This is a genomic window from Brachybacterium kimchii (assembly GCF_023373525.1).
In the GTDB taxonomy this organism is placed as follows: domain Bacteria; phylum Actinomycetota; class Actinomycetes; order Actinomycetales; family Dermabacteraceae; genus Brachybacterium; species Brachybacterium kimchii.
Genome location: NZ_CP097218.1, coordinates 4,090,119 through 4,204,801, shown reverse-complemented (window position 1 = coordinate 4,204,801; position 114,683 = coordinate 4,090,119). Strand labels below are relative to the sequence as shown.

At 72.3% G+C, this 114,683-nt stretch carries 102 protein-coding genes and 1 tRNA gene (2 of these 103 cut by a window edge); 48 read left to right on the top strand and 55 right to left on the bottom strand.

Going from position 1 to position 114,683, the window contains the following annotated elements:
* Positions 1–69, top strand: partial view of a DUF3073 domain-containing protein gene (locus tag M4486_RS19090; protein ID WP_152351705.1) — the 3' end only. The gene continues 138 nt to the left of window position 1, outside the view; only the last 69 of its 207 coding nucleotides appear in the window; the start codon falls outside the window, past its left edge; the stop codon is at positions 67–69.
* 113 nt (positions 70–182) lie between these two features.
* Here the strand turns inward: M4486_RS19090 and purM are convergent, their stop codons facing one another.
* The 7 genes from purM to M4486_RS19055 form a co-directional block, all read right to left on the bottom strand.
* The gene (gene purM, locus M4486_RS19085; RefSeq protein WP_249478895.1) at positions 183–1,322 is read right to left on the bottom strand and encodes a phosphoribosylformylglycinamidine cyclo-ligase; all 1,140 of its coding nucleotides are present in this window, start codon (positions 1,320–1,322) and stop codon (positions 183–185) included.
* The gene (gene purF / locus M4486_RS19080; RefSeq protein WP_249478894.1) at positions 1,319–2,932 is read right to left on the bottom strand and encodes an amidophosphoribosyltransferase; all 1,614 of its coding nucleotides are present in this window, start codon (positions 2,930–2,932) and stop codon (positions 1,319–1,321) included. Before purF ends, purM begins: the two co-directional genes overlap by 4 nt.
* 76 nt (positions 2,933–3,008) lie before the next feature.
* Complete coding sequence (locus M4486_RS19075) at positions 3,009–3,434, bottom strand: Bax inhibitor 1 family protein (RefSeq protein WP_249478893.1); 426 nt, start codon at positions 3,432–3,434, stop codon at positions 3,009–3,011.
* Complete coding sequence (locus M4486_RS19070; protein WP_249478892.1) at positions 3,431–4,210, bottom strand: copper homeostasis protein CutC; 780 nt, start codon at positions 4,208–4,210, stop codon at positions 3,431–3,433. Before M4486_RS19070 ends, M4486_RS19075 begins: the two co-directional genes overlap by 4 nt.
* Positions 4,207–4,719: a sterol carrier family protein gene (locus M4486_RS19065; protein ID WP_346731758.1), complete on the bottom strand. Its 513-nt coding sequence runs from the start codon at positions 4,717–4,719 to the stop codon at positions 4,207–4,209. Before M4486_RS19065 ends, M4486_RS19070 begins: the two co-directional genes overlap by 4 nt.
* A gap of 25 nt (positions 4,720–4,744) precedes the next feature.
* Entirely contained in the window at positions 4,745–6,037 is a 1,293-nt protein-coding gene (locus tag M4486_RS19060; protein ID WP_249478891.1) for an adenylosuccinate synthase, read from the bottom strand.
* An 84-nt stretch (positions 6,038–6,121) separates the two neighbouring features.
* Positions 6,122–6,550, bottom strand: a complete 429-nt coding sequence (locus tag M4486_RS19055) for a DUF3151 domain-containing protein (protein WP_152351699.1) — start codon at positions 6,548–6,550, stop codon at positions 6,122–6,124.
* 145 nt (positions 6,551–6,695) lie between these two features.
* Here M4486_RS19055 and M4486_RS19050 point away from each other — a divergent pair, with 145 nt between their 5' ends.
* Together M4486_RS19050 and dtd are read left to right on the top strand one after the other, a co-directional pair.
* Positions 6,696–8,249 carry a phosphotransferase gene (locus M4486_RS19050; protein ID WP_249478890.1) on the top strand — a complete coding sequence of 518 codons (1,554 nt, stop codon included), beginning with the start codon at positions 6,696–6,698 and terminating at the stop codon, positions 8,247–8,249.
* Between the two features lie 91 nt (positions 8,250–8,340).
* Positions 8,341–8,778 (top strand): D-aminoacyl-tRNA deacylase, encoded by a 438-nt coding sequence (gene dtd, locus M4486_RS19045; RefSeq protein WP_249478889.1) that lies wholly within the window; start codon positions 8,341–8,343, stop codon positions 8,776–8,778.
* 87 nt (positions 8,779–8,865) lie between these two features.
* On the opposite strand, the gene betT is transcribed toward dtd, so the two are convergent.
* Entirely contained in the window at positions 8,866–11,103 is a 2,238-nt protein-coding gene (gene betT, locus M4486_RS19040) for a choline BCCT transporter BetT (RefSeq protein ID WP_249478888.1), read from the bottom strand.
* Positions 11,104–11,461: 358 nt separating this feature from the next.
* Between betT and M4486_RS19035 the strand changes: the two genes are divergently transcribed.
* Together M4486_RS19035 and M4486_RS19030 are read left to right on the top strand one after the other, a co-directional pair.
* The gene (locus M4486_RS19035) at positions 11,462–12,208 is read left to right on the top strand and encodes a phosphoglyceromutase (protein WP_249478887.1); all 747 of its coding nucleotides are present in this window, start codon (positions 11,462–11,464) and stop codon (positions 12,206–12,208) included.
* 165 nt (positions 12,209–12,373) lie between these two features.
* Positions 12,374–12,988 carry a C39 family peptidase gene (locus M4486_RS19030; RefSeq protein ID WP_249478886.1) on the top strand — a complete coding sequence of 205 codons (615 nt, stop codon included), beginning with the start codon at positions 12,374–12,376 and terminating at the stop codon, positions 12,986–12,988.
* A 33-nt stretch (positions 12,989–13,021) separates the two neighbouring features.
* Here the strand turns inward: M4486_RS19030 and M4486_RS19025 are convergent, their stop codons facing one another.
* Positions 13,022–14,692, bottom strand: a complete 1,671-nt coding sequence (locus tag M4486_RS19025; RefSeq protein ID WP_249478885.1) for a helicase HerA-like domain-containing protein — start codon at positions 14,690–14,692, stop codon at positions 13,022–13,024.
* A 62-nt stretch (positions 14,693–14,754) separates the two neighbouring features.
* On the opposite strand from M4486_RS19025, the gene M4486_RS19020 reads away from it, so the two are divergent.
* Entirely contained in the window at positions 14,755–15,792 is a 1,038-nt protein-coding gene (locus M4486_RS19020) for an acyltransferase domain-containing protein (protein ID WP_249478884.1), read from the top strand.
* A gap of 75 nt (positions 15,793–15,867) precedes the next feature.
* Here the strand turns inward: M4486_RS19020 and M4486_RS19015 are convergent, their stop codons facing one another.
* The gene (locus M4486_RS19015) at positions 15,868–16,614 is read right to left on the bottom strand and encodes a TetR/AcrR family transcriptional regulator (protein ID WP_249478883.1); all 747 of its coding nucleotides are present in this window, start codon (positions 16,612–16,614) and stop codon (positions 15,868–15,870) included.
* A 172-nt stretch (positions 16,615–16,786) separates the two neighbouring features.
* Between M4486_RS19015 and M4486_RS19010 the strand changes: the two genes are divergently transcribed.
* Entirely contained in the window at positions 16,787–18,685 is a 1,899-nt protein-coding gene (locus M4486_RS19010) for an MDR family MFS transporter (protein WP_283257948.1), read from the top strand.
* A 217-nt stretch (positions 18,686–18,902) separates the two neighbouring features.
* On the top strand, positions 18,903–20,057 hold the full coding sequence (locus M4486_RS19005; protein ID WP_249478882.1) for a GNAT family N-acetyltransferase: 1,155 nt from the start codon (positions 18,903–18,905) through the stop codon (positions 20,055–20,057).
* Positions 20,058–20,140: 83 nt separating this feature from the next.
* Here M4486_RS19005 and guaA read toward each other — a convergent pair whose 3' ends face one another.
* The 3 genes from guaA to M4486_RS18990 are packed head-to-tail and all read right to left on the bottom strand — an operon-like array spanning position 20,141 to position 23,126.
* Positions 20,141–21,733, bottom strand: a complete 1,593-nt coding sequence (guaA, locus tag M4486_RS19000; protein ID WP_249478881.1) for a glutamine-hydrolyzing GMP synthase — start codon at positions 21,731–21,733, stop codon at positions 20,141–20,143.
* 9 nt (positions 21,734–21,742) lie between these two features.
* Positions 21,743–22,225 (bottom strand): DUF3817 domain-containing protein, encoded by a 483-nt coding sequence (locus M4486_RS18995; protein WP_249478880.1) that lies wholly within the window; start codon positions 22,223–22,225, stop codon positions 21,743–21,745.
* Entirely contained in the window at positions 22,200–23,126 is a 927-nt protein-coding gene (locus tag M4486_RS18990) for an SURF1 family protein (protein ID WP_249478879.1), read from the bottom strand. Before M4486_RS18990 ends, M4486_RS18995 begins: the two co-directional genes overlap by 26 nt.
* 118 nt (positions 23,127–23,244) lie before the next feature.
* Here M4486_RS18990 and pta point away from each other — a divergent pair, with 118 nt between their 5' ends.
* The 3 genes from pta to M4486_RS18975 are packed head-to-tail and all read left to right on the top strand — an operon-like array spanning position 23,245 to position 27,373.
* Complete coding sequence (pta, locus tag M4486_RS18985) at positions 23,245–25,404, top strand: phosphate acetyltransferase (RefSeq protein ID WP_283257947.1); 2,160 nt, start codon at positions 23,245–23,247, stop codon at positions 25,402–25,404.
* Complete coding sequence (locus M4486_RS18980; protein WP_249478878.1) at positions 25,401–26,678, top strand: acetate kinase; 1,278 nt, start codon at positions 25,401–25,403, stop codon at positions 26,676–26,678. Before pta ends, M4486_RS18980 begins: the two co-directional genes overlap by 4 nt.
* Before the next feature lie 59 nt (positions 26,679–26,737).
* On the top strand, positions 26,738–27,373 hold the full coding sequence (locus M4486_RS18975; RefSeq protein WP_249478877.1) for a hypothetical protein: 636 nt from the start codon (positions 26,738–26,740) through the stop codon (positions 27,371–27,373).
* Positions 27,374–27,430: 57 nt separating this feature from the next.
* Here the strand turns inward: M4486_RS18975 and M4486_RS18970 are convergent, their stop codons facing one another.
* From M4486_RS18970 to M4486_RS18960, 3 genes are all read right to left on the bottom strand, one after another.
* On the bottom strand, positions 27,431–28,084 hold the full coding sequence (locus M4486_RS18970) for a biliverdin-producing heme oxygenase (protein WP_249478876.1): 654 nt from the start codon (positions 28,082–28,084) through the stop codon (positions 27,431–27,433).
* Positions 28,085–28,266: 182 nt separating this feature from the next.
* The gene (locus M4486_RS18965; protein ID WP_249478875.1) at positions 28,267–29,379 is read right to left on the bottom strand and encodes a GuaB3 family IMP dehydrogenase-related protein; all 1,113 of its coding nucleotides are present in this window, start codon (positions 29,377–29,379) and stop codon (positions 28,267–28,269) included.
* A gap of 25 nt (positions 29,380–29,404) precedes the next feature.
* Positions 29,405–30,112 carry an exonuclease domain-containing protein gene (locus M4486_RS18960; RefSeq protein ID WP_249478874.1) on the bottom strand — a complete coding sequence of 236 codons (708 nt, stop codon included), beginning with the start codon at positions 30,110–30,112 and terminating at the stop codon, positions 29,405–29,407.
* 104 nt (positions 30,113–30,216) lie between these two features.
* Here M4486_RS18960 and M4486_RS18955 point away from each other — a divergent pair, with 104 nt between their 5' ends.
* Positions 30,217–30,642 carry a VOC family protein gene (locus tag M4486_RS18955; RefSeq protein ID WP_249478873.1) on the top strand — a complete coding sequence of 142 codons (426 nt, stop codon included), beginning with the start codon at positions 30,217–30,219 and terminating at the stop codon, positions 30,640–30,642.
* Positions 30,643–30,679: 37 nt separating this feature from the next.
* On the opposite strand, the gene guaB is transcribed toward M4486_RS18955, so the two are convergent.
* From guaB to M4486_RS18940, 3 genes are all read right to left on the bottom strand, one after another.
* Positions 30,680–32,179, bottom strand: a complete 1,500-nt coding sequence (guaB, locus tag M4486_RS18950) for an IMP dehydrogenase (RefSeq protein ID WP_249478872.1) — start codon at positions 32,177–32,179, stop codon at positions 30,680–30,682.
* A 102-nt stretch (positions 32,180–32,281) separates the two neighbouring features.
* Entirely contained in the window at positions 32,282–33,484 is a 1,203-nt protein-coding gene (locus tag M4486_RS18945; protein WP_249478871.1) for an ABC-2 transporter permease, read from the bottom strand.
* Positions 33,481–34,608 (bottom strand): ABC transporter permease, encoded by a 1,128-nt coding sequence (locus M4486_RS18940; RefSeq protein ID WP_249478870.1) that lies wholly within the window; start codon positions 34,606–34,608, stop codon positions 33,481–33,483. The genes M4486_RS18945 and M4486_RS18940 overlap by 4 nt, the downstream gene beginning before the upstream one ends.
* Positions 34,609–34,684: 76 nt before the next feature.
* Here M4486_RS18940 and M4486_RS18935 point away from each other — a divergent pair, with 76 nt between their 5' ends.
* Positions 34,685–35,293 carry a TetR/AcrR family transcriptional regulator gene (locus M4486_RS18935; protein ID WP_249478869.1) on the top strand — a complete coding sequence of 203 codons (609 nt, stop codon included), beginning with the start codon at positions 34,685–34,687 and terminating at the stop codon, positions 35,291–35,293.
* Between the two features lie 15 nt (positions 35,294–35,308).
* Here M4486_RS18935 and M4486_RS18930 read toward each other — a convergent pair whose 3' ends face one another.
* The 10 genes from M4486_RS18930 to M4486_RS18885 form a co-directional block, all read right to left on the bottom strand.
* Positions 35,309–36,106 (bottom strand): hypothetical protein, encoded by a 798-nt coding sequence (locus M4486_RS18930; RefSeq protein WP_249478868.1) that lies wholly within the window; start codon positions 36,104–36,106, stop codon positions 35,309–35,311.
* Positions 36,103–37,086, bottom strand: a complete 984-nt coding sequence (locus tag M4486_RS18925; protein WP_249478867.1) for a pseudouridine synthase — start codon at positions 37,084–37,086, stop codon at positions 36,103–36,105. The genes M4486_RS18930 and M4486_RS18925 overlap by 4 nt, the downstream gene beginning before the upstream one ends.
* Positions 37,086–37,772, bottom strand: a complete 687-nt coding sequence (locus tag M4486_RS18920; protein WP_249478866.1) for a hypothetical protein — start codon at positions 37,770–37,772, stop codon at positions 37,086–37,088. Before M4486_RS18920 ends, M4486_RS18925 begins: the two co-directional genes overlap by 1 nt.
* Before the next feature lie 259 nt (positions 37,773–38,031).
* Positions 38,032–39,621 carry a chaperonin GroEL gene (gene groL / locus M4486_RS18915; protein WP_249478865.1) on the bottom strand — a complete coding sequence of 530 codons (1,590 nt, stop codon included), beginning with the start codon at positions 39,619–39,621 and terminating at the stop codon, positions 38,032–38,034.
* Between the two features lie 3 nt (positions 39,622–39,624).
* A complete protein-coding gene (groES, locus tag M4486_RS18910; protein ID WP_152351674.1) occupies positions 39,625–39,921 on the bottom strand; it encodes a co-chaperone GroES in 297 nt (98 codons plus the stop codon).
* A 257-nt stretch (positions 39,922–40,178) separates the two neighbouring features.
* Entirely contained in the window at positions 40,179–41,072 is an 894-nt protein-coding gene (locus tag M4486_RS18905; RefSeq protein ID WP_249478864.1) for a metallophosphoesterase family protein, read from the bottom strand.
* A gap of 263 nt (positions 41,073–41,335) precedes the next feature.
* Positions 41,336–43,069, bottom strand: coding sequence for an ABC transporter family substrate-binding protein (locus tag M4486_RS18900; RefSeq protein ID WP_249478863.1), 1,734 nt, complete (start codon positions 43,067–43,069; stop codon positions 41,336–41,338).
* Positions 43,070–43,265: 196 nt separating this feature from the next.
* Positions 43,266–45,032 carry an ABC transporter ATP-binding protein gene (locus tag M4486_RS18895; protein WP_249478862.1) on the bottom strand — a complete coding sequence of 589 codons (1,767 nt, stop codon included), beginning with the start codon at positions 45,030–45,032 and terminating at the stop codon, positions 43,266–43,268.
* Positions 45,033–45,046: 14 nt separating this feature from the next.
* Positions 45,047–46,051: an ABC transporter permease gene (locus M4486_RS18890; RefSeq protein ID WP_249478861.1), complete on the bottom strand. Its 1,005-nt coding sequence runs from the start codon at positions 46,049–46,051 to the stop codon at positions 45,047–45,049.
* Positions 46,052–46,058: 7 nt separating this feature from the next.
* On the bottom strand, positions 46,059–47,045 hold the full coding sequence (locus tag M4486_RS18885) for an ABC transporter permease (RefSeq protein WP_249478860.1): 987 nt from the start codon (positions 47,043–47,045) through the stop codon (positions 46,059–46,061).
* Positions 47,046–47,290: 245 nt separating this feature from the next.
* Here M4486_RS18885 and M4486_RS18880 point away from each other — a divergent pair, with 245 nt between their 5' ends.
* From M4486_RS18880 to msrA, 9 genes are read left to right on the top strand one after another with little or no spacing between them, the layout of a single operon-like run.
* A complete protein-coding gene (locus tag M4486_RS18880) occupies positions 47,291–47,605 on the top strand; it encodes a hypothetical protein (protein WP_249478859.1) in 315 nt (104 codons plus the stop codon).
* Positions 47,606–47,620: 15 nt separating this feature from the next.
* A complete protein-coding gene (locus M4486_RS18875) occupies positions 47,621–48,601 on the top strand; it encodes an NADP-dependent oxidoreductase (protein WP_249478858.1) in 981 nt (326 codons plus the stop codon).
* Entirely contained in the window at positions 48,598–49,872 is a 1,275-nt protein-coding gene (locus M4486_RS18870; RefSeq protein ID WP_249478857.1) for a THUMP-like domain-containing protein, read from the top strand. The genes M4486_RS18875 and M4486_RS18870 overlap by 4 nt, the downstream gene beginning before the upstream one ends.
* Before the next feature lie 5 nt (positions 49,873–49,877).
* A complete protein-coding gene (locus M4486_RS18865) occupies positions 49,878–50,594 on the top strand; it encodes a DUF4129 domain-containing protein (protein ID WP_249478856.1) in 717 nt (238 codons plus the stop codon).
* Complete coding sequence (locus tag M4486_RS18860) at positions 50,591–51,103, top strand: hypothetical protein (RefSeq protein ID WP_249478855.1); 513 nt, start codon at positions 50,591–50,593, stop codon at positions 51,101–51,103. The genes M4486_RS18865 and M4486_RS18860 overlap by 4 nt, the downstream gene beginning before the upstream one ends.
* Complete coding sequence (locus tag M4486_RS18855; protein WP_249478854.1) at positions 51,100–52,113, top strand: AAA family ATPase; 1,014 nt, start codon at positions 51,100–51,102, stop codon at positions 52,111–52,113. Before M4486_RS18860 ends, M4486_RS18855 begins: the two co-directional genes overlap by 4 nt.
* Positions 52,110–53,456, top strand: a complete 1,347-nt coding sequence (locus tag M4486_RS18850) for a DUF58 domain-containing protein (RefSeq protein ID WP_249478853.1) — start codon at positions 52,110–52,112, stop codon at positions 53,454–53,456. Before M4486_RS18855 ends, M4486_RS18850 begins: the two co-directional genes overlap by 4 nt.
* Entirely contained in the window at positions 53,456–54,016 is a 561-nt protein-coding gene (locus M4486_RS18845) for a hypothetical protein (protein ID WP_249478852.1), read from the top strand. Before M4486_RS18850 ends, M4486_RS18845 begins: the two co-directional genes overlap by 1 nt.
* A gap of 20 nt (positions 54,017–54,036) precedes the next feature.
* The gene (msrA, locus tag M4486_RS18840) at positions 54,037–54,720 is read left to right on the top strand and encodes a peptide-methionine (S)-S-oxide reductase MsrA (RefSeq protein WP_249478851.1); all 684 of its coding nucleotides are present in this window, start codon (positions 54,037–54,039) and stop codon (positions 54,718–54,720) included.
* Here the strand turns inward: msrA and M4486_RS18835 are convergent, their stop codons facing one another.
* Positions 54,721–55,230: an arsenic metallochaperone ArsD family protein gene (locus tag M4486_RS18835; protein ID WP_249478850.1), complete on the bottom strand. Its 510-nt coding sequence runs from the start codon at positions 55,228–55,230 to the stop codon at positions 54,721–54,723.
* 41 nt (positions 55,231–55,271) lie between these two features.
* Here M4486_RS18835 and M4486_RS18830 point away from each other — a divergent pair, with 41 nt between their 5' ends.
* A complete protein-coding gene (locus tag M4486_RS18830) occupies positions 55,272–55,850 on the top strand; it encodes an LURP-one-related/scramblase family protein (RefSeq protein ID WP_249478849.1) in 579 nt (192 codons plus the stop codon).
* A gap of 28 nt (positions 55,851–55,878) precedes the next feature.
* Here M4486_RS18830 and M4486_RS18825 read toward each other — a convergent pair whose 3' ends face one another.
* Positions 55,879–56,718 (bottom strand): ABC transporter ATP-binding protein, encoded by an 840-nt coding sequence (locus M4486_RS18825; protein ID WP_249478848.1) that lies wholly within the window; start codon positions 56,716–56,718, stop codon positions 55,879–55,881.
* 155 nt (positions 56,719–56,873) lie between these two features.
* On the opposite strand from M4486_RS18825, the gene M4486_RS18820 reads away from it, so the two are divergent.
* Positions 56,874–58,337 carry a DUF2079 domain-containing protein gene (locus tag M4486_RS18820; RefSeq protein ID WP_249478847.1) on the top strand — a complete coding sequence of 488 codons (1,464 nt, stop codon included), beginning with the start codon at positions 56,874–56,876 and terminating at the stop codon, positions 58,335–58,337.
* Positions 58,338–58,425: 88 nt separating this feature from the next.
* Here M4486_RS18820 and M4486_RS18815 read toward each other — a convergent pair whose 3' ends face one another.
* From M4486_RS18815 to M4486_RS18800, 4 genes are all read right to left on the bottom strand, one after another.
* Positions 58,426–59,940: an HNH endonuclease signature motif containing protein gene (locus M4486_RS18815; protein WP_249478846.1), complete on the bottom strand. Its 1,515-nt coding sequence runs from the start codon at positions 59,938–59,940 to the stop codon at positions 58,426–58,428.
* A 754-nt stretch (positions 59,941–60,694) separates the two neighbouring features.
* On the bottom strand, positions 60,695–62,062 hold the full coding sequence (locus M4486_RS18810) for an alpha/beta fold hydrolase (protein ID WP_249478845.1): 1,368 nt from the start codon (positions 62,060–62,062) through the stop codon (positions 60,695–60,697).
* Positions 62,062–64,320: a prolyl oligopeptidase family serine peptidase gene (locus M4486_RS18805; RefSeq protein WP_249478844.1), complete on the bottom strand. Its 2,259-nt coding sequence runs from the start codon at positions 64,318–64,320 to the stop codon at positions 62,062–62,064. Before M4486_RS18805 ends, M4486_RS18810 begins: the two co-directional genes overlap by 1 nt.
* Positions 64,317–64,904, bottom strand: coding sequence for a hypothetical protein (locus tag M4486_RS18800; RefSeq protein ID WP_249478843.1), 588 nt, complete (start codon positions 64,902–64,904; stop codon positions 64,317–64,319). The genes M4486_RS18805 and M4486_RS18800 overlap by 4 nt, the downstream gene beginning before the upstream one ends.
* A gap of 57 nt (positions 64,905–64,961) precedes the next feature.
* On the opposite strand from M4486_RS18800, the gene M4486_RS18795 reads away from it, so the two are divergent.
* The 3 genes from M4486_RS18795 (at position 64,962) to M4486_RS18785 (ending at position 68,036) form a co-directional block, all read left to right on the top strand.
* Positions 64,962–66,212, top strand: a complete 1,251-nt coding sequence (locus M4486_RS18795; protein ID WP_249478842.1) for a glycoside hydrolase family 3 N-terminal domain-containing protein — start codon at positions 64,962–64,964, stop codon at positions 66,210–66,212.
* 83 nt (positions 66,213–66,295) lie between these two features.
* Entirely contained in the window at positions 66,296–67,222 is a 927-nt protein-coding gene (locus M4486_RS18790; RefSeq protein WP_249478841.1) for a hypothetical protein, read from the top strand.
* Between the two features lie 16 nt (positions 67,223–67,238).
* Positions 67,239–68,036, top strand: coding sequence for a hypothetical protein (locus tag M4486_RS18785; RefSeq protein WP_249478840.1), 798 nt, complete (start codon positions 67,239–67,241; stop codon positions 68,034–68,036).
* Between the two features lie 28 nt (positions 68,037–68,064).
* On the opposite strand, the gene cls is transcribed toward M4486_RS18785, so the two are convergent.
* Positions 68,065–69,549, bottom strand: coding sequence for a cardiolipin synthase (cls, locus tag M4486_RS18780; RefSeq protein WP_249478839.1), 1,485 nt, complete (start codon positions 69,547–69,549; stop codon positions 68,065–68,067).
* A 131-nt stretch (positions 69,550–69,680) separates the two neighbouring features.
* On the bottom strand, positions 69,681–70,574 hold the full coding sequence (locus tag M4486_RS18775) for a Bax inhibitor-1/YccA family protein (protein ID WP_249478838.1): 894 nt from the start codon (positions 70,572–70,574) through the stop codon (positions 69,681–69,683).
* 235 nt (positions 70,575–70,809) lie between these two features.
* On the opposite strand from M4486_RS18775, the gene M4486_RS18770 reads away from it, so the two are divergent.
* Together M4486_RS18770 and M4486_RS18765 are read left to right on the top strand one after the other, a co-directional pair.
* A complete protein-coding gene (locus M4486_RS18770) occupies positions 70,810–71,328 on the top strand; it encodes a hypothetical protein (protein ID WP_249478837.1) in 519 nt (172 codons plus the stop codon).
* A 40-nt stretch (positions 71,329–71,368) separates the two neighbouring features.
* The gene (locus tag M4486_RS18765; RefSeq protein ID WP_249478836.1) at positions 71,369–71,842 is read left to right on the top strand and encodes a GNAT family N-acetyltransferase; all 474 of its coding nucleotides are present in this window, start codon (positions 71,369–71,371) and stop codon (positions 71,840–71,842) included.
* Between the two features lie 36 nt (positions 71,843–71,878).
* Here the strand turns inward: M4486_RS18765 and M4486_RS18760 are convergent, their stop codons facing one another.
* From M4486_RS18760 to M4486_RS18740, 5 genes are all read right to left on the bottom strand, one after another.
* Complete coding sequence (locus tag M4486_RS18760) at positions 71,879–72,676, bottom strand: amino acid ABC transporter ATP-binding protein (RefSeq protein WP_249478835.1); 798 nt, start codon at positions 72,674–72,676, stop codon at positions 71,879–71,881.
* Positions 72,660–73,325 (bottom strand): amino acid ABC transporter permease, encoded by a 666-nt coding sequence (locus M4486_RS18755; RefSeq protein WP_249478834.1) that lies wholly within the window; start codon positions 73,323–73,325, stop codon positions 72,660–72,662. The genes M4486_RS18760 and M4486_RS18755 overlap by 17 nt, the downstream gene beginning before the upstream one ends.
* 9 nt (positions 73,326–73,334) lie before the next feature.
* A complete protein-coding gene (locus tag M4486_RS18750; RefSeq protein WP_249478833.1) occupies positions 73,335–74,219 on the bottom strand; it encodes a transporter substrate-binding domain-containing protein in 885 nt (294 codons plus the stop codon).
* A gap of 70 nt (positions 74,220–74,289) precedes the next feature.
* Complete coding sequence (locus M4486_RS18745) at positions 74,290–75,429, bottom strand: trans-sulfuration enzyme family protein (protein ID WP_249481177.1); 1,140 nt, start codon at positions 75,427–75,429, stop codon at positions 74,290–74,292.
* Positions 75,430–75,794: 365 nt separating this feature from the next.
* The gene (locus M4486_RS18740) at positions 75,795–77,213 is read right to left on the bottom strand and encodes an MFS transporter (RefSeq protein WP_249478832.1); all 1,419 of its coding nucleotides are present in this window, start codon (positions 77,211–77,213) and stop codon (positions 75,795–75,797) included.
* 209 nt (positions 77,214–77,422) lie between these two features.
* On the opposite strand from M4486_RS18740, the gene M4486_RS18735 reads away from it, so the two are divergent.
* Entirely contained in the window at positions 77,423–78,514 is a 1,092-nt protein-coding gene (locus M4486_RS18735; RefSeq protein ID WP_249478831.1) for an ROK family transcriptional regulator, read from the top strand.
* Positions 78,515–78,549: 35 nt separating this feature from the next.
* Here M4486_RS18735 and M4486_RS18730 read toward each other — a convergent pair whose 3' ends face one another.
* Together M4486_RS18730 and M4486_RS18725 are read right to left on the bottom strand one after the other, a co-directional pair.
* Positions 78,550–79,290 (bottom strand): YggS family pyridoxal phosphate-dependent enzyme, encoded by a 741-nt coding sequence (locus M4486_RS18730; protein WP_249478830.1) that lies wholly within the window; start codon positions 79,288–79,290, stop codon positions 78,550–78,552.
* Positions 79,287–80,309 (bottom strand): helix-turn-helix transcriptional regulator, encoded by a 1,023-nt coding sequence (locus M4486_RS18725; RefSeq protein ID WP_249478829.1) that lies wholly within the window; start codon positions 80,307–80,309, stop codon positions 79,287–79,289. Before M4486_RS18725 ends, M4486_RS18730 begins: the two co-directional genes overlap by 4 nt.
* A gap of 96 nt (positions 80,310–80,405) precedes the next feature.
* On the opposite strand from M4486_RS18725, the gene M4486_RS18720 reads away from it, so the two are divergent.
* Positions 80,406–81,893 carry an MFS transporter gene (locus M4486_RS18720; protein WP_249478828.1) on the top strand — a complete coding sequence of 496 codons (1,488 nt, stop codon included), beginning with the start codon at positions 80,406–80,408 and terminating at the stop codon, positions 81,891–81,893.
* A 59-nt stretch (positions 81,894–81,952) separates the two neighbouring features.
* On the opposite strand, the gene M4486_RS18715 is transcribed toward M4486_RS18720, so the two are convergent.
* Positions 81,953–82,026 (bottom strand) — tRNA-Leu (locus tag M4486_RS18715).
* Positions 82,027–82,057: 31 nt separating this feature from the next.
* On the opposite strand from M4486_RS18715, the gene M4486_RS18710 reads away from it, so the two are divergent.
* Together M4486_RS18710 and M4486_RS18705 are read left to right on the top strand one after the other, a co-directional pair.
* Entirely contained in the window at positions 82,058–84,256 is a 2,199-nt protein-coding gene (locus tag M4486_RS18710) for a helicase-associated domain-containing protein (RefSeq protein ID WP_249478827.1), read from the top strand.
* Between the two features lie 198 nt (positions 84,257–84,454).
* On the top strand, positions 84,455–84,769 hold the full coding sequence (locus M4486_RS18705; RefSeq protein WP_249478826.1) for a hypothetical protein: 315 nt from the start codon (positions 84,455–84,457) through the stop codon (positions 84,767–84,769).
* A gap of 124 nt (positions 84,770–84,893) precedes the next feature.
* Here the strand turns inward: M4486_RS18705 and gndA are convergent, their stop codons facing one another.
* Positions 84,894–86,357, bottom strand: a complete 1,464-nt coding sequence (gene gndA, locus M4486_RS18700; protein ID WP_249478825.1) for an NADP-dependent phosphogluconate dehydrogenase — start codon at positions 86,355–86,357, stop codon at positions 84,894–84,896.
* A gap of 350 nt (positions 86,358–86,707) precedes the next feature.
* Here gndA and M4486_RS18695 point away from each other — a divergent pair, with 350 nt between their 5' ends.
* The 6 genes from M4486_RS18695 to M4486_RS18670 all read left to right on the top strand — a co-directional run bounded on the left by M4486_RS18695 (position 86,708) and on the right by M4486_RS18670 (position 93,289).
* Entirely contained in the window at positions 86,708–87,652 is a 945-nt protein-coding gene (locus M4486_RS18695) for a DUF7847 domain-containing protein (protein ID WP_249478824.1), read from the top strand.
* Entirely contained in the window at positions 87,649–88,404 is a 756-nt protein-coding gene (locus tag M4486_RS18690; protein WP_249478823.1) for a hypothetical protein, read from the top strand. The genes M4486_RS18695 and M4486_RS18690 overlap by 4 nt, the downstream gene beginning before the upstream one ends.
* A 117-nt stretch (positions 88,405–88,521) precedes the next feature.
* On the top strand, positions 88,522–90,165 hold the full coding sequence (locus M4486_RS18685; RefSeq protein WP_249478822.1) for a DNA repair helicase XPB: 1,644 nt from the start codon (positions 88,522–88,524) through the stop codon (positions 90,163–90,165).
* Between the two features lie 138 nt (positions 90,166–90,303).
* Positions 90,304–90,798 (top strand): LapA family protein, encoded by a 495-nt coding sequence (locus M4486_RS18680; RefSeq protein WP_249478821.1) that lies wholly within the window; start codon positions 90,304–90,306, stop codon positions 90,796–90,798.
* Positions 90,799–90,948: 150 nt separating this feature from the next.
* Positions 90,949–91,668 (top strand): response regulator transcription factor, encoded by a 720-nt coding sequence (locus M4486_RS18675; protein ID WP_200503455.1) that lies wholly within the window; start codon positions 90,949–90,951, stop codon positions 91,666–91,668.
* 10 nt (positions 91,669–91,678) lie between these two features.
* Positions 91,679–93,289: a sensor histidine kinase gene (locus M4486_RS18670; RefSeq protein ID WP_249478820.1), complete on the top strand. Its 1,611-nt coding sequence runs from the start codon at positions 91,679–91,681 to the stop codon at positions 93,287–93,289.
* A gap of 9 nt (positions 93,290–93,298) precedes the next feature.
* Here the strand turns inward: M4486_RS18670 and M4486_RS18665 are convergent, their stop codons facing one another.
* Both M4486_RS18665 and M4486_RS18660 read right to left on the bottom strand, forming a co-directional pair.
* Positions 93,299–93,874, bottom strand: coding sequence for a DUF4031 domain-containing protein (locus tag M4486_RS18665; protein WP_249478819.1), 576 nt, complete (start codon positions 93,872–93,874; stop codon positions 93,299–93,301).
* Positions 93,875–93,881: 7 nt separating this feature from the next.
* The gene (locus tag M4486_RS18660) at positions 93,882–94,982 is read right to left on the bottom strand and encodes a ribonuclease HI family protein (RefSeq protein ID WP_249478818.1); all 1,101 of its coding nucleotides are present in this window, start codon (positions 94,980–94,982) and stop codon (positions 93,882–93,884) included.
* Positions 94,983–95,137: 155 nt separating this feature from the next.
* On the opposite strand from M4486_RS18660, the gene M4486_RS18655 reads away from it, so the two are divergent.
* Positions 95,138–97,123 carry an OPT family oligopeptide transporter gene (locus M4486_RS18655; RefSeq protein WP_249478817.1) on the top strand — a complete coding sequence of 662 codons (1,986 nt, stop codon included), beginning with the start codon at positions 95,138–95,140 and terminating at the stop codon, positions 97,121–97,123.
* A 70-nt stretch (positions 97,124–97,193) separates the two neighbouring features.
* Here the strand turns inward: M4486_RS18655 and M4486_RS18650 are convergent, their stop codons facing one another.
* The 6 genes from M4486_RS18650 to M4486_RS18625 form a co-directional block, all read right to left on the bottom strand.
* Positions 97,194–98,018, bottom strand: coding sequence for a hypothetical protein (locus tag M4486_RS18650; RefSeq protein ID WP_249478816.1), 825 nt, complete (start codon positions 98,016–98,018; stop codon positions 97,194–97,196).
* Positions 98,015–98,905, bottom strand: coding sequence for an AAA family ATPase (locus tag M4486_RS18645; RefSeq protein WP_249478815.1), 891 nt, complete (start codon positions 98,903–98,905; stop codon positions 98,015–98,017). Before M4486_RS18645 ends, M4486_RS18650 begins: the two co-directional genes overlap by 4 nt.
* A 167-nt stretch (positions 98,906–99,072) precedes the next feature.
* Positions 99,073–99,450, bottom strand: a complete 378-nt coding sequence (locus M4486_RS18640) for a GntR family transcriptional regulator (protein WP_249478814.1) — start codon at positions 99,448–99,450, stop codon at positions 99,073–99,075.
* A gap of 137 nt (positions 99,451–99,587) precedes the next feature.
* Positions 99,588–100,637 carry an alcohol dehydrogenase catalytic domain-containing protein gene (locus M4486_RS18635; protein WP_249478813.1) on the bottom strand — a complete coding sequence of 350 codons (1,050 nt, stop codon included), beginning with the start codon at positions 100,635–100,637 and terminating at the stop codon, positions 99,588–99,590.
* A 189-nt stretch (positions 100,638–100,826) separates the two neighbouring features.
* Positions 100,827–102,614, bottom strand: a complete 1,788-nt coding sequence (locus M4486_RS18630) for a glycoside hydrolase family 2 protein (protein WP_249481176.1) — start codon at positions 102,612–102,614, stop codon at positions 100,827–100,829.
* Between the two features lie 285 nt (positions 102,615–102,899).
* Complete coding sequence (locus M4486_RS18625; RefSeq protein WP_249478812.1) at positions 102,900–104,000, bottom strand: LacI family DNA-binding transcriptional regulator; 1,101 nt, start codon at positions 103,998–104,000, stop codon at positions 102,900–102,902.
* Between the two features lie 361 nt (positions 104,001–104,361).
* Between M4486_RS18625 and M4486_RS18620 the strand changes: the two genes are divergently transcribed.
* From M4486_RS18620 to M4486_RS18605, 4 genes are all read left to right on the top strand, one after another.
* A complete protein-coding gene (locus M4486_RS18620; RefSeq protein ID WP_249478811.1) occupies positions 104,362–105,930 on the top strand; it encodes a DEAD/DEAH box helicase in 1,569 nt (522 codons plus the stop codon).
* A 49-nt stretch (positions 105,931–105,979) separates the two neighbouring features.
* Complete coding sequence (locus M4486_RS18615) at positions 105,980–106,381, top strand: rhodanese-like domain-containing protein (RefSeq protein ID WP_249478810.1); 402 nt, start codon at positions 105,980–105,982, stop codon at positions 106,379–106,381.
* Positions 106,382–106,442: 61 nt separating this feature from the next.
* Positions 106,443–107,087 carry a hypothetical protein gene (locus M4486_RS18610; protein ID WP_249478809.1) on the top strand — a complete coding sequence of 215 codons (645 nt, stop codon included), beginning with the start codon at positions 106,443–106,445 and terminating at the stop codon, positions 107,085–107,087.
* A 102-nt stretch (positions 107,088–107,189) separates the two neighbouring features.
* Positions 107,190–108,242: an LLM class flavin-dependent oxidoreductase gene (locus M4486_RS18605; RefSeq protein ID WP_249478808.1), complete on the top strand. Its 1,053-nt coding sequence runs from the start codon at positions 107,190–107,192 to the stop codon at positions 108,240–108,242.
* A 347-nt stretch (positions 108,243–108,589) separates the two neighbouring features.
* Here the strand turns inward: M4486_RS18605 and M4486_RS18600 are convergent, their stop codons facing one another.
* Complete coding sequence (locus tag M4486_RS18600) at positions 108,590–109,735, bottom strand: hypothetical protein (RefSeq protein ID WP_249478807.1); 1,146 nt, start codon at positions 109,733–109,735, stop codon at positions 108,590–108,592.
* A gap of 311 nt (positions 109,736–110,046) precedes the next feature.
* Between M4486_RS18600 and M4486_RS18595 the strand changes: the two genes are divergently transcribed.
* The 4 genes in view from M4486_RS18595 to M4486_RS18580 are tightly spaced (at most 5 nt apart) and all read left to right on the top strand, a layout consistent with a single transcriptional unit that may run on beyond the window.
* Positions 110,047–111,525: an FAD-binding oxidoreductase gene (locus M4486_RS18595; RefSeq protein ID WP_249478806.1), complete on the top strand. Its 1,479-nt coding sequence runs from the start codon at positions 110,047–110,049 to the stop codon at positions 111,523–111,525.
* Positions 111,526–111,530: 5 nt separating this feature from the next.
* Positions 111,531–112,850, top strand: a complete 1,320-nt coding sequence (locus M4486_RS18590) for an aminotransferase-like domain-containing protein (protein ID WP_249478805.1) — start codon at positions 111,531–111,533, stop codon at positions 112,848–112,850.
* Complete coding sequence (locus tag M4486_RS18585) at positions 112,847–114,550, top strand: ABC transporter substrate-binding protein (RefSeq protein WP_249478804.1); 1,704 nt, start codon at positions 112,847–112,849, stop codon at positions 114,548–114,550. Before M4486_RS18590 ends, M4486_RS18585 begins: the two co-directional genes overlap by 4 nt.
* Positions 114,547–114,683, top strand: partial view of an ABC transporter permease gene (locus M4486_RS18580; RefSeq protein ID WP_249478803.1) — the start only. 799 nt of this gene lie beyond the right edge of the window; the window shows 137 of its 936 coding nt (coding positions 1–137); its start codon is at positions 114,547–114,549; its stop codon lies off the right edge, out of view. Before M4486_RS18585 ends, M4486_RS18580 begins: the two co-directional genes overlap by 4 nt.

Below are 114,683 nucleotides of genomic sequence, written 5' to 3'. Positions count from 1 at the left end.
GAGAGCGACACCGACGACGCCGATTGGGCGGAGGACGGACCGGCCTCCACGGCCTCCCGCCGCCGCTGAGCCCCGCTCGGCAGATGCATACCCTGTGAAGAGGGCGACCCCGATGGGGTCGCCCTCTTCACGTGCACGGGAGTTCGTCCGCTCGGGATCGACCCTTCAGGCGGATCGACCGCTCAGGACCAGCCCTCGTGCATGCCGGTCAGCAGCACGCCTCCCCCGTCGACGCCCTTCGCGCCGGAGACGAGGACGTCCTGGCCCGTGGGCCGCGGAGCCTCCTCGCCCGCGACGACCTCCCCGATCACGCGGGAGGGCAGACCCCGGGACTCGAGGAGGCCGATGGCGGCGTCGGCCTTCTCGGGCGCGACGGCCGCGACCATGCCGATGCCCATGTTCAGCGTGGCCTCGAGATCGTGCAGGGGAACTCCGCCCCAGGTGCTCACGCGCTCGAAGATCGCTCCGGGCCGCCAGGATCCGCGGTCCACGACGGCGGTCATGCCCTCGGGAAGCACGCGCGCGAGGTTCGCGGCGAGCCCGCCGCCGGTGACGTGGCTGAGCGCGTGCACGCCCGCGCCGGCCGCGTCGTCGAGGAGCGCCAGCAGGTCCCCGGTATAGATGCGGGTGGGCTCGAGCAGCTCCGCGCCGAGCGTGCGGCCGAGCTCGGGGATCTCGGCGTCGAGTCCCAGCCCCGCGGCCTCGATGACCGCGCGCACGAGCGAGTAGCCGTTGGAGTGCAGGCCCGAGGAGTCCATGCCGATGATCCGGTCGCCGAGGCGCACGCGGTGCGCACCGAGCATCGCCGACGCCTCGACGACGCCCACGGCGGCACCCGCCACGTCGTAGTCCTCGGGAGCCATCAGGCCGGGGTGCTCGGCGGTCTCCCCGCCCACGAGCGCGCAGCCGGCCAGGCGGCAGCCCTCGGCGATGCCGCGGACGATGTCGGCGATCCGCTCGGGCACGACCTTCCCGCAGGCGATGTAGTCGGTCATGGCCAGTGGCCTCGCCCCGACCACGACGATGTCGTCGACGACCATGCCCACGAGGTCCTGGCCGATGGTGTCGTGCACGTCGAGGGCCCTGGCGATCGCGATCTTCGTGCCCACGCCGTCGGTGGACGACGCGAGCAGCGGACGCTCGTAGGCCTTGAGGGCGCTGACGTCGACGAGACCGGCGAAGGCGCCCACGCCTCCGAGCACCTCGGAGCCGTGGGTCGCGGAGACGGCGGCCTTCATGAGCTCGACGGCCTTGTCCCCCGCGGCGGTGTCGACGCCCGCCTCGGCGTAGGTGAGCGCGGGGGTTTCGGGAGTGGTCGTCATGCGGATGCGGTCTCCTGGGAGGTGGCGGCCGGGACGGGACGATCGGCCGGGGTGGTGGCTGCGTGGGGCGCAGGGGCTGCGGATGCGGGGACGGGCGTCGGGGCGGGAGCGGCCGACGAGCTCGCTCGCCCGCCGCGCTGCTCGCTGCGGCGCGCCTCGAGCACGCTCTTGCCGAGCGCCGAGGGGTCGGGGAGCGGCACCGGGTACTGGCCGCTGAAGCACGCGGTGCACAGGGCCGATCGGGGCTGCTCGGTCGCGGCGATCATGCCGTCCTCGGAGATGAAGCCGAGGGAGTCGGCGCCCAGGGAGCGGGCGATCTCGGGGACGTCGAGCCCGTTGGCGATGAGCTCGGCGCGGGTCGCGAAGTCGATGCCGTAGTAGCAGGGCCACTGCACGGGCGGCGAGGAGATGCGCACGTGCACCTCGGCCGCACCGGCCTCCCGCAGCATCCGCACGACCTGGCGCTGGGTGTTGCCGCGCACGATCGAGTCGTCGATCACCACCAGGCGCTTGCCGGCGATGACCTCCTTCAGCGGGTTGAGCTTGAGGCGGATGCCGAGCTGGCGGATGGTCTGGCTGGGCTGGATGAAGGTGCGGCCCACGTACGAGTTCTTCACCATCCCCTGCCCGTAGGGGATGCCGGACTCCTGGGCGTATCCGATCGCGGCCGGTGTGCCCGACTCCGGGGTGGGGATCACGAGGTCCGCCTCGACCGGATGCTCGCGGGCGAGCCGGCGCCCCATCTCCACGCGCGAGGCGTTGACGCTGCGGCCCGCGATCTCGGTGTCGGGGCGCGCGAGGTAGACGTACTCGAAGACGCAGCCCTCGGGGTGGGGCTCGAGCACCTGCTCGCTGCGCAGGCCCTGCGCGTCGATGGTGATCATCTCGCCGGGGGCGACCTCGCGCACGAAGCTCGCCCCGCAGATGTCCAGGGCGGCGGTCTCGGAGGCCACCACCCAGCCGCGCTCGAGACGGCCCAGCACCAGCGGCCGGATGCCCTGCGGGTCGCGCGCCGCGTACAGCGTGGTCTCGTCCATGAGGGTGAAGCAGTAGGCGCCGCGCAGGTGCGGCATCAGGCCCCTCAGCGCCTCGCCGAGCGGGGCGTCGGTGTCCAGGAGGGCCGTGACCAGCGCCGTGTCGGTCGTGTTGCCGCGCGAGATCTCGCCCTTGCCCGGCCCGACGTCCCCGTGGCGCTCGCGCAGCATCTCCACGAGCTCACCGGTGTTCACGAGGTTGCCGTTGTGGGCGAGGGCGACGGTGCCGTCGGGCCGCGGGCCGAGGGTGGGCTGGGCGTTGGACCAGATCGAGCCGCCGGTCGTCGAGTAGCGGGCGTGCCCGATGGCGATGTGCCCGGTCAGCGAGCTCAGCGCGGACTCGTCGAAGACCTGGGAGACCAGGCCCATGTCCTTGTAGACGAGGATCTGCTCCCCGTCGCTCGCAGCGATGCCCGCGGCCTCCTGCCCTCGGTGCTGCAGGGCGTAGAGACCGTAGTAGGTCAGTTTGGCGACCTCCTCGCCGGGGGCGAAGACGCCGAAGACGCCGCAGGAGTCCTGGGGCCCCTTCTCACCGGGGAGCAGATCGTGCGAGAGCATTCCGTCGCCGCGTGCCACGGGCCCATCATCGCATATGCGTCGGGCCCGACCGTCGGCCGTCCGGGAGCGTCCAGCGGGCCGCTCCCCCGCCCGTTCAGCGGGGCCGACGACGCTCCGAGCGGTGGGCCACGGCGTCGACGATCGCGGCGATGAGCGCGAGCGGGAGGCCCACGAACACACCGCCGGTGACGGCGAAGTAGAGGATGCCGCCGACGTCGCTCACACCGGTGACGAACGCGGTGACCGCCCCGGCCACGAGACCCACGAGGATCCCGAGGGTCACCCAGAAGGCCAGCGTGGGCACGCGGCGCCGCCGCACGTAGACGGCCGTGGTCTCGGGCGCTCGCGCTGGATCTGGCGCCGGCGCGGGCTCCGTCGCCGGCGCGGGAGCGTCCTCGGGCGACGGGTGCTGGGGCATGGTCGGCTCGGCGGCGGGCGCCGGCTCGTCATGGTGCTCGGGCGAGGACTCGGGCTCGCGGCGGCGCTCGGGGGCGGAGTCGGGCGTGGGCTGGGAGGTCACAGTTCTCCTGCGGCGTCGACCGCGGCCTGGACGACCGCGGGATCGGTGATGGTGCGTCCGTCGTCCGCGGGGCGGCGGGCGGAGAGGTGGATGTCGGGCACTGCGGCCCGGGAGGCGAGCTCGGGGATGTCGATCGGGCGGATGCCCGCGCCGGCGCACACGTCCAGGAGCCCGTCGGCCGCTCGTACCATCCGGGCCAGGCACGCCGTGCCCTGCGGGGCGCTCGCGGCCCCTCCGGAGCTCAGCACGCGGTGGAAGCCGAGACCCAGGAGCGTGAGCACCGCCTCTTCGCGCGCGTCGTCGTCCACGAGGGCGTCGACGGCGCGATGGCAGGTGAGGACCACGCCGCGCAGCGCCTCGGACCCCGCGCGCAGGGCGCCGTCCCGCAGGGCCTCGAGGGCGGGGACGTCGAGCGTGCGCTGCGGTGTGAGGGCGCCGAGGACGACGCCGTCCGCGCCGGCGGCGACCGCGTCCGCGGCCTGCCGGGCCATCCGGGCGATCTCGTCCTCGTCGAAGACGAACTCGTCGGGAGCCGTGCGCAGGTCGCCCTCGCCGGCCCGGCAGCGCACCAGCACGTGCACGCCGAAGTGGGGCTTGGCATCGCGCGCCTCGCGCAGCCGTGCGGCCTCGGCGACGCAGGCCTCCACGAGGGAGAGGTCCGGGGTGAGGCCTCCGCGCGAGAGGTCCTCGCAGAGCTCCACGCGGTCCGCGCCGGCGAGCGCGGCGGTCCGCAGACCCTCGAGGTCCTGGACGGCGATCTCGACCGCGAGGCTCATCGTGCCTCCTCCGTCCGCGCGTCGTCCGTCCGCCCCTCGGCCATCGGGCCTCGGTCCGACGTCCCGTCGGCCGATCCCCTGTCCGGCGTCCCTGCGGGCTCGGCCGCTGCGTGCGCCTCCCGTGCGCGGCGCGCGACACGGCGCGGGCCGGGCAGCGGCAGCAGATCGGTGAGGTCCGAGCGTTCGCCGCTCGCGCTCACGCTCCCGCTCGCCAGTGCTTCCTCCCAGGCGAGGTCGCCGACGGCGAGGGACAGCCAGGTCGCGGCGTCGGTCTCGACGATCGCCGGGGGCGTGCCGCGGGTATGGCGCACCCCGGCGATCGCCTGGACGGCGCCGAAGGGCGGGACCCGCAGCTCCACGGAGTTGCCGGGCTGCTCCTCGGCGACCAGCTCGAGGGTGTGGCGCACGGCGGGCGCGAGGATCGTCCGGGTCGCGGCGCCGGGGTCGAGGGCCCACGCGGCCAGGGCGCGGTCGCCGGCCGCGGGGTCGGTGCGTCGGCGGATCGTCATGGGCGTGCGGTCATGCTCGGGCGCCTCAGCTGCTCGGGAGCAGATCGTGCACGGTGATGGTGTCCTCGCGGTCAGGGCCCACGCCGATGGCGCTGATCCGGCAGCCGGCGAGCTCCTCGAGGCGGGCGACGTAGGCGCGCGCGTTCTCCGGGAGCTCCTCGAGGGTGCGGCATCCCGAGATGTCCTCGGTCCACCCGGGCAGCGTCTCGTAGACGGGCACCGCGTGGTGGAAGTCGGTCTGGGTCATGGGCATCTCGCGGTGGATCACGCCGTCCACGTCGTAGGCGGTGCAGATCGGCACCTCCTCGATGCCTGTGAGCACGTCGAGCTTGGTGAGCACGATGTCGGTGAAGCCGTTGATGCGCTGGGCGTGACGGATCATGAGCGCGTCGTACCAGCCGCAGCGCCGAGGGCGACCGGTGTTCACGCCCACCTCGCCGCCGGTGGTCTGGAGGTACTCGCCCCACTTGTCCTCGAGCTCCGTCGGGAAGGGGCCCGCGCCGACGCGCGTCGTGTAGGCCTTCACGATCCCGATCACGCGGTCGATGCGGGTGGGGCCGATGCCGGCGCCGATGCAGGCGCCTCCCGCGGTCGGGTTCGAGCTGGTGACGAACGGGTAGGTGCCGTGGTCGACGTCCAGGTACGTGGCCTGGCCGCCCTCCATGAGCACGACCTCGTCGCGATCCAGGGCGGTGTTCAGCAGCTCGACGGTGTCCACGACCATCGGACGCAGGCGCTCCGCGTAGGAGAGCAGCCCCTCGACGATCTCGTCGACCTCGACGGCGCGGCGGTTGTAGAGCTTCACGAGCAGCTCGTTCTTCTGCCGCAGGGCGCCCTCGACCTTCTGGCGCAGGATGGACTCGTCGAAGAGGTCCTGGACGCGGATCCCCAGACGCCCCACCTTGTCCATGTAGGCCGGGCCGATCCCGCGGCCCGTGGTGCCGATCGCGCGCTTGCCCAGGAAGCGCTCGGTGACCTTGTCGAGCGTCTGGTGGTACGGGGCGACGACGTGCGCGTTCGCGCTGATGCGCAGACGGGCCGTGTCCACGCCGCGGCTGTCGAGCGTCGCGATCTCCTCGAAGAGCGCCTCGAGGTTCACCACCACGCCGTTGCCGATCACGGGCGTGACCTGTGGGGAGAGGATGCCGGCGGGAAGGAGCTTGAGCTCGAACTTCTCGCCGTGGACGACCACGGTGTGCCCGGCGTTGTTGCCGCCGTTGGGCTTGACCACGTAGTCGACGCGCTCACCGAGCAGGTCGGTGGCCTTCCCCTTCCCCTCGTCCCCCCATTGGGCTCCGACGATCACGACGGCCGGCATGGCAGCTCCTGCAGCGGGTGGGACGGTGGATGGACCTCGGAGAGTCTAGCAATCGGCGCCTGGGTCCCCGGGCCCACCGGGGACTCAGCCCAGCAGGCTCGGATCGGCGTCCTGGACGAAGTCGCGGATGCGCTCGGCCTCCTCGCGCTCTCCGATGCGGCCGGCGGACTCGCCGAGCAGCGCGAGCGCCTTGAGGAAGCCGCGGTTCGGGGCGTGGGAGGCGGGGATAGGTCCCTGGCCCTTCCAGCCGGCGCGCCGCAGGGCGTCCAGCCCGCGGTGGTACCCGGTGCGGGCGTAGGCGTAGGCGGCGACCGGGTCCTCGGACTCGAGCGCCTCCTGGGCGAGCTCGGCCCAGGCGAGCGAGGAGGCGGGGTAGCGGGCGGCGAGCTCGCGGGCGTCGGCCCCGTCGGCGAGCGCGGACGCGACGGCGGTGTCCGGGTGGTCCTCGGGCAGGTAGGTCGGGGGGATGCCCAGCAGGTTCTCGGCCCCGATCGGGCGGGAGGTCTCGTTCATGGATCCATCGTATGCGGGAGGGGCCGGCCGACGGGGAGCGCCGGGACGCCGCGCACGGGGCCGGACGGGCCCGGAGGGGCCCTGGACGGCCGCGAACCTCTCAAGGAGTGTGTGCTCGCGCACGGCACCTGGTAGAAACAGGGTCATGGATCGAACATCCGACGGGTCCGAGCTGCTCACGGGACCCGGCGCCGGAGGCCTGCTGCGCTCGGCAGTGGGCAATGCCGGCGGCGTGCTGCGCACGTGGGAGCTCGATCACGTCGACCACCGGCCCGGCCGCTCGACGAAGGCCCTCTACCGCACCACGGTCTCCTGGCCGGAGATCGACGGCGCGCAGGCGCCCGCGCGCGAGGAGCTGTTCGGCGCGAGCGCCCACGTGGGCGAGCAGGAGAAGGACCTCCTGGACGCAGAGAACTCCATGGTGATGACCGACGGCGACATCAACGTGCGCGTCTGGCGCTACCCCCACGACCCGTGGCTGCCGATGCTCCCGAAGGTCTGCTACCCGGACGTCGTGGGCCGCACCCTCGTGGACATGGGCGTGCCGCTGATGCCGGGCACCGCCGAGCACGTCCCGATCGAGGTCATCTCGTATCGCCCGGGCCGACGCGCCGTGCTGCGCGCGCAGCTGCCCGATCGCGGCCTGTACCTCAAGGTCATGCAGCCGCGCCGCTCCGGCGAGATCGTCGAGCGCCACCGCCATCTGCTCGCCGCGGGCGTGCCCGTGCCGCGCGTGATCGCGCATCGCGAGGGTCTTGTCGTGCTCGAGGAGCTGCCGGGCATGCCGCTCTCGCGGGCCATCCTCGACCAGGGCGTCGACGCCTGCCGCGCCGAGGACCTGGTGGCGATGCTCGACCGCCTCCCCGCCTCTCTCTTCCCCCTGCCCATGCGGCCGCCGTGGACGGATTCGATCGAGTTCTACGCCGGGATCGTGAGCTCCTCGCTGCCGTCGCTGGGCCCGCGCGTCGACGCCCTCGTGCGCGAGATCCGCGAGGGCCTCGCGGCCGTCGGCCGACGTCAGGACCTCTCCGCCCACGACGTCGTCCACGGCGACTTCTACGAGGCGCAGGTGTTCGTCGACGGCGGCGAGGTGGTCGGCGTCCTGGACATCGACACGGTGGGCCCGGGACGCCGGGCCGACGACCTGGCGTGCCTGCTCGCCCACCTCAGCGTCCTCGCCGACGAGGGCAGCACCCGGCGCATCGACCCCGCCGTGCAGCAGCGCGTGCTCACGGCGATCGACGCCTGGCAGGAGGTGTTCACGCGCCGCGTGGATCCCACCGAGCTCGCCCTGCGCAGCGCGGGCGTCGTGCTCTCCCTCGCCACGGGCCCTCACCGGCAGCAGGAGGCCGCCTGGCAGGCCGCGACCGAGGCGATCGTGCGGATCGCGGAGCGCTGGGTCGAGGCCGCCCGCACCGCCGAGTCCGAGCGCATCGCCGCGCAGCAGGCGGGGCCGACGGGCTCGGGCGCGCCTGGAGCGCCGGCTCCGGCTCCTACACAGGGAGGGCACCCCTCACCGCGCACTCCCCCGCAGCAGACCCCGCCGCCACAGACACCCCCGGCGCAGGCCGCGCCGCCGTCGGGCACCCCGGACGGCTCGCCTCCGGCGCCGCGGGGCGGGGCGGCTCCACAGGCACCGATCCCCGGCGACGACTCCCCCACCCTCGAGCGGCGCATCCCCCCGGGTCTGGGCGGCTGAGGCCGCGGGGCCGCACGGAGGTGCGGTGCACCAGCTTCGACGTCGAACCCACGGCCCGCGCCGCCCACGTCGGGCCCGATACCCTCGCAGCATGCGAGCAGTGCTGCAGAGGGTCGACGGCGCGAGCGTCGAGGTGGAGGGTCCCGAGGGACGCGAGATGACGGGTGCCGTCGCGGGCGAGGGGCTGCTCGCCCTGGTCGGCGTCACCCACGGGGACGGGCCCGAGCAGGTCGCCGTGCTCGCCCGGAAGATCTGCGAGCTGCGGATCCTCGACGGCGAGCGCTCGGTGCTCGACGCGGGCGCACAGGTGCTCGTGGTCTCCCAGTTCACGCTCTATGGCGACGCCCGCAAGGGACGCCGGCCGTCCTGGTCGAAGGCCGCTCCCGGCGAGGTCGCCGAGCCACTCGTCGACGACCTCGTGGCGGAGATCCGCGCGCGCGGCATCGAGGTCTCGACCGGCCGCTTCGGCGCGCACATGCGGGTCTCGCTCACGAACGACGGCCCCTTCACGGTCCTCCTCGAGGCCTGAGAGCCGGCCCGTCGGCCGGGCGGGGACGGCGTGGTCGGCACGGCGGCGTCGGTCCGTCGGCCGGAGAGGGACGGCGTCGGCCCAGGGTCAGCGCACCATCGGCGGCGCCGGCTCCCCGGCCACGGACTCCTGCGTCTCGCCGGCCTCGCCCGCACCGAGCGGAGCGATCGCCGAGAGGCCGTCGTTCTCGTGGCTGAGCTGCAGGAACGCCAGGTGCGCCTCATAGCAGTCGAGGACGTCGCCGATCACCTGCTGCTCGTTCATGCCCATGAGGTCGTAGCCCGCGGAGCCGGTCTGGGAGAACACCTCGAGCCGCCAGTAGCGCTGCTCGCCGCGGGAGGCCTTCGACCCGATCTGCGGCACCGGGGCCTGCACCGACGCAGCGCGGTAGAGGAAGTCGCGCTCCTGGCCCATCGGGACTGTGAGCACGAACTCGTCGACCCCGGTGAGGGGCTCCTCGGTGCGCGAGACCTCCGCCTCGGTGCCGGAGGAGCGGAACTCGGCGGCGACCTCCTCGAGGGCGGGGCCGACGACCGTGTCCGCGAAGGCCGCGACCTGGTCCCTGCCGGGATAGGTGCGGATCGACGCCATCCGCTGTCGCCACGAACGACCGGAGCCCGAACGGCGCTGGCCGGCCGAGCGCAGCCGCGCCCAGCCCGCGCGCTCGGCGGCCTCCATGCGCAGCACCTTGGTGAAGGAGAACATCACCAGGTAGGCGATGATCGTCACCGGCAGCGCGAAGATCAGCGTCGCGTACTCCATCGTGGTGACGCCGCCGGCGATGAGCATCGCGACCGTGAGCACGGCCGTGAGCACCGCCCAGTAGATGCGTAGCCACTTCGGCCCGTCCTCGCCGGGATCACGGATGCTCGAGGAGAAGTTCGACATGACCATCGCCCCCGAGTTCGCGCTGGTCAGGTAGAACAGCAGGCCGGAGAGGGTCGCGAGCCCGATGAGGAAGGCGGCGCCGGGGAACATCTCCAGCAGGGCGTACCAGCCCTCCTCGGGACTCGACATCGCGAGCTTCCCGAAGGCGTCGTTGCCGTCGAGCACCTCGGCCATCGCGGAGTTGCCGAATACCGAGACGATGAGGAGGTCGCACAGCACCGGGGCGGTGATCGCGGCGATCACGAACTCGCGCAGGGTCCTACCGCGCGAGATGCGCGCGAGGAACAGGCCCACGAACGGCCCCCACGCGAGCCAGAACGCCCAGAAGAACAGGGTCCATCCGGCCATCCAGTCCGAACCGCCGGGCTCGTAGGCCATGGTCTCCATGGTGCGGCCCGGCAGGCTGGTGACGAAGCGGCCGATGTTCTCGACGATCGCGGAGAGCAGGAACGCGGTGCGGCCGGTGACGATGATGTAGAGCAGCATCGCGCCGGCGACCCAGATGTTCAGCTCCGAGATCAGGCGGATGCCCTTGTCCACGCCCGAGGTGCAGGCGGCGATCGTCATCACCACGGCGATCGCGACGAGCGCGATCTGGACGGCGAGCCCGGAGGGCAGGCCCAGCAGGTGCTCGAGGCCGATGTTCAGCAGGACCACGCCGATGCCCATCGAGGTGGCGACCCCGAAGACGGTGCCCACGAGGGTGACGATGTCGATCACGTGGCCGGTGGCGCCGCGCACGCGCTTGCCGAAGAGCGGGTAGAGGACCGCGCGGATGCTCAGCGGCATCCCCCACCGGTAGGCGAAGTAGCCCATGGCCATGCCCAGCAGGGAGTACATCGACCAGCCGGCGACCCCGTAGTGGAAGATCGTCCAGACCACCGCGTCGCGGGCGGCCTCGGCGCTCTCGGCCTCGAGGGTCGGCGGCGCGTAGTACTGGGTGACCGGGCCGGTCACCGAGAAGAACAGCATGTCGATGCCGACGCCCGCGGCGAACAGCATGGCGACCCACGTGAACAGGCTGTACTGCGGGCGCGAGTGGTCGGGGCCGAGTCGCACGGTGCCCTGCTTCGACAGCGCCACCCAGATCACGAAGCCGATCACGACCGTCACGGTGAGCACGTAGAACCAGCCCAGGTTCGTCGAGATCCAGCCGACGGTCCCCTCGAGCACGCTCTGGGCGCCGCCAGGCCTGACGATCGCCCACAGGGAGAAGGCGAGGATCACGGCGGAGGAGACACCGAGGACGATCCGGTTCACGCGGATGCCGCCGGAGGGCTCGAGGTCCGACTGACCGCGGTGCATCTCCTCGCTCGTCGAGGGCGGGCGCTTCTCCTGGCGCGCGGCCTCGGCTGCCCGCCGCTCGGAAGCCCGCCGCTCGGCGGCGGCCCGGGTCGGGGCGCCGGGTTCGAGATGCTGGTCGTCGGCTTCGTGCACGCGGTCCTCCGCTTCGTCGGGTGTCCTGGGCGGGCACCCGGTGTGCGGTCGGCGCGTTGGGGCCGGTCGGGCACGGGGGACGTGCGCGACGCGGCCGACGCGGTCGGCACCGTCGGAGCGCGGCACGGCGGTCTCGCCGTGGCATCGCGCGCGGAGCAGGCAGGGCGGCGGATGGTGCTCGCGGCCCGTGCGGCGCTGCGGTCGGCATCGTCCGGGCGCCCGGTCCTTCCATGCTAGGGACCTGGGATGCTCCTGCAAAATTCCGGAGAGCAAGCAGACACGGCGCCCGACACCGCGCGGGACGTCCACGCCCGGGCCGCGCGAGACCGCCGTCGGGGCCGTGGATTAGTCTGGTCGCATGACCTACACACTCGTGCTGCTCCGCCACGGCGAGAGCGAATGGAACGCGAAGAACCTGTTCACCGGCTGGGTCGACGTGCCCCTGTCGGAGTCCGGAAAGGCCGAGGCGACCGCCGGCGGCGAGCTGCTGGCCCGCGAGGGCGTGCTGCCCGACGTCGTCCACACCTCGCTGCTGCGTCGCGCGATCATGACCGCGAACCTGTCGCTGGACGCGGCCGACCGCCACTGGATCCCGGTGCGCCGCGACTGGCGGCTGAACGAGCGCCACTACGGCGCGCTGCAGGGTCTGGACAAGGCGGAGATCCGCGAGAAGTACGGCGAGGAGCAGTTCATGGCATGGCGCCGCTCCTACGACGTGCCGCCGCCCGAGATCGAGTTCGGCACCGAGTTCAGCCAGGACCAGGACCCCCGTTACGCGGACCTGGGCGACCAGCTCCCCCACACCGAGTGCCTCAAGGACGTCGTCGAGCGCTTCCTGCCGTACTGGGAGGAGGGCATCAAGCCCGATCTGCGCGACGGGAGGACGGTCCTGGTGGCCGCCCACGGCAACTCGCTGCGCGCCCTGGTCAAGCACCTCGACGGCATCAGCGACGAGGAGATCGCGGGGCTGAACATCCCCACCGGTCAGCCGCTGGTCTACGAGCTCGACGAGAGCTTCCGGCCCGTCGAGAAGGGCGGACGCTACCTCGACCCGGTCGCCGCGAAGGCCGCCGCCGAGGCCGTCGCCAACCAGGGCAAGAAGTGAGCGGTCTGCCCGACATCTCGCGCTGAGCACGCGCGGAGCGCGGCCCGGATCGCACGCGGCGCCCATGGGGAGTTCTCCCCATGGGCGCCGCGGCGCTTCCGGCCTAGCGTGGGTGTGCGCCACGTCATACCGAGGCGCGCATCCCACCCCTCGAAGGAGACTCCGATGCTCGATCGACGAACCCTTCTGCACCGCGCCGGGCTCAGCGCCCTCGCCCTCTCCGGCATCGCCGCCGCAGCTCCCGTCGCCTCCGCCGCGACCTCGAAGAACCTGCCCACGACCTGGCAGCAGCAGGAGACGGTCTACTGGTGCGGGCCGACGGCCGTGGCCGTCGCCCTGAGCGCTCTCGGGGACGCGCCCTCCCCCGCCGCCCTCGCCGACGAGCTCGGCACCACGCAGGCGGGCACGAACTTCGGCGCGGTCTCCCCGGTCCTGACCGCGCACTCCCCCGGCGCCGCCTACCGCGACCAGTGGATGGAGTCCACCACGGCCAGCGAGGCCGATGCCGATCTGCTGTGGGAGCGCGCGACAGCGAACGTCGACGACGGCTTCGCGACCGTGCTCAACTGGTGGGTGATGCCCGGCGAATACCCCGATTGGGGCGGGAACACCGGCGAGATCTTCCACTTCGTCGCCGTCGACGGCTACGACCCCGACGAGCGCACCCTGAGGATCGCCGACCCCGCGGGCACGACCCTCTCCGCCGACCTCCCGCAGCACCACCAGCTGCCCGTGCAGCAGGTCGCGACCTACTGCGCGGGCAGGGGCTACTTCTGGTGATCCGCGGCGGGTGGCCGGCTCGTCCGCCTCGGCTCAGCGCCGGCGGCGGGTCCCGAACAGCGACCGAGTGATCTCGCGGCCGAGCACCGTCCCGGCCGAGCGGATGAAGGACTTCACCGCGGGGTTGCCCATGAAGCCCTCGTCCTTCTTCCCGCTCTGCTTCCCGTCGTGCTTCCCGTCCTTCGACGGCTTCTCCGCCGTCGTCCCCTGTCCCGCGGGGGCCGACGGTGCTGGCGCGGGACCCGCGCCCTGGCCGCCGGCCGCAGTGCCCTGCGCCCCGGCCTGGGCCGCCTGCTCGTCGCGCTTGCCGAGGATCTCGTAGGCCGACTCGCGGTCGACGACCTCGGTGTAGGGCACGAGCGGGGAGGCGGCGACGATCTTCTCGAGCTCCTCCTTCGGCGCCGGATCCATCGAGGACTCGGGCGCGCGCACCGCGGTGACGGCCACCGGTGTCGGCGCACCGTCCTCGCTCATCACGGTCACCACGGCCTCGCCTGTCCTCAGCGAGGGGATGACCTCGACGAGGTCGTAGTCGCTGGTCGGGAAGGTGGAGGCCGTCGCCTTGAGGGCCTTCGCATCGTCCGGCGTATAGGCGCGCAGGGCGTGCTGGACGCGGTTGCCGAGCTGCGCGAGGACGTCCCCGGGCACGTCCTTCGGGGTCTGGGTGATGAAGAAGATGCCCACGCCCTTGGAGCGGATGAGGCGGACGGTCTGGACGACCTGCTCGAGGAAGGCCTTCGAGGCGTCCTTGAACAGCAGGTGCGCCTCGTCGAAGAAGAACACTAGCTTGGGCTTGTCCGCGTCCCCGACCTCGGGGAGATCCTGGTAGAGGTCCGCGAGCAGCCACATCATGAACGTCGAGAACAGGGTGGGGCGGGTGGCCACGTCGGGCAGCTCGAGGCAGGAGATGATGCCGGTGCCGTCGGAGGCGGTGCGCAGCAGGTCCTGGGTGTCGAAGGCGGGCTCGCCGAAGAAGACGTCGGCCCCGGAGTTCTCGAACTCGGTGAGCTCGCGCAGGATCACCCCGGCGGTCGCGGCGGAGACGCCGCCGATGCCCTTGAGCTCCTGCTTGCCCTCGTCGTCGGCCGTGAGGAACTGGATGAGCGCGCGCAGGTCCTTGAGGTCGAGCAGGCCCAGGCCCTTGGTGTCCGCGTAGTGGAAGATGAGCCCGAGCGAGGACTCCTGGGTGTCGTTCAGGCCCAGGGTCTTGGACATCAGCACGGGCCCGAAGTCGCTCACGGTGGTGCGGATGGGGATGCCCGTCCCCTGCCCGCCGAGGGTGAGGATCTCCGAGGTCCCCGCGCGGGAGGTCCACTCCTGGCCGCGGGCGGCGGCGCGCGCGCTGAGCTTCTCGCTCGCCGTGCCCGGGACCGCGATGCCCGAGAGGTCGCCCTTCATGTCCGCGACGAACACCGGGGTGCCCGCGGCGGCGATCTGCTCGGCGATGACCTGCAAGGTCTTGGTCTTGCCTGTGCCGGTCGCGCCGGCGATGAGGCCGTGGCGGTTGAGCATGCCCAGCGCGAGGTTCACGGGCACCTGCGGATCGGGCTCGCCGTCCCTCACGAGAACGCCCAGGTGGATCTGCGTGCCCTCGAAGTCGTAGGCGTCGCGCACAGCGGTCGCCTTCTCGTCGAGCGCAGCGGCCGGCGCGTCCGACGCGGCTGCGGGATCGGGGGCGGGGGTGGTCGCGGACTCGTCGGTCATGGATCCTCCTCGAAGCGTCATGATCGCCACGATCGTAGCCGGAGGGCACGTAGGCTTCCTGCGTGACCCGCACCGATGCGCACCCCTCCGTCCCCGGCCGCTCCGAGTCCGACGCCGAGCGCGGAGCCCTGCCCGAGGGATACCTGCCGACGGGCGTCGCCGCGACCGGCGCACTCACCGAGGACGAGGTCACCCGTGCACTCACCGCGGACGACCGTGACGCCCTGCTCGAGCGCCTGGGCATCACCGACCAGGACCACGAGGAGCTCTCGGCGCTGATCCCCCGCGCCCTCGCGGTGCCCGAGGTCCTCGCCGCGATCACCCGCACCGCGCACCTGCTGCGCGCGTCGGCCGGTCTCGACGCGCCCGCCGCACCGCTCGCGGACCTCGCCGAGGCGCACAACGCCCTCCAGCAGCCGCTCGCCCCCGGCGAGGGGCTCATCGCGATCCTCGCCCACGTGGTCTCCACCGACACGGTGCGCACCTGGCACGCCCGGCGCAGGCTCTCGGAGGCGCAGTCCTGGCATGTGCTCTCCGACCTCGGCCAGCAGATGCGCGTGCACCGGGCCAGCAGCCACGGTCGACTGGGCCTGCATCAGGTCTCCTGGACCGCGATGAACTGGTGCGGCAGGCTCGTCCATCTCGGGCGCCTGCAGTTCGATCTGCATCGCTCGGCGGCCGACGGCCGATGGATCATCGGCGTGCACATCCCGGCGACCGGTCCCCTGGACCCCGCCGACGTCGAGGCGAGCTTCGAGGCCGCGAGCGCGTACTTCCCGGAGGCCTATCCCGATCTCGTCGCCGCCGCGCCCGCGGGCGCCGCCGCCTTCGGCCGCGAGTTCGAATGCCATTCGTGGCTCATGAACCGGGTGCTCGTGGACTCCCTGGGCACGGACTCGAACATCGGCGCCTTCGTGGACCGCTTCGAGATCCTCGAGAACAGCCGCGACGACGACGGCGCCGCGTTCTTCGTGTTCAGCGCGCGCCCTCCGTACGATCCCGCGGCGCTGCCGCGACGGAGCCGGCTCGAGCGCGAGGTCGGCGGGCGTCTGGCCGACGGACGGGGCTGGGAGTCGGGGCGCGGACACCTGGTCCGTTGAACCTGCTGAATCGGCGGAGTCCGCTCGATCGGCGGAGTCCGCCGGATCGGCTGCGTCCGCTGAGCGGCGGCCCGCTCAGCTCGCGATGCGGCGGGTCCCCACCACGTGCGAGACGTGGTCGAACTCCTCGAGGACCGTCGTGCCCCGTGCCATCGACAGGGAGAACGCGCTGCGGGAGACGGCGAATCCGAGCTGCACCGCGATGACCGCGCGCTCGTAGAGCTGCGGGTCCTCCGCGGCGCCGCCCGCGAAGCTCTCCACGTCCTCGCCGATGAGCTCCTCCGCCTGCTCCTGCGTGAGCGGGCCGACGCGCACGCGGCGCTCGAAGGCGGCGATCAGCGCCGACTGCATGTGCGCCGTGCGCCCCGCGCTCACCGCGTGGAGGCTCGGTTCGCGGTGCAGCACGCGCTTCTTCAGCTCGCGCAGCCCGAGGTCCGCATCGGCCGTGCGGATGATCTGCCGCAGCACCTCGCGCAGCGCCTGCTCCGGCGTCGCCTCGGGGCTCACCGTCAGCAGGGCGCGCCACGACTCGTCGGGGCCGAGGACCGGCAGACCCAGGACCGCGGACTCCTTCGACGCCCAGTGGTTGAAGAAGGTGCGGGGCGAGATCCCCGCGCGCTCGGCGATCATCTCGACGGTGACGCTGTCCAGACCGTGCTCGGCGACGAGCTCGAGGGCGGCGCGGTGCATGTCGGCGCGCGCCTGGCGCTTCTTGCGCTCGCGCAGCCCGCATTCGGGGGCGAGCTCCGGGCCTCGCCGCGGGTCTCCTGAGGGGATGGAGCCGGTGCTGGTGCCCGGCTCGGTGTCTGGCGCGCTGCTCACGGAGCGACCGTAGCCCACCTCACGAGAAAAGTGCAGTGACTGCAATTGTGCAGTGACTGCAATCGCAGTAGTGTTGACCGGTCGAAGCTCGATGGAGCGCTCCGGCCACTCCGCGTGCGCGGTTCTGCGCACCCGCCGTCACCGATCGCCCCTTCTGGACTCAGGAGAATTCTTGACCTCCACCACGTCATCCGCGCCCAGCACCCGCAGCGGGCCCCGCGGCGGAACCGAGCAGGCCTTCACCGGGCTCGACCGGGCCGGCAAGCTCGTCTTCGCCGGTCTCATGCTCGGCATGCTCGTCGCCTCCCTCTCCCAGACCATCGTCGGCCCGGCGATGCCCCGCATCGTCGCCGAGCTTGGCGGACTCGACCACTACAACTGGATCGCGACCGCCGCGATGCTGGTCTCCGCCGTCGCGGTCCCCATCGTCGGCAAGCTCTCCGACCTCTACGGGCGCCGCTGGTTCTACCTCGCGGGCCTCGCGGTCTTCATGATCGGCTCGATCCTCGCGGGCATGTCCACGAACTTCTGGTTCCTGGTCTTCGCCCGCGCCGTGCAGGGCCTGGGCATGGGCACGCTGATGCCGCTGTCGCAGACCATCATCGGCGACATCATCCCGCCCCGACAGCGCGGCAAGTACCAGGGCCTGATGGGCGCCGTGTTCGGCGTCTCCTCGGTGGTGGGCCCGCTCGTCGGCGGCTCGATCACCGACAGCTTCGGCTGGCGCTGGCTGTTCTACCTGACCCTGCCCATCGGCATCCTGGCCTTCATCTTCATCTTCAAGTTCCTGCACCTCGAGCACACCGCCAAGAGCGGCAAGGTCGACATGCTGGGCATGATCACGCTGACCCCGGCGCTCGTGGTGGGCCTGCTGGCGACCACCTGGGGCGGCACCTCCTACGAGTGGTCCTCCCCCGTGATCATCGGGATGTACGCGGTCGCGGCCGCGCTGCTCGTGGCCTTCGTGATCATCGAGAACAAGGTCGCCGAGCCGCTGCTGCCGATGCACATGCTGGCCCGCCCGATCATCGCCCTCTCGGTCGCCGCGTCCTTCGCGATCGCCGTGGCCATGTTCGGCGCGATCATCTACATCCCCGTCTACGCGCAGGGCGTCCTGGGGGTCTCCGCCACGAACTCCGGCGCGATCCTCATCCCGCTCTCCGTCGCGATGATCCTCACCTCGATCGTCGTCGGCATCCTGATCTCCAAGCTCGGCAACTACAAGGTCTTCCTGGTCGCCGGCGGGATCGTGCTGGTGATCGGCTACTACCTGCTGCAGAGCATGCAGTACGGCGACTCGCAGTGGCACCTCACGCTCGCCATGGTCGTGATCGGCCTGGGCCTGGGCCTGTGCATGCAGGTCTACACGCTCGTGGTCCAGAACGCCGTGCCGCAGCACGAGCTGGGCGTCGCCACCTCGGCCGTGCAGTTCTTCCGCAACATGGGCTCCACGATCGGCACCGCGGTGCTGGGCACCGTGATGAGCGCGCAGATGGCCACCGCCATCCAGGACAAGATCTCCGCACTGCCGAAGCAGGAACTCGCCGAGCTCGCGAAGATGCAGGCCAGCGGTGGCGGCGTCGAGTCCTCGGACCTCGAGAGCTCCGTGCTGGACCCCTCGAAGCTCGAGAAGCTGCCCGACTTCCTCGCCGACGCGATCCGCAGCGGCATGGGCGATGCGATGCACGACGTGTTCCTCACCGCGGTGCCCTTCGTGATCGCCGCACTGCTGCTCTCGCTGTTCATCAAGCAGCTGCCGCTGCGCGACACCCTCCACGTGGCCGACGAGCCCGGCACCACGACCGGCCAGTTCGCCGCGGTCGGCGGCTCGGGTCCGCTCGCGGAGTCCTCGGTCCACGACGAGGAGGAGCCGGAGATCGCGTCCGACGCACCGGCGGCACGGGGCGCCGAGACCGCGCCGAGCGCCGGGTCCGCGCAGGCCGGGTCCGCGCAGGCTGGTCCTGAGGAGTCCGCCGAGAGCGCGACGCCGGCCGCGGAGTCCGAGCCCGCGCATCACCAGACGCACCGCGCCGACGGCCCCCCGCAGCACGGTCGTCACGCCGAGCGCTGATCCCCCACCGGCGCCGACGCGCCGCGCATCAGATGAGGCCCCGCACCACGAGATGGTGCGGGGCCTCGTCGCTGTCCGGTCTCCCCGGGCTCTGCGGTCCCCGGGGCCCCCGGGGTCTCCGGGGTCTCCGTGGCCGACGCGCCCCGCGGCGCGAGGTCGGGGCGCCGCGGGTCGGCACCCGACCTCGAGCCCGCGCGGTACGTGGGACCATGGACGGGTGCTGCTGAGCGACCACGTCCCGCCCCGTCTGCCCGAGATCCCCGGCCTCCGCCTCGCCTCGCGCGTGCCCATGGAGGCCGACGTCGAACCCGTCGCCGCGCTCCTCGGCGCGGCCCAGGACGCCGTGGACCCCGATGCCGCGCCCATCGACGTCGACCACCTGCGCTCGCAGATGGTGGGCCTGCGCTCCTGGTCCCGGCGGCAGGTGGTGATCGTGCCGGCGGAGCCCGACGGCACGATCCGCGCCGACGCCCTGCCGATCGCCTGGATCGCCCTGGAGGACCGGGCGCAGGGCCGCACGGACCTGCAGAGCGTGATCGCTGCGGACGCGCCCGCCCGGGACGAGCTCAGCGCCGCGCTGATCGCCTGGGCCGTCGAGGTCGCCGGCTCCTTCGCCCGCCACCGCGGGGTCGACTCCACGCAGCTGAGCGTCGACATCGACGAGCGCGACGCCGATCGCGCCGCCCAGCTCGCCGCCGGGGGCCTCGAGAAGGTCCGCACCTGGCTGCACATGCGCCGCGGCGTGCTCGCCCAGGAGGCCGACTCCCTGCCGGGTCCCCGCCCCGGGGTCCGCGTGCGCTCCGTGCACCTGCACCCCTCGGGGCTGCCCGTCGCCCAGGACGTGCGCAGCGTGCACCGCATGCTCGAGGAGTCCTTCGCCGACCACTTCAGCTCGTACCGCGAGTCCTTCGCCGAGTTCTCGCAGCGGCTCGTGGAGTCCCCCGAGGAGGCCGACTGGGACCTGTGGTGGATCGCGGAGATCGACCACGACGGGGACGGCGCCTGGCTGCCCGCCGGCGGGCTCGTCGCCTCGACGCGTCCCGCGCACGAGACCGGCCACGGCCGCGTCGGTGAGGGCACCTACCTCGACTACCTGGGGGTGCACCGCTCCGCCCGTGGGCACGGCGTCGCCAAGGCGCTGCTGCGCGCGGCGATCGCCGATGCGGCGCGCCGCGGCCGCGACCACGTGGACCTCGAGGTGGACGCGGACTCCCCCACCAGCGCCGACGGCCTCTACAGGTCCATGGGCTGGGAGACGTTCGAGCGCACGCAGTCCTGGCACCGGGACGTGCCGCCCCACCCCTCCCGGCTCCTGGAGCCCGAGCAGGCACAGGAGCAGGCACAGGAGCAGACGCAGACGCAGACGGCGTAGTCGACACGGAGACGCGCAGCGGGGGCCGTCGATCGCTCGACGGCCCCCGCTCGCGCCCGCTCAGCCCGTGACGGGCCTCGGGCTCACTCCCACTCGATCGTCCCCGGCGGCTTGCTGGTGACATCGAGGGTGACGCGGTTGATCTCCGCGACCTCGTTGGTGATGCGGGTGGAGATCCGGCCCAGCACCTCGTAGGGCAGCTTGGCCCAATCCGCGGTCATGGCGTCGTCGCTGGTCACGGGGCGCAGCACGATCGGGTGGCCGTAGGTGCGACCGTCGCCCTGGACTCCCACGGAGCGGACGTCGGCCAGCAGCACCACGGGGCACTGCCAGATCTCGCGGTCGAGCCCGGCCGCGGTCATCTCCTCGCGGGCGATGGCGTCGGCCCGGCGCAGCACGTCCAGGCGGTCCTTGGTCACCTCGCCGATGATGCGGATGCCCAGGCCGGGCCCGGGGAAGGGCTGGCGCCAGACGATCCCGTCGGGCAGGCCCAGCTCGGAGCCGACGGCCCGCACCTCGTCCTTGAACAGGGCGCGCAGGGGCTCGACGAGCTCGAAGGAGAGATCCTCGGGCAGGCCGCCCACGTTGTGGTGGCTCTTGATGTTCGCCGCGCCCTCGCCGCCGCCGGACTCGACGACGTCGGGGTAGAGCGTTCCCTGGACCAGGAACGCCTTCGCCTCGGCGTGGCCCGCCGCGTCGATGACGCCGCGCTCGCGCAGGATGTCCGCCTGGGCGCGCTCGAAGGTGCGGATGAACTCGCGGCCGATGATCTTGCGCTTCTTCTCAGGGTCGGTGACCCCGGCGAGCGCGGAGAGGAACTGCTCCTCGGCGTCGACCACGATGAGCTTCGCGCCGCCGGTGGACTCGCCGAAGGCCTTCTCGATCTGCTCGGACTCGTTCAGGCGCATGAGCCCGTGGTCCACGTACACGCAGGTGAGCCGGTCCCCGATGGCCTTCTGGACGAGGGCCGCGGCGACCGCGGAGTCCACGCCGCCCGAGAGCGCGCAGATCGCGGTGCCCTCGCCGATCTGGGTGCGGATCCGCTCGACCTGCTCCTCGATGACGCTGCCGGTGGTCCACTCGGGGGTGATCCCGGCGCCGCGGTAGAGGAAGTTCTCGAGGACCTCCTGGCCGCGGTCGGAGTGGCCGACCTCCGGGTGCCACTGCACGCCGTAGAGGTGCTTCTCGGGGTGCTCGAAGGCGGCGACCGGCGAGGCCGAGGACGTCGCGACGACGCGGAAGCCGGTGGGCGCGGCGGTGACGGAGTCGCCGTGGCTCATCCACACGTTCTGCTCGGTGTCCTGCTCGCGCAGGAGCTCGCTCGCGGAGTCCACGGCCTCCAGGCGGGTCGCGCCGTACTCGCGCACGCCCGTCGGGGCGACGGTCCCGTCGAGCGCGGCGGCCATGGACTGGAACCCGTAGCACAGGCCGAGCACGGGCACGCCCGCCTCGAGCAGCGCGGGGTCCAGGCCCGGGGCTCCCTCGGCGTAGACCGAGGAGGGCCCGCCGGAGAGGATGATCGCGCGGGGCTCCTTGGCGAGGATGTCCGCGGTCGAGGCGGTGTGCGGGACGATCTCGGAGTAGACCTGGGCCTCGCGGACGCGGCGCGCGATCAGCTGCGCGTACTGGGCGCCGAAGTCGACGACGAGGACGGGTCGGGCGTCGGTATCTGTCACCGGATCAGTCTACTTTCCGTCGGCGGGGCTCTGCCCCGGGGTGTCCGTGCCATCGGGTGCGGTGCCGGCCGGGCCGGCCGCGCCGGCGCCGTCCTGGCCGTCGGTGTCCTGGAGCGTGGGCCGGCGCCGCAGGTCCTCCTCCATCGAGGAGTGCAGGAAGCGCTCCCCGAAGAAGGAGAGCACGGGGATGACGCCGAAGAACATGATGAGCACCATGCGCGGCAGCTTCCAGCGCATCTTGTTCCACATGTCGAAGCCGAGGATCACGTAGATCATGTAGATCACGCCGTGGATCGGCGACCAGCGGCTGCTGATCGTGGACCAGAGATCCGAGGTGGAGTCCCACCACGGGTCGCCGCCGTAGACGCCGTAGCGCATGATCATGATCCCCACGAGGATCAGCAGGGCGATGCCCTCCGCGATCGCGGCCCAGCGGAAGCGGGCGAAGGATGCGCGGGCGGTCACCTCATCGAGCGGGCGCGGAGTCTGCACCTGTCTCTCCCTCGGTTGTCGGGTCGGCCTGCGAGGGGCCGACGGTCTGGTCGGCCGGGGTGCGGTCGACGGGGCTGGCGGGCTCCCCGGGAGGGCTCTGCTGCTCCCCCGCGAGCCGGGACTGCATCTGCTCGCGCTTCTCGGCGAGCTCGTCGAGATGAGCGGTGCGCACGGAGCGCCACCACAGGTAGAGGAAGAAGCCGCCGAACAGCACCCACTGCAGGGCGTAGCCGAGGTTCTGCCAGTTCAGTCCGGAGGAGAACTGGGACTCGGCCTTGGGCAGGCCGTTCAGCCCGTCCTGCGAGGAGCCGACGGCGACGTACCCGGCGTACATCGGCGAGCCCCACTCGTTGATGAGCAGCGGGGTCGCGATCTCCTGGGCGATGCCGTCCTCGAGGCCGTTGGTCGCGGCCTCGCTCGCCTCGAGCCGACCGTTCACGCTCACCTCGCCCGTGGGCGGCGCGGGAGCGAGCGAGGGGTCGACCTCGCCGTCGTCGCCGGTCACCTGCTTCTCGGGGATCCAGCCGCGCGCGACGGGCAGCAGGGCGTCGTCCGAGCCGGCCGTGCCGTCGGCCCCCGAGCCCGTCTTCACGTGCAGGGCGGTCACCACGATCACGGCGTCCTCGCCGTCGATGCGGCGGCCGGGGACGAGCACCTGCTGGTCGGGGTCGTAGGTGCCGCTCGCGTCGACGATGCCGCCGGCGATCTCGTTGGTGACGGCCTTGCCGGGCTCGAGCACGTCGGCGATCTGGCCCAGCGTGCGGTCCTCGCCGGTCTGCTGGGTGAGTGCGCGGTGCGCCCGGTCCCACTGCCAGGTGGCCAGCAGGCCGCAGACGAGCGTCGCCACCACCATGAGGGCGAGCAGCCCCAGGAACCGGGGACGGAGGGCGACGCGGAGCACGCGACCATGGTAGGCGGCGCCCCCGTGCGCGAGCCGGGAGCGCGGGCCCGGACGTGACGCGCGTCCCCAGGATCGCCGGTCCCTGGGATCCGAGGGAAGGTGCACCTATCCTGGTCGGGTGTCGCACAGCGTGTATGTCGCCAGTCCGGAGGGCATGACCGGGAAGTCGAGCGTCGCGCTCGGCCTCCTCGAGGCCCTCGCCGCCCGCTCCGATCGAGTCGGGGTGTTCCGACCCGTCTTCAAGGCCGAGAGCGCGGGGCCGGAGGGGCCCCGGGCCGACGGCTCGAGGCCGGCGGGCTCCCGCGAGCATCGGGACTACTCGGTCGACCTGCTGACCTCCCATCCGGCCGTCGACCAGAGCTACGAGGAGGCGCTCGGCGTCGACTCGCGCCGGGCCCTCGCCGATCCGGACGCCGCGCAGGAGGAGATCCTCGCGAAGTACCACGAGCTCGCGCAGCGCTATTCGGCGCTCGTCGTGCTCGGCTCGGACTACGACGACATGGCGAACCCCACCGAGCTCGCCTTCAACGCCGAGGTCGCCGCGAACCTCTCGGCCCCCGTCGTCATCGTGGTCTCGGGACTGGACCGAACGCCCGATCAGGTCGCGGCGCTCGCGCAGGTCAGCGTGCAGGAGTTCGCCTCCCACCACGCGATGCCGATCGCGCTGGTCGCGAACCGCAGCGACCCCGAGCAGCTCGAGGCGACCCGCGAGGCCGTCTCCGCGCGACTGCCCGCGGGCGTGGTCGTCGCCGCGATCCCGGAGAACCCGGTGATCATGGCGCCCACCGTGCAGGCGCTCAAGGATGCGGTCGGCGGCACCCTGGTCCAGGGCAATCCCGAGTGGCTGGGACGCGTGGCCCTGGGCAACCTGGTCGCGGCGATGAGCCTGCCCAACGTGCTGCGGCGCCTCACGGAGAACTGCACGGTGATCGCCCCCGGCGACCGCTACGACCTGCTGCCGGGGCTGTTCCTCGCCCAGCAGTCGGGCACGTTCCCGGCCCTCAGCTCGATCGTGCTGACCGGCGGCTACGAGATCCCGAGCGAGGTCACCCGCCTGATCGAGGGCGTGCAGCAGGACCTTCCGATCATCGCCACCGAGGACTCGACCTACGAGGCCGCGGTCGCGATCGCCGGCACCCATGGCCGCCTCACCGCCGACAGCCCGCAGAAGCTCGACGCGGCGCGCCGCGCGGTCGCCGAGCACCTGCCCATGGAGGAGCTGCTGGAGACCCTGGACGTGACCCGCAGCGACGTGGTCACCCCGATGATGTTCGAGTTCGAGCTGCTCGCGCGCGCACGCGACGAGAAGAAGACGATCGTGTTGCCCGAGGGCGACGAGCCGCGGATCCTCGCGGCGGCCGCGGCCATCCTGGCCCGCGGCGTCGCGGACCTGGTCCTGCTGGGCGAGGAGACCACGATCCGCTCGCGCGCCGCGCAGCTGGGCCACGACATCTCCGAGGCCACCGTGATCTCCCCGCACGATCCGGAGCTCGTGGAGCGGTTCGCCGCCGAGTACGCGCGTCTGCGCGCGAAGAAGGGCGTGACCCTCGAGCAGGCCCGGGAGAAGGTCCAGGACGTCTCCTACTTCGGCACCATGATGGTGCAGCTCGGCACGGCGGACGGCATGGTCTCCGGCGCCGTCCACTCCACGGCCCACACGATCCGCCCGAGCTTCGAGATCATCAAGACCAAGCCGGGCGCGAAGATCGTCTCCTCGGTGTTCCTCATGGCGCTTCAGGACCGCGTGCTCGTCTACGGCGACTGCGCGGTGAACCCCGACCCCACGGCCGTGCAGCTCGCGGACATCGCCGTGCAGTCCGCGGAGACCGCCCGCCAGTTCGGCGTCGACCCCCGCGTCGCGATGCTGTCCTACTCCACGGGCAGCTCGGGCACCGGTGCCGACGTCGACAAGGTCCGCGAGGCGACCGCCGCGGTCCGCTCCCAGCACCCGGACCTGGATGTGGAGGGGCCCATCCAGTACGACGCGGCCGTGGACGCCTCCGTCGCGAAGACGAAGCTGCCGGACTCGGCCGTCGCGGGACGCGCGACGGTGTTCGTCTTCCCCGACCTGAACACGGGCAACAACACCTACAAGGCGGTGCAGCGCTCGGCCGGCGCGATCGCCATCGGCCCCGTTCTGCAGGGCCTGAACAAGCCGGTCAACGACCTCTCCCGCGGAGCGCTCGTGGACGACATCATCAACACGGTCGTGATCACCGCGATCCAGGCGCAGGCCGCGGATCAGTCCGGCACGACCCCCACCCAGGAGGACGCATGAGCACCCCCAGCACCCCCGACGCTCCCGGTTCCTCCGATGCCGCCGAGCTCGGCCCGGACGCCCCGTCCGCGGGCACCTCGACCGTGCTCGTGGTGAACTCGGGCTCCTCGTCCCTGAAGTTCCAGCTGCTCGACCCGCTCGCGGGCGAGGTCTTCGCCTCGGGCATCATCGAGCGCATCGGCCTGGACCAGGGCATGGGCCGCATCACCGCGGGCGAGGCGTACGGCGCGCACCAGGGCGAGGTCCCGGACCACGTGGTGGCCATGCAGATCGTCATGGAGCTGTTCGACCAGGTGGGGCTGGCCCTCGAGGATGCGCACGTGGTCGCCGTCGGGCACCGCGTCGTCCAGGGCGGGGCGCGCTTCTCCGCGCCCACGCCCATCGACTCCTGGGTGCGCGACCAGATCGCCGACCTCAGCTCGCTCGCGCCGCTGCACAACCCGCCGGCCGTCGACGGCATCGACGCGGCGCGGCGCATGCTCCCGGACATCCCGCACGTGGCCGTGTTCGACACCGCCTTCTTCGCGGACCTGCCCGCGGCCTCCCGCACCTACGCGCTGAACAAGGGCGTCGCGGACGAGTACCGGATCCGTCGCTACGGCGCCCACGGCACGAGCCACCAGTACGTCTCGAAGAAAGTCACCGAGCTGCTGACCTCCGAGGGGACGGACGCATCGGGCCTCCGCCAGGTCGTGCTGCACCTGGGCAACGGCGCCTCCGCCTCCGCGGTCGCCGACGGCGCACCCGTCGACACCTCGATGGGCCTCACCCCGCTCGAGGGCCTGGTCATGGGCACCCGCACGGGCGACATCGACCCGGCCGTCTTCGTGCATCTGCACCGCAGCGCGGGCATGAGCGTCGAGGACATCGACACCCTGCTCAACAAGCGCTCGGGCATGCAGGGCCTGTGCGGCATGAGCGACTTCCGCGACATCACCCAGGCGATCCGCAACGGCGACGAGACCGCGGAGCTCGCCATGCAGGTCTACGTGCACCGTCTGCGCAAGTACCTGGGCTCCTACGCCTTCGCGCTCGGCGGACTGGACGTCATCGCGTTCACCGCCGGCATCGGCGAGAACGTGCCCGAGGTCCGCGAGCGCACCCTCGCCGGTCTCGCGGGCTTCGGCATCGTCCTGGACCGCGAGCGCAACGCCGAGCGAGCACCAGGCATCCGCACGATCTCGACCGACGACTCCCCCGTGCGCGTCCTCATCGTCCCCACCGACGAGGAGCTCGAGATCGCCCAGCAGACCCTCGCCGTCGCGCGGGGCTGACGCGTCCCGCGCCCGATCCTCCTCCCCCTCTCCCCTCCTCACCTCCTGAAAGGGTCACCATGACCGTCCCGCCCCCTGCCTACGGCCCCGCGAGCCCGTACCCCTCCGAGTCCGCCTACCAGGCGCCCCCGAAGAAGCGCGGGCTGAAGCGCATCATCTTCGGCGCGCTCGGCATCGTCGCGAACCTCATCGGGCTGGTCGTGATGCCGCTCGTCGCCGCAGTGATCGTGGCAGTCGTCGTCGTGACGAACGTCGATGCCACCTCGCTCGGGTCCGAGAGCGGGAGCGTCAAGGCGTCCGGCATGTCCATGTACTACGTGTACGTGCCCACCGAGGAGGCCGACGCGGCCACGTGCTCCGTGTCCGGCGGCGACACGTCCATGGACAGCACCTCGGGCGAAGGGATGACGTCCACGGTCGACGGCGCCTCGTACACCGCCGTGGGCACGTTCAACGTCTCGGGCGACCAGACCGTGCAGGTCTCCTGCGAGGGCGCCAGCGACGTGGCCGTCGCGGACGTCGGGATGACCGGCGTCCTGATCGCCGCGGGCGTCGGCTTCGGCATCCCGATCCTGCTCGGCATCATCGCGCTGATCCTGCTCATCTGGGGCATCGTCGCGCGCGTGCGCTCCTCCCGGCAGATCCGCGAGCACATGCAGCAGCACCAGCAGTTCCAGGGGTACCAGCAGCACTGATCCCCGTGGAGAGCCCGTTCCGTCGGCCGGCAGGATCAGCCCGTCGGCCGACGGTGATCAGCGCGGGTCGAGCGCCGCGAACAGGGCGCCGGCGAGCCGGTAGCCCTCGCGCGCCTCGGCGAGGAACTCCTCCTGCACGGCGGGATCGGTGATGTCGTCCAGGCGCGCGCGGTAGGCGTCCTTCACGCGCTTCGGTGCGTCGATCTCCGAGAAGTCCCACATGGTCAGCTGCTCGCGCGGCACGGCGTAGTGCCGCGCGACGAGCGCGCCGATGGCCTGCCCGCCCGAGAGGTCGCCGAGGTAGCGCAGGTAATGGTGCGCGAGCAGCGCGGGCACGGAGGCGCTGCGGATCCGCTCGGCATAGGCGGCGGTCGCAGGCAGCGGCGCGGTGAGTGAGACGCCGTCGACCACGGGGGCGGCGGCGCCGAAGCGCGCGGCGAGGTCTGCGCGGATCGCCTCGGCGCGGGCGAGGCGCGGAACCTGGAACGACGCGGCGAGCGCGGAGCGCGCTGCGGCCGTCTCGATCGCCTCCTCGAGCGCGTTATAGAGCGGGAGGTACTGGCCCAGCAGGCGCCAGTAGTCGAGCTCCCCCAGCTCACCGCCCATGAGCGCGGTGATGAAGCCCTTGCTCTCGGCGTCCGAGTGCTCGGCGCGCGTGGCGTCGCGCAGGCGCTGAGCGAAGGGCGCGGCGGGGGTGTCCAGAGCTGTCATCGTCGTCTCCCGGGGGTGCATGCCACTTCGTTCTGACGTGGCGTCAGGACAAGTGGACCACGAGCGACGACCGGATGCAAGGGCACCCTTACCCGCTGGACAGGTTCGACGGGGTGCCAGGTGCCATAGCGCCGCAGCCGGGGACGACGCGTTCGCCGACGCCCGGCACCTCGGGACCGGGATCAGCGGGTGGTGACGACCTCGATGCGCTGGAACTCCTTGAGCTCCGTGTAGCCGGTGGTCGCCATGGCGTGACGCAGGGCGCCCACGAGGTTCGTGGTGCCCTCGGCGCTCAGGCCCGGGCCGAAGAGGATCTGGTCCAGCGGCGCGACGGTGCTGACCTCCACGCGGTGACCGCGCGGCAGCGTCGGGTGGTGCGCCTCGCTCCCCCAGTGGTAGCCACGGCCGGGGGCCTCCTCGGCGCGCGCGAGGGCCGCGCCGACCATCAGGCCGTCGGCCCCGCAGGCGATCGCCTTGACGAGGTCGCCGCTGCGGCCCAGGCCGCCGTCGGCGATGACGTGCACGTAGCGGCCGCCGGACTCGTCCATGTAGTCGCGGCGCGCGGCGGCCACATCGGCCACGGCGGTCGCGAGAGGCACCTGGATGCCGAGGGTCTCGCGGGTGGTGTGGGAGGCGCCGCCGCCGAAGCCGACGAGCACGCCCGCGGCGCCCGTGCGCATGAGGTGCAGGGCCGCGGTGTAGGTCGCGCAGCCGCCCACGATGACGGGGACGTCCAGCTCGTAGATGAAGCGCTTGAGGTTCAGCGGCTCGCGCCCCGAGGAGACGTGCTCCGCCGAGACGGTCGTGCCGCGGATGAAGAAGAGGTCCACGCCCGCGTCGACGACGGTGCGCCAGTGCTCCTGCGTGCGCTGCGGCGAGAGGGAGCCCGCGGCAGTGACCCCGGCCTCGCGCAGCTGACGGATGCGCTCGGTGATCAGCTCAGGCTTGATCGGCTCCTCGTAGGCCTCGCGGAGGACGCCGACGACCTCCTCCTCCTCGCTCGCCGAGGTGATGCGGTCCAGCTGGGGAGTCGGATCCTCGTAGCGGGTCCACAGGCCCTCGAGGTCGAGCACGCCCAGACCACCGGCGCGGCCCAGGGCGATCGCGACCTCCGGGGAGACGACCGAGTCCATGGGGGCCGAGAAAATCGGGATGTCGAAGTGGTAGGCGTCCACCTGCCAGGCGGTGGAGACGTCCTCGGGGTCGCGGGTGCGCCGGGAGGGCACCACCGCGACGTCGTCGAAGCTGTATCCGCGGCGTCCCCGCTTGTTCCGGCCGATCTCGATCTCGCTCATCACCATGACAGTCTACCGGGGCTCCTCACAGCGGCCAGCTCAGCGGCACGTCGGGCGTCTTGCCCTTCTTCTGCAGGAACTCGTTGAAGTTCTTCGCCCAGTCCAGGTGCCAGGTGATCTGCTGCTGGTGCAGCTCGGCGAGGGTCGTCCCGCCCAGCTGCGGGAAGGCGGCGACCTGGGCGCGCAGCACGTCGAGCGTGCCGGAGACGTCCACATCGGCCGTGTGCAGCCTGCCGTCGGTGACCACGCCGTAGTGCTCCATGAGGGCGCTCAGGGTGCGCTTGCCCTTGCGGAAGCGGTCCACGCCGCGGTCGATGACCAGCGGGTCGAGCATCGGGGCGACGTCGTGCCCGAGTCGCTCGGCGAGGGTGGGCAGCCCCAGACGACGCAGCTCGTTCTCGAGGATCTGGAGGTCGAAGCTGCCGTTGAAGGCGATGAGCGGGACCTCCTTCGCGAGCGCCTCGGCCAGCATGCTCGCAACCTCCTCGAGCGCGGGCGCGGGCTGCATGCCGTGCTCGCGCGCGTGCTCGGTGGAGATGCCGTGCACCTTCCGGGCGGGCTCGGGGATCTCGACTCCTGGGTCGATCAGCCAGGTCGCGATGGTCTCGTTCTCGCGCCCCGGACCGGCGGAGTGGACGAGTGCCGCGGTGACGATGCGGTCCTGCGCGACGTCGGTCCCGGTGGTCTCGGTGTCGAAGCCCAGCAGCGGGGCCTGCGTCCAGGGGATGCTCATGGCGACCACCCTATGCGCGCTCCCCGACGTCCGAGACCGCGCCGTCGGGGCTGTGGACGACAGGTATGCGGGGAGGACGGGCGCGAGGCGTAGGGTCGGTCCGCATGAACGCTCCTGCGCCCTACCTGCACTTCCCCGGCACCGCCCGCGAGGCCCTGGAGTTCTACCAGGGGGTCTTCGGCGGCGAGCTCAGCGCGCACACCGCCGCCGAGATGGGCCGCGAGGACCTGCCGGGCGACGCCATCGCCCACGCGCAGCTGCGCGGCCCGGTCGCGCTGTACGCCTCGGATTCCGCGGGCGACGCCCCGCTGCGGCTCGAGGGCCTCATGCTCGCCCTGCTGGGCGCGGCGGACCCCACGACCCTGCGCACGTGGTTCGCGCATCTCGCGGCCGACGGCGAGGTCGTCGAGGATCTGCAGCGGCGCCCGTGGGGAGCGTCCGACGGGCAGGTCCGGGATCGTTTCGGCGTGCTCTGGCTGATCGGCTACGAGCACAGCGGCGACACGGACCCCGCCGCGCGCGCCGAGTAGTCGGTCGACGACCGACTGGTCGGTCGGCCCGCCGGGCTCAGTGCGCCGAGTAGTTCGGCGCCTCCATGATCGCGGCCATGTCGTGGGGGTGGGACTCCTTGAGACCGGCTGGGGTGATGCGCACGAACTGGCCGTTCTCCTTGAGCTCGCCCACGGTGTTCGCGCCCACGTAGAACATGGACTGGTGCAGGCCGCCCGCGAGCTGATGCAGCACGGTGCCGAGCTTGCCGCGGTAGGAGACGCGCCCTTCGATGCCCTCGGGGACGATCTTGTCGTCGCTCTCGACGTCTGCCTGGAAGTAGCGGTCCTTCGAGAAGGACTTCTTGCCGCGCGAGGCCATCGCGCCGAGCGAGCCCATGCCCCGGTAGGACTTGAACTGCTTGCCGCCCACCAGCACGATCTCGCCCGGGGACTCCTCGGTGCCGGCCAGCAGCGAGCCCAGCATGACGGTGTCCGCGCCCGCGACGAGGGCCTTTGCGATGTCGCCCGAGTACTGGAGGCCGCCGTCGCCGATCAGCGGGACGCCCGCGGGCTTCGTGGCCTTGGAGGCCTCGTGGATCGCGGTGACCTGCGGCACCCCGACGCCCGCGACCACGCGCGTGGTGCAGATGGAGCCGGGACCGACGCCGACCTTGACCGCGTCGGCCCCCGCGTCGACGAGCGCCTGCGCGCCCGGGCGCGTGGCGACGTTGCCGCCGATGACCTGGACGCCGGCGAAGGCCGGGTCGCTCTTGATGCGACGGATCATCTCGAGGGCGAGGCGCGCGTGGCCGTTCGCGGTGTCGACGACGAGCACGTCGACCCCGGCCTCGGTGAGGGCGCCCGCACGCTCGAGGGAGTCGCCGAAGAAGCCGACGCCGGCGCCGACCAGCAGTCGGCCCTGGGCGTCCTTCGAGGCGTCGGGGAACTGCTCGGACTTCACGAAGTCCTTGACGGTGATGAGGCCGGTCAGGCGGCCCTCGGCGTCGACGAGCGGGAGGCGCTCGCGCTTGTTGCGGCGCAGCCGGGCGGTCGCCTCCTCCTGGGAGACGTCGCTGGGCGCGGTGAACAGCTCGGTGGTCATCACGTCGCGCACGCGGGTGCCCGCCCAGTCGGCGACGGGGATGAAGCGCAGGTCGCGGTTGGTGCAGATGCCCAGCAGGCGCTCGTCGGCGTCGACCACGGGGAGGCCGGAGACGCGGTACTGGCCGCAGATCTCGTCGAACTGCTCGAGCGTCGCGTCGGGGCCGATGGTGACCGGGTTGGAGATGCGGCCGGTCTGGGTGCGCTTGACGAGGTCGACCTGGTGGGCCTGGTCCTCGATGGAGAGGTTGCGGTGGAGGATGCCGATGCCGCCGTGGCGGGCCATCGCGATCGCCATCCGCGACTCGGTGACGGTGTCCATGGCGGCGCTCGCGAGAGGCACGCGCAGGGTGATCTCGCGGGTGAGCCGGCTCGAGGTGTCCACCTCGGAGGGGATCACATCCGTCTCGCCCGGCAGCAGCAGGACGTCGTCATAGGTCAGGCCGACAAAACCGAAGGGGTCCGCACTCGTCATGCACCGATGCTACTCGGGGGTCCGGGGGCACCGGCAGGGCGCTGGGACGTGGGACGGGCCACGCCCTGCGCCCTGCCGATGAGGCTGGGCCGCGCTGTCCGCTCAGGCCGCCGCGGCGCCGACGGCGAGCGCGGTGCTCGTCTCCTCCTGCTCGGTGAGCATGGCGAAGAGGTGCCGCCGCTTCTGCCGGAGGGTTCCCAGTGCCGCGAGCAGGACGCCGCCCACCATCCAGGCGAGCAGCACGAGCACCGGCACCGTGAGGGAGGCGTCGTCGAAGTAGAGGGCATCGCGCACGCCGGAGATCCCCTGTGCGGAGAAGATCCATGTGTGCATGCCCCGGTAGAAGCCGCCGATCATGTCGAGGGGCGCGGCGACCCCGGAGCTCGACATGCCGAGCAGGGGGATCAGCAGGATCGCGATCGGCATCGCCGCGGGCCCCATGCTCAGCATGAGCCCGCTGGTCACGGCGCAGGCCGTGAGGCTCAGCAGGAAGAGCATCACCCAGGGCATGATCGCGACGCCGCTGAAGATCCCGAAGACCGCCCAGCCGTAGACGATCATCCCGGTGGCGAACACCGCGGGCATCACGACCCCCAGTGCCAGGCGGACCTTCGACCCCGTGGGCATGAGGCTCAGGATGATGCCCGTCATGAAGCCCCCCAGGATGGTGCCGAGGGAGAGGTACAGGGCTGCCGTGCCCGACGGGTCGTGGTCCTCGAGCGGGACGACGTCGCGCTCCGTCGGCTTCTGGTCCTGCTGCTGGGCGACCTTGTCGAAGAAGCTCGTGACGGCCCCGGTGACCTGTCGTCCGTTCGCGCCGGCGTAGTAGACGACGCCCTTCTCCGGGTCGTAGGCCCCGCGCAGATCGTGCTCGGCGATCTGCGTCTTCGCCGCGTCGACCGAGGCCACGCGCGTGACGTCGAAGGAGTTCCCCGAGGAGTCCTGGAGGTTCGTGACGAGGTCGTCGGCCGCGGAGGCGGAGCCGATCACCGCGACCTCCATGTGCCGCGGCGAGCTGTGGGTGGTCATGCCGGTCATGACCATCGGCATCACGAAGAGCATGAACAGCGGGAGCAGCATGCCGACCGTGAGCATGCGCCGTGTCGTGAGCCTCCGATCGACCGGCGGCCCGGGCTTCTTGGTCGGGTCGCTCATCGCGCCGATGGCCGAGGCGGCCGGCGCGGAGGAGAGCCGCTCCAGCAGGGTGCCGCGCGGGGGCGTGCTGTCCTGGGCACGGTCGCCCATCGGTGCCTCGTTCCTGGGCTCCCCGTTCTCGGGGGCCTCGTGGGTGCCTGTCTCGTTCATGCCAGTCCCTCCTCGGGGGCGCGATGGCGGGGCGCCTGGGGCGCGTGCTCGGTCCGGTCCTGCGCCTCGTCGTACGCGGTGAACATGCCGCCCTCCGGGTGCGCGCGCAGGTGCTCGCGCTCCTCGGTGACGACGCTCGTGGCCGGATCGGCCGACGGCGAGCGCAGGGTGCCCAGCCAGACCAGGCCCGCGCCCACGAGCAGCCAGGTGACCAGGAGCAGCACCCAGGTGCCGATGCCGTGGGCGTCGAAGTAGAGCACCCGCCGAAGCAGCTCGCCGCCCGCGCCCGAGGGCAGCAGGCGATGCAGGACGCGGAAGAACCCGGGGAGCATGTCGGGTGTGGCGGCGACCCCCGAGGCGGGCACCCCGAGGATCACGAAGAGGCTGATCCCGACGAGCGTCGACGCCTGACCGAGCAGACCCGCGAATCCCAGCTGGACGACGGAGGCGGTGAGGAACAGGGCGCCGCCGATGAGCGCGGCGCCGACGAGGTGGTGGTCGTAGACGCCGTAGAAGCCGAAGCACACTCCCGCGGTGAGCACACCGGCGACCACGGACATGAGCACCTGCACGGCGAGCTTCACGGGCAGGCGGACGCCGCGGGCGACGCTCGTGAGCATGGTGGCGGTGACGTAGCCGGCCACGAGGCACGCGGTGAGCATGTACATGAAGCCGGTGCCGGTGGAGTCGGCGGCGGTGGTCCCGCGCAGATCCTTGACGTGGAGGGTCTGGTCGGTCTTCTGGGCGACCTCGTCGAAGATGCTCTGCGCCGCGCTCGTGGCCTGGGCGCCGCCGGCGGTGGCGACGTAGAGGCTGCCGTTCGAGGGGTCGTAGGCGGCGCGGGCCTCGAGGTCGGTGACGGCGGTCTTCGCCGCGGCTGTGTCGGCCACGGTGGTGACGTCGACGGCGTCCCCTCCCTCGGCCTGCAGCTGCTGGGCGATCTGAGGAGCGTCCTTCGTGCTCTCGACGACCGCGAGCTGCATGTGGTCGGGAGCGGGCTCGAGCATCGCCGAGAGGTACGAGCCGGGGTAGGCGAAGGCCATGAAGACCGGGAAGAGCATCGCCATGAGGATCATGGGCAGCGGGGCGCGTCGAGCGGCGCCCGCGAGTGATGGCATGGACATGACTGCGATCTTTTACAGTCGTCACCCTGCTTGACAACTGTAAGTGAATGTCCTCACGCGCTGGTAGCCTGGGGCGATGGACAGCAGCGAGGGGCCCGCACCCACGGGCCGAGGCGAGGCGGGCCGCGCCGTCGAGGATGCGCGCGTACTGCGCTCACGGACCGCGGTGAAGGACGCCTTCGAGGCGCTCTCGCGCGAGCAGGGCCTCGAGACGATCTCGATCTCCCAGCTGTGCAAGGCCGCGGGGATCTCGCGGCCCACCTTCTACCAGCACTTCGCAGACATCGACGACGTCTACGCGTCCGTGGTGCGCGATCGCCTCGAGGCGGGCGAGCGGAGATTCCTGCAGGAGGCCCCGGACGAGGACCCGCTCGAGCACATCCTCGAGCGCCTGAGGCAGGGCGAGATCGAGGCGTCGCCCGCGCTCGATGCGCGCGAGGCGCTCCCCCGCGCGCGCTCGGTCGTCTTCGACTGGCTGTGCGAGCGCGTGACCCGCAGCGTGATCGGCGCCGAGCCCGTCGACCTCGATCCCGTCCAGCGCCGCAGGATCGAGTTCGCCGTCGGCGGGCTGATGGCCGTGCTCGGCACGCGCTATCTCCGCGCCGACGGGGCCATGGAGTCCCCTGAGGAGGCGGCCGTCGTGCGCGAGGCCATGGGCGCGGTGCTGAGCCCGCTGCGGCCCTGAGCGCGCGCCACCGGATCACGTCTCCCGGCGATCGCTCCCCGGACCGCGCTCGGCCCCGGTCGCGGAGGCGCGCGTGAGGTCGCCGGGCCGGGCTGGCTCCTTGCCGCCGAGGACCCGCCGGCGGCGGTCGAACTCGGCGAGGAAGGCCGCGGGATCGTCCTCGTACGCCTGTTCCCAGGGCATGCCGATCCTGGCGGCGGATTCCCGGTCGCGCGCGATTCGGTGGGCTCGGCGGTGCGCGGCGACGAGCACCGCGCGGGGTGGCTGCACGGGCAGACCGGCGCTCTCCTGCAGTGCGCGGAAGCCGTCGAAGGAGGCCGCGTCCCAGCCGGACTCGGGGACCACCCACTCCTCGCCGTCGGCGAAGGCGATCACGCCGATCCCGCCGCGGACCGCGTCGGCCTCGATGCGCACCACGTCCGCGCTCGCCCGCACCCCTGCCGTGCGCAGCCCGCGGACCCGGCGCAGCGTCCCGCTCTCGGCATCGAGGAGGACGGTGCGGTGCACGATGATCAGCGGCACGAGCGCCCACAGGGCGACGAGCGCCCACACCGCGAGCACACCCACGAGGTACTGCACGATGCCGGGCGCGAGCAGACGCACCAGCAGGTCGTCCTCCCCCGCCCGCAGTCGCCCGAACCTCCACGCCTGGATGCCGGCGGCGGGGAACGCGCCCAGCAGCAGTGCGAGCAGCGGCAGACCGATGAGCGCCCCGGGCAGGTATCGGGCGCCCAGGGTCGGGCCGACGACGAGCAGCCCGCGGCGCGTGCGACGGGGACGGGGCTCGGCGGCAGGTCCGGGGGTCGCGCTCACGGCAGCTCCTGCTCGCTGCGGACCGCGCGGTCCCGGCCCGTCACGGGGTCCGTGAAGGCGAGCTCCTGGGAGAGCAGGGCGAGGGGCTCGGTCGCGGGGACGGCGTGCGGGTAGAGGTCATCGCCCGCGATCGGGGCGCCGCGATGGGCGAGCTGGGCGCGCAGCTGGTGGGTGCGGCCGGTGCGCGGGTGCAGACGCAGCACGAGGCTCTCGCCTCGCGCCCCGGCGCCGCCCACCGCGGGGCCCACCTCGGCGTCCGCCGCCCGGAGCACCTCCCCCTCGGTGAGGGCGTTCGGCTCTCCGGGGACGACGCGCGTCTGCAGCTGTCCGTGGGTCTTCTCGAGCCGGTCGCGCATCGTGAAGCGCTCCCCCGCACCCCGCGGGATCTGCACGGTTCCGCTCGCCTCGACCCGCGCGAGGTAGGTCTTGCGCACCTCCCCGCGGGCGAAGAGCCCCTGGTAGGCGGCGCGCTCGGCCGGGACGACGCCGAAGGCGAGCACGCCCGCGGTGCGGCGGTCCAGGCGGTGCAGCGGGGCGAGGGTCTCGATGCCCGTCGCGCGGCGCAGACAGACCAGGGCGCTCGCGAGCACATGGGCCCCGCGCGGCATGGTCGCCATGTCGTGCGGCTTGTCGACGACGAGCAGATGGTCGTCGTGCAGCAGGATCCGCGGGTCCGGGCCGTCAACGTTCTCGTCCCGCAGCTCGCGGTGGAACCAGAGCTCGTCGCCGGGCCCGACGGGATCGGACGCCGACCACGCCCGGCCGTCGGCCCCCACCACGTCACCCGCGTCGAAGCGGGAGGCGAGCGCCGTGGCCGCGGGATCGAGCAGCGCGGGGAAGCGGGCCGCCAGGGCGTCGAGGGCGTGCGACGCATCGGCCCCGTCCGTCGGCCCGACCTTCCAGCGCACGGGATCCAGCCCGTCCCGCTGGGGCAGGGGCGGCGCTGCGCGGCGCGCCCGGCGCCGGGCGGCGCGGCCCATCACAGGCCCCAGATCGCGAAGGTCACCGCGTTGTGGGCGATGTAGAAGAGCACGAGCATCGCGAGCAGCAGGTTCGGGTGGGCCTCGGCGAGGGAGATCCAGTCACGGTGGGTGCGGCGCAGCTCCTCGACGCCGATGGACTCGATCTGCTCGATGGGCACTCCGGCGCCGCGGGCGCGGCGCAGCGTCTCGAGCTGGGCGCGGGGGCCGAACACGCGGCCGGAGACGACGGCGAGGCGCGTGCCGTCGGGCCGCAGCAGCTCGAGGGCGTCGAACATGGATCCGGAGTCGAGCAGCTCGGCGGCACGGCCGGGGCGCCTGATGTCGCGGATCGCGACCACGCTGCCCACCTCGTCCCAGTCCGCGGTGCGGGTGCGGCGGCACAGGCCGCGCAGGCGGAAGCCGTGCTCGTCGACCTGCAGCCAGATGGTGAGGGTGCGCAGGGCCCACCCGATGGTCACCACCAGCACGATCACCCAGATCAGCAGCGGGAGGGTGAAGACGGCGTCGTGGCCGAGGCGCGCGTCGTGCCACAGGTGCTGGCCCAGGAAGCTCGTGAGCACGAGGAACTCGAGCACGCCGGCGCAGAGCGCTGCGGTGATGAGGGTGCCGACGACGCCGCTCGCGGCGGGCCCGTAGACGCGCTCGGGCATCGCCTCGGGGGCGTCCGAGCTGATGGGGTCCACGGCGCTCCCTTCGTTCCTGCTCCGTGCCTGCGGCGTGCATGATGCGTGCGTGGCGACGGCATGCTGGGGTGCACTGCCGACGCGCCGACGGGTTCTGATTCTAGGGTCCCGCTCCCCCGTCCCTGGGAGCACTCCGCATCGCGTCGCGCACCGCGCGGGGACGGCTCCTCCCGGTCCGGTGATCGCCCGGCACCGGACAGCGCGGCGCCCCGCCGGAGGGACTCCGACGGGGCGCCGCGATCGAGGGGCGGGAGGGGACTCAGTCGTCCTCGTCCTCGTCCTTCTTCTCGACCACGAGGGTCTCGGTGGTCAGCACCAGCGCGGCGATGGAGGCCGCGTTGCGCAGGGCGCTGCGGGTGACCTTCACCGGGTCGATGATGCCGGCCTTCACGAGGTCGACGTACTCGCCGGTCGCGGCGTCGAGGCCGTGGCCGACCTCGGCGTCCTTGACCTTCTCGACGACGACGTAGCCCTCGAGGCCCGCGTTCTCGGCGATCCAGCGCAGCGGCTCGACGAGCGCCTTGGCGACGGCGCGTGCGCCGACGGCCTCGTCGCCCGCCAGGCCCAGCTGCTCGGAGAGGACGGAGGACGCCTGCACGAGCGCGCTGCCGCCGCCCGCCACGATGCCCTCCTCGATGGCCGCACGAGTCGCGGAGACCGCGTCCTCGATGCGCATCTTCTTCTCCTTGAGCTCGACCTCCGTGTGGGCGCCCACCTTGATGACGGACACGCCGCCGGCGAGCTTCGCGAGGCGCTCCTGGAGCTTCTCGCGGTCCCAGTCGGAGTCGGTGGCCTCGATCTCGGAGCGGATCTGCGCGACCCGGTCCGCGACCGCCTGGTCGTCACCGGCACCGCCCACGATGGTGGTGGTGTCCTTGGTGACGACGACACGGCCGGCGTGGCCCAGCACCTCGGTGCCCACGGACTTGAGGTCCAGGCCGAGATCGGGGGTGACGACCTGGGCGCCGGTGAGCACCGCGATGTCCTGGAGCATGGCCTTGCGGCGGTCGCCGAAGGCCGGGGCCTTCACGGCCGCGCCCTTGAAGGCGCCGCGCAGCTTGTTCACGACGAGCGTGGACAGGGCCTCGCCGTCGACGTCCTCCGAGATGATGAACAGCGGCTTGCCGGACTCGACGACCTTCTCGAGCAGCGGCAGGATGTCGGCCACGGCCGAGATCTTCCCCTGGTTGAGCAGGACGTAGGCGTCCTCGAGGACGACCTCCTGGCGGTCCGCGTCGGTCACGAAGTGCGGGGAGATGTAGCCCTTGTCGAACTGCATGCCCTCGGTGAAGTCCAGCTCCATCGCCGTGGTGGAGGACTCCTCCACGGTGATGACGCCGTCCTTGCCGACCTTGTCGAAGGCCTCGGCGAGCAGCTCGCCGATCTCGCGGTCCTGGCTCGAGATGGCGGCGACATCGGCGATCTGGTCCTTGCCCTCGATCTCGATGGCGACCTCGCCGAGCTGCGCGGAGACGGCCTCGACCGCGGACTCCATGCCGCGCTTGAGCGCGGAGGGAGCGGCGCCGGAGGCGACGTTGCGCAGGCCCTCGTGCACGAGCGCCTGGGCGAGCACGGTCGCGGTGGTGGTGCCGTCACCGGCGACGTCGTTCGTCTTGGTGGACACCTCCTTCGCGAGCTGCGCGCCGAGGTTCTCGTAGGGATCCTCGAGCTCGACCTCGCGGGCGATGGTCACACCATCGTTCGTGATGGTGGGCGCGCCCCACTTCTTGTCGAGGACGACGTTGCGGCCCTTGGGGCCGAGCGTCACCTTGACGGTGTCGGCGAGCTTGTCGACCCCGCGCTCGAGGGCGCGGCGCGCTTCCTCGTCGTAGATGATCTCCTTGGCCATGGATCAGGCCTCGACGATCGCGAGGATGTCGCGGGAGCCCAGGATCAGGTACTCCTCGCCGGAGTACTTCAGCTCGGTGCCGCCGTACTTCGAGTAGACGACCTTGTCGCCGACCTTGACGTCCAGCGGGATGCGCTGGCCCTTGTCGTCGAAACGGCCCTCGCCGACGGCGACGACGGTGCCCTCCTGGGGCTTCTCCTGGGCGGTGTCCGGGATGACGAGACCGGACGCGGTGGTCTGCTCAGCCTCGGTGGGCTGGACGACGACGCGATCCTCGAGGGGCTTGATGGAGACCGACATGCGGCTCACTCCTTCGTGTTCTAAGACTCGACGTGAGTTCTGGACGGGTTCCCGGTCCTGGTCGTCGTCGCGGTGCCGACCCGGGGGAACCCGGTCGCGGCGGCCATCTGGCACTCTCGGCCGATGACTGCCAACGACGCCACTCTAGAACCCGCTCTGGCACTCGCGCAACACGAGTGCTAACCCTCGGGACGGCTGTTCGCCGTGGGCCGAGAGCGAGGTCGGCCGGGGCGGCGGCGGGCCGGCACGGAGCGGGCTCAGCGCCCGGCGGCGCGGAGGATCTGCGCGACGACGTCGGGCCCGAACTCGTAGACGGGCCGCTCGGGATCCTCGAGGGTGTCGCCGCCGCTGGCCCACTCGGCGCTCGTGGCGCGGACGCCCGGGGCCCCGGGGGCGTCGATCTCCACGAGCTGCGCGCCCGAGCGCGCCCCGGCCCGCTCGACACCGCCGGCGGCGAGAGGGTCGACGACGTTGGTGATACCGGGGCCGACGAGCACGGGGATGCCGGCGATGCTCCCCGTCATCGGGTGGTGGTAGTGGCCGGACAGGATCGCGCGCACGTCGCTGCCCGCGAGGACGTCGGCGAGCGCGTCGAGGCCGTCGAGGTCCAGGCCCCGCAGCAGCGGCGTCGCGCCGACGAGCGGCGGGTGGTGGATCGCGAGGACCGTCGGCCCGTCCGCCTCTCCCCCGGCGGGCGCACCACTGGCGGCCGGTGCGGCGAGGACCTCCCGCAGCCACTCCAGCTGCTCGGGGTCGAGGTGCCCGTAGCCGGCGCCCGGGACGCTCGAGTCCAGGACGATCACGCGCCCGCCACGGGGCAGCGCGCGGACCCGGTCCTGCCAGGGGCCCCCGTGGTCTCCGGGGCCCGCGACCTCGGCGTACGCGGCGGGGACGTCGTGGTTGCCCATCGTCACCACGAGCGGCGCACCGAGCGATGCCGCGAAGGGGTCGACGAGCTCGTGCAGCAGGCGGTAGCTCGCGACGCTGCCGTCGTCCGAGGCGTCGCCCGTGTGGACCACGACGTCCACACCCTCCATCCCGCGCACGCGCGCGAGAACCGCGCGCAGGGCGGCGGCGGTGTCGATGCGGTCGTAGTGGCGGGAGGCGGGGTCCCCGTAGAGATGGGTGTCCGTCAGCTGCAGGATGCGCATGCCGCCAGCCTACGAGGGGATGCCGACGGAACGGGCCCGTCGTGGCTCACCCGTGGCGCCCGAGCACCCTGAGGGCGAGGAACATGAGTACTGCGAGGGCGCGGCCCGCGGTCATCCAGGTGATCGAGCGCGCGGCCCGTGGCGATCAGCGCGCGCATGTCCTCCGCTCTCCCCTGTTGGGGAGGCCTTCGCATGCCCCAGCGCCGCACACGACGCAGGGCCGCCCCGCACGGTTGCGAGACGGCCCTGGGCGAGGAGCGCGATCAGCCCTTGAGCTTGTCGGAATCCTTCACGTAGCCGACGAGGGTCCAGTCGATGTCAGCGAACCCCTTGGCCCCGAAGTTCGCCAGGTCGTCGTTCTGGACGTAGAAGTCGTAGGACTGCCACAGCGGGAGCGTGCCGGCCAGCTCCCACAGCCCCGCATCGGCCTGGTTGATCAGATCGAGGCGCTTGGCGTCGTCGGTCTCGACGGCGGCCTGATCGATGACCTTGTCGGTCGCGTCGTTACCGATCTTGCCGAAGTTCTGACCGCCCTTGGTCTTCCAGATCGAGTCGCCGCTGGAGAGGAACGGGTTGCCGACCCAGCCGAACAGCGTGATGTCGAACTCCTGGGCGCCGATGTACTTCGAGAACAGGTCTGTCGGCGGGACCTTCTGCACCTTCATGTTGATACCCACGGCCTTGAGCTGCTCCTGGACCACGGGCACCACGGCCTCATTAGTCTTCGAGCCGTCGTTGTAGACGTACGTCAGCTCGAGCTGCTTGCCGTCCTTCATGGCCTTCTCGCCCTCGAGCTTGTAGCCCGCTTCCTCGAGCAGCTTCTTGGCCGCGTCGGGATCGTACTTGCCGTAATCCCCCGAGTTGTCCTTGTACCCCTCCTGGTTGGTCATCAGGAGGCGGTTGTTGAGCTGCTCGGGGTTCTTCGGGTACGGCATCGTGGAGTTCACCGAGAGGAAGACCTCCTCGCGATCGATGGCCCGGAAGAAGGCCTGACGCACCTTCTGGTCCGACAGCGGGCGGCCCTTCGATCCGTTCAGGGTCAGGTGGGTCCAGTCCGGCCCGGCGGACTTCCGCAGTGTCGCACCGTTGCCGATCATCGGCTTCACGACGGAGTACTGGGCGGGGACCGTGGTGTTGAGCGCGTCCAGCTGACCATTCTGGAAGGAGGTCGCCGAGGCGGAGGGGTCTTCGATGGTCGTGAAGAGGACCTGGTCGAGGAGCGGCTTGTCTCCCCACCAGTTGTCATCCGGCTCCAGGAGGACCGTCTTGTTCGCCGCATCGATCTTGCCCACCTTGAAGGGACCGGCGGTGACCTTCGGCTCCTTGAGCCATCCCTCGTTGTACGCCTTCGCGGATTCCGCGAGGGAGTCCGGCATGACGGAGATCAGACCCATCCAGTCCGCGTACTTCTCCTTGAAGGTGATCTTGGCGATCAGCTCGCTGTCTCCCTGCTCGACCTTGTCGATGAGCGTGTACCCCTCGGTCGACGCGACCTGGTAATCCTCGTCCTTGCCGCTCTGGATCGTGATCACGTTCTCGATCGACTTGAAGTCGATCGGGGTACCGTCCGACCACTTCATGTCGGGGTTCAGCTCCACCTCGACGACCTGCGGGTCCTCAGAAGTGAGCTCGATGCGCTTGGTGTACTGCGGATTGGCGGAGACCTCGCCCTTGGCATCGGCCTTGATGAGGGAGGGGTACACGAGCGCCATCATCTCCGAGGTGTTCGCCTCCGCTCCGTCGACGTGGAAGGAGTTCCAGTTCGCGGGGAACGCGTTGTTGGACAGACGCAGCGCGCCGCCCTCGCCCAGCTCGCCGCGATCCTTCGGGTTCATGTCGTTGGAGTCGGCCGCGATGGCCTCGCCATCACCGCTCCCACCGGACCCGCCGCCCTGGCCGTTGTCCTGGCTGCAGCCCACGAGGGCCACACCGGTCACGGACAGCGCAGTTGCGCCGAGCATGGAACGCCGCGTGAATCGCATATGTCTCTCCTTCATGCGCGCACCCCGATCCTTTCGGGGCGGCTCGTCAAATCCCCCTCGGCGTCCGCTCCGACCTCCGATGGCCGACGTGACGTGGTGCACAAGGTGTGACCAGCATACGAACGGTAGGTCACGACGTCGTGCATCTGAACAGGGTGTTATCCATTCGCAACGTTCTACACGCGGGGCACCGCCCAGGCGCGGACGGACCTCACGAGGTGGACAGGCTCCCGGTCCCGACGCCACCGTGTCCCTGCCCCTGGAACGCCTGTTCGTCGATCACGTTCCGACCGCGCGTGCGCGCGATCCGGGGATCCGGGATCGGCACGGCCGCCAGCAGCTCCTTGGTGTACTCGTGCTGCGGATCGTCGAAGACGCGCTCCGTCGGCCCGGACTCGACGATCTGCCCCTTGCGCATCACGGAGATGCGGTCGGAGATGTGCCGGACCACCGAGAGATCGTGCGAGACGAAGAGGTAGGACACGCCCAGGCGGGTCTTGAGGTCTGCGAGCAGGGCGAGCACGCCCGCCTGCACGGTCACGTCCAAGGCCGACGTCGGCTCGTCCAGGATGATGAGCTTCGGATCGCAGGCGAGGGCACGGGCCACACCCACGCGCTGGCGCTGACCGCCGGAGAACTCCGTGGGGTACCGCGAGGCGTGCTCGGGCTTCAGCTCGACCGTCTTGAGCAGCCAGTCCACCCGTTCGTTCATCTTCTTCGCGCTGTACCCCTGGACCCGCATGGGCTCCTTGAGGATGTCGCCGATGGGCATGCGGGGGTCCAACGAGGCCATCGGATCCTGGAAGACCAGGGTGACCTCGGAGCGCAGCTTCGCCCGCTCCTTTCGGCTGAGCGAACCCGTGGGCCGTCCGTCGATGCGGATCTCGCCCTGCTGCGGCGTGCGCAGCTGCATGATCTCCATCAGCGTGGTGGTCTTGCCGCAACCCGACTCCCCCACCAGGGCCATGCACTCGCCCTCGCGGATGTCGAAGGAGATGCCGTCGACCGCGCGCTGCTCGCCCACCTTGCGGCGCACCACGGCACCCTTGGTGATCGGGTAGATGCGGTGGAGGTCCTCGACCTCGAGCACGGCGGGTCGGGCCTCCCGCGGACGGGAGTCCTCCGAGGCGGCCACCTCGGCGACCTTTCGCATCGCCGCCCCGGCGACGCTGCCGCCCTCGGCGCCCTGATCGATCCGAGGGACGGCCGAGAGGAGGTTCCGCGTGTACTGCTCGCGCGGCTCGTAGAAGATCTGCTCGACGCCCCCGGTCTCGACCATCTGCGCGTCCTTCATCACGAGCACGCGATCGGCGAAGCCCGCGACCACGCCCATGTCATGGGTGATGAGGATGGTGGCCGCACCCAGCATCTCCTGCGCGGACTTCAGCAGCTCCATCACCTGGGCCTGGATGGTGACGTCCAGGGCGGTGGTGGGCTCGTCGGCGATGATCAGCTCGGGCTCGTTCGCGATCGCCATCGCGATCATGACCCTCTGGCGCATGCCGCCCGAGAACTCGTGCGGATACTGCTGTGCCCGGCGCCGGGGCTCCGGGATGCCCACGGCCTCCAGCAGCTCGACCGCACGATCGGCCGCCTTCTGCTTGCTGACGTCCGGGTGGTGGATGCGCACCACCTCGGAGATCTGGTCGCCCACGGTGAAGACGGGTGTCAGCGCCGAGAGCGGGTCCTGGAAGACCATCGAGATGGTGTCGCCGCGGAGCTGGGAGAGCTCGCGATCGTTCATCGTGAAGATCTTCTTGCCCATCAGCTCGATGTCGCCGGTGATCTGGGCGGAGCCGGGCAGCAGGCCCATGACGGCCAGCGAACTCACGGACTTGCCGGAACCGGACTCTCCGACGATGGCCAGGGCCTCGCCGGGCCGGACCTGGTAGCTGAGATTTTGGACGGCCTGGACATGGCCCGCCTCGGTCTCGAAGCCGACGCTGAGGTCCGTGACGGTCAGGATGGGATCGCTCATGCCTGCTGTTCCTCTCAGACCCGGCTCGAGCCGCTGGTCGGGTCGAGGGCGTCGCGCAGGGCTTCGCCCATCAGATTGACGGAGATGACGAGGGCCGCCAGCACCATGGCCGGCGGGATCCAGGTCCAGGGGGCGGCGATGTTGTAGGCCTGCAGCACCGTGCCCAGGGAGACGTTGGGGTACTGGATCCCGAAGCCGATGAACGACAGGCCGGTCTCTCCGAGGATCGCGGCGCTCACGCCCAGCGTGGTGTCGATGATGATCCAGCTGGCGATGTTCGGGATGATGTGCCGCACGATCGTCGTCACCGGGTTCACGCCCATGAAGCGCGAGGCCTCCACGTACTCGGTGCGCACAAGCTGCTGCGTCATCGCCCGCAGCACACGGGCGGTCAGCATCCACGAGAAGACCGCGAGCAGCGGGATCAGCCAGAGCCAGCTCGCCTGCTGGAGCACCGGACTGAACAGCATCAGCAGCAGCAGTGACGGGATCACCAGGAACAGGTTGATGAGGTTCACCAGCGCGCCGTCGACGAAGGCGCCCCAGCGGCCCTTGTAGCTCACATACCCGGCGACGGTGCCCACGATCAGGGCGAGCACCGTGGTCAGGAGCGCGGTGCCCGCGCCGATGACGAGCGAGATCCGCAGGCCCACCATCGTGCGCGCGAAGATGTCGTAGCCGTTCTCATCGACACCGAACCAGTGGTATTGGGAAGGGCCCGTGAGCGCATTCCGGAGGTCCCGCTCGAAGGGTTCGTACTGGTAGGCCATCGGGGCGAAGATCGCGCCGAGGATCAGCAGAAGCACCACCACCATGCCGATCAGGGCACCGGGGTTGCGCAGGAACCGCCGGCGCAGCAGCTCACCGCGGCCGATGGATTCGAGCGACCGCACATCGCCCTCGGGCGGCTCGGCCTCGCTGGGCGGCATCCCCTCGAGCACCGAGTTCGCCCGGTGGTCGGTCTCGACCTGCAGAGCGGCGGCGTCGTCCGTGCCGCGCATGTCCGAAGGATTCGTCATCGTGCGATCACCTGATCCTCGGGTCGAGAATGCCCTGCAGGAAGTCCGCGAACGTCGCGGAGAGCAGAGTCAGAATGCCGGTGTAGAGCACGACGCCGGCCGTGCCGTTGATATCCGCGATGCCGACGGCGGAGACCGCATAGCGCCCCACGCCCTGCCAGTTGAACATCAGCTCCACGAAGAGAGAGCCGGTGAAGGCGCTGCCCACCGCGAAGGCGAAGTACTGGCCCATGGGGATCAGCGCCATCCGCAGTCCGTGGCGGTTCATCGCCCTGCCGCGGGTCAGGCCCTTGGCGCGGGCCGTGCGCAGGTAGTCGCTGCCCAGCACGTCGAGCGTGGTGACTTTCATGTACCGCGAATAGCTCGCGGCGGCGAAGATCGCCAGCACGATCGTGGGCATCACGATCGCCTTGGATTCGTAGAGGAACGCGTCCCAGCCGTGCAGCAGCGGGTTGACCGGATTGATCGCCGGCAGCCCGAAGCCTGTGCGGTTCTGGATCGCCTGGTTGATCTGCTGGACCACCAGGATGACGACCGGCGTCGGGAGGGAGACGATCACGAAGGACAGCAGCGTCGCGCCGCGGTCGCCGAGCGAGTGGCGACGCACTGCAGTGATCATCCCGACGGCGACGCCCAGGACGGTGCCGATCACGGTGCCGAGCACCACGAGGCGAAGGCTGATCGGGATCCTCTGCTTGAGGACCTCGAGCACGGGACTCAGTTCCTTGTTCGTGCCGGTGGTGACGCCCAGGTCGCCGCGCACGAGGCCGCCCAGCCAGTTGGCATACCGCTGGAACACCGGCACGTCCGGATTGATGTTGCGCGCGTTCAGATAGGCCTGCGCCGTCCCCTCGGGGACCGGCTTCGTGGCGATCGGCGGGTACAGCACCTCTTCGGGATGCATGAGCGACGCTGCCAGCAGGTAGGCGAAGCTCGTTGCCAGGAACACGAGGATCACGTACGTGAGCACCCGTATCGAGATGAACCTAACCACGGATGCTCCTCGGGACGTGCGTCGTCATCTGCCAGCAATTCCTTTCACTGCCCTCGGGCCGACCAGCACGTGCGACAGACGCTTCCGCCGCACGCGGCGCGGCACCTGTGCCGCGCGGGTCGCCGACCCCTCCCGGGCGACCGCGTCTCAGCGCCTCACCGGCGCTCGGCCCCACCATAGTGGCGTGGATCGGTGATCCCGTGCACAGTACGGGGCCGGCGTACCCGAATCGTTATGCTCCTGTCATGACAGCGGTCCATGTGCTCGTGCTCGTGGCCGGCGTCGTCGCCGCGATCGTCCTCTCCGACCTGCTGGGACACCGAGGCATCGGGGCCTGGCCCGTCGGCCTCCTCGCCCTCGCGCTCGTCCCGGTCGCCGGATACTTCTACAGCCCATGGATCGCGGCGCTCTCCCTGGGTCTCGCCTTCGGTGCAGGAATCATGCTGCTGGGAACTCGCATCCGCAGCCTGATGCGCGAGCGGCGCATCGTCCGGGACGCCCGCGAAGCCCGGAAATCCGCGACGGAGTCGATGCTTCGCCGCAACGACGGGGCCCCCTGATCCACAATGGATCCCATGCGCCAGATCACCCTTCCCGCGTTCGGCGATCCCGACGTGCTCCGCCTCGAGGAAGCCCCCGCCCCGCAGCCCGCCCCCGGTGAGGTCCTCGTCCGCGTCGCCTTCGCCGGGCTCAATCCCCTCGACTACAAGCTGCGCGACGGCTCCTCGGGCCGCGCCTCCGCGCTCACCCTGCCCGCCGTGCTGGGCCGCGAGATGTTCGGCGAGGTCCTCGGCGCCGGCGAGGACGTGGACCTGGACGCCCTGGGCATGCCCGTCGGGACCCGCGTGTTCGGCGTCCGCGACCTCGGCGACATGCGCGGCACCTATGCCGAGCAGGTCGCGATCCCCGTCGCCGACCTCTCCCCCGTCCCCGCCGGCGTTCCCGAGGCCCAGCTGCCCGTCTTCGCGGGCCTCGCGCTCGCGGGCTCCACCGCGCTCACCGCCCTCGAGGACGACGCCGAGCTCGCCCCGGGCATGACGCTGCTCGTCCACGGCGGCAGCGGCGGCGTCGGCCAGATGCTCCTCCCGCTCGCCCTGCGCGCCGGCGCCAGGACGGTCTGGGCGACGGGCCGCTCCGCGAACGCGCAGCGACTGCGGGGCCTCGGCGCGCGGCCCATCGCCTACGACACCGAGGACTGGGAGCAGACGATCGACACTGCGACGGAGGGCCGCGGCGTCGACCGCATCATCGACGCCCACTACTTCGACACTTTCGTGCCGAGCCTCGATCATCTCGCGCCCGGCGGCAGGATCGTCGCCCTGCCGAGCCTCGCCGACGTCGCCCCGGCCCGCGAGCGCGGCATCGACGCGCGCGTCACGAAGATGGCCCCGAGCCCCCAGCGCCTGGCCTCGCTCGTCGACGCCGTCGCGGACGGCACCCTGGACGTCGAGGTCAGCACCGTCCTCGCCCCCGCGCAGATCGCCGAGGGCCACCGCATGCTCGAGGACGGCCACACCCGCGGCAAGATCGTCCTGGACCTGAGGGAGACCGCGTGACCGAGGGCCCCGGGACCCAGGGGCTCGAGCAGGTCCTCGAGCCCTCCGGCTGGAAGCTCCTGCAGTCCCTGCCGCCGTACGACGAGCGCGCGGCGCTCCCTCTCGGCGCGCGCCTGCGCGAGGCCGGGCACGCCCCGGAGCTCGTCGCTGCGGTGCTCACCCAGGCGAAGCTGCGCGCGAAGGGCCGCGACAAGTTCGGCGAGTTCGCGGATCGCATGCTCTTCACGGCCGACGGTCTCGAGCAGGCCACGCGCCTGCCGATCGCCGCGCTGCACGCACGGCGCTTCCGCGACGCCGGCATCTCCTCGCTCGCGGACCTCGGCTGCGGGATCGGCGGGGACGCGATGGCCGCCGCGGCCCTGGACCTCGAGGTGCTCGCCGTCGACCGCGACCCGACCACCGTCGCCGTGGCCACTGTGAACCTCATGCCCTTCGAGGGCGCCCGCGCCGAGCTCGGCCAGGCGCAGGACCACGACCCCGCCCGCACCGAGGGCATCTGGCTGGATCCTGCCCGCCGTCGGCCGGCGGCGGGCCGCGCCTCCGGGAGCGTGCGCCTGCGCGATCCCGAGGAGTACTCGCCCCCGCTGTCGACGGTGGTGGACCTCGCCCGCCGCCTCGGGCAGGCCGGATCCGGCCGCGGCGGGGCCGACGAGGACGGCGCTCTCGGAGCGAAGCTCGGCCCGGGCATCGACCACGACGCCCTGCCCGCGGGCACCGAGACCCAGTGGCTGTCCTGGCACGGCCAGGTCCTCGAGGCGACCTGCTGGTTCGGCCCGCTCGCGTCCGCGGGGACGCAGCGCAGCGCGCTCGTGATCGACCGCGGTGGCGCGCACCGCCTCGCGCCCCGCGGGACCCCCGAGGCCGACCCGCACACCGGTGAGCTGGGCGCGCACCTGTACGAGCCCGACGGCGCCGTCATCCGCGCGGGCCTGCTGGGAGAGGTCGCCCGCGATCTCGACGCCCGCACGCTCGACCCCTCGATCGCCTATCTCACGAGCGACCAGCGGATCTCGACGCCCTTCGCCTCCGGCTACAGCGTGCGCGACGTGATGCCCTTCTCCCTCAAGCGCCTCACCTCCTACCTGCGCGAGCACCGGCTGGGGATCCTCGAGATCAAGAAGCGCGGCACCGCCGTCGAGCCCGACGAGCTGCGCAGGAAGCTGCGCCCGCGCCGCTTCGGCGAGGAGCGGGCCACGCTCGTCCTCACCCGGATCGGCGGCGAGCAGCACGTCATCGTCGCCTCCCCGCACCCCCGGCCGCCGGGGGACTGATCCGCATGCACCCACTCCCGCCCCGCAGCGCCGCGGCCGCGACCTCCCTGATCGCCCTCGTGGCGCTCGTGTGCGTCGTGCTCGGGGCGGGCCGGGTGCTGGGGCCCGTGCTCGAGGGCAGGGGCTGGTTCTTCGACATCGACGTGGACCGCGAGGCCGAGACCGCGCCTCCGCCCACGCAGGCCTCGCAGACACCCCCGGCTCCCCCGGACCCCGGTTCCGGGCATCTCGCCGCGACCGTCCTCCTGGTGCTCGCGATCCTCGTCGGCATCGCCGTGCTGGTGCTCGTGATCTGGGTGCTGAGACGGGCCCGGACGCTGCGCAGCGCCCGTCGGCCCGAGGCGGAGGCGGGCGACGCGGAGGCAGAGCTCCTCGAGGTCGAGGACGCCCACCGTGCCCTGGCCCGCGCCCGGGAGTCCCTCGAGTACGCGGCCACTCCGCGCGACGCGATCATCGACGCCTGGCTCGCCCTCGAGCGCGGGATCGCCGAGGCCGGGATCGTCCGTCGGCCCGAGCAGACCACCACCGAGTACGTGGTCACCGTGCTGCGGGACATCGACCTCCCGGACTCGGACCTGCGGATCCTCGCCGGCCTCTACGGACGCGCCCTCTTCGACGACCGCGCGGCCGACGCCGAGGCGTTCGACGAGGGCACCCGGTCCAGTGCCCGCCGCGCGCTCGAGCGACTCGCGGACCGGCTGCAGGAGGTGACCGCCCGATGAGCCGCGTCCTGCGCTCCCTGCTGGTGCGCCTCGCCCTCGCCGTGTGCGCGACCGCGGTTCTCATGGGCGTGCTCGGGATCTTCGGGCACTTCCTGCACCCGTGGCTGCCGCTCGCGGTGGCCCTCGTGATCGCCCTCGTCTCCTGGCTGATCTCCCCCGAGCTCGCGGGCGCCGATGCCCTCGAGACCCCTCTGCTGGACGACGACCCGGAGGCCGTCAGCCCCTACGCCGCCGACGTCACCGTGCGCCGGCTCGAGGAGATGATGCACGGCGCCGGGCCGCGTCGGCGCATGACCGGGCGCTCGCTCGGCCAGATGCTCGCGCTGGCCGCCGCCGAGCGCGACCACCGCGACCGCGCCGACCACACCGGGCAGGCACCCCCGCTGCCCGAGGACCTGCGCCGTTTCCTGCGGGCCTGCGAGGAGCCCGGCACCGGTTCCGTCCCCGCCGTCACCCGTCCCGCCCTGCAGCGCTGGCTGCGCGCACTCTCACCCCAGGAGCACCGATGACACAGGCCGACCAGACACCCCCACTGGACCCCCGCGAGGCCTCCGCGATCGCCGCACGCGTCCTCGACGCGGTCGAGACCGCCGTGGTCGGCAAGCGCGAGGTGCTCGAGTCCGTGCTCGCCGGCGTCCTCGCCGGCGGGCACGTGCTGCTCGAGGACCTGCCGGGCCTCGGCAAGACCCTCGCCGCCCGCTCCCTCGCCCAGGCGCTCGGCCTGCCGTTCACGCGCGCCCAGTTCACCCCGGACCTGCTGCCGGCGGACCTCACCGGCGCCGAGGTGTTCGACCAGCGCACGGGCGATTTCGTGTTCCGGCCCGGCCCAGTGTTCACGGGCCTGCTGCTGGCCGACGAGATCAACCGCACCCCGCCGAAGACCCAGTCGGCGCTGCTCGAGGCCATGCAGGAGAGGCAGGTGACCGTCGAGGGCACGACCCGGCCGCTGCCCCGCCCCTTCCACGTGCTCGCGACCGCCAACCCCGTCGAGCACGAGGGCACCTATCCGCTGCCCGAGGCCCAGCTGGACCGGTTCCTGCTGCGGCTGTCCTTCGGCTACCCGAGCGCCGACGAGGAGTGGGATGTGCTCGCCCGCCGCCTCGAGCGCCGCACCGAGGATCAGAGCGTCCCGCGCGTCATCGACGCCGAGCAGCTGCTCGCCGTGCAGGCCGCCGTCGAGTCCGTGCACGTGAGCGACGACGTCGGCCGCTACGCCGTCGCGCTGGTCGGCGCAACCCGACGCCACGCCCATGCGCTCGTCGGCTCCTCGCCCCGCGGCACCCTCGCCCTCGTGATCTGCGCCCGGGCGCTCGCGGTCATCCGCGGCCGCGCCTTCGTGCTCCCCGAGGACGTCAAGGACCTCGCCCACGCCGCCCTCGACCACCGCGTGATCGTGCGGCCCGAGCTCTGGCTGCAGTCCGTGACCGCGGCCTCGATCGTCGACGCCGTGCTCGCCGAGACGCCCGTCCCCGCCGCGCATCAGGACCAGGACGGCCAGCAGGAGCCCCAGCGGGCATGACCTCCGCTCCCCCGCCCTCCGCCGCCACGCCCGCGCTGCTGCGCGCGGTCGTGGTGGGCACGCTGCCCGCGGTGCTCGCCGTGATGGCGGGCCGGCCCGAGCTGCTCGTGCTGGGCCTCCCGCTGCTGGCCTGGGCGGTCCTCGCCGTCGTGCGGCGCCTCGCGCGCGGCGGGGCCGAGGGCGCGGACCTCGCGCCGGTGCGCGTGCGCAGCACCGAGCGCTCGATCGCCGAGGGCGGGACCGTGCGGATCGTCGTGGACGCCCCGGGCGCCCCGGAAGCCTCGAAGTCGGGGTCGAGCGGATCCCTGCTCGGCGTCACCGTGCCGCTGCCCGCGCACGCCTCCCTCACCCCGCCGCTCGGCTCGCGGGCCGACGCCGGCAGCGTCCCGCTCACCGTCACCGCCCGCCGCTGGGGCCGGTACGAGATCGGCCCGATCCACGTCGTGCTCGCCGATCCCCTGGGCGCCTACCGCACCCAGTGCCGGCTCGACCCCGTGCTGCTGCAGGTCTCGCCCGACTCCTCGCTGCTCGAGGCGCCGCCGAACCTGCCGGCCCCGATCGGCGTGGCGGGGGTGCACCTCTCTGCCCGACGGGGGCAGGGCACTGCCCTCGCCGACGTGCGCCCCTTCCAGCGCGGGGACCGCCTGCACCGCATCAACTGGCGCGTCACCTCCCGCACCGGGACCCTCCACACCAACGCGACGTTCGCCGAGCGCGACACCGACGTGCTCGTGGTCGCCGACACCCTCCAGGACCTGGTCGCACCCGGCCTCGAGGCCACCGCGGAGACCAGCCTGGACCTCACGGTGCGCGCGATCGCGGCCGTCTCCCGCCACTACCTGGGGATCGGCGACCGCGTGGGCCTGCACGACCTGGGCAGCAGGATCGGCACCCTCCGCGCGGGCACGGGGCCGCGGCAGCTGCGGATCATCGTGGACACTCTCGCCCGCGCGCGCCGCACGTCCGGGCCCGTCACACGGGTGCAGAAGGTCGGCGCCCTGCGCGGCTCGACGCTCGTGGTGGTGTGCTCGCCGCTGCTCGACGATCGGGTGGTCGCCCAGATCGGCGAGCTGCGCGCCCGCGGCGCGGACGTCATCGTGGTGGACACCCTGCCGCCGAGCGTCGGCGACCCCTTCTCCGCGCCGGCCGCCGGGACGGCCCGCGATCCCCAGCGCTATTGGTCGGAGGCGTGGACGCTGCGGCGCCTGCTGCGGGAGTCCACCGTGCGTGCGCTGCGCGAGCAGGGAGTCCCCGTGACCGCATGGGAGGGACCCGGATCCCTCGCCCCGGTCCTGCTCTCGCTCTCCCGCGCCGCGAGCGCCCCGAGGATGAGGAGGGCCTGATGCGCAGCACCCTCGAGTCGATCGCCCAGCTCCTCGCCGATCTCGGCCACGTCTCGCGCGCCCAGTGGTCGCTGCGTCTGCTCGCCGCGCTCTCACTCGTCGCCGCCCAGCTCCTCGCGTGCGGCGGGCGCCCCCTGGACGGGGTGCTCGCGGCGCTCACCTCGGCGGCGGTTCTCGTCGGCGGACTGGTCCAGAGCATCCGCCCGGACGCTTCGATCGGAACGCTCGCCCTGGCCGGGGCGGTCGTCGCGGCATGCGCGTCCGCCGACGTCCCGGTGCTCGGCGGCGTCGCCGTGCTGGTCCTGGTCACCCACGCGTGCTGGTCGCTCGCCGCGATGGTCCCCGCGCACGGGACCATCGGCCGTGGGGCCCTCACCACCACCGTGCGATGGGCCGCGGCGGCAGCCCTGCTCGCCCTCGCCGCGGGCCTCGCGGTGGTCCTCCCCCTCGCGGGGACGAGCACCCCTGCCTGGACGATGGTGCTCGGGATCCTCGCGGTGATCGCCCTGGTCGCCCTGCTGCTCGTGCCCCACGGCACATCCCCGCGCCGGGGCCGCTGAGCGGGCGTAGCGTGGCGCGCATGTGGCAGATCATGGACATGCTGAACGCCCACAAGAAGGACATGGTCGCCCCCGAGGACGCCCTGCCCGGCCGCGATCGCTCCCCCTACCCGCTCGCCCGTGAGCACGCTGTCCTCGGCACGGACATGCTCGACACCCCGCCCGATGCCGAGGAGATCGTCCTCGCGGGCGGCTGCTTCTGGGGCATCGAGCGCATCGCCTGGCAGATCCCCGGGGTGTGGACGACCTCGTCCGGCTACGCCGGGGGCTTCACGCCGCACCCCACCTACGAGGAGGTCTTCTCCGCGAAGACCGGTCACACCGAGGCCGTGCGCGTCGTCGTCCAGGGCTCGACGCAGGAGGAGCGCGACGCCGTGCTGCGCCGCCTGCTCGAGGAGTTCTGGCAGCAGCACGACCCGACCACGGCCATGCGCCAGGGCAACGACGTGGGCACCGAGTACCGCTCGGCCGTCTACTGGACGACGCCCCATCAGGGCGAGATCGTGCGGGACTCCGCCCGCCGCTACCAGGAGGCCCTGGACGCCGCCGGACGCGGGGCGATCACCACCGAGCTGCTGCCCCTCGCCGAGGCCGGTGACGGCAAGTACTACCCGGCCGAGCCCGAGCACCAGCAGTACCTCGCGAAGAACCCCGGCGGGTACTGCAACCACGGCTTCAACGGGGTGGCCTGCTCACTGGGCTGATCAGGGCAGACCCTCACCGGTGTCCCCGCCCATGAGGTTCCGGCGTCGGCCGATGTCCGGCCCGCCCGCCGGCAGGTTCGGCGCAGGGGCGGCGCCCATGAGCTGCGCCGCGAATCCCCCGGCCTTCCGGGGCATGGGGGCGGCGCCCTCGCCGACGGGGCCGCAGGCCGACGCCGCGGCGCTGCGCCTCTCGCGGGGCGCCCCGCCCTCCGCGGCGAAGCGCTGCATCTGCGCCGAGGTCGGGTAGACGGAGCTGACCACGATGTCCAGGCCCAGCAGCGTCACCGGCAGCACGCCGTCCCCGGCGGACTCGAGCAGCGAGCGCACGGGCTCGCACTCCTCGAACGCCCAGGCGTCCTCGTCCTGCAGGTAGACGGTGATCGGCTGGCCGTCCAGGGCGAGCGCCGCGGCCTCGTCGAGGAACGACTCCTGGGCCTCGGCGTCCGGCGGCGGGGAGGGCAGGAAGATGTCGAGTGGCGCCTGCTCGGGGACGGCATCCGCGTCGGTCATGCCCACCACCGTAGTCGGCGCGTGCCTGGCAGACTCCTGTCATGGAACCCTCTGCCGCGAAGCCCACGCTCCTCTCCCACGACGCCCTGGTGATGCAGCAGATCACCGGGTTCATGTCCAACGACTTCGACATCCTCGACGCCTCCGGACAGCAGGCCGTCGGCCATGTCACGACGACCGGCGGCGGGCTCTCGCGCCTGGTCGCGGGCAGCAGATCCCTGGACGTGTCCGACGCCGACGGCACCCCGCTGCTGCACGTCCAGGATCCGGTGGGCATCGGCTTCGACCGCTTCGAGCTGAGCAGCCCCGACGGCGCGGAGGTCGCCGCGGTGCGCAAGCGCTTCTCGATGCTGCGCACGAAGGTCGATCTCACCCTTGCCGACGGCCGCGTCCTCGAGCTCGCCGGCAACGTGCTCGGCTTCGACTTCCAGTTCGCGATGCAGGGAGCGGTCGCCGCGACGGTCGCCCGCAGCTGGGCCGGCATCGGCCGCGGCATCCTGGGGCACAGCCGCTACGTGCTCGCCATCGACCCCTCCGTGCCCCCGGATCTGCGGCTCGCGATCATCGGCGGCACCATCACGCTGGACCTGATCCGCAGGAAGCAGGAGAACAGCGGCTGAGTCCGCTCTCCGGTGTGGGAGGACGCGCTCAGGTCGGGACGATCATCGGCCGGCCCGTCACCGGGTCCTCGACGCACAGGTTGCCGATGCCGTAGACCTCCTCGATGAGCTCGGAGGTGACCACGTCCTGCGGGGCCCCCTGCGCGACGACCTCGCCGCCCTTCATGACGATGAGGTGCGTCGCGAAGCGGAAGGCGAGGTTGAGGTCGTGCAGCACGGCGGCCAGCGTGTACTCCCCCGTGGCGTGCAGCTCCCGGCACAGGTTCAGCACCTCGAGCTGGTGGGTGATGTCCAGGAACGTCGTCGGCTCGTCGAGCAGCAGCAGCGGGGTCTCCTGGGCGAGCACGAGCGAGATCCACACGCGCTGGCGCTGCCCGCCGGAGAGCTCGTCGACCAGCCGGTGGGCGAGCTCGGTGGTGCCGGTCGCGGCGAGGGCGCGCTGGACGGCCTCGTCGTCGGCCGATGACCACTGCGAGAGCAGGCCGCGATGCGGGTAGCGGCCGCGCGCGACGAGGTCGCGGACGGTGATCCCGGGCGGGCTCACAGAGGTCTGCGGGAGCAGTCCCAGGCGCCGCGCGACCTGCTTCGAGGAGAAGTCGTGGATGTCCTTGCCGTCGAGCACGACGGAGCCGCTCGTGGGCTGGAGGAGACGCGAGAGGGAGCGCAGCAGGGTCGACTTGCCGCAGGCGTTCGGGCCGATGATCACCGTGAAGGAGCCCTCGGGGATCCCGACGTCCAGGCCGCTGCTGACGGTGTGCTCGCCGTAGCCGAGGGTGACGTCGACGGCGCGCAGGGGCGCGGCGGCGGATGCGGCGGCGTCGACGGGCGCGGCGGCGGATGCAACGGCAGATGCGGGTGCGGCGGACATGGCGTCGCCCTCCTCTCGTGCGCCCCGGACTCGGACGGGTGAGGACGGGCGCGAAGGACAGCCTAACCGGGCGGGCAGTCGATGGTCCGTCCGGGCCCGACGGACGGGCGCGGATCACACGGCGGGCGTCCGACGTCGGCCGTTACGCTCGCACGGTGACCCGCAGCCCCGACCCGGCCCCGAGCGACCTGGCCCCTGCCCCGAGCGACCGCCCGGCGCGCCGCCCCGCGCGCCTCGTCGCAGCGCTGCTGCTGGGCGCCGTCGGCGCCGCGGCCTTCGGGCTGCGCGGGGTCCAGCAGTGGCGCGGGCTCGAGGCGAGCTCGTGGGATCTGGCGATCTTCTCGCAGCTCGCGCGGGCGTACTCGGAGCTGCGCGCGCCGATCGTGCCGATCAAGGGCGACGGCTTCAACCTGCTGGGCGATCACTTCCATCCGATCCTGGTGCTGCTGGGCCCGATCTGGGCCGCGTGGCCCTCGCCGCTCGCGCTGCTGTGGACGCAGGCCGTGCTGTTCGGCGTCTCGGCGGTGCCGCTGACGCGCCTCGCCATCGACCGCCTGGGCTGGGCCGCGGGACTGATCGCGGGGGCGGCGTACCTGTTCGGCTTCGGTCTGCAGGCCGCGGCCGACGTCCAGTTCCACGAGATCGCCTTCGCGGTGCCGCTGCTCGCGTTCTCGCTGAGCGCCCTGGTGCGGGGGCGGATGCCGGCGGCAATCGCCTGGGCGGCGCCGCTGGTCCTGGTGAAGGAGGATCTGGGCCTCACGGTCGTGGTGCTGGGGCTGGTGATCGCGGTGCGCGATCCGCGGGTCCGACGGGCCGGCCTGGCGCTCGCGGCCTGGGGCGCGCTCTGGTTCGTGCTGTCGACGTTCGTGATCCTGCCGCTGCTGAACCCTGCCGGGCACTACGACTACGGCGGGAACCTGGGGTCGCCGTTGGATGTGCTGGGGCCGGCGGAGAAGTGGCTGACGGTGCTCATGCTGCTGCTCGCCGCGGGGGTGATCGGTGCGCGCTCCCCCATCATCTTGGCGATGCTGCCGACGCTGGCCTGGCGCTTCGCGGGGAACGTCGAGTTCTACTGGGGCTGGTACTGGCACTACAACGCGGTGCTGATGCCGATCGCGCTGGGAGCGATGCTGGATGCGCTCGGGGATCGGCGGGACCGGCGGGATCCGGTCGGGCCGCAGCCGTGGGGGGCTCGTCGCCGCGGTCGCCGTCCGGCGCGTGGGCTGGTGCGGTGGACCGCGGTCGGGGCGAGCGCGGCGGTGACGCTGATGCTCGGCTCAGCCATGCCGCTCGCGAACCTCGCGCGGGAGAGCGCGTGGGAGCCGAGCGCGCGGTCGGCTGCGGCCGAAGGGGCACTGACTGCGGTGCCCCGTGATGTGGTGGTCGCGTCGGACATCACGCTGATGGCTCGGGTGGTGCCGTCGGACGACGTGCAGTGGGTGCATGGCACGAACACGCGCGTGCCGGAGTGCGTGCTCGTGGATCGGGAGGCGTTCTCGTGGGGCGGCCAGGACCCGGGCAATGCCGCGAGCTGGGCGAGCGGCAACTACGGCACGGCGTTCGAGAGCAGGTACGCGCAGGACGGCTTCGAGGTCGCGTGCCAGCCAGGCGTGGCGTAGCCGGGACGTGGCCGGTGACATCGCGGGCGTCCTTGTTCCGCGGCGTCGATTTCGCGCTGGCCCCTGTGTCCGTTCGATGCCGAGCCCGTCAGAAGGGCGGTTCCCCGAGGGGTGCCGACCTCTTCTGAGGCCGCGCCTGCGGGGCACCGGGGTTCGCGTCGGGGTCGTCGACGGCTTCCGAGTGAAGCTGCGTTGCCCGTGCGGTAGTGGTGAGGTGCTGGCGCCAGGCGGTCTCGAGCTCGCGGACGATGAGCGGAGTCATCAGATCGCCCTCGTCCTCCACGGTCAGCTCGGCCGCTCCCCCGAGGGACCAGTGCGTGCGACCCCGCGCGCGGGACACAGGGATGCCCGGGTCCACGGGGCTCGACGGACTCCCGCCATGCCGGTCCCGCATTCCTCGTTCCACACCCTCACCGGATTCACTGCCGTCGTCGCGGAGTCTGACCGGGTCGATATCACGGGCGGTTTTCACCTGATGATGCGACCAGCACAACACATGAAGATTCTCGATCTCCGTGACCCGACCCTGCCCGGGATGATCATGATCGAATTCCTCAATATGATCCACCTCCACACCACGACAACTCGCTCGCACACACCCCGGAACGGAACACTCCGGACCCCGCAGCCGCAGATGCGTCACCATCTGCACACTCGGGCGATACCGCTCCGGCGGCAACGGCAGAAAAGCACCCGTGACGGGATCGGTCAGGATCCGCATCCACTCCGGACACTGGCCCGCCAATTCGCGTGCCATGTCTGCGGGGATCGGATGCTTCCCCTCGAGCAGGGCCGGTGCCTCGCTCTGGCCGAGCAGGGTCAGGAACGGGATGGTCACCAGGATCGCGAACCGCGCCGCGGGCACCTCGCGCCCGTCCGTGTTCACCTCACCACGCAGCAACGCCTCATACCGCAGGCGCCCACGAGTCATCGTCTTCCCCGACGCCCGCACAGTCCCGTCCTCATCGAACGGAACCTCGTCGTCACCGTCGAGAGCGTGACGCTGGGCAGCCTGCAGTGTCTCCGCGGCGGCATCGAGGGACTGGGCGAAGGCGAGGATCTCCGGGACCGGACCCGTCACCGTCAACGACGCCGTCCCATCCACACCCACCACCGGGGCCGCGATATGCCGACGCTTCTGCGCCCGCTCCACCGGCGACAACTCCAGGAGTGAGGTGAACCAGGTGATCAACTCGCCCAGCAGGCGCCGGAACGTCTCCGGAGTCACCCCGAACTCCCAACCACCCATCACCCGATCCAGGCCCTTCCGGTCTTCCTCGGGCAGGTCACGGGACCGGTGGATGACACGGCGCAGCCACTCGACCGGCAGCTCGCCCGCTTCCACCCGCGCGAACAACAACGGGAACAACGTCAGCGCCTCGTGGGCGTCACGGATCTGCCCATAAGACACCGTGGTCGTCGTGCGCAGCGCCACCGCCGCCTGCGCATCCTCCACATCCCCCTCATGCGCCAGCGCACCCACCGCATCCCGCCCCACCCACAACGGCGCGAGACGCCGCATCAACTCCGCCGCGAGCTGCGACTCCCGGACCGCGAGATCCCAAATCCCCTCGAGCTCCTCCGACAGATCCGGGCCCTCCACCGCGAACGTCCGCTCACCCAGGGTCTCCCGCGACAGAGGCGTCCGCGGACGCGGACCATATGCCGCTTTCGGAGGCCGACTCGACCCCGGCGACGCAGCCGAAGCACCGGCATCGTCCGCAGCCAACGGGGAATCCGATGCACCATCACCTTGACCGGGCGCGGGGGAATCATCGCCATCACCGAGCGCATCACCATTCGTGAGCACGATTCCCCCTCCCCTCCATCGGGCCTGAAGTTCTATACCCCAAGAATACCCGACGAAACGGACACCACAAGATGCCCTGGAGAATCTGTGGAAAACTCTATCCGTTCCTCCACAACCCCCACTTCTCCACAAACACACCCACCACAAACACCACTCACCCACACCCCACGCCTTGAATGTCCCACCCCTATGCTGAGCGACGTCGCTCCGCGACGAGCAGCCCGGCAGCGGGGATGGAGGCACGGCACCACGGCACCACGGCACCACGGCACCACGGCACTTGATCACCTCACTCATCTGCCGACGATCGCCGGCGATCGCCACGGCAACACCACCCGGATCGCTCGAATCACATGGTCATGCGCGGGCCGGCCCCAGTGCACGGGCCGCGGGGCGCACGCCGAAAGGGGCACCTGGATCGAGAGCGCCGAGGCCAGCGCACCTACGTTCCGCCTTGCGTCCGGCTCCGCCCCAGCAACCCCAGACGTACTCCCCGCGACCGTCGCCACTCCCAGAGACCGGCCCGTCGACCGTCACTCCCCCACGGCTACAACCGCGGCCCCCGCGCGGCCTTCCCCGAGGACGGATCGAACTGGGCCTCGGCACGCCGCGCGCGGGCGCTCTCGAGGCGCATGCGCCAGGGCGAGTAGCGCTCGGCGGCGAGGGCGAGGCGCAGGCCGTGGGCGAGGACCTGGCTGGTGGGCGTGGGCTTCAGCGCGGCGAGGCGCTCGCGATGCTCCAGGAGGTCGCCGCCCACCCCGGCGGCGCTCCACCACATGGCGATCTGGGCGAGCTGCGAGTGCGAGTCGAGGATCCCGTGGCCGGTGCCGGGCACGCTCAGGAGGTGCGCGCCGGGGATGAGATCGGCGGCCTCGCGGGCGATCTGCGGAGGGGTCACGAGGTCGTCCTCGCCGCTCAGCACGAGCGTGGGCGCGGTGACGCCGGAGGCGAGGGTGCGCAGGTCGGGGGCGAGGGACCGCGTGCTCGGCGAGGGGACCTGACGTGCCTGCTCACCGGAGATCAGGAGCGGGTCCAGAGGCCCGCCGTCGGCATGGGCGCCGATGCCGAGCTGCGTGTGGGCGATGCGGGCCACCAGATCGGGCTCGCTCACGTAGCGGGTGGACTGCAGCCATTCCTGGGTGAGGGCCTGCCAGACGCTCGTCCAGGTCAGCTGCCCGCGGCCCACCGCGAGCTGGTCCACGAGCTCGCGGACGTCCCCGGTGCCGCCGTACTCGTGGACGGCGAGGATGACCGGACCCGCGCGGCGGGCATCGATCACGGCCTGGTCGTCGAGGCGGCGCAGGGTGCTGGCGATGGTGTCGGTGCGCAGGTCCGTCCCCTCCCAGTAGCGCGCGCGGAAGGCGCGCTGGGAGATCAGCTCGTCGTCGGGGGCGAGCAGCGGGGAGTCGAGCACCAGGGCGCCCACGCGCTCGGGGTGGCGGACGGCGAAGGTGAGCGCGAGGTAGGCGCCGTAGCCGCAGCCGTAGAGCACGGTGCGGCCCACGAGCGCATGGTCGAGCGCCGCGCGCAGGTCCTCGACGGCCTCGTCGATGTCCATCGCGTGGGGCGGCAGGTCATGCCCCTCGGAGTCCAGGCGGGAGAGGCCGACGCCGCGGTGCTCGGGCATGATGACGTCGAGCCCGCGGGAGGCGAGGGAGCGTCGCAGCAGGTCGTAGGGGACGACGGAGGCGCCGCCCGGCCCGTCGGGCACCACGGTCACCACGGGGGTGGCGAGGTCGCGGTGCACCGCGGCGGCGCGGCGGCCGGTGCGCGGAGGGTTCACCCGGGCGTAGCGCAGGGGGAACAGTCGGCGGTCGTCGGCCGAGATCTCCCGCTGCACGGTCATCAGATCGTTGCGGACCGTGAGCAGCTCGTCCTGACCGGTGCGGCGGAGGAGCTCGGGGACCGAGCGCATCAGGCTCCAGCGCCCCCGACGGCGCCCGCCCGGCCCCCGTCGGCCCCGATCCGCCCCCACAGGAAGGCGTACATGAGCGCGTTCATGCGCGCGGCCTGCTCGTTCGTGGCGGCGCCGCCGTGCCCGCCCTCGATGTTCTCCCACGAGCGGACGTCGGCCCCGAGCGATTCGAGCGCGGCGGTCATCTTGCGCGCGTGGCCCGGGTGCACGCGGTCGTCCCGCGTGGAGGTGAGCAGGAAGACGGGCGGGTACTCGGTGCCCTCGGCGAGCAGGTGGTAGGGGCTGAAGGTGCGGATGAACTCCCAGTCCGAGGTGTCGGGGTCGCCGTACTCGGCCATCCAGGAGGCGCCGGCGAGCAGATGCGAGTAGCGCTTCATGTCCAGCAGCGGCACCTGGATGATGACGGCCCCGAACAGCTCGGGGTACTGGGTGAGCATGTTGCCCGTGAGCAGTCCGCCGTTGGAGCCGCCGCGCACGGCGAGATGGTCGCGGTCGGTGACGCCGCGCTCGACCAGATCACGCGCGACGGCCGCGAAGTCCTCGTAGGCGCGGTGGCGATGCTCCTTGAGGGCGGCCTGGTGCCAGGCCGGTCCGTACTCGCCGCCGCCGCGGATGTTCGCGACCACGTAGGTGCCGCCGCGCTCCAGCCAGGCCTTGCCGATCGTGCCGAGGTAGGCGGGGGTCATCGAGATCTCGAAGCCGCCGTAGCCGTAGAGCAGGGTCGGGGCGGGGCCGACGGGCGCTCCGCCCGGGGCCTCCTCGGACCCGCCGGCCTCGGTCCTCCCGATCTGGAAGTACGGCACGCGGGTGCCGTCCTCGCTGGTCGCGAAGTGCTGGGTGACCTCGAGGCCGCTCGCGTCGAAGCGCGCGGGCGAGGCCTTCACGATCTCGAGGTCGCTCGGCTCGCCTCCGTCGGGCACCTCGCCGAGGTCGCCCAGCAGCAGGGTGGTGGGGGTGAGGAAGTCGGTGACGGTCACCCAGATCTCGTCGGACTCGTCGGCGTCGACCGCGCGCACGTCGATCGCCCCGGTGAGCTCGGGGTAGAGGTCGCTGCGCACCCAGGCGCCGTCCTCGGTGCGGTGGTGGACCTCGAGGCGGTGCACGACGTCCTCGAGGATCGTGAGCACGAGGGTGCCGCGGGTGATCGTGAGGTCGGCGAGCGAGGTGCTGGGCGTCGGCTCGAAGAGCACGTGGAGGTCCGAGGCCGACGGCCCCTCCGGGGCGCTCGCGAGCAGGGCGTCGGCGTCGGCGACCAGGAGCGAGCCGGCCGCGAAGGTGTCCTCGCCGACCTGCCAGTCGCTGCGCGGGAGCAGGATCGCGAGGTCGCGGTGGGCGTCGGCCTCCATGTCCCGGGGGACGGGGACGACGGTCAGCGAGGGCCCCGCCCCCTCAGCCCCGTCGGCCCCGTCGGCGCCGCCCGCCCGGTCGACGATCCTGAGCGTCGTGTCGTAGAAGGCGTGCATCTGCACGATCCAGTCGCGCTCCCAGCCAGGGGTCTGGTCGTGGGAGGCGAAGACGGCCATGTCGCGCTCGTCGGCCTCGAAGACCAGCTCGGCGTCGGCGAGCGCGGTGCCGCGCGTCCAGATCCGCGCCTGGCGCGCGTAGCCGGAGGTGGTGAGCGTGCCCTCGCCGAAGTCGGTCGTCACCCAGACGGTGTCCGCGTCGATCCAGTGCACGTCGCCCTTGGCCTCGGGCCGCACGAATCCGCCCTCGGGCTCGGGGACGAAGCGGCGCTCCTCGAGGTCGAACTCGCGGGTGACGTCGGCGTCCGAGCCGCCGCGCGAGAGGGAGACGAGCGCCAGCCTGTACGGCTCGCCCTCCGCGGGCCGGAGCAGCTGCGCGCCGTGCCACACCCAGTTCTCGCCCTCCTCGCGGCCCAGGGCGTCGACGTCCAGCAGCACGTCCCATGAGGGGTCGTCGGTGCGGTAGCTCTCGAGGGTGGTGCGGCGCCAGAGGCCGCGCTCGTGCTCGGCGTCGGTCCACAGGTTGTACAGGAACTCTCCGCGCTTGACGACCATCGGGATGCGGTCGCTCGCGTCGAGGATCGTGAGGATGTCCGAGCGCAGGTGCTCGCTGAGGGAGCCGTCGGCGGCACCATCGACGGACCCTCCGGCGCGAGGGTCGGCGATCGCGTCGATCTCGGCCTCGGCGCGGGCGTTGCGCTCGCGCACGTGCGCGAGGGCCTCCTCGCCCGTGACGTCCTCGAGCCAGAGCCAGGGGTCGTCGCCGGTCTCGGGACTGGGCAGTGATGCGGTCATCGGGTCTCCTCGAGAGTGGCGACGAATGCGTCCAGGACGTGCTTCCAGGTGGTCTTCCATGCCTCACGGGCGTCGGCGTCGGCGAGTCCCTTGTGCTCGATCGCGAGGATGCTGCGGGGCGCGCCGCCCGCCGCGCCGTCGTCCTTGGCGCGCAGGTTCACGCTGACGCGGCTGCCGTCCGGACCATCGACGCGCCAGTAGCGCCAGGCCTCCGTGCGGCTCGTCCGCGCCTCGCCGAGGCCGAGCCGCGCCCGGCGAGCGGCGTCCTGGAAGGCGTCCCAGGCCTCGAGCACCGCGTCGGGCGCGCTCGGCACGGTGCGCGAGGCGCTCACGGCGAAGTCGCCGGCGCTGGTCTGACCGACGTCGCGGCGGCCGATCGACTGCTCGAAGGCGATCGCGATGCCCTGGGCCCACCAGTCCTCGATGTTCCAGCGCTCGTGGATCGTGCGGGCCAGAGCGGCGTGGTCCATGCCGCGACCGCCGGCGTCCTCGAGACGCGCGGTCCAGACGTCGAAGGGCACGCCGGTGGCGTTCTCGATCGCGCGCGCCCGCGGGGGCGCGGGGCGGGCGTCCTCGTCGGTCATGGCCCCACAGTAGCGGCCGGGCGGGGTGCGTCGGGCGGGCGTGGCAGACTCGATGGCATGCGTCGACGCACCGCTCTGCTGCTTCCCCCGCTCGTGCTGCTCCCCCCGGTCGCCGCGCTCTCCGCGTGCACCGGGAGCGGGGGCTCCGGCGGGGGCTCGTCCGACGGCGGCGCGAGCGGGTCCGGAGAGTCCGACGGCGGCGCGGCGTCCGACGGCGGCTCCGCGTCCGACGGCGGTTCCGGCTCGTCCTCCCCCGCCTCCCCGTCGCCCACGGCTGACCCCGCGGAGCAGCGCGCCCAGGACCTCACGATCGAGCAGGCGGCGGCGCAGCTCGTGCTCGCGGGCATCCCCGCCGGCACCAGCCCGAAGCGCTCGCTGACCGCCGAGCTCGGCATCGGCGGCTTCTTCCTGCTGGGGACCTGGGACAGCGCCGCGGCCGTGCGCTCCGTGGTCGAGGGCATCGACGGGGAGGTGGCCGACGGAGGCGTCGCCCCGCTGCTGAGCGTGGACCAGGAGGGCGGGCAGATCCGCATGCTGCGCGGGGACGCCGCGCGCAGGACCGCGTCGGCCGCGGATCTCGGGGCCGAGGGGACCGACGCCGTCACCGCGGCGTACAGGAGCATCGGCGAGGACCTGCACGCCCTGGGCCTGCACGCGGCCCTCGCGCCGGTCGCCGACACCGTCGACCCGGAGCTGGGACGGGCGAACGCGCCCATCGGGAAGATCGACCGCGGCTTCGGGACCGATCCGGACACGGTCTCCGACTGCGTGGTCGCGGCCGTCGAGGCGCTCGACGCGCAAGACACCGCCTCCGCGCTCAAGCACTTCCCCGGCCTGGGCCGGGTGCGCGGGAACACCGACTTCTCGGCGACAGGCATCACCGACGAGACGACGGATGCGGACGACCCCTTCCTCGAGCCGTTCCGCGCGGGCATCGAGGCCGGCGCCGACATGGTCATGCTCTCGAGCGCCCTGTACCCGCGGATGGATCCGGGCAGCCCCGCGATGTTCTCCTCGGCGATCGTGACGGACGTGCTGCGCGGGAGGCTGGGATTCGACGGGCTCGTGGTCTCCGACGACGTGGGCAGCGCGGCGGCCGTGCAGGACGTGCCGCTCGGCGAGCGCGCGACCCGGCTCCTCGAGGCGGGGGGCGACGTGGTGCTCACCGCGGACCCGTCGCTCGTCGGCGACCTCGTGGACGCGATCGTCGCCTGGGCGCAGGACTCCGAGAAGGCCGAGCGCCGGGTGCGCGAGTCCGCGGCGCGGATGCTGCGCGTCAAGCGGTCCCGCGGCGTCGACGGGGTCTGAGCCGTCCCTGGGCGGACACGGTGCGGGCCCGGGCCGCTGTGGGAGAATCCCTGCGGCGGACCACAGCAGCGTGAGGAGCACACATGGCGGGGAGCCCGGGACCGGAGGAGGACACCCCTTCCCTGCCCGACCTCTCCGACTCCTCGCAGCGCGAGTCCCTGCCCGACTACTCCGCCCAGGGCCGGGACGTCTCCGCTCCCTACGCGCGGCCCGACGAGACCGGCCGCTCCCGTGCCCGCGTCATCGTCATCACCGTGATCGTCTGCGCCGTGGTGCTCATCGCCGTGATCGCGCTGATCCTCTCGCAGACCGTCTTCAAGCAGATGACCGGGGACGACTCGCACACGCCCACCGCCGCGGCCTCCCGCAGCAGCTCGGGCGAGGGCGAGTACGTCCCCGATCCGAAGGATCCCGATCTCGCCCCTCCCCCGCCGATCTTCACGCAGAAGCCGACCACCGACTGCTCGATCCCCGACGGCTCCAGCGGTGACGTGAGCAGCTCGGGGCGCACCGTCCGCGGGGGCCACCTCGAGTACACGCGGCCCGACGGCTGGACGTACCCCTGGTCGGACCAGGCCCTGCCGTACATGACGAACGTGAACGGGTACGGCCGCCTGGTCGAGAACAACTGGTACAGCGTCGTGAACGTGGGCAGCGTCGAGTGGCCGGAGTCCGAGGGGAAGTACCCGGGGGACGAGAAGGCCGCGATCGCGATCTTCCAGTGCTACGCGACCACCGCCGGCGTGCTCGCCGAGTTCGGCGAGAACCCGACCGTCACCGACTACCGCAGCGAGAAGACCACGGTCGACGGCCACGACGCGTGGATCGTGCAGGCCACCTATCATTTCGAGGACCCCTCGCAGCTCCAGGACACGAGCGCCTCGATCGTCACCGCGATCGTGGTCGACTCCGACGACGGCCCGCAGGCCGTCGCCTCCGACGTCGCCGCCGACGTCCCCGAGCACGCCGAAGCCCTCGACCAGATCATCAAGAGCCTCAAGGTCGTCTGACCCCCGGAGCCGCCCCGTGCACCCGTCGTCCCCTCCCTCCTCGACCCCGTCCTCCTCGACACCGCCCGGCCCGTCCTCGTCGCGCCGCGCGGTCACCGCGGGGGCGATCTCCTTCCTCGCGGTGCTCGTGCTCATCGTGGGCGGGACGCTCGGGGTGCGGGCGGCGATCGGCGGCTCGGACGACCCGACGCCCAGCCCGTCGGCCGGCTCCTCGGACGGCGGCGGCTCGCAGAGCCCGAGCGCCTCGGCCTCCGTCGAACCGGAACGGTGCTGGAACAGCCCCGACGAGTCGAAGCGGACCTCTCAGAACTCGGGCAGCACGCTGCGCGGCGGCGGCCTCGAGTTCACCGCGCCCGACGGCTTCGACCAGCGGCAGACGTCCACTCCCCTGCCCTTCAGCGAGGACACCCAGATGGCGCTGGCCACGGTCGAGCGCAACTGGTACTCCACGATCACCGTCGGGAAGCTGCGGTGGCAGGACGGCGTGGAGTACCCCGGCGCCGAGGTGGCGTCAGGACGCCTCATGGACTGCCTGCTGTCCAACAGCGGGGTCTGGGGCGGGACCTCGCAGCGCACGCTCGAGCACCGCAGCACCACGAAGGTCACGATCGACGGCATGGACGGGTTCAGGACCTCCGGAGACCTGATGTTCGGCCAGTCCGAACTCGAGAAGGTGACGGGCGAGAAGATCACGATGATCGTCGTGGACACCCCCCAGGGGCCGAGTTTCTTCGCCTCGGAGGTCACGATCGACGTCGACGAGCACGTGAAGGCCGCCCAGGAGGCCGAGGACTCCCTCGCCGGGGTCGGCTAGAGGGTCAGCTAGAGGATCGGGATCGGGATCAGACGATCGCGGAGGCCAGGCGGCAGGTGTTGTCCAGGATCTGCTTCCAGAAGGGGCGGGTGCGCCACTCCTCGAGGGTCAGCTCGCGGCTGCGCGAGCGGTAGACGTCCTCCACCTCGTGCATCTTCTCCATGAAGTCCGTGCCGCCCACCATGAGCGAGCTCTCCATGTCCAGCAGGAACGAGCGGATGTCCATGTTGGAAGAGCCCAGCACCGTCACCGAGTCGTCGACCGTGACGTGCTTGGCGTGCAGGATCTTCGGCGCCTCGTAGCGCTGGATGCGCACGCCGGCCTCGAGGAGCGCCGTGTAGTAGGAGCACTGGGCGTGGTCGACGAGGAACTGATCGCCCTTCTCCGAGACGAACAGCTCGACCTCGACGCCGCGCTTGGCGGCCGTGACCAGGGCGTACAGCATCGACTCGTCGGGCACGAAGTAGGGGCTGACAGCGGTGATGCGCTTCTCGGCGCTGTAGAAGAGCTGGTTGAACAGCAGCAGGTTGTTCTCGAGCACGAAGCCCGGCCCGCTGGGCACGATCTGGCACTCGTAGGTGCCGGAGGTGTCCGGGGAGGGACGGACCACCTGGTCCTCGGCGATCGACTCGCCGGACTCGAGGTACCAGTCGGTCCCGAACAGCAGGTTGACCTCGGAGACGATCGGGCCGCGCAGGCGGATCATCGTCTCCTGCCAGCGGACGCCCTCGCGCGCGCCCTTCGCACTCGCGTAGGCCGAGTCGATGAGGTTCTGGCTGCCCATCCAGCCGACCTCGCCGTCGACGATCAGCAGCTTGCGATGGTTGCGCAGGTCGGGCCGCTGCAGCGCGCCGTCGCGCAGCGGCTTGATCGGCATCATCGGGTAGTGCTCGATGCCGTGGGCGTCCAGCAGGCGCCGCATGGGCCGGTAGACGCTCCAGTACTTCATGGACCCGTAGTGGTCGTAGAGGAAGCGCACCTTCACGCCGCGGTCGGCGGCCTCGGCGACGGCGTCGAAGAAGGGGCGCGTGGTCTCGTCGAGCCCGGCGATGTAGAAGAGCACGTGGACGGTCTCGCGCGCCGTGCGGATGTCCTCGGCCATGCGGCGGATCGAGGCCTCGTACTCGATCTCGAGGTCCGCGGAGTTGTTGCCCGTCAGCGGGTACGCGCCGAGCTCGCGGTTGAGGGCGACGGCGGACTGCAGCCAGCTCGGGCTGTCCTCGTCGAGGTCGCTGTCGGGGATGTCGTGCGCGCGCACCTTCATGAGGCGGTTGACCACGACCTGCTTCCGGCGCCGCTTGCGCGGCAGCTGCGTGTTGCCCAGCAGCAGGAAAAGCGGGAAGCCGACGAGCGGGAAGACCATGATCGCCAGCAGCCACGCGAAGGCGCTCCCGGGGCGGCGGTTGCGCGGGACCACGAGCACCGCGGTCACGCGCAGGATGACGTCGAGGACGAGGGCGACGTACGGCGCGACGAGCACGATGTGCTCGACGAGCCAGGTCCAGGTCTCCACACGCTCTCCTCGTCGGCCGACGGGCCGGGTCGACAGGCGGGGCCGACAGGCGCGGCCGGACTCGTCAGCCGTCCGCCGGGCTCATCCGTCGCCCCTCGCCAGTCGGGCCCGTCCGTCGGCCCTTCAGCTCGTCAGTTGTTGCGCAGGATCGAGAGGATCCGCAGGATCTCGATGTACATCCACACGAGCGTCACGGTGATGCCGAAGGCGCAGCGCCAGGCGTAGCTGCGGTCCACCCCGGCGCGCACGCCGCGCTGGACGTCCTCGAAGTCCATGACCAGGGAGTAGGCCGCCATGACGACGGCGAGCGCGCCGATCACGAGGCCGAGCAGGCCGGTGCGCAGGTCGATGCCCGCGAACAGCGAGAGACCGAGGTTCACGAAGATGAACAGCAGATAGGCGACCATCGCGACCGCGAAGATCTTGGTGAGCAGCGGGGAGGTGCGCAGCACGCCCACGCGGAACAGTACGAGAACTGCGGTCGCAACCGCGAGGGTGCCGACCACCGCCTGCAGGGCGATGCCGTGGAAGCTCTCGTTGAGCAGCCCGCTGATGCCGCCGAGCGCCGCTCCCTCGAGCGCGGCGTAGGCGAGCACGAGCGCCGCCGAGGGCTTCTTCTTGAAGGAGTTCACCATGGCCAGGACGAAGCCGCCGAGGAACCCGACGACCATCGCACCGATCGCGATCTGGAAGCCCAGGTCCTTGGCCTCGGGGCCGCCGACGACGCCGAGGGCGACGGGCAGCAGGCAGAAGACGACGCCGAGCACGATCGTGACGCCGAGCGTCGCGGTGATCGCGTTGAGGGCGTCCCGCATGGTCATGCGGCCGGTGTCGTGGCCGGTCGCGGCGGGGCGCGCGTAGAGGGACTCGAGGTCCGGGGCCTGCTGGCCCGGTGCCTGCTGCGCCTGTTGCGTCCCCTGCCCCGTCGCGGGGAAGTCGCTCCTGAAGTCCGGCGAGGGGGCGTACTGGCCCTGGCCCTGCGAGAGGGCCTTGTCCTTGCCGAAGACGATGTTGTGGTGTGCCATGGCGCTCCTCCGATAGTGCGTGATGGCCGGGACGTCCGATGCAGGCGAGGAGGCCCGGGGACGCTTCCGCCCAGCCTACCGGGCGGCGAGGCCCCGCGCCTGGGCGCGAGATGGATGTTCGCTCCGCGCCGACAGGATGCGTCCATGAGGCGATCGCGCCGGTGTTGCGATTCCTTCACGAACGATCCACCGCTCCTCCGCCCGCGCACGCCGCGCGCACACGAGGGTGGATCCCATGCCGACCGCCACCCTCGAGACCCCGCTGCCGACGCGCACCTCCGCGTCCGCGTCTCCTTCCACGGCGCAGTCCGCAGCGCCCGCCCGCCACCGCCCCCGTCGGACCGCGACGGCGACCTCGCGCCTGCGCGCGATCGACACCAGGGCTCTGGACCTGGGGCCGCAGACGGTGGACGAGGACTCCTCCTCCCGACCGGGGACGGACGTCGCCCGGCGGCCGGAGCGCGCCGCACGCACCGAGCACGCCGTGCGCTCGCTCTCGCTGCGCGAGCTCGTCACCGGCGCGGGCACGGCGGCGGGCGCGTGGACGCTGGCCGCCCACCTCGGCCTGCTGGGCACGGCGGGCGGCGTCTTCCTCATCTCGCTGGTCTCGACGACGGGCGTCGCGCTCGTCGCGGACTCCCTCACCGGTGCGCGGCGCATGCTCGTGCGGGTCGTGGGCGGCGCGCGCCGGCGCCGCGCCCATCGCCGCCGCATCGAGAGGGCGACGAGCCGGGACGGCCGCATCCACGGCTGACCCCGGGCCCAGCCGGTCGAGGGTCTGGCACGCTGTGCGCATGGACACGATCGATGCCGCAGGAGAAACCTTCACCGTGCGCCGCGCGGAGGCCGAGGACGTGCCGGCGCTCGTCGCCCTGCTGGCCGACGACATGATCGGCTCCGGACGCGAGCAGGAGGACCTCGCCCCGTATCTCGCAGCGTTCGCGGAGATCGACGCCGACCCGCGGCAGTTCCTCGCCGTGGTCGAGGACGCCTCCGGCGGCGTCTGCGGGACGCTCCAGCTCACCCTGGTCCCGTGCCTGTCCCGACGCGGCTCCACCCGCCTGCTGATCGAGTCTGTGCGACTGGCCGGCGCGACCAGGGGGCGCGGTCTCGGGACGGCCCTCTTCGCCTGGGCCCACGAGTACGGCCGTCACCACGGTGCGGCCCTCGCGCAGCTCACCACCGACAAGAGCCGCGTCGACGCGCATCGGTTCTACGACCGTCTCGGCTACCGCGCGAGCCACGAGGGATACAAGCTCGCGCTGTGAGGGGCCGCGTCGCCGGCGGCGACGAGGGCCCGCGGCTCACACCGCCGAGCTGACCATCTCCCGGAAGCGCCGCAGCCGGGCGTCCTCGCTCTCGAAGAAGTCCTTCGGCGGGCCGTCGAGCAGGACCTTCCCGTCCTCGAGGAACACGACCTTGTCGGCCACGCGCTGGGCGAACGCGAGCGAGTGGGTGACGACCACGAGCGTGCGGTCCTCGCGGGCGAGGTCGGCGAGCACGGCGACGACCTCCGCCGCGAGCTCCGGATCGAGCGCCGAGGTGGGCTCGTCGAAGAGGAGCACGTCGGGCTCCATGGCGAGCGCCCGCGCGATCGCGACGCGCTGCTGCTGCCCGCCCGAGAGCCGGTCCGGATAGTCGTCGGCCTTCGCGCCGAGCCCCACCTTCTCCAGCAGCTCCCGGCCCCGCGCCTCGGCCTTCGCTTTCGGCAGGCCCTCCGTGTGGATCGGCGCGAGGGTCACGTTGCCCAGGGCCGTGAGGTGCGGGAACAGATTGAACTGCTGGAACACCATGGTCGAGCGGGAGCGGACCGAGCGCACGGTGCGCGCGCTCAGACGCCCTCCCAGACGGAGCGGTCCGTCGCCGAAGTCGATCGAGCCCGCGTCGGGCCGCTCGAGCAGGTTGATGCAGCGCAGCAGGGTCGACTTGCCCGACCCCGAGGGGCCCAGCAGCACCGTGGTGCCGCGGCGCGGGATGTCGAGGTCCACGTCGTCGAGCGCCGTGAGGGAGCCGAAGGTCTTGCGGACGCCGCGCAGGCGCAGCGACTCCAGCAGCGAGGGGCCCCGCTTCCCGGCCGACTCGTTCTCAGCTGGTGCGGACATGGGCGGACACCTTCTTCTCGAGGACCATCTGGAGCAGGCTCAGCACAGAGACGATCACCAGGTAGATGAGCGCGACCAGCGTGTACATCGCCATCGGCTGGAAGTTCGCAGCCGCGATCTGGCGGCCCACCTGGAAGAGGTCGGTGATCGTGATCGCGAAGACGAGGCTCGTGCCCTTCACCAGGTCGATGAAATCGTTCATGAGCGGAGGCAGGGCGATGCGGAACGCCTGCGGTGCGACCACCTTGGAGAACGTGGTGCGCCGCGAGAGGTTCAGCGTCTGGGCCGCCTCGAACTGGCCGCGCGGGATCGAGAGGATCGAGGCGCGCACGGCCTCCGAGGCGTAGGCGCCCGTGTTGAGCGCGAGGGTGACCACGGCGGCGGTCATCGCGGGCAGCACGATGCCGAGGTTCGGCAGCCCGAAGAAGACGATGAACAGCTGCACCACCATCGGGGTGCCGCGGAAGATCCACACGTACAGCCACGGGATCACCTTCAGCGGACCGGGGAGGTACAGCCTCCCCAGCGCGGTGATCACCGCGAGCACCATGGCGATCGCGAAGGAGATGAGCGAGAGCGGGACAGTGACCTCGAGGGCCGCGAGCAGCAGCCGCGGGAGGTTGTCGGCCCACATCTGGAGCGTGTCCATGGCGCTCGATCAGCTCTTCGGGGTGAGGTCCTGGCCCACCCACTTCTCGAAGATCTTCTTCAGGGACCCGTCGGACTTCATGCCGTCGAGGATCTCGTCGATCTTCTTCTGCAGCGGCTCCTGGCCCTTGGGCATGATGATCCCGACCTCGGTGTCGTCCGGGAGCTCGTCCTCCAGGAGGCGGAACTTCTTGTCGGGGTTCTCCTTCTGGTACGTCTGGAAGGAGACCAGGTCGTTGCCGGTCGCGTCGACGCGGCCCTGGGTGAGCAGCTCGATGGCCTCGGCGAAGCCCTGGACGGGCACGATCTCGGCGCCGAGCTTCTCCATCTGGGCGGCCCAGTTGCTGGTCGCGGACTGAGCGGCGCGCTTGCCCTTCAGATCATCGAAGGACTCGATCTTCGAGTCCTCGGGCACCGCGACGCGGCCGATGGAGCGGGCGTAGGGCTCGGAGAACAGGTACGACTTCTCGCGCTCGGGCGTGATGCCCACGTTGTTCACGACGATGTCGAACTTGTCGACGTCCAGGCCCGCGATGAGCGAGTCCCATTCGGTCTCGACGTACTTCGCCGTCGCGCCGAGGCCCTTCGCGATCTGGTCGGCGATGTCCTTCTCGAAGCCGACCAGGTCGCCCTTGTCGTCGTGGTACGCGTAGGGGCGGTAGGTGCCCTCGAGACCGATGCGGATGGACTTGCCGGACTGGATGCGCTCGAGCAGGTCCTCGTCGGCCGCCTTCCCGCCGCCGTCGGAGGAGACCGAGCCGTCCTCCCCGCGGGTCTGCGAGGGACCGCAGGCGGCGAGCAGAGCGGCCAGGCCCAGGCCGCCGCCGGCGGTGAGCAGGGTGCGTCGCGTGGTGAGGGTCGGATGGAGGGTGCGGGGCGGGAGCGGACGGTTCATGGCGGACCTCCTGGTCAGCGCGGGGAAGATGCGATGGGGCGAATGGATGGGGCGTGCGAGCGGCCGACGCTCAGCGTGCGGCGGCGAGGGCCTGGTCGAGATCGGCGATGAGGTCGCGGACGTCCTCGATGCCCACGGACAGCCGCAGCAGCTCGTCGCTGATGCCGGCGACCTCGCGCGCCTCCGGGGTCATGGCCTCGTGGGTCATGGACGCGGGGTGGCAGATGAGGGACTCGACGCCGCCGAGGCTCACCGCGAAAGCGGGGATCTGCAGCGCCTCCAGGAACCGCACGCGGTCCACGGCGGGATCGAGCTCGAAGGAGAGCACCGCGCCGGGGCCCGTGGCCTGCGAGGCCTGGATGGCGGCCTCCTCCGCGCTGTGCGATCCGGGGGTGAGGACGGCGGCGATCGCGTCGTGGCCGCGCAGGTGCTCGGCGATCTCGACGGCGCTCGCCTGCTGGCGCTCGAGGCGCAGCGGAAGGGTCTTCACGTCCTGGATCAGGCGGTAGGAGTCGAAGGGCGAGAGCACGGCGCCGTAGGCCTTCTGGGCCAGGCCGATCCGATCGGCCAGGGCGTCATCGCGCGTGGTGGCCACGCCTGCGAGGAGGTCGGAGTGGCCGGCGAGGTACTTCGTGGCCGACTGCACGACGAGATCGGCGCCCAGGTCCAGCGGACGCTGCAGGACCGGGGTCATGAAGGTGTTGTCGACGACCACGAGGGCGCCGTGGGCATGGGCGAGCTCGACGATGCGGCGCAGGTCGGTCACCCGCAGGGTCGGGTTCGCGGGGGTCTCGATGAACACCATGCGCGTGCTCTCGGTGAAGGAGTCGTCGTCGAGCTCGCCGAGGTCGTCCACGAAGCGGTGACCGAGGCCCTGGTGCGGGAAGTACTCGGTGACCAGGCGGTACGTGCCGCCGTAGACGCTCGCCGAGAGGATGACCTCGTCACCCGCGCCCAGCAGGGAGAAGGCCGCGGACGTCGCCGCCATGCCGGTCGCGAAGGCGAAGGCGCGGCCGCCGCCCTCGATCGCGGAGAGCACCTGCTCGAGCTGGGCGCGCGTGGGGTTCCCTCCGCGCTGGTAGGAGAAGGTGCCGTCGGACGTCGCCGGGTCCAGCTCGAAGGTCGAGGCGAGGTGCACGGGCGGGACGACGGCCCCGTGCTCCTGCTCGTTCTCGCGCAGCGCCTGGACGGCGACGGTCTGGATGTGCACCACGGAAACCTCCTGGGACGGGGCGACGGGCGCCACGCCAGGACGGCGGGGCGACGCATGCGCCCATCCTAGAGCCGTACGTTTTGACTGCCATAACGGGAGTTAGGGGGATTACGTCGTGCGGCCCGGTCCCAGGTCAGAAGGGCGGCCGCGCGGCATCACCGCGCGGCACCACCGCGCGGCATCGCCGCGCGGTGCCGCGCCCAGAGGCGGGGAGAGGGACGAGGCGGCGGATCGATGTCACGCAGCGGCATATAGCGGCGCTCTCTGCCAAATAAGGCAGAGAGCGCCGCTATATACCGCTCGGTGACACCGTCGGCCGGGTGGAACCCCCCAGTCGGCCTCCGGCGATCGACCCGCGAGGATCAGCCGACGGCGACCGGGCGCGCGGCGCGCGACCGCGCGGCGATTCCGTCCTCCGTCTCGCCTGAGGCTTCGACGTCGGCCTCGGCCTCGACATCGTCCTCGGCCTCGAGCGCGGCCTCCTCGTCGATCGCCTCGATGGCGCCGGTGGTGGTGAACTCGGTGCCGCGCAGCATCTCCAGGCGGCGACGGGCGCGCACCCGCAGGGCCACGAGGGTCGCGGTGACCATCGCGAAGCCCGTGACCGCGAGCACGAGCGCGACGACCATGGTCGAGCGGTAGCCGAAGCCCGCGGCGATGACGGCGCCGCCCAGGCCCGCACCGAGCGCGTTGGCGACGTTGAAGGCGGCGTGGTTGAGCGAGGCCCCGAGCACCTCGGAGCGCCGTGCGATGCCGATGAGCCAGGTCTGCATGGCCGGGTTCAGGGAGGCGTTCGCGAGGTTCACCAGGAAGAACGCGACCATCAGGGCGACCAGGTTGGTGTGGGCGACGGCGAAGAGCAGCACCAGCGCGAGGATGAAGCCGGGGAAGCCGACCATGAGCGTGCGCTGCAGGGAGCGGTCGGCGCCCGCGCCGCCCACGACGTTGCCGATCGTCATGCCGAGGCCGGCGGCCACGAGCACCCACGGGACGGCACTCTCGGGAGCGCCGGTCACCTGCGTGGTGATGTCGGAGACGTAGCTGAACACGGCGAAGGAGCCGGCGAAGCCGACGGCGGCGATGCCCATGACGATCCACAGCTGCACTCGGCGCAGGGCGACGAGCTCGTCGACCATGCGGCGGCCGACGGGCTTCTCGTGAGCCGGGACGGTCGCCCGCAGCGCGAGCACGGTGGCGATGAAGACGCCGGTCAGCACGAGGTAGACGGCGCGCCAGCCGGCGGCCTGGCCGATGGCGGTGAGCACGGGGACGCCCAGCAGGTTCGCGACCGTCAGGCCGGAGAGGGCGAGCGCGACGCCCTTGCCCTGGCTGCCGGGGCCCATCAGCGAGGCGGCGAGCAGGGAGGCGACGCCGAAGTAGGCGCCGTGCGGGATGCCCGCGAGGAAGCGGGCGGCGACGGTCAGCTCGAAGGTGGGCATGGCCGCGGAGAGCAGCGTGCCGAGGGCGAGCGCGCCGGCGAGCGCGACGATCATCGACGAGCGGCTCCAGCGCACCGAGAGCAGCGCGAGGATCGGGGCGCCGACGACGACGCCCAGCGCGTAGGCGGAGATCGCGATCCCGGCCCGGGCGATGCCGGTCTCGGGGTCGGAGGCCATGAGGTCGGGCAGGAGTCCGTGGGCGATCCCGGGCAGCAGGCCCATGGAGACGAACTCGGAGCCGCCGATGCCGAAGCCGCCCAGCGCCAGGGCGAACAGGGCGAGCCGGCGGCGAGCCGGGCTGATCTGGTCGGACGCCGTGGGGGCGGTGGTGACAGTGGTCATGGGGAGTACCTCGAAGTGCGTGCGGGTGGAGCGGTGATCGCTGGCAGCGGCGGCCGGTGAGGGCTGCGGCCGCTGGTCGATGGGGCGGTTGCGGACGGGCTCCATCACCCGGTGCACAAGAATAAGCAAACGCTGTTGCGTTACGTCAAGGGGTCGGGCCGGATCGGGTGCCCTGATCCGCATCACACCCCGCGTGGGAGGATGAGGACGTGAGACCGAGCACCCCACTGGACCGCGTCGCGGGCGCGCACGACGCCGCTGTGCTCGCGGTCGCCCGCCGCGGCGAGCCGGTCTCCCGCGCCGATCTCGCCGAGGCGCTCGGCGTCACGCCGCAGGCCATCTCCAAGATCCTGGGCCGCCTCATGGAGCGCGGGCTGATGGCGGGCGCGGGCTCGATCATCTCGGGGCCAGGCAAGCCGACCACGCTCTACCGGATCGTGCCCTCGTCGCGTCGGGCGATCGGGCTGCACCTCACCCGCACCCGCGTGCGCGGCGTCGTCGCCGACCTCACCGGCGAGGTCGTCGCCCATCGCGAGATCGAGATCGGGCACCGCCAGCCCGTCCCCGAGCTCATCGAGACCCTCGCCGCCCAGGCCCGCGAGCTGTCCGGCCTGGGAGAGGGCCTGCTGCTGGGCGCGGGCGTCGGCATGCCCGGGCCGGTCGACGTCGCGGGCGGCGTCTATCGCGGGACGTCGGCCCCTGATCCGTGGCGCGGCGCGGAGATCCGCCGGATGCTCGTCGAGGCGCTCGGCATGCCCGTGCTGCTGGACCACGACTCGCGCGCGGCGATCGTGGGCGAGACCTGGTCCCAGCCCGGACTGCTGCGCAACGCCGCCCTGGTGCTCGTCGAGGACGGACTCGGCGCGAGCCTGAGCCTCGACGGCACGATCGTGCGCGGCGCCCACTCGCACTCGGGCGAGGTGGGGCACACGGTGGTGCGGATGGACGGCGTGGCCTGCGAGTGCGGGAGGCGGGGCTGCGCGCAGGCCGAGTTCATGGCCTCCCTCGAGCGGGGCGACGTCGCAGACGCGGCGCGCGTGCTCGCCACGATCGTGCTGGACCTGGTGCGACTGGTCGACGTGGACCGCGTGGTGCTCGGCGGCCGCACCGTGTACGCGCACCACGAGCCGATGATGGAGGCGATCCGGGGCGCCCTCGAGGAGGGCCTGCGCGAGGAGCCGTGGGTGCACGTGGAGGTCATGCTCTCCACGCGCGGCACGGACCTCATCGCCGTGGGCGCGGCCTGCGAGGTGCTCGAGCACGAGTACGGCCTGCCGACGGCCCTCGTCGGCCCGGAGTGACCTGACCGGACCGCCCGCCCGTCAGGCGGCACCCGTCAGACCGCGCGCGGTCCGAACACGGCGGCGCCGAGGCGCACGATGGTCGCGCCCTCCTCGACGGCGATCTCGAGGTCCGCGCTCATGCCCATCGAGAGCTCGACGAGGGCGGGGTCGGCGAGCTCCTCGCGCAGGGTGCGCAGTCGGCGGAGGGAGGCGCGCACCGCGGACTCCTCGCGCGTGTGCGCGCCGATCGTCATCAGGCCGACGGGGCGCAGGGCGCCCGCGGCGCGGATCCGGCCGACGGCCTCGGAGATCGTGTCGGCATCCGGGGCGAAGCCGCCCTTGGACTCCTCCCCCGAGGTGTTGACCTGGACGAGCACGTCGCGCTCGAGACCCGCGAGCTCGGCGCGGCGGGCGAGGGCGTCGATGATCTCGGGGCGGTCGACGCTGTGGACCAGGGAGGCGAAGGCGACGACGTCGCGTGCCTTGTTGCGCTGCAGGCGGCCGATGAAGTGGCGCGGCACGGCGAGCTCGGACTCCAGGGCGGCGAGCGCGGGGTCCTCGTGGGTGGCGATCTCCTGGGCGCGGTTCTCCCCCACCGCGACGCGGCGACCGCGGCGGTGGAGGGCGCGGACGGCATCGACGATCTCGGGGGCGGTGCGGGTCTTGGTCGCCAGCAGCACGAGGATCTCGCGGGGGTCGCGGCCCGCGCGCTCGGCGGCGGCGTCCAGGCGCGCGAGGACGGCGTCGAGGCGCTCGTCGAGATGAGCCGCGGACGGGGAGTGCGGGGAGGTCATGCCGCGTATTCTCCCAGCCGCCCGCCCTCTCTCCCGCTCAGCTCCTCCCCCAGGCGCTCGGCGAGGGAGGGGCGCATGGTGACGTGGGGAGCGGCGGCGGGGGCGAGGGAGGCGAGTCGCCGGGCGTCCTCCTCGCCCACCGGCTGCAGGACGTTCAGGTGCACGCTCGCCGCCTCGTCGAGGAGGAGCCGCGTGAAGCGGACCGTCACGTCCCCTGCGCGCGGGAGGTGGAAGACCTGGTCGCGGGCGCCCTCCCGGGTGAGGTCGTGGCGCTGCCAGAGCTCATCGAAACGCTCGGAGCTCGTGCGCATGCGCTCCACGAGGCCCGTCCAGCTCGGGTCGTCGAGGTGGGAGGGCATGGCGGCGCGCAGCCGCGCGACCATGCGCGCGGTGGTCGCCTCCCAGTCGTCGTACGCGGAGCGCCAGACCGGGTCGAGGAACGCGCGGACCATGCAGCTGCGATCCTCGAGCGGCCCCTCGTCGATGTCGGTGATGAGGAACCGGTAGGTCGCGTTCGCGGCGAGGATGTCGAACTTCGCGGTCTGGATGCAGGCGGGGACGCCCTCGAAGCGCGAGAGAAGCTCCACGTGGTCGGCGGTGACGATGCTGCATCCGGCGGGGTCGCCGGCGTCGTCCGGCCGGGAGCCGGTGGCGAGCAGATGCAGGTGCGCGCGCTCGTCGGGGTCCAGCAGCAGGGCCCGGGCGAGGGCGTCGAGGACCTGGACGGAGGGGGTGATGTCGCGCCCCTGCTCGAGCCAGGTGTACCAGGTCACACCGATGCCCGAGAGCATCGCGACCTCTTCGCGGCGCAGTCCCGGCGTGCGGCGGCGCCCACCCGGAGGAAGGCCCACGCGGTCCGGGGTGAGGCGCTCGCGACGGCTCCGCAGGAATCCTGCGAGCTCAGCGCGTGCGGAAGCGGAGGCGGACGCCCCGGAGGCCGACGAGGGAGAGGACGCGGATGCCGCGGCGGTCGACGGGGCGGTCGACGGGGCAGAGGCTGGACGGGAGGCGAGCACCATGGGTACCAGGATAAAGGGCATCTGGATACCTGGATAGATGGGGAGTCAGATGGACCCATGTCATGCAGCACCGCTTCCGCATCGCACGCCGCCGCCGTGGCGGACTCCCCTGCCGCCCCGGGCGCCCCTGATGCCCCGGGCGGGCCGATCACCCTGAGCTCCGACTCCCCGGCGCCGCCGGAGCCGACGGAGCCGCCGGAGCCGACGCGAGCGCCCCTGGGGGCGGGCGGCGTCGTGCTGCTCGCCGCCGCCATCACCGGCAACCTGATCTTCGGCTCCTCGACCCTCGCCCTCCCCGCTCTCGAGAACGGCCTGGGCCTGACCGCCTCGACCGGCACGCTCGTCGTCGCCCTGTTCTCCGTGGGCTTCGCCTCCTCGCTCGTCCTCGGCGGGCGCCTGGGCGACGCCTGGGGCAGGCGCCGGATGCTGCAGATCGCGCTCGCCGCCCTGGTCCCGGCGTCGCTGCTGGTCGCGCTCGCACCGGGCGCCGGCGTGCTGCTCGTGGGCAGAGTCCTGCAGGGCGTCGCGAGCGGACTCGCACTCCCGCAGGTCCTCTCGACGATCCAGCACACGACCGTCGGGCGCTCCCGGGCACGCTGGACCGGCGCGTACGCCTCCGTGATCGGCGGCGGCACCGCGATCGGCCAGATCGGCGCCGGCGCCCTCGTCGCCGCGGACCCGTGGGGCGCCGGATGGCGCCTCGCCTTCGGTTTCGTGTCCCTCGTCGCCGCTGTGGCCCTGTTCGCCGCGCGCGCGATCCCCGAGACCTCCTCGAGCCGGGTGAGCCGGCTCGACCCGCTCGGCGCGCTGCTGCTGGGTGCCGCCATCGCGGCGATCGTGCTGCCGCTCGGCGCGGGCTCGCTGCTGGCGACGTCGGCCGTGGTCTCGCTGCTCGTGCTCGCGGCCGTGCTGCTCGCCGCCTTCGCCCTGTGGCAGCGCCATCGCACGGACGCCCACGCCCTGGTGCCGCTCTCGGCGCTGCGGGTGCGCCCCCTGCAGCTCGGACTCGCCCTGACGCTCGTGTTCTTCGCGAGCTACGGCGGCTTCGTCTACTACTTCTCCACCACTCTGCAGACCGGCCTGCACCTGGGCGCCTTCACCACGGCGACCGTGCTGACCGTCTTCGCCGCCGGGTTCGTCGTCACCAGCGCGCTGCTGCCCGCGCTCGTCGCCCGCTGGACGCCCCGGCACGTGATGCTCGCGGGCGTCGCCGGCCAGGCCGTCATGCTCGCGGCGACCGCGGCGATCATCGTGGGAAGCGACGGGCACCCGCCCCTCGTGCTGCTGTGCCTCGTGCTCGTGGTGCTCGGCGTCGCGCAGGCCGCGATGTACGGGCCGCTGATCGGCAGCGTCATGGGCGCGGTGAGCCATGACCTCGCGGGCCTCGCGAGCGGGCTGTTCTCGACGCTCCAGCAGGTGGGCATCGCCCTCGGCGTGCCCGTGTTCGGCCTCGTGCTGGGCGCGCTGCCGAGCTACCCGGCGCTCGCCGTCGCCGCGTGCATCGGGGTGCAGATCCTCTTCGCCAGCGTGTTCGCGGTCCTCGTCACCGCGCTCGGGCGGGCGACGCGGGCAGCGCAGGAGTGAGCGGCGGCCGCCGGCCTAGGCCGCGCCGCCGGTGCTGCGCTGCCGGTGCCTCGCCGCGGTGCCCCCAGCGGGACTCGAACCCGCACTGAGCCGCTTTTAAGGCGGCTGCCTCTGCCGATTGGGCTATGGGGGCGTGCTGGTGACAAGCCTATGCTGGACGTGCCATGGCCGACTCCCTCCGTTCCCTCGCGGACTCCCTGCGCCGCTTCGACGACACGCGCCTCGAGCGTCTGCTGAGCGCCCGCCCGGATCTGCTGCATCCGCTCCCCCACGGTCTCGGCGCCCTCGCGGCGCGGGCCACCGGCTCGCTGTCGGCCCGTCGGACCCTCGGCTCCCTCACGGCCGCCGAGCTCGCCGTCGTCGACGCCCTCGCGGTGCTGGGCGACGGCGCCTCCCCGCCGCAGATCGCAGCGCTGCTCGACGCGCCGATCGCCTCGCTCGCAGTGCATCTGGAGCACCTGCGCACCCTCGCCCTGCTCTGGGGCGAGGACGAGCTGCACCTGGTGCGGGCCGTGCGCGAGGGGCTCCGCTCCCCCGCCGGCCTGGCTCCCGCGCACGCCGAGGACCCGTCGGCCGACGAGGCCCGCGCCCTTCTCGACCGCGTCCCCGCCGAGCTCGCGCCGGCGCTGGACCGTCTGCGCTGGGCCCCCGGGCGCCTCGAGGCCGGCACCGGGGACCTGGCGGACCGGCTGCTCGCGGCGGGAGTCGCCGTCGCCGACGGCTCCGCCCTGCGCATCCCCCGCAGCGTGCATCTCGCCCTGCGCGGCGGACGCCTCCTCGCATCCTTCCCGCAGGACCCTCCGGACCCCGGCGGGTCCGAGATCCGCGAACGCATCCCGGGGACGCGCACAGCGGGCGCGGTCGAGCGCGCCCTGGACGCCGTGCGCGTCCTGGACGGCGTGCTCGGCTGGGACGACGAGACCGCCCCCGGAGTGCTGCGCCGCGGCGGCCTGCCCCAGCGCGACCTGCGACGGCTCGCCGCGGACGCAGGCATCGAGGAGGTCGCCGCGGCGACGATCCTGCAGTCGGGCTGGCTCGCCGGGCTCCTCGGGCACGACGGCGAGACCTGGGCGCCCACGGGAGACTGGGCCGAGCTGTGGCAGCACGGCCCCGAGCACCGCTGGGCGGAGGTGGCGCTGGCCTGGGCGCACGGCGACCACCTCGCCGTCGCGGCCGGCGAGGCCGATGCGACCGGCACCCCGCGCGCACTGCTCTCCGAGGCCACGCGCATCGACCAGGCCGCCTCGCGGCGCGCGCGCCTGCTGCGGATCCTCGCCGCGCACCCCGGCCAAGACCTTCCCGAGCAGGGGCTGCACGCGGCGCTCGCCTGGTGGCATCCGCTGGTCCCCGCGCGCACGCTGGCGCGGGACGTGAGGGCCGTGCTGCACGAGGGCGCGGCCCTCGGGCTCCTGGACGGCGGCGCGCTCACGGTGCTCGGCGAGGCGCTCGTCGAGGTGCTGGAGGCGGAGCTGCCCACGGCCGACGCCCGACTCACCAGTGCGCTCGTCGACCTGGCCCCGGCGCCGGTCGACGAGGTGCTGCTGGGCGCCGACCTCACGATCGTCGTCCCCGGACGGCCGAGCCCGCGGCTCGCCGCCCTCGAGTCGTGGACCGAGGTGGTCTCCCGCGGCGGCGCGCTGACCCTGCGCGCGACGCCCGCGTCCGTGCGCAGTGCCCTCCAGGACGGGCGGGATGCCGAGGAGCTGCTGGGGCTGCTGCGCGAGGCCTCGCGCACCCCGATCCCGCAGGCCCTCGAATACCTCGTGCACGACGAGCAGCGACGGCTGGGAAAGGTGCACGTCGGCCCCGCCCGTGCCTACGTGACCGGCGAGGAGGACGCGATCGTCCTGCTGCTCGCCCAGCCGGGTGCCGCGGGCGCAGGGCTGCAGCGCCTCGCGCCGACGGTCGCGATCGCAGCGTGCGAGCCCCGCATGCTGCTGCGCCTGGCCGCGGCGGCGGGCCTCTCGCCTCTCGCCGACGGGGACGCGAACGCGCCGGCGGTGCGCCTGGGCGCACGGGGTGCGGCCGACGGTGCGGCTGCACGGCGGGGCGGCGGCGAGGCCGTCGAGCAGCTGGTGCGCGCGCCCGCGGCGCCTGGCCCGTCGGCACTTCTCGAACCCGCGGAGGCCGTTGCGCGGCTGCGGCGTGCGGAGTCCGGGGAGGGCGCGCCGAGCACGGTGGACCTGCTGCTCGAGGCGTCGGCCGCGGGGAGGAGCGTGAGCCTGGGGATCGTGGACGGACGCGGCGGCATCGAGCGCGTCGACGTCGTCCCGCTGGGTGTGGAGGACGGGCGACTGCGGGCGCGCGCGAGCGCGGACGACGAGGAGTTCACGGTGCTCGTGCAGAGGGTGACGCTGGACTGAGGCGGCGCGAGCGGCACCGGGCGACGGGCCTCTCCGCTGTCCTGCGCGCCCATGTCACGCCGGCTCATGGGGACTTATCCCCATGGTCGAACTCGTATTCGATTGCCTATGCTTCCCTACGGCGCCGCAGATCGTGGATCGCCGCGACAGCAACGACGACCCGGCACCTCCTCGCCGGACCGACGAAGGGACCCGACCATGACCAGCCCGAACCCCAACTTCAGCGCTCCCGTACCCGGCGCCCAGGGCCCTGTGCCCGGAGCCCCGGTGAGCAAGACCAAGTGGATCGTGCAGCTGGTGGTGGGTGTGGTCTGCCTCGGGAACCCGATCACGCTCGTTCTGGCGATCATCGGGCTGGTGAAGGCCGACACCGACCTGCCCCTGGCCGAGAAGCTCTACAAGTGGGGCTGGATCGCGTACGCGATCTGCGTGGTCCTCTGGCTCATCTACATCGGGCTCAACGTCGCCGCGCTCATCGCGATGTTCAACAGCGGGTCGATGGACACGTACTGACCCCTCGAGTGCGGTGCCGAATCGGCGAGATCCGTGGAGCGGCGTCGCCTGAGCAAGCACGAAGGGCCCGGACCAATGGTCCGGGCCCTTCGCGCGACTGCACTCCCTGTGGAAGCCGAGGGGATCAGCCGTCCTGGCGGGTCTCCGTGAGGTCGCCCGACCACTCGACGTGGTAGGTGCCCTCGTCGTCCACGCGCTTGTAGGTGTGGGCGCCGAAGTAGTCGCGCTGGGCCTGCACCAGAGCGGCGGGCAGGCGCTCGGCGCGCACCGCGTCGTAGTACGCGAGCGAGGAGGCGAACACCGGGGCCGGGAAGCCGTTGGCGGCGGCGTAGGCGACCACGCGGCGCCACGCGGGCACGCACTTGGCGATCTCCTCGGTGAAGTACGGGTCCGCGAGCAGCAGCTTCAGGCTGGGCTCGCGGTCGTACGCCTCGGTGATGCGGTTGAGGAACTTGGCGCGGATGATGCAGCCGCCGCGCCAGATCTTCGCCATGTCGCCGAGCTGGATGTCCCAGTCGTAGGTCTCGGCGCCCTTGGCGATCTCCTCGAAGCCCTGCGAGTAGGCGACGAGCTTGGAGGCGTAGAGCGCCTTCTGCAGGTCGTCGATGAACTGGGCCTTGTCGGTGATCTCCTCGTCGAGGGTCTCGCCCTTGAGGGTCGCACGGGCGGCCTCGCGCTCGGCGGCGTCGCCGGAGATGGAGCGCGCGAAGGTGGCCTCGGCGATGCCGGTGACCGGGACGCCCAGGTCGAGGGCGGTCTGCACGGTCCAGGCGCCGGTGCCCTTCTGGGCCGCCTGGTCGAGGATGACGTCCACGAAGGCCTGGCCGGTGCGCGAGTCCTTGTGCTTGAGCACGATCGCGGTGATCTCGATGAGGAAGGACTCGAGGTCGCCCTTGTTCCACTCGGCGAAGACGTCGCCGATGGCGTCGGCGTCCATGCCCAGCGCGCGCTTCATGAGGTCGTAGGCCTCGGAGATGACCTGCATGTCGGCGTACTCGATGCCGTTGTGGACCATCTTCACGAAGTGGCCGGCGCCGTCCGCGCCCACGTGCGTGCAGCAGGGGACGCCGTCGACGTGCGCGGAGATCTTCTCGAACATCGGGCCGAGACGGTCGTAGGACTCGACGGTGCCGCCGGGCATGATCGAGGGGCCGTTGAGCGCGCCCTCCTCGCCGCCGGAGACGCCCGCGCCCACGAAGTGCAGGCCCTTCTCGCGCAGCGCGTGCTCCCGACGACGGGTGTCGGTGAACAGTGCGTTGCCGCAGTCCACGATGATGTCGCCCTCCTCCATGTACTGGGAGAGCTCGTCGATGACGGCGTCGGTGGGGCCGCCGGCCTTCACCATGATGATCGCCACGCGCGGCTTCTGCAGGGAGTTGACGAAGTCCTCGGTGGACTCGGAGGGGAAGAACTCGCCCTCGTCCTTGTAGTTGTCGTACACGGTCTCGGTCTTGGCGACCGAGCGGTTGTGGATCGCGACCTTGAAGCCGTTGCGCGCGAGGTTGCGGGCGAGGTTGGACCCCATCACCGCCATGCCGGTCACGCCGATGTCGGCGACGTTCGCGGGCGAAGGTTCGAAGCTGGCCATGGATGTGCTCCTTGCATCGAGTGCGGGCTGCCGGCGTGCGGCAGGACCGCGCGTCCGGGGGCGGCGCGAAACGGTCCCCGGGCATGACCCGAGGGCACCTGCGCCTGCCGTCGCGCCCATTGTAGGGACGGTGCGCGTCCGCTGCGCTGCCGTGCCAGGGCTTGCCGTGATCGGCAGCACGCCCCACGCCGACCTCCGTCGGCCCATCCGACCGACGAACGAGGGACGACGAGCACCCGGCCGCCCGGTAGCGTCGTGCCCGCACCACGAGACCCGACGACCCCAGACCCCACGTCGCGGAGGGCGATCGACCACTGGTCGGCCCCGCAGCACCGAGGAGAAGCACCGCCATGAGCAGCATCCCCCCGTACCCCGGCAGCGAGAGCGCCGGCGGCCCCGACGACGGCAGCAGCGCGAACTCGGGCGCCTGGAGCGCACCGCAGCAGGCGCAGGGCTCCCCCGCGTCGTACGGCCAGGCCTCGCCCTACGGCCAGCCCGGGCAGCAGGACCAGACCGGTCAGCAGGGCCAGCAGGACCAGCCCGGGCAGCAGTTCCCGGCAGGCCCGCAGTCGCAGTCCGCCGGCGCGACCGGCCCCGCCCCGGGCACCGACCTGGGCGCCGATCTCGGCGCCTCGGTCAGCTGGATGTGGTCGGCGTTCGCGCGCAACGTCACCGCGTTCCTCGTGCCCGCGATCGTGTGGTCCGTGGCGGTCCTCGTCATCGTCGGCATCGCGACCGGCATCGGGATCGCCGTGATGGTCGGGATGATGCAGGACTCCCCGGCCTCTGACGAGGTCCCCGCGGGAGCGATCTTCGCCTTGTACGGGATCGTCCTGGCCGCTCTTCCCTTCGCCGGCATCGTCTCGATCCTGTGGCAGTCCGGTGCGGCGCGCGCCGCCGAGACCGTGCGCTCCGGTGAGCGCCCCTCGCTCGGCTCGTCGTTCGTCGGCGCCGGCCGCGTGGTCCTCACCGCGCTCCTCGTCGGCATCATGGTCGCGATCGGCATGATCCTGCTCTACATCCCCGGTCTGATCCTCGCGGTGCTCTCCTTCTATGCGATCCCCGCGGCCGCTCGTGGTGCGAGCCCTGGCGCTGCGATCAAGGAGAGCTTCGCCCTGGTGCGCGGACACCTGGGCATCACCATCCTGGCCTACGTGATCTTCATGGCCGCCTCCAGCATCGCCGGCATGATCGTCGTCGGCTCGGTCCTGCTGGTGCCGCTGCTGGTGCTCTTCCAGTTCGGTCTCTACGAGCGGGTCAGCGGCCGCGCGCTCACGGAGCCGGTGCGGGCATGACAGCCCAGCCCCCTCCCCCGCAGGGTCCGGGCCCGCAGTTCCCGCAGCACCCGCAGACACCGGGCGGATCGGCGCCGCGCGGCGACCTCGGCGCCGACCTCGGCGCGGCGCTGACGTTCATGGGCACCGGCGTCGTGCGGAACTGGCGCTCGCTGGTGCTCCCCGCCGTGATCTACGGAGCGATCGCGCTGGCGCTGGACATCCTCTCCGCCCTCGCGGGCGACGACGACTCCACGGGACTGCTCGGGCTGCAGGGCGTCGCCGACGTGGTCCCCGACTGGATCCCGATCGCGCTCGCTCCCGCACAGCTTCTGCTGGCCGTCGCATATCTCGTGATCCAGCTCCTGTGGACCGCGGGGACCCTGCGCTTCGGCGTCGATGTGCTGCGCGGGGACCGGCAGGAACCCACGCGCTACTTCGCGGGCGACGGCCGCGTCATCCTCACGATCGTCATCTGCGGCGTGCTCACCGCCGTCGGCTTCGTGCTGTGCGTGATCCCGGGGCTGGTCGCCATGGTCCTGCTCCTGTTCGCGCCGGCCGCCACTGCGCGGGGCACGGAGGTCGCGATCGGCGACGGCTCCCGCGCCGCGAGCCGGCGGCTCGGCACCGCCGTGATCGCATGCGTCCTCGTCCTCATCGCGTCCTCGCTCGGCACCTGGCTGAACGTGCTGGACATCGTGATCACGCCGTTCACCTCGCTGTTCCTGCTGGGCCTGTTCGAGCGGATCGAGGGGCGCGCACTCCCGCGCTGAGGCGTCGGCCCCGGCGGTGAGAGGCGGGGGCCGACTGCTCGGGCCCCGCCGCTCGAGCACGTGAGACGTCCGACGGGGCCCGCGCCGCTGCCGCGCACCCGGCGTACCCTCGCTCGGGTGACCGACGGCCCCCTCATCGTCCAGAGCGACAAGTCCCTCCTGCTGGAGGTCGACCATCCCTCCGCGGCGCTCGCCCGCGCGACGATCGCGCCCTTCGCGGAGCTCGAGCGCGCGCCCGAGCACATCCACACCTACCGGATCACCGACCTGGGTCTGTGGAACGCGCGCGCCGCCGGATACGACGCGGAGACCGTCGTCGCCGCTCTCGTGGACCATTCCCGCTACCCCGTCCCGCACGCCCTGCTCGTGGACGTCGCGGACACCATGGACCGCTACGGCCGGCTGCAGCTGCAGGCCGATCCCGCGCACGGCCTCGTGCTGCGTGCCCTGGACCGCGCCGTGCTCACCGAGGTCTCCCGCTCGAAGCGGGTCGCGGGGATGCTCGGGACGCGCATCGACGAGGACACGATCGCCGTCCACCCCTCCGAGCGCGGCGCGCTCAAGCAGGCGCTGCTGCGGCTGGGCTGGCCCGCCGAGGACCTCGCCGGGTACGTCGACGGCGAGTCCCATCCGATCTCCCTGGTCGAGGACGGCTGGACCCTGCGCCCCTACCAGCGCGAGGCTGTCGACGCCTTCGTCGAGGGCGGCAGCGGGGTCGCGGTGCTCCCCTGCGGCGCCGGCAAGACCCTCGTCGGCGCCGGGGCGATGGCCGAGATGGGCCGCACCACCCTGATCCTCGTCACCTCCACCGTCTCCGCCCGCCAGTGGAAGGCCGAGCTGCTGCGACGCACCTCGCTCACCGAGGAGGAGATCGGCGAGTACTCGGGCGCCTCCAAGGAGATCCGTCCCGTCACCATCGCCACCTACCAGGTGCTCACGATGAAGCGGAAGGGCGTGCATCCGCACCTCGAGCTCGTGAGCGCTCGCGACTGGGGCCTCATCGTCTACGACGAGGTGCACCTGCTGCCCGCGCCCGTGTTCCGGATGACCGCCGACCTCCAGGCCCGTCGGCGCCTGGGCCTCACGGCGACGCTGGTGCGGGAGGACGGCCGCGAGGGCGAGGTGTTCTCCCTCATCGGACCCAAGCGCTACGACGCCCCCTGGAAGGACATCGAGGCCCAGGGCTACATCGCCCCGGCCGTGTGCACCGAGGTGCGCGTGAGCATGACGCGCGAGGAGCGCATGCTGCATGCGGGGGCCGAGGCCGACGACCGCCACCGCCTCGCCGCCGCCCACCCCGGCAAGCTCGACGTCGTCGAACGCCTGGCCTCCCGGCACGCCGGCGAGGGGCTGCTCGTGATCGGCCAGTACCTCGACCAGCTCGAGGAGATCGCCGAGCGCCTGGACTGCGACCTCATCACCGGGAAGACCCCCGTGAAGAAGCGCCAGGAGCTCTTCGACGCCTTCCGCGAGGGCCGGATCGACCGTCTCGTGGTCTCCAAGGTCGCGAACTTCTCCATCGACCTCCCCGAGGCGAGCGTCGCCGTCCAGGTCTCCGGCGCCTTCGGCTCCCGCCAGGAGGAGGCCCAGCGGCTCGGTCGTCTGCTGCGTCCCAAGGCCGACGGGCGCGAGGCGCATTTCTACACCGTGGTCACGCGCGACACCCAGGACCAGGAGTTCGCCGCCCACCGCCAGCGCTTCCTCGCCGAGCAGGGCTACGCGTACTCGATCCTGGACGCCGAGGACCTGCCCGTCGGCTGACACCGAGTGCGGCACCGCGCGTGACACCGGGCGTCCGCCCCGCTGTTCCGAGGTCGTGAGGGACGTGGTGGCTACAGTGGATGGTGTCCCGTGCGGCCCCGTGCCGCGCTCGTCCCCGTCTTCCCCGAGGAGCCCGCGATGACCTCCCCCGACGACTCCACCCCCACCACCCCGCGCGAGCCGCGCCCGAGCGGCGCCCCCGAGAGCCCCGCAGCGGGCACGACCGGCGGCCTCGACGCCCCCACCTCGCCGGAGACCTCGCGCGAGGGCGGCCAGAAGACCCCGGGCGGCAGGGACGCCACCTCCGGCCGCACCGGCACGGCGCCCCGCGAGCAGGTCTCGGACGTCCCGACCTCCGGCAAGCGCACGGCAGGCGTGTGGATCGCCCTGGTGCTCGGCGCCATCGTGCTGATCCTGCTGCTCGTGTTCATCCTGCAGAACAACCACGCGGCGAACTTCCACTACTTCACCGCCGACTTCTCCCTGCCGCTGGGGGTCGCCATGCTGCTCGCGGCGATCGCCGGCGCTCTGGTGATGGCACTGGTCGGCTCCGTGCGCATGTTCCAGCAGAGCCGCACCATCAGGAAGCTCCGCAAGCAGCAGGGCAAGATCCAGAGCATGCTGGACCGCTGAGCCGGCGCCCCTCGTCGGCCCGATCCCCGGCCCGATCCTCGTCCCGGTTCCCGGGAGCGTGTCCGGGATCTCCCGGAAAACCGACCTGGACGTGCGCTGTGCACAGCGCACGTCCAGGGAACTCCCACCCGTGCGGTTCACGGTGGTGCCATGACCACAGACCAGGATCAGAACTTCGAGGCCCGTCTGCTCGTCGTGGACGACGAGCCGAACATCCGCGACCTGCTCGCGACCTCGCTGCGCTTCGCGGGCTTCGAGGTCTTCACCGCCTCGACCGGCAATGAGGCCATCCGCGAGGCCACCGAGCACCAGCCGGACCTGGTGGTGCTGGACGTCATGCTCCCCGACATGGACGGCTTCACCGTCACCCGGCGCCTGCGCGACCGCGGGGAGCAGTACCCGATCCTCTTCCTCACCGCCAAGGACGACACCAAGGACAAGGTGCAGGGCCTCACGGTGGGCGGGGACGACTACGTCACCAAGCCCTTCAGCCTCGAGGAGGTCGTCGCACGGATCCGCGCCGTGCTGCGCCGCACGCACGGCGGCGCCGAGGACACCGTGGAGAGCGCGCTGGTCGTGGGCGATCTGAGCCTCGACGAGGACTCGCACGAGGTCTACCGCGGCGACATCGCCATCGACCTCTCCCCCACCGAGTTCAAGCTGCTGCGCTACCTCATGCTCAACGCCGGCCGGGTGGTCTCCAAGACCCAGATCCTCGACCACGTGTGGGACTACGACTGGTCCGGCGAGGTCGGCATCGTCGAGTCCTACATCTCCTACCTGCGCCGCAAGATCGACGTGATCGGCGAGCCGATGATCCACACCAAGCGCGGCATCGGCTACGTGCTGCGCTCTGCCGAGGGCCGCTGATCCGCTCCCCGTGTCCTTCCCGACCCTGAACGCCCAGCGGCCCGTGTCCCTGTGGACGCGGCTGGTCACGCTGATCTCGCTCGTGCTGGTGCTGGGCACGCTGCTGACGGGCACGCTGTCGCTCACGCTGCTGCACCGCACCCTCATGCAGTCCAAGGACAGCGAGCTGCGCACGGGCATGCAGGGCATCGTGAGCGTCGCCGCAGCGGGTCTCGACGACTCCAGCGGGTCCGACGGAACGGGAGATGCGGACGACTCCGACACCGAGGACCACCACGCCTCGTACGCCCCGGTGGACTTCGTGGTCGCCGTCCACGACGACGACGGCAAGCAGATCTACCGGAACGACAACTACCACGACGACAGCTCGGTGGATCTCTCCTTCCCCGCCTGGACCGTCGCGCAGGTGAAGCAGCAGGGCGGGCAGCCGTTCACCATGATCGACACCGACGGCAACCGCTGGCGGGTCCGGGCGATGGTCGACGGCGACACGGGCGGCGGCAGTGTCTTCGTGGCCCTGCCCCTGGACAGCGTGGACCGCACGATGCGGGAGATGGCACTCGTCATCGTGCTGGTGGGCACGTTCGTGGTGCTCGTGGGCATGGGGGCCGGCGGCTATATGGCCCACCGCGCGCTCGAGCCGCTGCGGGACGTCGAGGAGGTCGCCTCCCAGATCGTCGCCGGGGACCTCTCGCGCCGTGTTCCGGTGACGGACACCAGCCAGGAGGTCAACGCCCTCGCGGTCTCCCTGAACGAGATGCTCGTGCGCCTCGAGCAGTCCTTCATCGCGCAGGCCGACAGCGAGGAGAAGGCGACCGCGTCCGAGGCCCGCATGCGGCGCTTCGTGGGCGACGCCTCCCATGAGCTGCGCACGCCGCTGGCCGCGATCCGCGGCTTCGGCGAGCTCTACCGGATGGGCGCGCTCAGCGGGGACGAGAACGTGGCCTCGGCGATGCGCCGCATCGAGGACGAGGCCCGCCGCATGGGCTCCCTCGTGGAGAACCTGCTGCGCCTGGCCAGGTTGGATGAGAACCCCGAGATGGACCTCGAGCCCCTCGACGTCACCGACGCGATCTTCGACGTCGCCCAGGACCTGCGTGCCCTGGACCCCGCTCGTCAGGTCATGGTGGTCTCCCTCTCGGGCACGCCGCTGTCGGTGAGCCCGCACATCCCCGTGGGCGTGCAGGGCGACGAGCCCTCGCTGCGCCAGGTGCTGCTGAACCTCGTGGGCAACACCAACCGCCACACCCCCAAGGGGTCGCCGGTGGAGATCGCCGTGGGCCGCGAGGACGGCGGCACCGTCGCGATCGAGGTGCGCGACCACGGCGAGGGCATCTCCGAGGACCAGCGCGAGAAGGTCTTCGAGCGCTTCTACCGGACCGACGTCTCCCGCCAGCGCTCGGCCGCGCAGGGTGGCGGCGCGGGCCTGGGACTCTCGATCGCCGCGACCATCGTCCAGCAGCACCACGGCTCGATCCGGGTGCTCGAGACGCCCGGCGGAGGCGCCACCTTCCGGGTCGAGCTGCAGGCCGCGGACCTCACGCCCGACCAGGTGGTCGTGCCCGATCAGACCAGCACGATCACCGGCGACGGGGCCGCGGAGGACGACGGGCGCGGCTGACCGGCCCTCTCAGGAGCCCGGCCATTCGGGCGCGTCGAGCACCTGGCCCACGAAGGTGTGCCCGGTCAGCTGCTGCGAGAGCGCGTTCGCGCGGGCGAGGAACTCGCGGGCCGCGATGCGTCCGAGCTCGTCGTGCGCCTCGACGCGCACCTGACCGCAGGCGTCGTCGCTGCCGAGCCGGAAGGCACCCTCGGGCGCAGCGCCGACGGGCGGCAGCGGGTCCACGTGCCCCTCGAGGCCCAGCACCAGGTCGTGCGGGACCTCGTCGGCCCAGAGCCCCAGCTCCGCGGCGGCCCGCGCCGTGCGCTCGCGCCGCGCCTGCGCGCGCCGGGCACCGGGCACCCGCAGACCGCTCGCGAGCAGACGGCGCGTGAGCTCCTTGTTGCCCACGAACTCGACCCCCGCACCCTCGAGCCCGGGCCTGGCCTGCTCGGGCCAGTCGTAGTGGTCGAGGTCGAAGGAGCGCGGGTGCAGCCCCGCACGCGCCGCCGCCTCGTGCAGCTCGGCGAGCGAGGCGTCGGAGACCAGGTGGCCCCAGAGCATGCCGTGGCGCTCCCAGCGCGGGGTGTCGGCGAGGACGGTCATCGCAGCGTCACCGCGAGGAGGACATGCCCTGAGCGGGACCGTCCGTCACGGGCTCGTGCTGCGCGGGCGTGCCCTGGTGGTGGCGCAGCAGCCAGGTCCCGTCGACCCGCACCCACAGCGACGAGCGCCGCTGGGCGCCGCGGGCGTCGGCGGTGACGAAGCGCAGCAGCACGACCCCGTCGGCGATCTCCTCGGCGATGAATTCTCGCGCGCGCAGGCCCGGCACGGGTGCGAGGGCGGCCAGCACCTGCTCGCGGTCGTAGGTGCGGCCCGACGTGCCGATCTCCGTGAAATCGGGGTGCAACAGCTCGGCCGCGCGCTCGGGGTTCTTGCGCAGGAGGTCGCTGAGCAGCACCTGCTCGCGGGCGACGATCTCCTCGAAGGGAGCCGAGTCCGGGTCGGCGGAGGCCGGCGAGGAGGAGCGTGCGGAGGACCCGGCAGAGGACCCAGCCGACGGGCCGGTGGCCTGCGGTTCGAGGGCTCCCGCGCCAGAGGGCTCGGGAGCGGAGCGGTCGGCGTCGAAGAGGCTGAACAGGTCGTCGGTGCCGGAATCCGCAGGGGCGGAGCTGTCGGGGGTCAGGCAGAGACGCGGGGTGGACGCAGGCGCCGTGGTTCCCGCTGCGTCTCCCCCGGCACCGTCGGACGCGCGATAGCCGGGGCCGACCTCGGGGTCCTGCTTCTTGGAGAAGGCGACGGCGGCGCCGTTCGCGCGGCGGTCCGCGGCCTCGTTCATGCGATGGCCGGCGTGGCCCTTGACCCACTCGAACTCGACGCTGCGGCCGGCGAGGGCCCGGTCGATCGCCTTGAGCAGATCCACATTCATGACGGGCTTGCCGTCCTTCTTGCGCCAGCCCTTGCGCTTCCAGCCCGGCATCCACTTGGTCACCGAGTTGATGACGTACTGGCTGTCGCACAGCACGTGCAGATGCTGGTCGGCGTCCACCGCGGTCGCCTCGAGCAGGTCGAGGACCGCCTTGAGCTCCCCCATGTTGTTCGTGCCGTGCGGCCACCCGCCGGCCCGCCAGGTCTGATCGTCGATGTACCAGGCCCAGCCCGCCGGACCGGGGTTTCCGAGCGCAGACCCGTCGGCCGCAGCGGTGATCGTCATGGCCCAATCGTTCCACAGCGCACAGCAGGAGCGATCCCCGGCCGACGCGGAGAGTTGGTCACGCGGAGGTGTTCTCGGTTACCCCGCGGAAGCCGGGGAAGAGTACGGTGACCGGTCGTCGGGGCGCGTCCATGCTCCGCGAACAAGGAGCATCCATGTCCTCGACCACTGAGTCGACGCGCGCGACGGCCGCGCCCTCGGTCCGCGAGCTCACGCTGCGCGGCGTGATCCTCGGCGGGATCATCACCCTCGTCTTCACCGCCGCCAACGTCTATCTGGGGCTGAAGTCGGGCCTGACGTTCGCGACCTCGATCCCCGCCGCGGTGATCTCGATGGCCGTGCTGAGGTTCTTCCGGCGCCACAGCGTCGTCGAGAACAACATCGTGCAGACCATCGCCTCCTCCGCGGGCACCCTCTCGGCGATCATCTTCGTGCTGCCGGGGCTCGTGGTCGTCGGCTGGTGGAGCGGCTTCCCGTACTGGACCACCGTCGCGCTGTGCGCCGTGGGCGGCCTGCTGGGCGTCATGTACTCGATCCCGCTGCGCCGCGCCCTGGTCACCGGCTCCGACCTCCCCTACCCCGAGGGCGTCGCCGGCGCCGAGGTGCTCAAGGTCGGCGATGCCGAGGGCGGCGCCGAGGAGAACCGGCGCGGTCTGCACGCGATCCTGCTGGGCGGCATCACCTCGGCCGCCTACGCCCTGGTCGCCGCACTGCAGGCGATCAGCAGCTCCGTCACCGCGGCCTTCCGCATCGGCTCGGGCGGCACCATGATCGGCGCGAGCCTCTCCTTCGCCCTCATCGGCGTCGGCCACCTCGTCGGCATCACCGTGGGCATCGCCATGCTCGTGGGCCTCGTCGTCTCCTACGGCGTGCTGCTGCCCATCATGTCCAGCGGCCAGCTGCCCGCCACCGGCGCGATCGCCGACGCCGTGGACACCGTCTTCTCGGGCGACGTGCGCTTCGTGGGCGCGGGCGCGATCGCGATCGCCGCGATCTGGACCCTCGTGCGGATCGCCCGCCCCATCATCGGCGGGATCCGCGGCTCCCTCGCCTCGACGATCGCCCGCCGCGGCGGCGGCACCGTCGAGAAGACCGAGCGCGACCTGCCCTTCACCCTGGTCGCCGTGATCACCGTGGTCTCGATGATCCCGATCGGGATCATGCTGTGGCTGTTCGTGAAGGACACCGCGCTCGTGCACAGCGCCGGCGGCCTGATCGCCGTCTGCATCCTCTACGTGCTGATCGCCGGGCTGCTCGTCGCCTCCGTGTGCGGGTACATGGCCGGCCTCATCGGCTCCTCGAACTCGCCGATCTCCGGCGTGGGCATCCTGGTCGCGATCACCGCGGCGCTCGTCATCAAGCTCGTGCACGGCTCCGACCCCTCGCAGACCGCGGCGCTGGTCGCCTTCACCCTGTTCACGACCGCGATCGTGTTCGGCATCGCCACGATCTCCAACGACAACCTGCAGGACCTCAAGACCGGTCAGCTCGTCGGCTCGACCCCGTGGAAGCAGCAGGTCGCGCTCGTGATCGGCGTGGGCTTCGGCTCGCTGATCATCCCGCCGGTGCTGGGGCTCATGTCCACCGCCTTCGGCTTCCAGGGCGCGCCGGGCGCGGGGCCCGACGCCCTCGCCGCCCCGCAGGCCACGCTCATCGCGTCGCTCGTCAAGGGCATCTTCGGCGGAGACCTCGACTGGGGCCTGATCGGCATGGGCGCCCTCATCGGCCTGGTCGCGATCATCATCGACGAGATCCTCAAGGCCCGCAGCTCGCGCCTCGCGCTGCCGCCGCTCGGCGTCGGCATGGGGATGTACCTGCCGATGAGCACGACCCTGCTGATCGTGGTCGGCGCCGTGATCGGCCTGTTCTACGGTCGCTGGGCCAGGCGCTCGAAGCGTCCCGAGCTCGCCGGGCGCCTGGGAACACTCCTCGCGACCGGCATGATCGTGGGCGAGAGCCTGTTCGGCGTGGTCTTCGCGGGCATCGTCGCCGCGACGGGGAAGGACGCCCCGCTCGCGATCGTCGGCGACGGCTTCGCGACCCCGGCGATGATCCTCGGCGTGATCGTGTTCGCGATCGCCACCACGTCGCTCTACCGCACCGTGCGCCGCAGCGCCGGACGGGAGATCGTCGAGAGGTGAGGGCGGACCCTGTCGGGCCGGTCTGACGGGTCGGCCTGACAGATGGGTCTGACGGGTCGGGCCGACGGGATCAGGCGGTGCGCCCGCCCCCGTCGACGCGGCGCTTCCGCCGGTGCGCGGGCACGGCGCCCTCGTCCTGCGAATCCAGATCACGGATCCAGCGACGCACTCCGCGTCGGAGCACGAGAGCCCCGATCAGCGCGATGACGAAGGCGATGAGCGCGATGACCCACGTCGCCGCGGTCTGGGCCGCCGAGGAGACGACGAGGCTCAGAGGGAGCACGATCACCATGGCGATGAGCGAGAGGACGATGGCCGCTCCGATGTAGGTGAGGATGCTGAGGATGAACATCGAGACGCCCGGCCTGCGGGTCGTGCACTCGGGTCCCAGCACGATCGCCGCGAGCACCATCGTGGCCGAGGCCGTCGCGATGCCCGAGACCGTCGTGCCCGCGAGGTCCCAGCCCGTCGTCACGCCGTCGACCATCGCCGGCGCGTGCCCGGCCAGGACCGTGAGAGCGGTGCCCGCGGCGGAGACGAACACCATCAGGGCGGATTCGAGGGCGACGAGCGCGACGCGGCCGTGGACGCGATCGGCGCGGGACATCCCCAGGCTCGCCCACAGCTCGGTGCGCGAGGCGGTGTCCTGGCGGCCGTAGCGGTACCAGGCGAGCACTCCCCACACGGGCGCGATGCCGGCCATCACGTCGGTGACGGTCACCGCGAGGACGAGCGCGAGCACGGAGAGGATCACCGTGCCGGCGAACGTCTCGGCGTTCAGCCGCAGGTCCGCCGCCAGGGCGCGACGCCATGCGGAGGTGTGCGCGGGGCCGGCGGCCCGCGCAGATCGGGAAGCGCCCGCCGCGTGTGCGGATCCTGCGTCGTATGCGGTCATGCCGTCCCCTCCTCGATCGTGCGGTGCGCGCGACCTCTCGAGGCCGCCGCCCGCAGCGGATACGTGACCAGATCGTTCAGCTCGGGCCGATGCAGCTGCACCTCGGTGTCGAGCCCGACGGCCTCCTCGGCCGCGATCAGCGCCCAGGTGGTGCCGCTGATCTCCTCCGAGCCGACGAGCCCGGGCAGTCCGTTCTCGTGGTCCGTCGGCGCGGGAGCCCCCACCACCAGGAACTCCTCCTTCAGATCCTCGACGGACCCCTCGAGCACCGCGGCGCCGTCCGCCATCACCACGAGGTGGTCGATGAAGCGGTCCATGCCGTCCAGGTCGTGGGTGCTCAGCACCAGGGAGCGCCGCTCCCGCGCCATGAGGTCGCGCAGCAGGTCCACGAGACGCTCCCGCGCGAGGGGGTCCAGGCGCGCGAGCGGCTCGTCGAGGATCAGGAGCCGAGGATCCTGCGCGAGCGCCGCCGCCACGCCGAACAGCGCCGCCTGCCCGTCGGACAGATCCCGCAGTCGGCGGTCCAGCGACACCCCGAAGGACCGCAGCCGACGTCCGAAGTCCTGCACCGAGAAGTCGGGGATCGCCGCCCGGCGCAGGCGCGCCACATGGTGGGCCGTCCAGTGCTCCGGGTAGCCGTGCGGATCGGGCACCGAGGCAAGGCCCTCGGGCGGAGCAGTCTGCGCCGCGCCCTGCTCGATCCCGAGCACCTCGATCCGCCCCGACGTCGCCCGGATGGCGCCCACGATCGCGCGAAGGGCCGTGGTCTTGCCCGCTCCGTTCGCCCCGACCAGGCCCGTGACCTGGCCGGCGGGAGCCGTGAACGTCAGCCCGCGCAGCGCGCGGACGGGATCGCCGTACGGCTTCTCCGGGCTCGGGATGCTCACACCGAGGCGGTGCACCGCGACGGCGGGCGCCGGCGATCCGTCGTGTCCCGCGGCGTGCGCCTCCGCGCGCTCCGGCGCGGCGGGCACGGACGACGTGCTGCTCGGTCCCGTTCCCCTCGCTTCTGGGCGCCTCGGTCCTGCGCCCCTCGGTCCTGTGCCCCTCGGACTCATCGCTCCTCCTCGATCCGTCGGCCGAGCATCGTGCGCAGCGTCGCGTCGTCGATCCCGACCGAGCGCGCCGCGTCGACCGCCTCGGCGAGGGATCGCTCGATGCGGTCCAGCGCCCGTGAGCGCAGCTCGTCGGGGTCCTGGGCGCGCACGAACACGCCCTTGCCACGCACCGAGTCGGCGAGACCGTCGGCCACGAGCTCGTTGTAGGCGCGGGTGGTGGTGATGACGCTGACGCGCAGGTCGCGGGCGAGCGTGCGGATCGAGGGCAGGGCCTCACCGCTCGCGAGCTCGCCGCTCAGGATCGCGGCGGCGAGCGCGGCGCGGATCTGCTCGTAGATGGGATCGGAGGATCCCGGATCGATGTGCAGCTGCATCCTGCTCGCCCCCTCCCCTGCTCCTGCGGTGCGCGGCCGCGCCATGGCAGTGATGGCCGTGATGCCGCGTCACCGCGCGTACTTACTGTCTATATGCGCTATAGACAGTAAGCAGGGCGGTCGGCCCCGTCAAGGGGTCAGGAGATCCGAGCGACCGTCATCCCGATCGACGTCGGCGCTCCGCCGAGCCCGACCAGGGCCTCCGGCAGGTCCTCGAGGCCGATGATCGACCCCAGGTGCGCGGCGGGATCCAGCCGCCCGTCGGCGATCTCCTCGAGCAGCTCCCTGTACTCCCCCGCCGCCAGGCCATGGCTGCCCAGCACCTGCAGCTCGAGGCCGATCACGCGACCCATCGGCAGCGCGGGGTCCGCGTCCTCACCGAGCAGCAGTCCCACCTGCACGTGGCGTCCGCGGGGGCGCAGGGAGCGGATGCCCGCGGCCGCGGTGCGCGCGGAGCCGAGGGCGTCGATCGCGACATCGGCGCCGCCGCCGCTCGCCGCGAGCAGTCGCTCGACGAGGTCGTCGGCCGGCTCGTCGGGGGTGGTCGGGACGGGCTCGGCGCCGAGCGCGCGGGCCGCCTCGAGCGCTCCGGGCGAGACGTCCACGGCGAGCACGCGCGCGCCGGCGGCCGTCGCGATCTGGACGACGGAGAGTCCGACGCCGCCGCACCCGAGCACCACCACGCACTCCCCGTCGCGCACGCGAGCCTGGGTGCGCACGGCGTGGAACGCGGTGCCGAAGCGGCAGCCGAGGCCCGCGGCGGCGAGCATGTCGATGCCGTCGGGCAGGGCGACGAGGTTGTGGTCGGCCTCGATCACGACGACCTGCTCGGCGTAGGAGCCGGGGAGGTCGAAGCCGGGCTGGTGCTGGTCGGGGCACACCTGGGTGGCTCCCGCGCGGCACTGGGCGCAGCGTCCGCAGGACAGGATGAACGGCGCGGTCACGCGGTCGCCGACGCGGAACCGGGTGACCTCGGGGGCGACCTCGCGGACCACTCCGGCGAACTCGTGCCCGGGAGTGTGCGGGAGGGAGACGGAGTCGTCGTGCCCCTGCCAGGCGTGCCAGTCGCTGCGGCACACGCCCGTCGCGCGCACCTCGATGACCGCCCCGCGCGGCGGGCACGCGGGGTCGTCCATCTGCTCGACGCGGGGCGGGGTGCGGAAGGCGTCGTAGCGCACGGCTCTCATGGACCCATCGTGCCGCACAGAGGCCGCGGCGCATCCCGCCGTCTCGCCGGGAACGGGCGCGCAGGGCAGGCCGGTCGAGCAGGAGCCGACACGGCCGATGCGGCACCCCGCGGATCCTGGCCAGGATCTATGACGCTTTCTGCCGATTCCTGTCAAAGATCCTGGTCATCGTCCGCGCCCGGGCGCCCGTCACTCCTCCTCGTACGCGGCCCTCTTCTCCTGCACCGCGCGCAGGCGGGCGAGGTCGAGCTTGCGGCCGCGCTGGAAGTCCACGACGCCGTTCTTCTCCTGGAACACGTCGGTCAGCTGCGTGTAGCAGTAGGCGAACATGAGCGGGTCCTCCAGCAGCACGTCCGTGAGGCCCTCGAAGCGCTCGTAGAGCTCCTCCTCGCTCGAGATCCGCTGCCCGTAGCCCCACGACTGGGAGGCGTTGTTGCCGGCCTCGCGAGCGGCGCGCGCCGCCTCCTCGGCGTTCCACCAGATGCCGCCGTACTCGGAGACGAAGTAGGGCTGCCCCTCGTAGTCCAGGGAGAAGGAGCCGTCCGCGAAGGGCAGCTCGCCGTCGCCGAGCTCGCGGCGGTTGGCGAAGGGACGCCCCTCGGCGAGACCGGACTGCTCCGCGCGGAAGCGCTCGGGGTCCTGCTCGTAGGAGTGGGAGTCGAAGACGTCGGCCCCGCGCACGCGGTGGGAGTAGCCGGAGGTGTCGAGCACCGGGCGGGTGGGGTCGGCCAGCTTGGTCGCGTCGTACATCGCCTGGGTGACGTCGTCCAGCTGGGTGATGCGGTCGTGGCGCACCTGATGGGTCTCGTTCAGGGGGCACCAGCCCACGATCGCGGGGTGGTTGATGTCCCGGCGCACCGCCTCGACCCACTGGCCGATGAACGCGGCGGTGGGCTGCTGGTTGTCGCCCGTCGGCCCGCGCCCGGAGACGCCCCAGTCGCCGAACTCGCCCCAGACCAGGTAGCCGTGGACGTCGGCCCAGAAGAGCATGCGCTCCTCGAAGACCTTCTGGTGCAGGCGCGCGCCGTTGAAGCCGGCCTCGAGGGAGAGACGGACGTCGGCCACGATCGCCTCGTCCGACGGGGCGGTCATGAAGGTGTCCTCCCACCAGCCCTGGTCCAGGACCAGGCGCTGGAAGACCTTCTGGCCGTTGATGCGGAACTCGTGGTCGCGCAGCGAGGTGGAGCGCAGGCCGGTGTACGAGCGGACCGTGTCCAGGACCGCGCCGCCGTCGGCCACGAGGCGCAGCTCGAGGGAGTAGAGCTGCGGGTCGCCCGGGCCCCAGACGCGCACCTGGTCCTCGGGGACCGTGATCTCGAGGTGCGGGGCGAGGTCGAGGTCCGCGCGGACCTCGGCGCTCGCGACGGTGCCGCCGCCGACCTCGCCGAGCACGGCCTCCAGGCGGGTGCCGGGGGTGCTGCGCGAGAGCGGGACGTCGATCGCGAAGGAGTGGGAGGCGAGCGAGGGCACCACGCGCAGCGAGCGGATCGCGTCCTCGGGGACGCCCTCGAGCCAGACCGTCTGCCAGATGCCGGTGACCCGGTGGTAGGTCGCGTGGCTCGCCTCGTAGAACACCGACTGCTTGCCGCGCGCCTGCAGGTCGTGGCGGGAATCGCGGGCGCGCACGACGATCTCGACGCTGCCCCCGGCGGACACGGCGCCGGAGAGGTCCGCGTCGAAGGGCGTGAAACCGCCGCGGTGGCGGGCGACCTCGACCCCGTCGGCCCAGACGGTCGCATCGTGGTCGACGGCGCCGAAGTGCAGCACCGGCCGCAGCCCCTCCCAGCTCGCGGGGACCTCGATCGTGCGGCGGTACCAGACGGCCTCCATGAAGTCGCGGTCGCCGATGCCGGAGGCCGGCGACTCCGGAGGGAAGGGCACGAGGATCTCGGTGGCGAGCTCGCGCTCGAGCAGTCCGCGCTCGCGCCCGGTGTCACCGCGGTCGATCTCGAACTGCCAGGTGCCGTTGAGGTTCATCCAGGCCTCGCGCTGCAGCTGCGGGCGCGGGTGCTCGGGGCGCGGGACGTCGGCGGATCCGTCCGACGGCGGGGTGTCCAGCGCGGCGGCGAGGTCGTCGGCGCGGGCGAAGAGGTCGGTCAGGTGCGAGGGCAGCTCGGGCTCGGCGTGCTGGCCGCTCGCGGGGCTCTGCTCGGGTGCGGTCACGGTGGTCCTTCCATCGGCACTGATCGGCGGGCCGGACGGCGCCGGCACTCCAAGTCAACACCGCTGCGCCGCGGATTGCAACGTGGGAAACGCTGATGGTCAGCGGCGCGGCCCCGCAGAGCTCTCGCGCGCCACCAGGCGATAGGGGACGACGTGCTCCCGCCCGTCGGACTCTCCCGCTCCCGTGCCCGGCTCCGTGGCCGGCTCCGCGCCCGGCTCCGTTCCGACCCCCGCGCCGCCCCCCGTGACGTCCTCCGCGCCCGTCCCCGGGCCGATCGCCGCGTCGAGGGTCGCGGCGATGAGGTCGTCGAGGTCCGGGCCGATCGAGCTCAGCGCGGGGTGGGCGTGCCGCGCACCGGGGGTGTCGTCCCAGCCCACCACCCCCACGTCCGCGGGGACGTCGAGCCCGACCTCGCGCAGGCCCGCGAGGGCGCCGATCGCGAGCTGGTCGTTGGCCGCGGAGATCGCGTCGAACGCGACACCGCGCTCCACGAGGTCCAGCACCGCGCGGCGCCCCTCGGCCATGTCCCACGCGCCCACGTGGGCGATCCGCTCCGGGTCGCTCGCGATGCCGCTCGCCCGGCAGGCGGCGCGGAATCCCGCGAGGCGGTCGGTGCCCGCCGAGCGCTGCTCGGCCTCCCCGCCCAGGAAGACGGGGCGGCGGTAACCGCGCTCGACCAGGTGGCGGACCACATCGGCCGAGGCCTCGACGTTGTCGACGGCGACATGGGTGACGCCCTCGGCGCTCAGCAGGTGCTCGCCGAGCAGCACGAGCGGCGGCCCGTCCCCGCGGTCCCGGATCTCGACGGGGTCCAGGGCCTCCGGGGAGATCACGACGGCGTCGACCGGGCGGCTGATGCGCCCGCGCACGTGGGCGCGCTCGACCTCGCCCCGGCCCAGCGACAGCTCGACGCTCACGGTGTACCCGCGCTCCTTGGCCGCGACGTGCAGCATCTGCGCGAGCTGGGCGAAGTAGGGGTTGGAGAGCTCGGGCAGCACGAGGGCGATGGTGTGCGTCGGACCGCCGCGCAGCTCCCTGCCGATCGTGTTCGGCACGTAGCCGAGCTCGCTGATGGCCCGCTCGACCCGCTCCCGGGTCTCGGGCCGGACGACGGGCCGGTCGTTGACGACGTTGGAGACCGTCTTCCACGAGACCCCGGCGGCCTTCGCCACGTCCTTGATGCTCACGCGCCTGGCCATCGCGCACCGCCTTCCTGCTGTTCCGGAGACCGTCCACCCCGGCCCCGCCCCGGTGATCCGCCGAGGATACCGGCCGGGCGCGCCCTCCAGGTGCGTTGCTCACATCGGGACCCGCAGATCGGGACGGACGGCGGGGCCCGACGTAGGCTGATGACTTCGTGTGCCGTCCCACCTGCCATGGCACCGCGCCTCGCCGCGCACTGCGCGACGACGGCGGCGCGCCGTCCGCGCGCAGCCCCGGGGAGACTCCCCGTCGGGCACGTCCCCGGGTCCTCCCGGTCGGACGCCGAACGGGTCTCCCCCGTCGGACCAGCGGACCGCAGCGCGCAGGGCGGGACCGCGTCCTCTAGAACGGAAATCCGTGACCTCCACTGACTTCGCGCGCCTCGGCGTGCCCTCGCACCTCATCGACGCCCTCGCCCCGCAGGGCATCACCACCCCCACCCCGATCCAGTCCGCGACGCTCGGCGACTCCCTCGCCGGCCGCGACGTGCTGGGACGCGGCCGCACCGGCTCCGGCAAGACCTACGCCTTCGGCCTGCCGCTCGTCGCCCGCCTCGAGCAGGACGCGCGCAAGCGCCGCGCCCGCTTCCCGCGGGCCCTCGTGCTGGCCCCGACCCGCGAGCTCGCCGCCCAGATCGACCAGTCGCTGACGCCGCTGCTGCGCGCCGCGAACCTGCGCAGCACCGTCGTCTTCGGCGGCGTAGGCCAGAAGCCGCAGGTCGACGCGATCGCCCGCGGCGTCGACGTGCTCGTCGCCTGCCCCGGCCGCCTCCTGGACCTCATGGGCCAGGGTCACGTGGACCTCGGCGCCGTCGAGATCACCGTGCTCGACGAGGCCGACCACATGGCCGATATGGGCTTCCTGCCGATGGTCCGACGGATCCTCGCCAAGACCCCCGCGAAGGGCCAGCGCATGCTGTTCTCCGCGACCCTGGACCAGGGCGTCCAGAAGCTCGTGAAGGAGTTCCTGCACTCCCCCGTCACCCACTCGGCCGATCCGGAGACCAGCCCGGTCTCGACGATGGAGCACCACGTGCTCGAGGTCGGAGCGGATGCGAAGTTCGACGTCCTGCGCGACCTCGCCGCGGCGCCCGGACGCACCATCCTGTTCACCCGCACCAAGCACGGCGCGAAGAAGCTCGCCCAGAAGCTGAGCCGATCTGGCGTGGCCGCCGTCGAGCTGCACGGCAACCTCTCCCAGGGCGCCCGCACCCGCAACCTCGAGGCCTTCGGCTCGGGAACCGCGAGCACGCTGGTCTCCACCGACATCGCCGCCCGCGGCATCCACGTGGACGACGTCGCCCTCGTCGTGCACGCCGACCCGCCGGTCGAGCACAAGGCGTACCTGCACCGTTCGGGCCGCACCGCGCGCGCCGGCGGCTCCGGCACCGTGATCACGGTGCGCACGCCCGACCAGAAGAAGGACGTGCACGACCTCATGCGCAAGGCCCGCATCACGCCGGCCCAGCACGAGGGCGTGATCGTCACGAGCCCCGTGCTGAGCGAGCTCGCCCCCGGCGAGCGCGTCTTCACCGAGCCCGCGCCGGCCCCGACGCAGCAGCCCCAGCAGGGCGGCGGTCGCGGCCAGGGCGGCGGTCGCGGTCAGGGCGGTCGCGGCCAGGGCGGTCGCGGCCAGGGCGGCGGACGCTCCACCGGGGGCCGCGGTCGCGGCGGCCAGGGCGGTCGCGGACAGGGCTCCCAGGACGGCCGCTCCGGCGAGGGCTCCCGCTCCGGCCAGGACGGCCGCTCCGGCCAGGGGTCGCGTTCGGGGCAGGGCTCGCGCTCGGGCCAGGGCTCACGCGGTCGCGGCCGCGGGGGCCGCTCGGGCTCCGGCTCGGTGACCTCCTACTCGACCTCGAGCTCGGGCGAGGGCTCGTCGCGCCGCTCCGGCGGACTCGCGGCCTTCTCCTCGGGCCGCCGCGGCTGACACCGGATGCGCCCGGGCCTTCGCGGCACCGGGCGCCCCGGAGCGCACCATGGCTCGCAGCATCGCGGAGATCCTCGCCGAGGCCCGGCGCGACACGGCGCGCGTGGCGCCGGCGGACCTGCCCGGGCGCCTGCGCGCCGGGGCCTGGGTGATCGACATGCGCACGCCCTGGACGCGGGACGCCGAGGGACACATCCCCGGAGGGATCGTCGTCGAGCACACCGTCATGCTCTGGCGGCTCGATCCCCTCAGCCCGAGCCGCATGGCCGACGGGCCCACCTATGACGACGACGTCATCGTCGTGTGCAACGAGGGCTTCTCCTCCTCGCTCGCCGCGCGCGACCTGCGAGAGCTCGGCTTCTCCCGGGCGACGGACCTCGAGGGCGGCTTCCGCGCGTGGACCGAGCAGGGCCTGCCCGTCGAGCCCGAGCCCACGCGCTACGTGACCTGAGCCCCGCACTTCCGCGTAGGGTGCGACGGAAGCACACGCGCACGACGAGCGAGGGACGTTCATGAGCCAGTCACCCTGGGACCGACCGGATCCGCACCGCGGGCCCCATCCCGTGATCCCGGGCGAGGTCGTGCACCATCACGCCCCGGACGCGGCGCAGCGGAGCTTCGACCCGTACGCGGCAGGCGGACAGCACGCGCCCGACGCACAGCACGCCCACGGTGCACCGCGCACCGGCACGGCAGCTTCGGCGGGCGCCCCGTACTCCTCCCCCGGCGGACCGCCGCCCGGATCCGCCCTCCAGCCCTACGGCGCGCCGACGGGGAACCCCGGTGCCGGTGCGGGCCCGATGCCCGGCGTGATGCCCGTGCCGGTGGCCGTGATGCCGCTGAAGAGCGTGGGCGTGGCCTTCGTCCTCACCTTCTTCTTCGGCGTCTTCGGGGTGTTCTACTCGAGCGTGACAGGGGCGCTCGTCCTGATCGGCATCACCGTGGGCCTGCTGGTGCTCTCGACGATCGTGTTCGGCATCCTCTCCGTGCTGACGATGGGGATCGGGACCGTGCTGTTCGGACTGGTCCCGCTGATCGGCGTGGGCGCGTGGATCGCGAGCATCATCTGGGGCTGCACGGCGGCCTCGAACCACAATCAGCGGGTGCAGGCGCAGTACGCGCAGATGGCGGCACGCCACCAGCATCCGACCTGGTGACCGCTGCACCGAAACGGTCCTGACCTCGCTATTCCCTGGGGCGACGCTCAAGAGCTCACAGGGCACAGCACCCCTCACCAGGCGCGGCGTAGCCTCGGCTCCATGAGCACTCCCGCCCCTGAGACCAGCGGCTCGTCCGCATCCTCCGCGCCGCGCACCCCGCACGTCCCGCTGTCGATCCTCGACCTCGTCCCGATCTCCGAGGGGATGGACGCCCGCGAGGCGATCGGCCACGCGATGAGCTCCGCGCAGCTCGCCGACCGCCTGGGCTTCCGCCGCTACTGGTTCGCCGAGCACCACAACACGGTCTCGCTCGCCTCGAATGCGACCTCCCTGCTCATCGGCCAGGCGGCGCAGCTCACGGAGCGGATCCGCGTGGGCTCGGGCGGCGTCATGCTCCCGAACCACTCCCCGCTCTCGGTCATCGAGCAGTTCGGCACCCTGGTGCAGATGCACGGCGATCGCATCGATCTGGGGCTGGGGCGCGCGCCCGGCACCGATCCGCTCACCGCGCAGCTGCTGGCGCGCACGTCGGCCGAGCCGGAGGCGTTCATCGCCGCGGTCGAGCAGATGCGCGACTGGTCCCGCGCCGAGCAGCCGACGGGCCTGCGGATCGCCGCCCCGGTCGCCGAGGGCACCGAGGTCGCCATGTGGATCCTCGGCTCGACGTCGAACGGCGCGCAGCTCGCCGGTCGCCTCGGCATGCCCTTCTCCGTCGCCTCGCACTTCTCGCCCTTCGGGTTCGAGCAGGCGCTGGACGCCTACCGTCGGACCTTCGACGCGGACGCCGAGTCCGCCCAGATCGACGCCCCGCACACCATGGTCGGCGTGAACGTCCTGGTCGCACCCACGGACGAGGAGGCCCAGCACCTGTTCACCTCGGCGCAGCAGGGATTCCTCGGCATCCTGCGCGGCGAGCGCACGAAGGTGAAGCCTCCCCGGGATCTCGAGGGCCTCGCCGACCCGGCGCTGCTCGCGAAGGTCGACCAGACGCTCTCCGTGCGCGCCGTGGGCTCTCCCGAGACCGTCGTCGCGCAGCTCGAGTCCATCGTCCGCGCCACCGGGGCCGACGAGCTCATCGTCACCGGGCAGGTCTTCGATCCCACCCATCGCGAGCGCTCGCACGAGCTCCTCGCGCAGGCATGGGGGCTCTGAGGCGGGCCCTGGCCACGCTGCGCTGAGGCGCTGAGGCGCTGAGGCGCTGAGGCGCTGAGGCGTGGTGACACCGGAACACGCCCTCCACCGCACGCTCCTTCATGGGGTTCACAGGGGCTGCGCAGCGCGAGGCCGAGGCCGGCTCGTCGAGGAGCCCCCCCTTGTGCGCGAGCGTTACGAGTTGCGGTGGGTTTTGGACGGACGTGCGAAGCATCGAAAAACCACCGCAACTCGTAACGCTCCAGCAGGCACACCGGCGTCGAGCCACGGCACGGCCCGAGGTGCGAGACCCCGGCCATCCGCGTCACCCGCGTCACCTCATTCACGTCCGAGAGACCCGCCCCGGGTCAGGCCGTGCCGCCTTCTCTCTCCAGTTGCCATCCGAGCTCCTCTGCGGTCCCGGGAGCTCCGAGAATCCTGCGCCGGGTGTGCGACTCGGCCTGCTCCATCCGTGCGCGGTGGGCGCGCCGCTGGTCCAACACGGCATTGCGCACGGCGAACTGCACCTGACGGGGGTCGTGGACGAGCACCTGCTCGGGAATGCGCACTTCCAGCCATCCGGGCAGCCCCGGGGCGTGGGCGATGCGCACGGGCAGCAGGCGCGGTACGAAAGGCAGCGTGCAGCGAGCGCAGTCCTCGCAGCCCGGCGCGCACACGGGCTCTTCGCGGAACACCGCATAGACCCGGTCCGCCCACCAGATCGCATGCGCACGTCCCAGCAGCATCACCGCGACGTAGTGAGGGGAGGACGGGTCAGGATCCCCGCCCGTCAGCGGCATGTTCAACCGCACCCGTCCCCACGCGGGGCCCGAGCGCATCAGGCGGGAATGCAGCACGCTCGGCCTGTCGGTGCCGGAGCTCATCAAGGCGGTCGCGGCCTTCGGGGCGCCGTGCACACCGCTGCCGGAAGCCCAGATCAGAGCGCCGTCGGGCACCAGCGGGTCGGTCGGTTCCATGAACCTGTCCCGGGTGATCCGCGCACGCAGCCGATCGGTCACGACGACCAGCGAGACGTCGTCGAGGACCGAGGCGAGATCCGTCCACGTGCGCACCAATGTCGCGACGCGCACCCCGTCGACCGTCTCGATCTGCCACGGCTGAAGAGGCACCCGGCTCCACTGCACGACATCGTCGGACGCGCGATGCGCAGCGTTCGGAGTGCCGAGGTGCACCGTGGGGATCCCCCAGCGCGCGTCCATCGGCTCGCGTCCGGTCATGTCGGGGTCGCCCGGACAGGGAAGACCCCAGGCCCGAGCCGCGGTCAGACCGACCAGCGCAGCCTCGGGGTGCAGGCGCAGCATCGCATCGGCGACGTCCCAGCGCGTGACCCTGCCGGCGCGGAGCGCGTCGGTGCACGCGTAGAGGCCCTGCCGGAGCCGGGTGACGTCCCGGCGGCGGAGGCGCTGCGGCTCCACGCCTGCGACGCGGGCGTCATGCGTCGTGAACACGGGTCGGGGCAGCGCGTCCGGGAGATCTGCCAGGGCATGGGGCATGTCGTGAAGTCTCCCGTCCTCGCCGGGCGTCCGGGCTCTGTCCCCAACCTGCAGGTCAGAGGACCCGGCGCGACACGAGAAGTGACCGCGGAGAAGAGATGCGCCTGCGCGGAGGGCGGGTCCACGGGGAGCACCGTCCGACAGAGAGTCCCGGGCCGATGGTGCCGCCCGAGAGGAACCCTCGTGTGACCTGCGCCCCACTCCCGGAGCGACCACGCCTCCGCGTGTCTCCTTATGTGAATCATCAGTTGCGCTAATACTCGTCGACCCCCACGATGGGACGGTCCTGCCGCCGACCCCGTGGAGCCCGCGTGACCACCTCGATCTCTGCCTCGACCTCCGCTGACACGTCGGCCGTCCCGGCGTCTGCGCCCTCGGCCGACGCATCCTCCCTCTCGCCGCATCTGCGCGCCCTCGCCGAGCGCCTGCAAGGCCTCCTCGGTGAGGACGTCGTGCTCACCGATCCCGACCCGGTCTACACGGGTGACCACGCAGTCCCCTCCGCCCCTGGCACGAGCTTCCTGCTCACCCTCCCCCGCGACGTCGAGGGAGTGCAGACGGTCCTCCGCCTCGCCCACGAGACCGGCACGACCGTCGTCCCGCGCGGCGCCGGCTCGGGGCTGTCCGGCGGCGCCACCCCGGTCGACGGCTCGATCGTGCTGGGCCTCGAGCGGCTCACGCGCATCCGCGAGATCGACGTGCTCGACGAGGTCGCCGTGGTGGAGGCGGGCGTGATCACCGCGGACCTCTCCGAGGCGCTCGCGCCGCACGGCTTCTTCTACGCTCCGGACCCGGCGAGCGCGCGGCTCTCCAGCATCGGCGGGAACATCGCGACCAACGCCGGCGGCCTGCACTGCGCGAAGTACGGCGTGACCCGGGAATCCGTGCTCGGCCTCGAGGTGGTCCTGGCCGACGGCACGCTGCTGCGCACCGGCCACCGCTCGATCAAGGGCGTCACCGGGCTCGACCTCACGCAGCTGCTCATCGGCTCCGAGGGCACGCTCGCGATCGTCGTCGCGGCGACCGTGCGGATCCGCCCGCTGCCCGTCGCCCGACGCACCGTGCTCGCCCGCTTCCCCACGGTCGCGGGCGCCGCGGCCGGGGTGAACGCGATCTCGCGCAGCCCCGTGCGGCCGGCGGCCTGCGAGCTGCTGGATGCGCGCTCCCTCGAGGACATCGACGAGAACACGGGAGCGGGCGTCGCCGCGGGAGAGAGCGCGGTGCTGCTCGTCGAGCTCGACGGCTACGGCATCGCGGAGCAGGCGGACGACCTGATCGTCGCGCTCGGCGGCGGGGACCCCGACCCGTCGGGAGTCGAGATCCGCGTCCTGGAGGACCAGGCGGAGGCCGAGCACTGGTGGGAGCTGCGCCGCTCGGGCCGCGGCTCCGGCGCCGGGCACTTCCGCCTCGGCGAGGACGTCGCGATCCCGAAGTCGCGCCTCGCCGACGCCTTCGCGGTGATCGAGCGGATCGGCCGCGAGCACGGCATCCGCACCTCGGCGGTCGCCCACGCGGGCGACGGCAACCTCCACCCGTCGCTCTCGCTCCCGCGCCCCGAGGACAACCCGGACCCCTCGGCGCCGCTGCCGCCCGTGCTCCACGACGCGGCCGACGACCTGGTCCGCGAGGCCCTGGCCCTCGGCGGCACCATCAGCGGCGAGCACGGCATCGGCACCGCGAAGCACTCCTGGCTCGACCTCGAGCTCTCCGACGCGTCCCGCGCGCTCCAGCGCCGCCTCAAGGACGCGTTCGACCCCCAGCACCTGCTCAATCCCGGGAAGGCCCTCTGACCCCGATGAACACTGCGACCACCGCGAACACGGCGAACACCGCGAACACTGCGACCGGCGCCGATCCCGCTCCGGCGCTCTCCCCCGCCGAGCTGCTCTCCGACCTGGGCTCGCGCGAGGACCGCGCGCGAGGCTTCGGGAAGGCCTCCTCGCTTCCCGCCGACTCGATCCCGCTGCTCGGCGGCGCCCCGAGCGAGGACCTGCTCCCCCTCGCGCAGATCCGCCACGCGGCCGAGGACCTCACCGCCGACCCGTCGGCCCTCGCCGCGGCCCTCCAGTACTCCCAGAGCCCGGGCCTGGCGGGCCTGCGCGACTGGATCGCTCGGCGCGAGGGCACGGAGCCCGGGCGGATCGTCGTCACCAACGGCGCCTTCCACGGGCTCTCGCTGCTGTTCGACGCCCTGCTCGACGAGGGCGACGCGGTGATCGTCGAGGACCCCACCTACCCCCTGATCTTCCGCGACCTGCAGCACAAGCGGCCCCGGCTCGTCCCGCTGCGTCTCACGGAGAGCGGCTTCGACATCGACGCGCTCGAGGCGCGCCTGGTCGCGGGCGAGCGCCCGAAGCTGCTGTACACGGTGCCCGATCACCACAACCCCACCGGGTACGTCACCGCCCCGGCCGAGCGCGCACGCCTCGTCGAGCTCGCGGAGCGCTTCGGCTTCGTGATCGTCTCCGACAACGCGTACCACTCGCTCGGCTTCGACGGCCCCTCGCTGCCCGACTACCCGCTCGACTCGGACCGCGTGGTCCACGTGCGCACCTTCTCCAAGGTGCTCGGGCCCGGCCTGCGGCTGGGCTGGCTCGCGCTGCCGGCGTGGCTCGTCGGCCCCGTGACGCGGCTGCGCGCGAACCAGGACCAGCACTCCTCGGTGCTCGTGCAGGCGATCGTCGAGAGGGTCCTCGGGGCCGGATCCGCCGCGCACCCCGCTCCCGGCGACGGTCCGCTCGCCCCGCGCGGCTTCGACGCCATCGCCGCGCGCGCCCGCACCGCCTACGCCGAGCGCTTCGACCTCGTGACCTCGATCCTGGACGAGCAGGTGCCCGGGGGTATCGAGGTCGTCCACCGCACGGGCGGCATCTTCGCCTGGGTGCGGGTGCGCGACGAGCGCATCGATCTCGCCGCCGCCCAGCGCGTGGCCCGCGAGCGGACCTGGACGGACGCCGTGCTGGGCCGGTACTTCTTCTGGGAGGGCTCCGGCGCGTGCCCGGCCGACGACCGCGGCGCGCTGCGCGTGGGCATCAGCCATCTGCCCCCCGAGCGCCTGCGCGAGGGAGCCGCGCGTCTCGCCGCCGCCCTGTCCGACCCGGAGGCCCGAGGGTGACCCGGCCCGTCGGCCCCGCCCCCGTCGGCCCCGATGTCACCCGCCGGCGCCTGCTGCGCGGGATCGGCGCGGGCGCGCTGGGCCTCGCCGCCCTGCCGCTCGCTGGCTGCGCGCTCGAGGCCGCCCACGCGGCGGGCGACTCCGAGACGCCCGAGGACGAGCTGACCTTCCTCATCTCGAACCTCGACGGCGGATGGGTGCCCTCCAAGAGCGCGATCTCGAGCTACGAGGCGAACGTCTGGCAGCAGCTCACCGACAAGCTCGTCCACACGGACGAGAAGGGGACCATCACCCCCTGGATCGCCGAGAGCTGGGACGTCGCGAGCGACTCGACCGAGTTCACGCTGCACCTGAAGGACGGCGTCACCTTCTCCGACGGCACGGCCCTGGACGCCGACGCGGTGGTCGCGAACCTCGACGTCTGGGCGAAGGGCCGGCCCGACGCGGGCATCGCGAAGGTGGGCCTGTTCCCCGGCTCGACCTACGACGGGGCCGAGGCGCTCGACGAGCGCACCGTGCACGTGCGCTTCACCGCCCCGTCCCTCTCCTTCCTGCCGACCCTCGGCTACCACGGCTGCCTGCTGCTGAGCCCCGAGTCCGTCGCCCGCTCCCTCGGCGAGCAGTCGGACCTCGCCCACCAGATCGGCAGCGGCCCCTTCGTGCTGGACTCCTGGGCCGCGAGCGACCACGTCACCCTGGTGCGCCGCGAGGACTACGACTGGGCGCCGCCCGTGCTCGGCCGCGGCGGCGCCGCCGCCCTGCGGAAGCTCACCTTCAAGGTGCTCCCGGACGACACCCTGCGCGCCTCCGCCGCCCGCGCCCACCAGAGCGACGTGTCCTACAACGTGAACCCGCAGGTGCTGGACTCCTTCACGGAGGCCGGCTTCACGATCGAGGTGCCGCGCTATCTCGGCTTCACCCACGGCTTCCGGGTGCGCACGAACGTGGCGCCCTTCGACGACGTGCGCGTGCGCCGCGCGATCTCCCGCGGCATCGATCGCGACGAGATCCTGCGCACCGTGTTCACGAAGGACTGGGAGAGCGCGACGAGCTGGCTGCAGTCGAGCGTCCCCGAGGCGGAGGACCATTCGGATCTCTTCCCCTTCGACCCGGACTCGGCCGCGCAGCTGCTCGACGACGCCGGATGGACGGGGCGCTCCGACGACGGCTACCGCACGAAGGACGGCACGGAGCTCGCGTTCACCCTCTACCCGACCCCGTACCTCACGGGCTCCGTGCCCGAGGCCGAGCTGATCTCCCAGCAGCTGGGGCGTCTGGGCATCCGCGTCGCGACCCAGAAGATCGACGTCGCGGGCTACTCCGGGAAGGTCGAGGACAATCCCGACCAGGGCCTCGCCGAGGTCACCCGCAGTTTCGTGGACGCGGGCACCGTGGCGGGCGTGATCACGGCCGACGGCGAGGACTGGTTCGCCCTCGAGGACTCCGACGAGCGCCTCGTGGATCTCGCCGGCCAGGTGGCCGGCACCGCCGACCGCACGGAGCGCGCCGGCGTGATCGACGAGCTCTCGCAGCACGTCCTCGAGCAGGCCTACTTCATCCCGCTCGAGCAGAACGTCCAGCGCATCTACGTGCAGACCCCCGAGCTCTCCGGCATCACCTTCAACGCCGTCGCCATCCCCTCGTACCACGCGGCGACGAAGACGGGCTCGGGGTCCGACGGCGAGGGGGCGGACGCATGATCGCCCTGAAGCGCATCGCCCAGGCCGTCCTCGTCATCGCCCTGGCCTATGTGCTCGTGTTCCTGGTGCTCGCGGCGATCCCCGGCGACCCGGTGAGCGCGCAGCTCGAGAACCCGCAGGCCGGCTACTCCGA

Coding starts and splice junctions, on each gene's coding strand:
- M4486_RS18935 (WP_249478869.1), top strand. CDS start 34,685: ATGGACAGCAGCGAGGGGCCCGCACCCACGGGCCGAGGCGAGGCGGGC.
- groL (WP_249478865.1), bottom strand. CDS start 39,621: ATGGCCAAGGAGATCATCTACGACGAGGAAGCGCGCCGCGCCCTCGAG.
- M4486_RS18760 (WP_249478835.1), bottom strand. CDS start 72,676: ATGTCCGCACCAGCTGAGAACGAGTCGGCCGGGAAGCGGGGCCCCTCG.
- M4486_RS18860 (WP_249478855.1), top strand. CDS start 50,591: ATGAGCCGCGTCCTGCGCTCCCTGCTGGTGCGCCTCGCCCTCGCCGTG.
- M4486_RS18835 (WP_249478850.1), bottom strand. CDS start 55,230: ATGACCGACGCGGATGCCGTCCCCGAGCAGGCGCCACTCGACATCTTC.
- M4486_RS18845 (WP_249478852.1), top strand. CDS start 53,456: ATGCGCAGCACCCTCGAGTCGATCGCCCAGCTCCTCGCCGATCTCGGC.
- M4486_RS19030 (WP_249478886.1), top strand. CDS start 12,374: ATGCTCGATCGACGAACCCTTCTGCACCGCGCCGGGCTCAGCGCCCTC.
- M4486_RS18665 (WP_249478819.1), bottom strand. CDS start 93,874: ATGACCGTCCTCGCCGACACCCCGCGCTGGGAGCGCCACGGCATGCTC.
- M4486_RS18750 (WP_249478833.1), bottom strand. CDS start 74,219: ATGAACCGTCCGCTCCCGCCCCGCACCCTCCATCCGACCCTCACCACG.
- M4486_RS19050 (WP_249478890.1), top strand. CDS start 6,696: ATGGATCGAACATCCGACGGGTCCGAGCTGCTCACGGGACCCGGCGCC.
- M4486_RS18825 (WP_249478848.1), bottom strand. CDS start 56,718: ATGTCCGCCGCACCCGCATCTGCCGTTGCATCCGCCGCCGCGCCCGTC.
- M4486_RS18775 (WP_249478838.1), bottom strand. CDS start 70,574: ATGGCACACCACAACATCGTCTTCGGCAAGGACAAGGCCCTCTCGCAG.
- M4486_RS18690 (WP_249478823.1), top strand. CDS start 87,649: ATGACAGCCCAGCCCCCTCCCCCGCAGGGTCCGGGCCCGCAGTTCCCG.
- M4486_RS18855 (WP_249478854.1), top strand. CDS start 51,100: ATGACACAGGCCGACCAGACACCCCCACTGGACCCCCGCGAGGCCTCC.
- M4486_RS18975 (WP_249478877.1), top strand. CDS start 26,738: ATGACCGTCCCGCCCCCTGCCTACGGCCCCGCGAGCCCGTACCCCTCC.
- M4486_RS18630 (WP_249481176.1), bottom strand. CDS start 102,614: ATGAACCTCAACGGCACCTGGCAGTTCGAGATCGACCGCGGTGACACC.
- M4486_RS19035 (WP_249478887.1), top strand. CDS start 11,462: ATGACCTACACACTCGTGCTGCTCCGCCACGGCGAGAGCGAATGGAAC.
- M4486_RS18625 (WP_249478812.1), bottom strand. CDS start 104,000: ATGGCCAGGCGCGTGAGCATCAAGGACGTGGCGAAGGCCGCCGGGGTC.
- M4486_RS19055 (WP_152351699.1), bottom strand. CDS start 6,550: ATGAACGAGACCTCCCGCCCGATCGGGGCCGAGAACCTGCTGGGCATC.
- M4486_RS19065 (WP_346731758.1), bottom strand. CDS start 4,719: ATGACGATCCGCCGACGCACCGACCCCGCGGCCGGCGACCGCGCCCTG.
- M4486_RS18725 (WP_249478829.1), bottom strand. CDS start 80,309: ATGGTGCTCGCCTCCCGTCCAGCCTCTGCCCCGTCGACCGCCCCGTCG.
- M4486_RS19060 (WP_249478891.1), bottom strand. CDS start 6,037: ATGCCGGCCGTCGTGATCGTCGGAGCCCAATGGGGGGACGAGGGGAAG.
- M4486_RS18590 (WP_249478805.1), top strand. CDS start 111,531: ATGAACACTGCGACCACCGCGAACACGGCGAACACCGCGAACACTGCG.
- M4486_RS18925 (WP_249478867.1), bottom strand. CDS start 37,086: ATGGGCCGCGCCGCCCGGCGCCGGGCGCGCCGCGCAGCGCCGCCCCTG.
- M4486_RS18730 (WP_249478830.1), bottom strand. CDS start 79,290: ATGACCTCCCCGCACTCCCCGTCCGCGGCTCATCTCGACGAGCGCCTC.
- M4486_RS18890 (WP_249478861.1), bottom strand. CDS start 46,051: ATGACGAATCCTTCGGACATGCGCGGCACGGACGACGCCGCCGCTCTG.
- M4486_RS18795 (WP_249478842.1), top strand. CDS start 64,962: ATGCGTCGACGCACCGCTCTGCTGCTTCCCCCGCTCGTGCTGCTCCCC.
- M4486_RS18960 (WP_249478874.1), bottom strand. CDS start 30,112: ATGAGCATCCCCTGGACGCAGGCCCCGCTGCTGGGCTTCGACACCGAG.
- M4486_RS18710 (WP_249478827.1), top strand. CDS start 82,058: ATGGCCGACTCCCTCCGTTCCCTCGCGGACTCCCTGCGCCGCTTCGAC.
- M4486_RS18655 (WP_249478817.1), top strand. CDS start 95,138: ATGTCCTCGACCACTGAGTCGACGCGCGCGACGGCCGCGCCCTCGGTC.
- M4486_RS18660 (WP_249478818.1), bottom strand. CDS start 94,982: ATGACGATCACCGCTGCGGCCGACGGGTCTGCGCTCGGAAACCCCGGT.
- M4486_RS18755 (WP_249478834.1), bottom strand. CDS start 73,325: ATGGACACGCTCCAGATGTGGGCCGACAACCTCCCGCGGCTGCTGCTC.
- M4486_RS18895 (WP_249478862.1), bottom strand. CDS start 45,032: ATGAGCGATCCCATCCTGACCGTCACGGACCTCAGCGTCGGCTTCGAG.
- M4486_RS18770 (WP_249478837.1), top strand. CDS start 70,810: ATGCCGACCGCCACCCTCGAGACCCCGCTGCCGACGCGCACCTCCGCG.
- M4486_RS18800 (WP_249478843.1), bottom strand. CDS start 64,904: ATGACCGACGAGGACGCCCGCCCCGCGCCCCCGCGGGCGCGCGCGATC.
- M4486_RS18850 (WP_249478853.1), top strand. CDS start 52,110: ATGACCTCCGCTCCCCCGCCCTCCGCCGCCACGCCCGCGCTGCTGCGC.
- M4486_RS18650 (WP_249478816.1), bottom strand. CDS start 98,018: ATGACCGCATACGACGCAGGATCCGCACACGCGGCGGGCGCTTCCCGA.
- M4486_RS18875 (WP_249478858.1), top strand. CDS start 47,621: ATGCGCCAGATCACCCTTCCCGCGTTCGGCGATCCCGACGTGCTCCGC.
- M4486_RS18705 (WP_249478826.1), top strand. CDS start 84,455: ATGACCAGCCCGAACCCCAACTTCAGCGCTCCCGTACCCGGCGCCCAG.
- M4486_RS18905 (WP_249478864.1), bottom strand. CDS start 41,072: ATGCGCATCCTGCAGCTGACGGACACCCATCTCTACGGGGACCCCGCC.
- M4486_RS18955 (WP_249478873.1), top strand. CDS start 30,217: ATGAACGCTCCTGCGCCCTACCTGCACTTCCCCGGCACCGCCCGCGAG.
- purM (WP_249478895.1), bottom strand. CDS start 1,322: ATGACGACCACTCCCGAAACCCCCGCGCTCACCTACGCCGAGGCGGGC.
- msrA (WP_249478851.1), top strand. CDS start 54,037: ATGTGGCAGATCATGGACATGCTGAACGCCCACAAGAAGGACATGGTC.
- M4486_RS19070 (WP_249478892.1), bottom strand. CDS start 4,210: ATGAGCCTCGCGGTCGAGATCGCCGTCCAGGACCTCGAGGGTCTGCGG.
- M4486_RS19025 (WP_249478885.1), bottom strand. CDS start 14,692: ATGACCGACGAGTCCGCGACCACCCCCGCCCCCGATCCCGCAGCCGCG.
- M4486_RS18790 (WP_249478841.1), top strand. CDS start 66,296: ATGGCGGGGAGCCCGGGACCGGAGGAGGACACCCCTTCCCTGCCCGAC.
- gndA (WP_249478825.1), bottom strand. CDS start 86,357: ATGGCCAGCTTCGAACCTTCGCCCGCGAACGTCGCCGACATCGGCGTG.
- M4486_RS18980 (WP_249478878.1), top strand. CDS start 25,401: ATGAGCACCCCCAGCACCCCCGACGCTCCCGGTTCCTCCGATGCCGCC.
- M4486_RS18640 (WP_249478814.1), bottom strand. CDS start 99,450: ATGCAGCTGCACATCGATCCGGGATCCTCCGATCCCATCTACGAGCAG.
- M4486_RS18695 (WP_249478824.1), top strand. CDS start 86,708: ATGAGCAGCATCCCCCCGTACCCCGGCAGCGAGAGCGCCGGCGGCCCC.
- M4486_RS18940 (WP_249478870.1), bottom strand. CDS start 34,608: ATGTCCATGCCATCACTCGCGGGCGCCGCTCGACGCGCCCCGCTGCCC.
- M4486_RS18605 (WP_249478808.1), top strand. CDS start 107,190: ATGAGCACTCCCGCCCCTGAGACCAGCGGCTCGTCCGCATCCTCCGCG.
- M4486_RS18740 (WP_249478832.1), bottom strand. CDS start 77,213: ATGACCACTGTCACCACCGCCCCCACGGCGTCCGACCAGATCAGCCCG.
- M4486_RS18675 (WP_200503455.1), top strand. CDS start 90,949: ATGACCACAGACCAGGATCAGAACTTCGAGGCCCGTCTGCTCGTCGTG.
- M4486_RS18680 (WP_249478821.1), top strand. CDS start 90,304: ATGACCTCCCCCGACGACTCCACCCCCACCACCCCGCGCGAGCCGCGC.
- M4486_RS18970 (WP_249478876.1), bottom strand. CDS start 28,084: ATGACAGCTCTGGACACCCCCGCCGCGCCCTTCGCTCAGCGCCTGCGC.
- M4486_RS18965 (WP_249478875.1), bottom strand. CDS start 29,379: ATGAGCGAGATCGAGATCGGCCGGAACAAGCGGGGACGCCGCGGATAC.
- M4486_RS18865 (WP_249478856.1), top strand. CDS start 49,878: ATGCACCCACTCCCGCCCCGCAGCGCCGCGGCCGCGACCTCCCTGATC.
- M4486_RS18945 (WP_249478871.1), bottom strand. CDS start 33,484: ATGAACGAGACAGGCACCCACGAGGCCCCCGAGAACGGGGAGCCCAGG.
- M4486_RS18600 (WP_249478807.1), bottom strand. CDS start 109,735: ATGCCCCATGCCCTGGCAGATCTCCCGGACGCGCTGCCCCGACCCGTG.
- M4486_RS18635 (WP_249478813.1), bottom strand. CDS start 100,637: ATGAGAGCCGTGCGCTACGACGCCTTCCGCACCCCGCCCCGCGTCGAG.
- M4486_RS18810 (WP_249478845.1), bottom strand. CDS start 62,062: ATGCGCTCGGTCCCCGAGCTCCTCCGCCGCACCGGTCAGGACGAGCTG.
- M4486_RS18615 (WP_249478810.1), top strand. CDS start 105,980: ATGGCTCGCAGCATCGCGGAGATCCTCGCCGAGGCCCGGCGCGACACG.
- dtd (WP_249478889.1), top strand. CDS start 8,341: ATGCGAGCAGTGCTGCAGAGGGTCGACGGCGCGAGCGTCGAGGTGGAG.
- groES (WP_152351674.1), bottom strand. CDS start 39,921: ATGTCGGTCTCCATCAAGCCCCTCGAGGATCGCGTCGTCGTCCAGCCC.
- M4486_RS18880 (WP_249478859.1), top strand. CDS start 47,291: ATGACAGCGGTCCATGTGCTCGTGCTCGTGGCCGGCGTCGTCGCCGCG.
- guaB (WP_249478872.1), bottom strand. CDS start 32,179: ATGACGAGTGCGGACCCCTTCGGTTTTGTCGGCCTGACCTATGACGAC.
- M4486_RS18805 (WP_249478844.1), bottom strand. CDS start 64,320: ATGACCGCATCACTGCCCAGTCCCGAGACCGGCGACGACCCCTGGCTC.
- M4486_RS18900 (WP_249478863.1), bottom strand. CDS start 43,069: ATGAAGGAGAGACATATGCGATTCACGCGGCGTTCCATGCTCGGCGCA.
- M4486_RS18610 (WP_249478809.1), top strand. CDS start 106,443: ATGAGCCAGTCACCCTGGGACCGACCGGATCCGCACCGCGGGCCCCAT.
- M4486_RS18830 (WP_249478849.1), top strand. CDS start 55,272: ATGGAACCCTCTGCCGCGAAGCCCACGCTCCTCTCCCACGACGCCCTG.
- M4486_RS18765 (WP_249478836.1), top strand. CDS start 71,369: ATGGACACGATCGATGCCGCAGGAGAAACCTTCACCGTGCGCCGCGCG.